Below are 114,223 nucleotides of genomic sequence, written 5' to 3' on the forward strand. Positions count from 1 at the left end.
CCCGCGGGGACCTTGGGGCACGACGCAGGCGGTGGTCAGGGCCGCCCGCTTGGTCCGGTCGCGCCGGGGCGGGCAGGCCGATCCGGGGGGCATGCCGCGATTTCCTGGTTGTAGGCCGATTGCAGGGCCAGAAAGCGCGCGGCTACCGGCGAAACGGTGCGTGACTTCAGCCAGGCGCAGCCAAAGCGCACCCGCAGGCCCAGGTCAACGCCGGGCAGGCACGACCAGCTGGCCCGACGGCCACTTCCGGCGCCACCATGAAGGCCGGCATCAGCGAGATCGCGTCGCTGTGGCGCAGCACGTCCTTGAGCATGCCCGAGAGGTCACATTCGACCGCCAGCGGGCTCGCCGCCCGGTGGCTGCCGGCCGACGCGCTGGCGGGCAGCAGCGACCTGCAGCATCGCCGCTCTGCGCGGCGGTGAGGCTGGGGCCGGCCAGCGGATAGCTGAAGACGCGTCGGCCGGCGTGGGCGCAACCAGCCGCGTCAGCGGGTGCTCGCGGCTGGCACACCACCACCATGCCGATGCTCGCTCAGCGGCCAGCACCGCAAAGTCGTCCATCTGCTGCACCTGGCTGAGCTCGAGCACGATCAGATCCACGTCGCGCGCCCGGGCGCGGTCGGGCAGCTCCTGCCAGGGCGCCAGCACGGTCTTGAGGCGCAGGCCCGGGTGCGCCCGGTTGAGCTGGCCGATGGGCGGCCCCAGCCAGCGCCGAGCCGCCATATGGCCCGACGCCGATGCGCAGTTCGCCCAGCTCCAGCCCCTGCGTCAGCGCGATGTCGCGCTCCAGGTCGCGCGTGGCGCTGTCGAGCTGGCGGCGCGTGAGTGAGCAGCAGTCGCCCCACGTCGGTGGGCTCGATGGCGCCCCGGTTGCGCTCCAGCACCGCGCGCGCCGACGCTCGGCCTCCAGCGCCTGGATGCTGCGCGACAGCGCTGGCTGGGTCAGGTGCACCGCCTCGGCGGCCCGGCTGAAGCTGCCGTGTTCGACCACGGCGATGAGATGGCGCAACTGGCGCAGTTCCATGAATGAGTCCAGTTCATCGAGTCAATGTTTCGAATGCATTGGACAAATAGTACGTCCGGTACCGATCATCCGGCAATGCGCCCTCACAGAAGGCGTGTCCTTCAATGGAGACATTGCATGACCCCCCAGACCTTCGATTACGTCATCGTCGGCGCCGGCTCGGCCGGCTGCGTGCTGGCCGCGCGGCTGAGCGAAGACCCGAACGTGACGGTCTGCCTGCTCGAAGCCGGCGGCCCCGACAAGAGCGTGCTGATCCATGCGCCCGCCGGCGTCGTGGCCATGGTGCCCACCAGGATCAACAACTACGCTTACGAGACCGTGCCCGCAGCCCGGCCTGAACGGCCGCAAGGGCTACCAGCCGCGCGGCAAGACGCTGGGCGGCTCCAGCTCGATCAACGCCATGCTCTACGTGCGCGGCAACCGCTGGGACTACGACCATTGGGCCGCGCTCGGCAACCCCGGCTGGAGTTATGACGACGTGCTGCCGCTGTTCAAGCGCTCCGAGCACAACGAGCAGTTCGCCGACGACTTCCACGGCCAGGGCGGCCCGCTGAACGTGACCTACCAGGCGCACCAGAGCCCGGTCGAACGAGCTGTTCCTGCAAGCCGCCGCTGTCAACGGCATTCGCGCTGAACCCGGACTACAACGGCGCGGAGCAGGCCGGCGCCTTCCAGTACCAGGTCACGCACAAGAACGGCGAGCGTTGCAGCGCGGCCAAGGCCTTCCTCACGCCCAACCTGTCGCGGCCCAACCTCAAGGTGATCACCCACGCCGTGTCGGCCAAAGTGACGCTGGAGGGCCGGCGCGCCACCGGCGTGGCCTACCACCAGGGCGGCGCCTTGCAGACGGTGCAGGCGCGGCGCGAGGTGATCCTGTCGGCGGGCGCCTTCGGGTCGCCGCAGTTGCTGCTGCTGTCGGGCATCGGCCCGGCCGCCGACCTGCAGAAGGTCGGGTGTGCCGGTGATGCACGACCTGCCCGGGCGTGGGCAAGAACCTGCAGGACCACATCGACTATGTGCAGACCTGGCGCGTGCCCAGCCACACCGACACCTTCGGCGTGTCGCTGCGCGGTTCGGCCCGGCTCACCGGCGCGATGCTGGAGTGGAAGAAGCAGCGCACCGGGATGGTCACCAGTTCCATCGCCACCTGCGGGGCCTTCTTCCGCTCCGCGCCCGACGTGGCGGTGCCGGACCTGCAGCTGGTTTTCGTGCTGGGCATCGTCGACGACCACGCGCGCAAGCTGCACCTGGGCCACGGCATCTCCTGCCACGTCGACCTGCTGCGCCCGCACAGCCGGGGCACGCGTCAGCCTGGCCAGCCCCGACCCGCACGACGCGCCGCTGATCGACCCGAAATTCCTGTCCGACGAGCGCGACCTGCCGGTGCTGGTCAAGGGCGGCCAGATGCAGCAGCGCATCCTGGAGTCGAAGCCCTTCGACCCCATCCGCGGCCAGATGCTGTACCCGGTGCGCGCCGACGACGCGGCCGCCATGGCGCAGGACATCCGCAACCGCGCCGACACCCAGTACCACCCGGTGGGCACCTGCAAGATGGGCCCCGACAGCGACCCGATGGCCGTGGTGGACGCACAGCTGCGCGTGCGCGGCATCGACGGCCTGCGGGTCGCCGATGCGTCCATCATGCCCACCCTGATCGGCGGCAACACCAATGCCCCCACGCATCATGATCGGCGAAAAGCTGGCTGACCTGCTCGCGTTCCAACGCCTGAACGCCTTCCAACAACTTCAATCCTTCCAGGAAACTCCCATGAACCAGACCATGAACAACGACCCTGGGCAGCGCGCTGCTCATCACCCTGCTGGCCCTCGCCGGCTGCGGCAAGAACGCCGGCGTCGGCGGCACCGCCGGCGACGCCGAAGTGGCCACGCAGAAGGCCAACGAAGCGATGCACCCAGGAGCTGAACCTGGCCGATCCCCAGGACTTCGAGGACGCCAAGCGCGGCTTCATCGCCGCGCCCGAAGGCAAGATCCTGGCCGCCGACGGCACCACGGTGCTGATCGACTTCGACGCCTACAAGTTCGTCGACGGCAAGCCGCCGGCCACCGTCAACCCGAGCCTGTGGCGCCACGCCACGCTGAACAAGGGCGTGGGCCTGTACAAGGTGCGCGACGGCGTGCACCAGCTGCGCGGCTTCGACATCTCCAACATCACGCTGATCGACGGCAAGACCGGCTGGATCGTGGTGGACGCGCTCACCGCCCGCGAGAGAGCTCGGCCGCGGCGATGGCCTTTGCGCGCAAGCACCCGCGCTGTCGGCCACCGCGGTCGGCGGATCGTTGACCGGCGGTGACGGTGACCGTGACGGTGCCGGTGGCGGTGCCGCCGTTGCCGTCGCTGATCGTGTAGGTGAACGTCGCGTGCCGTAGAAGTTCGGCGGCCGGCGTGAAGCGCACCGCGCCCGCCGACCAGCGTCACGGTGCCGCCGGTCGCCGGCTGGGTCACCGCGGTCACGGTCAAGGTCTCGCCGGTGTCGGGCGCGATCGATGTCGTTGGCCAGCACGTCGATCGCCGTGGCGCCGCTGTCCTCGGCCACCGTGATGGCGTCGGCGTTGGCGGTCGGCGGATCGTTGACCGCGGTGACGGTGACCGTGACGGTCGCGGTGTCGGTGCCGCCGTTGCCGTCGCTGATCGTGTACGTGAACGTCGTCGTGCCGTTGAAGTCCAGCGGGGGGCGTGAACGTGACCGGCGCCGGCGGTGAAGGTCACCGTGCCGTTCGCGGGCTGAGTCACCGCGGTCACCGTGAGGGTCTCGCCGCTGTCCGGCGCCGCGGTGTCGTTGGCCAGCACGTCGAGCGACGGTGGCCGCGCTGTCCTCGGCGACGGTGAGCGCGTCGTTCGACCGCGTCGGGTGCGTCGTTGACCGCCGTGACCGTCACCGTCACCGTCGCCGTCGCGGTGCCGCCGTTGCCGTCGCTGACCGTGTACGTGAACGTCGTCGTGCCGGAGAAGTTGGCCGCCGGCGTGAAGCGGACCACGCCGCCGGCCAGCGTGACGGTGCCGCCGGTCGCCGGCTGGGTCACCGCCGTCACCGTCAGCGTCTCGCCGGTGTCGGGCGCGGTCGTGTCGTTGGCCAGCACGTTGACCACGGTCGCCGCGCTGTCCTCGACCACCGTCACCGCGTCGTTGTTCGCGGTCGGCGGGTCGTTGACCGCCGTCACCGTCACCGTCACCGTCGCCGGTCGCGGTCGCCGCCGTTGCCGTCGCTGACCGTGTACGTGAACGTCGTCGTGCCGCTGAAGTTGGCCGCCGGCGTGAAGCCGCACGGCGCCGCCGACCAGCGTGACCGGTGCCGGTCGCCGGCTGGGTCGACCGCGCGTCACCGTCGAGCGTCTCGCCGGTGTCGGGCGCGATCGCTGTCGTTGGCCAGCACGTTGACCACGGTCGCCGCGCTGTCCTCGACCACCGGTCACCGCGTCGTTGTTCGCGGTCGGCGGGTCGTTGACCGCCGTCACCGTCACCGTCACCGTCGCCGTCGCGGTCCCGCCGTTGCCGTCGGTGACCGTGTACGTGAACGTCGTCGGTGCCGGAGTAAGTTGGCCGCCGGCGTGTAACCAGCACGACGCCGCCGACCAGCGTGACGGTAGCCGTCCGTGGTCGCTGGCTGGGTCACCGCCGTCACCGTCAGCGTCTCGCCGGTGTCGGGCGCGGTCGCGTCGTTGGCCAGCACGTTGACCACCGTCGCCCCGCTGTCCTCGGCCACCGTCGCCGCGTCGTCCGCCACAGCGGTCGGGTCGGATCGTTGACGTTGGTCGACCGTGACGGTGACCGTCGCGGTCGAGCTCTGGTTGGTCGCGTCGGTGATCGTGTACTGGAAGGTGTCGGTGCCGGTGAAGTTGGCGTTGGGCGTGTACTGGATCGTGCCGCTGGCGTTGACCGTCGCGGTGCCGTTGGCCGGCGCCGCGGCGATCGTCGTGACGATCGGCGGCGAAGTCCAGGACGTCCGGATCCAGCAGCGGCTGGAATGGGTGAGCCAGCGGGCCACCGAGCAACTCCACCGCGCCCCTGTCCGCCAAGTCGCGCAGCACGGATGACCCACCCGCGGACCACTTTTCGAAGTCCGAGATGGTTGTCCGCGCCCGAGTGGCCTCCCACCGGCCGAATGCCCGTGTCGCTGGGTCGCGGTCCGCGGTCATGCCGACCGCGCGCAGATGCCAATCGTGCAGCCACACTTGCTGTTGGTCGTAGCAGTACGGGTCGTCGAGTTGGGCGGCGACGATCGGTGTCACACCGAGCGTCAGCAGGTCGCGGCGTCCCTCCTGCGCCAGCTGGTGCAGGATGTGAGTGAGTGGTTGGTAGGAGTGGGCCCACGCTTGGTGCAGCCACTCTTCGCCGACCGGCCAGGAACCGTGGCGGGCCAGCCAAGGCAGGTGGGTGTGCAGGACGAGGCAGAACGTGCCGACTTCGGTCATCGGCGGGCGATCGCGATCAAGTCGAGATCCTCATCGGGCGTGATGGCCCCGATCCCGAAATCGGCAACCGTGACACCGGCGACAAGGTCCAGCAGGTCCTGGGTCCACTCGTCGGACAGAACGGCATGGACCTGGCGGGCGACGACATCGGTGTCGTGCAGCCGGGGGGCATGGCGCAGGCCGTGCATCTGCACCGAGGTGAAGTTCGCGTCGGTGAGTCTGGCGACGAGCTGGTCGGCGTCGAACTCCTCGACATGGAACGGGTTGGTCGGTTTCTCGCCGCGGCCGAGTCCAGGGGAGAAGGTGATGCGGTTGGGAGTGGAGACCACCAATCGTCCCCCGGGCCTGAGGATGCGGCGGCACTCGGCCAGGAACTCGTCGAGGTTCCACAGGTGTTCGATCACTTGCAGGCAGACCACTGTGTCGGCGGTTCCGCTGCGCAATGGCAGGTCCACCAGATTCGCCTGCAGTGTCTGGACCTTGGGGTAGGTGCGCCGCACGTGGGCGATGACGGCATCGTCCATGTCGATCGCGATCACTTGGGTGCCGGTGGCGCGGATCATGTCGGCGCCGTAACCCTCGCCGCACCCGGCTTCGATCACGGTCCCGGTGGCCAAGCTCTGGGCGGTGATCCACCGGTAGACGACCTCGTGGCGACGGAACCAGTAGTTCTCACGGCTGACACCGGGGACAGTACGCTCGCCTGTGAGAGGAAGCTGTCCTTGAGGTGTCGGCACTGGGGCCTTCCATTCGTTCGCTGGTGTCGTCGTGTCGTACCGGCGGACGTCGGTGCGTTCCGTTGAGGTGCGACTGGCCGATTGTCCCACCTGTCGTGGTTCCCGGTACCACAGGATGACCGATGCCGCGTGAGCCGCTGCTCAGCATGTCCCTTCGGCCAGTCCGCTGCTGCTGTCGTAGCGGAAGGTCGCCGATTCGGACGCCGAACCCTCCATGCAGTACGAGGAGGGCCCAGCGGTCACGATCCGGATCGTGACGCCGGGGGATGGGACGAATCCCAGCGATTGCAGGTTGTCGAGGTTCACGGTGTATGTCTGATTCGTCGTGAAGTAGGTCTCCTCGGCGACCGCGGCGTTGCGCAGATCAGCTTGGACGGCCGCAGAGAGCGCTTCGTTGCGCCCGTTGAGGGCTTCGTTGCGCTCGTTGAGGTAGGTGGGGATGGCGATCGCGACTACCAGAACGGCTCCCATGACCAGGCCCAGTCCGCCGGTGACGAGCCCGGCGACGGCCATCCCTTTTCCCGATTGGGGAGTCGCTGTCTGTTGCGACTTGCCAATGCTGCTGAGGGCGATGAATCCGAGGATGACCGCGATCAGGGCCAACGGCAGGCCGACGATGAGGACCGCGAGCAGCAGTCCCAGGATCCCCAGTATCAGCGAGGCGATGGCCGCCCCATTGGTCTTGGTCGGCTCACGGCCGGGCGACAAGGGTGCCGTCAGCAGGGTGGATGCCGGCACCCAGTGGGGGTCCTTGCCGGGGTCGTACACCATCGCATTCGCGGGGACCTGACCGGAGCGCAGCATGGCGAAGAGCTGCTCCGCCGAGTAGGGGCCATGTCTTTGGTCGTCGACTGAGATCCAGTAGTCCATGGCAGGTCACATGTCGGGCACGAGCACCGGGGTGTCCGTCGTGAGAGTTTCCCCGCGGAAGAACGCCGGTTGCCGTAGTTGCCACAGCAGCATCAAGACGACGCCGACCAGCAATGATCCGATGCCGATGACGAACACGCCACCGATGCCGAAGTAGGAACTGCCGCTGTAGTCGGGACTCCACATCTGGATCGCGCTGACGATGAACGCGAAGCCGAGCATCAGCCCACCGAGCAGTGGGAACAAGAACATGAAGAGGAACGGCCGAACCCCGGTGAAGGCCTCTTTGCGGAAGTACCACACACTCGCGAAGCCGGTCAGGCCGTAGTAGAAGGCAATGGCCAGCGAGATGGACAGGATCGAGTCCTGCAGCACGCTTTCGGAGATGATCGACATCCCGATGAAGAACGACAAGCCGATCCCGCAGGTCACGAACGTGGAGTATCCGGGAGTCATGTACTTGGGGCTGACCTTCGCGAACTTGTCAGGCAACGCCTTGTACACGGCCATTGCCAGCGTGCCACGTGCGGTGGGCAAGATCGTGGTCTGAGCGGAGGCGGCGGCTGACAACAGGGTCACGATGAGGATGAAGATCATCCCCCACTGGCCGAGCAGGGGCAGTGCCATGGCGGCGAAAACGTCGGTCTGGACGTCGGGGTTATTGAGCCCGGTCCCGGTTTCGCCGAGGCCCATGTATCCGACTGTGGCGGTGGTCACGGCGACATAGCCGACCAGCAGAATCACGGTAGCGATGAGTGCGGCGCGCCCGGGTGTCTTCTCGGGATCTTTGGTCTCCTCGTTGATGGCCAGGATGGTGTCCCAACCCCAGTAGATGAACAGGCAGAGCAGGACGCCTTCGATGAACTCGGAGAAACCGAGATTGAGGGGGTTCAGCCAGGACCATTCGGGCGTGAGTGACTCCGAGGACCCGTTGCCCGAGTAGAGCGCCCAGAATGCGGCCCCGGCGAGCAGCGCCAGTGCGATGTACTGCAGGATCACCAGCACGGTCTGCATCCACTCGGCGATCTGGATGCCCCGGACCGCCAGGAACGTCATGGCGATGATGAAGACCGATCCGACGATGGCGATCGCGACACGGCTGTCGGCGAGGTCCTGGTTGCCGATGATCTCGAAGAAGTACTGACCGGTCACCTCAGCCGCGTTGCCCAGGAAGATGATGCCGGTGACGACGATGGCCCAGCCCCCCATCCATCCCGTGTGCGGGCCGAACGCCTTGGTAGCCCACGTGAACGTGGTTCCGCAGTCCGGTACGACGGTATTGAGCTCGCGGTAGGCATAGGCCACGAAGAGCATCGGAATGAAGGCGACTAGCATGCAGGCCGCGGATTGCACACCGGCGACTGCCGCCACCAGGCCGATGGTGGCCGCCAAGGAGAACACCGGAGCCGTGGAGGACAGGCCCATCATCGTGGCGCCGAACAAGCCGATCGTGCCGGCACGCAGGCCTTTGGCCTGGACCTCTTCACTCTCCTCGACGTGCACGTGCGAAGCGTGCCACAACTCGGCCTCTCGTCTCAGGTCGAACGCTGCGACGTCACACCATGATTGGATACCGTGCCTCGTGGCCAAGAAGAACAAGAAGAACAAGCCGACCTATCTGGCTGTGTTCCGACCCGCCCAGCACACGCTGGTCATCACCCGTGGAACACCGGGCCCCGAGGGCATCGAAGAGGTCGACTACCAGACCATTGCCACTGACATTCCCGAGGTCGCCGACGTCCAGACCTTCGTGCGCGACGCGCTGATCCTCGTTCGCGATGCGGGGTGGGCTTTCCCTCGCCATCGCGTGTGGGTCCCGCGCACCGTCGTCCGCAAGAACGGTGAGGACACCGAATGGGTGTGGAGCGTCAAGCGCGCCCGCTTCGACGTCAAGCTGCGCATGACCAAGCGGGATTTCGAGGACATGATCCTCGAGGCGTTCGACAGTGACATCGTGTCCGAGCAACCCGATCGTTTCGTCGGCAGTGGTGTCGAGAAACTCGATCCGGACCTCACGACCTTGTATGTGACACGCGGTCGCGCAGAAGGCCTGCTCGCGAAGAACTACCTGCGCTCGAACGGTTGGGAGGTCGTCGAGGTGTGGGACACGACCGTCGCGCACCCCGACCGGCCGTGGTCGGAACCGGGTCCGGTGCTCCTGACCGACCGTCCCTGGCGCCCTGAAGTCACGGTGGACGACCTCAAGGCGGCGACGCATGCCGATCCGCACCACATCCAGCACGAAGCGAGCCAGCACGAAGCGATCCAGCACGAAGCGATCCAGCACGAGACCCAGCACGAACACCCGACCGGCACCGACACCGAGTCGGAGCCGCACAAAGCAGAGCCTGGCCCGCAAGCCCCTGAGTCTGAGTAGCTCGGACCGACCGGTAGGTCATCAGGGGTCGGTAGGTCATCGGGGGTTAGGAACCCCGGGCGGCCAGCGCACGTTCGCGGATAGCGGTGATGTCCTCGTCAGTGAACACCCCGTTCACGCCTGAGATGGTCGCCAACCGCATCCCGTGCTTCAGTCCGAGGCGGTAGATCTCCTTGACCTTCTCCCACTCGATATTGCGTCCGACGGTGAAGTTCTCGTAGCGGCCTTCGAGAGCCAGGACGATGGTCTCGGCCAGACAGGCGTAGGCGACACCGGGGGGCAGTCCGATGTTGCGCATCTTGACGTCTCCGGGCAACTGGATCTCTCCGGACTCGACGACCAGCACATCGGGGCGTTTGGCCACATCCTCCGCGGACAGGTCCAACGGCCGAGCGACGTCGGTGATGACACACCCGGGCTTCACTTTCAAGATGTCCAGAACACGTTTGCCCGCCCCCGATGTCGCCGTCACGATCACGTCCATGTCGGGCAGTGCGGCGTCGGGAGTAGCGGCGACCTGGACGACGGCGCGCGGGTCCTCACGTTCGATGTCGTCCTTCAGCGCGAGGAGTTTCCCGGACTCTGGGGACACGAGCCACAACTCGTCGGTGGCCATGGCCAGCAGTCGCGCGCAGACGGAACCGATCGCTCCGGTTGCGCCGACCACCATGGCCTTGCCGCGCAGTCTGCCCTGGTCGTCGACCTCGGCGATCCCCAACCGTGAGACCGCGTCATGAGCCGCCCACAGCGCTCCTGAAGCGCTGTAACTGTTGCCGGTGGTGATGGGCAGCGGAGCACGCTTGGCCACGGTGACGCCGGCGTCGCCCACGACTTTGGTGAACGCTCCGAGCCCCATGATCTGAGCGCCCAACTTCTTCGCCATGTCCGCCGCGGCCAGCAGACGTCGGTAGGTGAATTCGGGGCTGTGCGCCATGAGTTCTTTCGGAGTGCCGCCGACGGTGATCAACCAGCCTTCGGCTTCATCGCCGGTCGCTGACTTGATCCCGGTGACGTGGCTATAGACGAACGGCGGAGCGTAGGCCATCGCTTTCTCGACGGTGTCCATTACGAAGTCCGGTGCGACTTTGGACATGGTGCCGAGTGGCTCGACTTGGCGGAAGTACTCCTGGGACAGCGGATGGATGACGAAGGCGAATCGACTGCGCCGACCCGCCCCATCCGGCTGGAGCACGCGCGGGACCACACCGGAGGACACGATCATGTCCAACAGGTCGTCGTTGGTCAGTTCCACCGTGTCGGTGGCGGCAAGCATCATGGCTTCGAGGACGGCTTCGTTGACGGTCACGTCGAAGGGTTGCGGGACGTCGTCCAAGACGATCGACACACCGCGCGATTGGAGATCCGCCAGTCGTTCGTCGGAGATGGCCGAAGAGATCAACGTCTTGCCGGCGAGTTCCTCGAGACCGAACGCGTCCAGTTCGTCGAATGTCGCGACCAGCACATCCGCGTCGCGCACCGAACTCGACAGAAGAGCGTGATTCAGGAGATCGCCAGGGCGGGTGAGAGGTTCCATGATCACGCCCGGGAGCACTCGGGTCGGCCAACCGGCGATGCCGGCGAACCGGTCGAGCGCCGCGGGGACAGAGTCGAGCAGAGAAGCGATCCCATAGCGCAGCAGTGGGTCGGCGAAGGTCAGGTTGCTCGTGTATTCGTTGAGTACTTTCGCGGTGCGGTAGTGGTTCATTCCCCCGAAGACCACCACGCGGGCGTTGGTGAACAGACCGGTCAGGTCAGCCTGTGCGTTACGGACGGTCCACTCCTGCAACACGTCGCGCAGTGAGTGGCCGTTGGTGGCGGGGATCTCCTCGGCGGCATCCATGATGCGTTGCACAGCATCGAGATCACCGTCGTAGCGCCCGGCCGTGCGGGCGTCGCGAATCCCCGAGACGGCGATCGCGTGTGACCGCGCCGACCAGTCGCGGGCCACTTCGATGGCTCGCACGACGTCGCCGTCAGTGCCGATCCGCACCAGCCGGAAACGGCGTTCCAGCCACTCGACCTCCGCGTCATAGTCCCGTTCCTCGGGACCGAGGCTCACGTTGACGATGGTCAGTAGTTCGGTGTCGCGAGGTCCGGTCATGGTTCGTGTCACTCCGAGTTCGGCGGTTCCCCTGTCCTTGCCCCCCACGCTACTGGCACGAGTGGGCATGTGGCATGGCCGTACGGGTAGGGTCCGAGCCGTGCGGATCTTCATCTGGCACGGCTACCTGCTCACGGGAACCGGTTCCAACGAATACACCCAGGCACTGGCCCGCACCCTGGGCCGGTCTGGGCACGATGTCACGGTCTTCTGCCAAGATCCCGATGCCGACTCGCTCGACCTTGCCGGCGCGACCGTGGTCCGTCCCGAACTCCCCGGCCCCCTGCCGGTGTTCGTGCTCGACCGATACGACCGCGCCACCCCTGCTCTGCTGCCCGACTTACCTCAGTCGGTGCTCGACGACTACGTAGCCTCGAATGCCGAAGTGGTCGCCGCCGCTGGGCCGGCCGATCTGCTGATCACCAACCACGTGCTGCTGGGTGGCCCGGTAGGCGCAGCCACAGGGCTGCCCTTCGTGGTCAAGGCTCACGGTTCCGAACTCGAATACGCCATGCGCGGCAATGAGCGGTTGTGTCGGTGGGCGCAGCGCTCGCTGGACACCGCGCGGGGAGTCATCGCGGGCTCCCAGCACATCGAGCGGGTCGTCGAGGAGCTCGTGGGAATCGACCCGCGCGAGATCCACGTGATTCCGCCCGGAGTGAATACCGACACGATGCGGCCCCGACCGCGGGCGCAGGCGCTGGCCGGGTTGCTCGCCGAGGCGCGGGCCGATCCTTCGAATGACGGAAACGAGCGATTGCCCGACAGCGGCAACGCCGCGCGTCTTGAACGGTTCTTCGCCGATCCCGACCGTCCGATGGTCCTGTACGTGGGGAAGCTCAGCGCAGAGAAGGGCGTACCGCTGCTCATGGACGCGGTGCGCGAACTGGACGTGGCCGCCGTCATCGTGGGCTTCGGACCGGCTCGGGTACCGCTGGAGGCAGTCGCCGGCCCCGACGTCTTGTTCACCGGACCGCTCCAGCACCGGCACCTCAGGTATCTGTGGCCGCTGGCGACCACGAGCGTGGTGCCCTCGATCTTTCCCGAGGCGTTCGGCATGGTGGCGGCCGAGGCTGCGTCCTGTGGTTGTCCACCGTTGGTGGCCGACCACAGTGGGCTCGCCGAGATCGCCCAAGGGCTGCGGACCTACTATCCGGCCCAGCTCGCCGGGCTCACCAGTTTCCCCACCGGGGATGAATCAGCGCTGCGCGGGCGTTTGCGCAGTCTGGTGGATCTGGACGCCGACGACCGGGAACTGATATCGCAGGCGGCGCGCACAGCTGCGGTCGAGTTGTGGGGATGGGACAGCGTGGCTGAGCGAATCCTCGCGATCGGGCAGTCCGGCTGAGCTCCGATCGACCCATCCTCCGGCTGCGAGCCTTCACCCGGCGATCACCCCCCACGGGCGGCTACCGTTTCCGGCATGGATCGACTGACCCCGCTCGATGACCTCTTCGTCTCGCTGGAGCGCGACGAGCTCCCCATGCACATCGGTTCACTGCTGATTTTCGACGGCCCGGCCCCGGACTACGACGATCTGCTGGCGTCGATGGCGGGCCGGATCCACCGCATCCCGCGCTACCGCCAGCGCCTCCGTGAGGTGCCGTTGAGTCTGGGACTCCCCGTGTGGCAGGACGACCCCCACTTCACCTTGGCCTATCACGTCCGGCATACCGCAGTACCTCCGCCAGGCGGTCACGTCGAACTGCGCACTCTGGCCGGGCGGCTGCTGTCGCAGCGACTCGACGTGTCACGTCCGCTGTGGGAGATGTGGCTGATCGAGGGGTTGGCGGACGGCCAGTTCGCCGTGCTCAACAAGGTCCATCACGCCATGATCGACGGGTTGTCCGGTGCCGACCTCACCGAGGTTCTGCTGGACGCCGATCCCGACGCCGCGATCGAGGACCCACAACCGTGGACACCGCGGCCAGAGGCGTCGGCGATCTCCATGATGACCACCGGCGTGATGGACAGCGTCCGCGATCCCGTTCGTACCGCTCGTACCCTGGCGGACGGCCTCCAGCAGCGGCCGAAGGACTTCGCCCGCTCGGCAACCGCTGCCGTCGTGGGCACCGTCAAGTTCGGGCAGGAGCTGGCGCACACCGAGGATCAGTTGATCGGCCGCCCCGGGCCACATCGTCGCTGGGACTGGGCCGTCGGTGATCTGGGCGAGGTGAAGCGGATCAAAAACTCGTTGGGGGGCACAGTCAACGACGTGATCCTTACCGCCGTGACCGGTGGTTTTCGCAAGTTCTTGGTGAACCGTGGTGTCGAACTGACGGAGGAGGACACTGTCCGAACGATGGTCCCGGTCTCGACCCGGCCATCGGAGGGGCAGAGCGGGGGCAATGCCGTGGCGGCGTTGTTCGCCGATCTGCCGGTGGGGATCGCCGATGCCGGCGACTGCCTGGAAGCCATGAAGGACCAGATGTCGGAGGTGAAGAGCAGCGGCATGCTCGAAGGCACCGACGCGCTGGTGGGCGGCGCGATCTTCATCCCGCCGCTGTTGTGGGCGGCCGCCGGCCGGATCGCCTCGCGGGCGCCGCAACCCAGCGTCGCGACCATCACGACGAATGTCCCGGGTCCACAGCAGGAGTTGTACATGCTGGGTCGACCGCTGCTCACGATCCTGCCGTACGTCCCCCTGGGCATGAATCAACTCGTGACTGTCGCGATCTTCAGCTACAACGGGGGCATCACGTGCGGGATCACGGCGGACTACGACCGCGTACCGGATGTGGACGTGCTGGCGCGCGGGATCGAGTCGTCCCTGGCCGAGTTGTCGGCGCTCGCCTGATCAGTGGGGCCGCACGGTGCCCACGACCGCCGGTGCCACTGGCGGCACGTTCACCAGGACCGTGTCCGTGAGGTCTGACGTGTCGAACCCTGCATCCGCGAACGCCGCCCGAGTGTCGCGGTCACAGTGGCAGCCGCCCGCGACGTGGGGCCAGATCCTGGACACCACACGCTGCGCTCGGCCGGACCAAGAGCCCGGGGCACCTCGGACGTGCTCCATGACCGCGACCACCCCGCCGGGGCGCAGGACGCGTCGCGCCTCGGCCATGGCCCGGGACGGGTCGTCGACCGTGCACAGGACGTAGGCGAACAGGATCGAGTCGATGCTGGCGTCGGCCAGCGGCAGGTCTTCGGCCACTGCGTCGATGACTCGAATGGGCCGTGACTTCGCGTAGTCCGTGACCCGGTCGTGAGCGGCCCGACGCATAGACGCACTGGGTTCTACAGCGATCACCTCGGTGACCGAGTCGGGCAGGTGGAGCAAATCAAAACCCGGCCCGAGGCCCACGATCAGGGTCCTTCCGGCGAGGTGGCCCGCGACTGTAGTCCGGGCCGCACCCACCGGGCCGTCGTCCTCCAGCCCCGCGATGACGCCGTAGAGCCGGGTGAACAGGGGATGGTCGTGGGTAGCCATGCAGGCCATCTTGCCTCAGCCTGGCTCCAACGGTCCTTCGGCTACCGCGCGCCACCATCGGGGCACGCGCCTCAGGTGCCCACTGCGCGAGCTTGCCTACTGACTACTCAGTAGCGGCCGCTCCTCTGACCGCGGGCCTCTCGAGCGGGTCACCGTGACCACGCAGGTCACTCAGGGTCCACGAAGGTCGCGGACAAGGTGGGCCACAGTGTCGGGATCCCACCCCGGCGTGGTCCAGACCAAGGGGCAGGAACCGCGTGGATCCGTTCGGCCGCGCGGTAGGCGTTGAACTCATACGCCGAGCGGAGTTCCAAGAACCGATGGAACGCCGCATCCCGGTCGCTGCGCAGTTCGATTCCGACCCGGGACATCAACTCGCAGGCGTGATCGAACTCGGGACGTGTGATGCTGGACTGGCGCCGAGACTCCGGGTTGCGTTTGCGGTGCCACGTCGCGCGCCGGCCATCAGTCCGGATGGCGTGGTATAGCGCTCGGCTGCGATGGTCGAGTGCTGCCGTCGGTCGTTCCTCGGTGGGATGCGGGGGTCCGTGTTCGAGTTTGCGGCGGGATTCCAGATGCGTACGCAGCACTCGAAAGGTCTGGCTGCCCTCGGCCAGCAGCGAAGCGCAGTCGCCCTCGTTGCGGTTCACCGTGACCGCGATCTCCAAGGCCGCGGCGTCGAGGCGCGCGAGCAAGGCGTTGAGCCAGCCGCGCGTGGCGGACGCCGACCGGAAGTACGACAACACCGGGTACTGGATATGGGAGGACCGCACTTCGCACACCCAGTCGATCCAGCCCTCGGTCAACGGGTCCATGGGCCCGGCGCCGGACAAGCGCCTGCGGCACAGCAACTCAGGGCCCCATGACGGCTCACCCGCCCACAGGCTCGACTTGGTGACCATCGTCTCCCTGCCCGTGTAGGAGGTGAACAGCGCGAGCAGATAGCCGATCAGCACCGCGATGAGGGCCATGCCGGTGAACGCGGCCAGGAACGCGACCGCGACCTCCGGCGGGTTCTCGGTCTCGAGCAGACCCAACGTGAGCAGGGCCGACCCCGCCTGGTACGTCGCCTCCTTGGCCGTGACCGGACTCAGCGCGTAGGTGAGCAGGGCGTAGGTGACGCCGATTCCCACGACCGCAACGAACAGCGTGCCGAGCACCAGGAGCGGGCCCAGCCCTGAGAGCAGGCGGTGCTGGCGGTGGTAGCCGAACCCTCGGCGGGCCACCAGTGAGATGTAGGCCTGAGCGACCACGCGAGTAGCCCGGGTGAACAGTGACATGACCGGGTGGGGAATCAGTACGGCGCGAGCCAGCGACTCGAACAGCAGGATCAGCCCAATGGCCCCGATGACGCCGGCTGCGACCCGAAGTGCCGTCTCCATGGCGACCTCCCGATGATCGTGACCCAGCGACACAAGCCAAGCAGGTCCACACAGGCCCACACTGGCGCACTGTGAGATCGGTGACACTCCGGCGCAGCGGTCAGGCCGGATTCGTGCCTCTGGCTACTGGCGAGTAACATAGCCCGGGTGGAGGTCGGCGTCCGCCGATTCACGATCAGGTCGAACCGTTGGAGGTTGCCCATGAAGATCGCCGTGTGCGTGAAGCAGGTGCCCGACACCTGGGCGGAGAAGAAACTCAGTGACGCCGACAAGACGCTGGACCGCGAGTCCGCGGACGGCGTGATGAACGAACTCGATGAGTACGCCGTCGAAGAGGCCCTGCAGTTGACCGAGGCGCAAGGCGGCGAGGTCGTCGCGATCAGCATGGGTCCCGACAAAGCAGAGGAAACCGTCCGCAAGGCATTACAGATGGGCGCACACTCGGGCATTCACATCGTCGATGATTCGCTGCACGGCTCCGACGCCATCGCAACCTCCCTCGTGCTCGCCAAGGTGATCGCCGACGGCGGTTTCGACCTGGTCATCTTCGGCTCCGAATCCACCGACGCCCGGATGAGCGTGGTCCCGGCCATGGTCGCGGAGCGCCTCGGTGTTCCCCAGATGACGTTCGCGAACAAGGTCGAGGTCGGCGAGGGCACCATCAAGATCCAGCGTCAGACCGAATACGGTTACGACGAGGTCGAGGCGTCCACTCCCGCGGTTGTCAGTGTCGTGGAAAAGATCAACGAACCGCGGTACCCCTCGTTCAAGGGCATCATGGCCGCGAAGAAGAAGCCCATCGAGACCGTTACGGTCGCCGACTCCGGCGTCGACGCGGGCCAGGTCGGGTTGGAAGCAGCCTGGAGCAAGGTCGCCGAGTTCGCCAACCGGCCGCCGAAAGCCGCCGGCGTGAAGGTCGAGGACGATGGTTCCGGTGGCGTCAAGATCGCTGAGTACCTCAGCGAGCAGAAGTTCATCTGAGGTCGAGGGAGAAAAGGCGAATGAGCGAAATTCTGGTTCTGGTCGAGCACAGCGAGGGCACCGTCAAGAAGGTCACCCTCGAACTACTCACGCTGGCCCGCGGCTTGGGTGAGCCATCAGCTGTCGTCATCGGCTCTGGTGTGGACACCACTCCTCTGGCTGAGTACGGCGCTGCCACCATCTACGTGGCGGACGATGCCGAACTGACCAACTACGTGGTCGGCCCCAAAGTCGATGTCCTGGCCCAACTCGTGGCCGAGAAAGTCGCCCGCTGCAGTCCTTATCGCGTTCCAGCGGCCGACGGCAAGGAGACCGCGGGTCGACTTGGCGGTGCGGCTTGAGTTCCGGCGTGATCACCGATGCGGTGGCCGTGTCCGCTGACCTCGAAGCCACCCAGAACATCTTCGGCGGTGCGGTCATCGTGAAGTCCAAGGTGTCGACCGGAACTCCCATCATCACGGTGCGGCCGAACTCCAGTCCCGCCGAGCCTGCCCCCGCCTCCGGAACGGTCGTTCCGGTTGCCGTGGCCCTCAGCGACGCGGCCAAGGGCGCCAAGATCACCAACCGGGTCGTGGCCCAAGCCGGAGGACGCCCCGAACTGTCTGAAGCGGCCATCGTCGTGTCCGGGGGGCGTGGCGTCGGCGGCGAAGAGGGCTTCTCGGTCATCGAGGGCCTGGCGGACTCGCTGGGCGCAGCGGTCGGCGCTTCTCGCGCCGCCACCGATGCCGGGTGGTACCCGCATCAGTACCAGGTCGGTCAGACCGGCAAGACGGTCGCGCCGCAGTTGTACATCGCCAACGGCATCTCTGGAGCCATCCAGCATCGTGCCGGCATGCAGACCAGCAAGACGATCGTCGTGGTCAACAAGGACCCCGAGGCCCCGATCTTCGAGCTGGCAGACTTCGGTGTCGTGGGCGACCTGTTCTCGGTCGTGCCCCAACTGACCGAGGAGATCCAGAAGCGCAAGGGCTGATCGCCCAAGGGTCAGGCGCTGGGTACCGCATTGCGGTGTCCGGCGCCTGCTCTTTTCTGTGCCTGCTCTTTTCTGTGCCTGCCCTTTTCTGTGCCTGCCCTATTCGGCGCCTACCCTGGTCAGATGGTCTACCTGGATCATGCCGCCACCACCGACCTGCGCCCGGAATCCCGGCAGGCGTGGCTGAATGCTGCGCAGATCGCAGGCAATCCGTCATCGCTGCACCAGCACGGACGTGCGGCTCGCCGCCTCGTGGAGGAGTCCCGGGAGCGGGCCGCCGCAGCGCTCGGAGTTCCGCCCTCGACCCTGGTGTTCACCTCGGGGGGCACGGAGAGCGACAACCTCGCCATCGTCGGCGCCGTCGCAACACGGCGCGGGCAATCGATCGGTCGGCCTCTGGTCGTGCTGCCGCCCAGTGAGCACAAGGCGGTCCTCGAGCCGGTGGGAGCGCTGGCCGATGCCGGCGTGGTCGATGTCGAGTGGCTGGGCGTCGCCGGTGACGGCCGCCCCACCGTCGCCGGACTGCAGGACCTGCTTGCTTCCGCGCGGGACAGATTCGTCCTGGTGTGCGCGATGGCGGTCAACAACGAGACGGGCGCCGTCGCGCCTCTGGCTGACATCGCCGCCGTGTGCGCGGACGCCATGTCGCGCGGAGACAACATCGAGATCGCGCTGCACACCGACGCAGTGCAGGCCCTGGGCGTGGTGCCACTGAACCTGTCGGCGGTGACCACGGCAGCCTTCTCTGCTCACAAGGTCGGTGGCCCCATGGGGGTGGGACTGCTCTACGTCGACCCGGCTTCCCGGATCGAGCCTCTCGCTCGAGGCGGTGGCCATGAGCACGGTCTGCGGGCGGGGACCCCGGATGTCCCCGGCATCGCGGCGGCTGCCGTGGCAGTGGAACTCGCGGTACGCGAGGCCACCGAGCATCAGCGCCTAATGGCTGCTCTGCGCGACCGGCTACTCACCGGTCTCGCGGGACTGGGTCTCGACCACCGCGTGAACAGTCCTGACACGGGTGTGCCTGGCGTCGTGAACATCGCCTTCCCCGGATGTGAGTCAGACGCATTGATGATGCTTCTGGATGCCGCGGGGATCGCGGTGTCCACAGGGTCCGCTTGCACCGTGGGGATCCCTCAACCGAGCCATGTCCTGACGGCCATGGGTCGTAGCCCCGCAGAGGCCAGATCGGCGCTGCGTATCAGCTTCGGGCGGTCGTCGCGCGCCGCTGACGTCGATGCTGTCCTGACATCATTGCCCCAGGCAGTGACCCGCGCCCGCCGCGCGGGAGTTCTGACCTCGGGGAGACCGGCATGAGGGTCTTGGCGGCGATGTCGGGTGGGGTGGACTCAGCTGTGGCTGCGGCCCGCGCTGTCGCTGCCGGCCACGACGTGACCGCGGTTCACATGGCGTTGTCCGCCGACCCGGCACTGACCCGCGATGGGGCCAGAGGGTGCTGCACGATCTCGGATGCCCACGACGCACGGCGCGCGGCCGACATACTGGGGATCCCGTTCTACGTGTGGGACATGGCGGAAGAGTTCCGCCGGACGGTCGTCGCGGACTTCGTCGCCGAATACGAAGCAGGCCGCACCCCCAATCCCTGCATCCGGTGTAACCAGCACATCAAGTTCGCGGCGCTGTTGGAGCGGGCCCTGGCGCTGGGGTTCGACTCGGTGGCAACTGGGCACTATGCGCGGCTGGAACAGTGCGCCGATGGTCCGGTTCTCCGTCGCGCCCGCGACCACGGGAAGGATCAGTCCTACGTACTGGCGGTCCTGAGGCCCGACCAGCTGCGCCACTGCCTGTTCCCGCTCGGCGATTCCCTGAAGACCGAGGTCCGCGACGAGGCCGCAGCATGGGGCCTGCTGATCGCGCAGAAGCCCGACAGCCACGACATCTGTTTCATACCGGATGGGGACACGGCCGGATTTCTGCGCGAGCAACTTGGGGAGCGCCCCGGCGTCATCGTGGATGCCGATACGGGCATCCAGATCGGCGCACACAGCGGCACTTACGGATTCACCGTCGGTCAGCGCAAAGGGCTGGGCGTGACCGATGCCCCTCGATCGGGGCGCCCACGCTACGTTCTGACGATCGAGCCCGTGACCCGTACGGTTGTCGTGGGAGACCGCGCCGATCTCGCCGCGACAACCCTGGCCGCGTGCGATGCCGTGTGGTGTGCCCCGATCCCGCGCCCCGGAGCGCCGCTGGCCGTACAGATTCGCGCGCACGGGGACCCCGTGGACTGCGTCGTGATCGGTGCCGAGCCCTTCGGTTTCGACATCGAGTCGGTGACCCCACTGATCGGGGTCGCCGCCGGTCAGAGCGCTGTCCTGTACGACGGCGATCAGGTGGTGGGCCAAGGCACCATCCGTGTTGCTCCGCTCCCCGTGTCGACCTGAGATCCTGAAAAGGTGACTGACCGTCCCCCGGATCCGCCGATCCACCGGCCGCTGTCCGTCACCATCGGCGCCTGTCGTACCGGGGACGCGGTGCGACGGGCAATCGTCAGTGCGTTCTTAGCGTTCGTGGCGCTGTGGGCGTTGGCTGCATGCTCCACGACAGGCGCCGGTACCGCAATCCAAGACACCGAGGCCACCAACGCGCTCCCCATCCCGGAGCTGCTGGAAGCCGACGACAGAGGACGCTTCGAACTGATCGCACAACCCGGCCGCAGTGGTTTCGCGCGGGCCGACACCGACGCCGCCACTATCGGGATCAATGGTTCCTACCTCGGACCGACCTTGCGAATGCAGCGTGGGGACAAGGTCTCGATGGCTGTGCGCAACGACCTGGCCGAGATGACCACACTGCACTGGCACGGCCTGCACGTGCCCGCGCGCATGGACGGCGGTCCGCATCAGATGATCGAACCCGGCCGGACTTGGCGGCCGCACTGGCGCGTGGACCAGCCGGCGGCCACGCTTTGGTACCACTCCCATCCACATGGCCAGACCGCACAACAGGTCTACCGCGGGCTGGCCGGCTTGCTTCTGGTCGAAGATCCGAAGGAGGCGCCGGCCGGACTTCCCGATCGGTACGGGGTCGACGACGTGCCACTGGTCGTCCAAGACAAGACCTTCACGCCCGACGGGGAACTGGTCGTCGATGTGACCGGACGGTCCTCGACCGGATTCTTGGGCGACACAGTCGTCGTCAACGGAGTGGTCGGCCCTTACCGAGACGTGACCACCGAGTCGGTGCGCCTACGACTGCTCAACGCGTCCAATGCGCGTTTCTACAACTTCGGCTTCTCCGATGACCGGTCGTTCTCGATCGTCGCCGGCGACGGTGGGCTGCTGGCCCGCCCTGTCGTGGCCGACCGCGTCCAACTCTCACCGGGTGAACGAGCCGAGATCGTGGTTCGATTCGCCCCCGGAGAGACGATCGACCTCAAGAGTTTTCCCCCGGACCTCGGTCACAGCATCGGAACGTCGGACAGGTTCGGCGGTGGCACGTTCACCGTGGTCCAGTTCCGGGCCGCGCAGCAACTGACAGCGAGCCCCCAGTTGCCCTCCGACCTGGCCGATGTCGCTCCACCGAACGACCCTGGGGGAACGCCGACGCGGACGTTCGGGATGACCGACCGGGCGATCAACGGGGCGCCCATGGACATGGGCCGCATCGACGAGGTGGTCCCCGAGAACACCGAAGAGGTGTGGGCCGTGACCAACCAGAATCCGCAGCCACACAACTTCCACGTCCACGACGGATCGTTCCGGGTGCTCACGATCGACGGTGAACCGCCCCCGCCGGAACTTGCCGGCTACAAGGACACCGTCTACGTCGCTCCGCGCTCCACTGTGCGTTTACTGGTCGAGTTCAGCGACTACGCCGATCCGGAGTGGCCGTACATGTATCACTGCCACCTGCTACTGCACGAGGACATGGGCATCATGGGCCAGTTCGTGGTGGTCCGGCCCGGGCAGAAGGTCGTGCCGCCACCTCGCCCGCAGTCACACAACCTGATGCCGGGAATGCCCTCCCCTTCGGCGCCGGCGGTTGCGCCCACGGCGGATGCCTCCACGCCCTCCCATGACGTCCACTCACTGCGGAGAGGATCGGTGGATCCCGGTTAGGGGCCAGCACGGAGCGCCCGGGCTAATCTGCTGTCGCGGGGGCAGTCTCGGGGGATGTCGCGCGGGACAGCGTGGGGAGGAGGTCCGATGGGTCACACCCATTCCGCGGGGATGCAGAACCGCCCGCAACTGGTCCGGGCCCTGTTCCTGGGGCTGTCCATCGTGGTCGTCCAGGTGGTCGGCGCTTTCTGGTCCAACTCCCTGGCGCTGTTGGCCGACGCCGCTCACACGCTGACTGATGTCGCCGGTATCGGGCTGGCGATAGCCGCGATCACGGTGGCGGCGCGGCGTACCAAACCCCACCGAACGTACGGGCTATACCGACTCGAGATCATCGCGACGATCGCCAACGGGCTGCTCCTGTTGGCCCTGTCGGGCTACATCCTGTTCGAGGCAGTGCAGCGGTGGGAGAGTCCGGAATCGGTGCGGCCCGGGGTCATGATCTTGGCGGCCTTGTACGGCGTCGCGGTGAACGGAATCTCCCTGATGCTGCTGCGCCGCGGCAGCGGCGAGTCGCTGGCAGTCAAAGGGGCCTATCTCGAGGTCCTTTCGGACACCTTGGGATCGGTGGGCGTGGTCCTCGCCGGTGTCGTCGTCCTGGTCACCGGTTTCGACCGCGCCGATGTCGTGGTGTCGGTCGCGATCGCGTTGTTCATGATCCCCCGAACCTTGCTCCTGTTGCGGGAGGCATTCGGGGTCCTGATGGAGAACGCGCCCCGGGAGTTGGACCTGGACCAGATGCGGGCGGACATGTTGGCCGTCCCGGGAGTCACGGCGCTGCACGACATGCACGTGTGGACCATCACCAGCGGGCTCGTGGCCATGTCCAGTCACGTGACGGTCACGCAGGATCCGTTCCGCGGAGGCTGCGGATCGCAAGTGCTGGATGAGTTGCAGGCGCTGTTGCGCGACAAGTACGGGGTGGAGCATTCGACCCTGCAACTGGAGCCGCCCGAGCATCAGGACCACGAGTCCGGGCACCACGGCTGACCCAATGCGGAGGGGCCGGCCTCAGGTGGTGGGACCGACCTGAGCAGGACCACCGGGGCACGCGACACCCGTGGCTGGTACCCGACAGGCGGGTCACTACGCTCTAGGCGCCGGTGCCCGGCGGTTGAACCGCAGCCAGTGCCGGAACCGACTCGAGGCATCGACCGCGTCGGGAGTGATCCAACCGAACCGGGCCGACAGGGCGCGTAACGCGGTGGCACCGACGATCGCCGTCACCTCAGCCAGAGGGATGGAACCGGTCGCGGCGTCGACCGTGACATAGAGAAGGGCGGCGACGATGGCCGCGGCGGCCACCCACTGCCCCGGCATGAGCGCTGTGGGGACATTGCGGCAGAGAACATCGCGCAGCAGGCCGCCACCGATGGCCGTGGTCAGACCCAAGAAGACCGCTGCGCTGTAGGGCAGGTCCAGCACCAGCGCCTTCTGCGCCCCGATTACCACCCAGGCGCCGATCAAGAGAGTGTCCAGCACGTAGATGGCCGGCTCCAGCTCCGCCACGAGATGGCCGAAGAAGTACCCGGCGACTGCCCCCACAAAGGCCATCAGGATGAAGTTCTGGATCAGGAATACGGGGACCGATTGCCCCAGGACGACGTCGCGGATGGCGCCGCCGCCGACACCGGTACACACGGCCACGAGGGTCAGTCCCATCAGGTCCATCCGACGTTTGCTGGCGTGCAGCGCACCGGAGATCGCTCCTCCCGTGACAGCGGCGACCTCGACGACGCTGGGCAGCGCCAGAATCTCGGCAGCCACGTCAGTCGATCCGGTTCACGTTGGTTGTCACCGGATCCAGCGGTGCGGTGACGGTGCCCTTGCGCCCCCAGAGGCGCCAGACCCGATTGCTGAGGTCCTTCGGCTCCCGGGTCGCCCAGTTGAACCGCACAGACAGGAACCGGATGGCCGTGACCACGAACAGCGTGGCGAATTGGGCGAACGCACGAGTGGCCCCGATGTTCACGAGCAGGACGAACACCACCGCACCGATCAGGGCGCGAATGCGATGAAGATGCCCGGGCGCAGTACCTCGGGTGCTCGGCCGGCCAGGATGTCTCGCAGGATCATCCCTCCGACGGCGGTCATCACTCCGATGAAGATGGCGGGGATGTCGCTCAAGCCCGTCCGTAGGGCGGCGTTCGTGCCGACAGCACACAGGAGTCCCAGGCTCAGCGCATCCAACAAGATGGCCGACTGGACGGCGCGGGCGATGAGCCCGGCGAAGAAGAATCCGACGGCGGCCGCCACCGTGACGATCAGCAGATAGCGGCCGTCGAGCAGGACCTCGGGCGTACCTGTCTGCAGCAGGATGGCGCTCAACATCAATCCGCCCATGCCCTGTGCGATCGCCAGTCCGAGCACCCCGATGACGTCGAATCCTCGCCGGGCGGCGAATGCCGCTCCCGCCAGTCCGCCGAACGCGACAGCCGCGTAGGTCGACCATTCCGGCAGAGCCGGCTTGGAGGCGATGATGTCCCCGACCCGATCCTCCATCGGCACCGAGTGCGCCCCCGGCAACACCACGTCCGTCAGGACGGAGTTCGCGAGCATCAGCACCGACACAGTCCGACCCTAACCTCCTCGGATCTCTCTGAATGCCCGGGATGACCTCACCCGGATGACCTCAGCCGGATGACCTCACCCGGATGACCTCAGCCAGGTCTCCCGGGGCCCTATCGCCTGTCGGATGTGCCCTGTCGGATGTGCCCTGTCGGATGTGTGGTCCTCAGGACACGCCGGGCCCCTTGCTGCCATCGTCGAATTGTCGCCAGTAAGCACGCTGACGACAACTAGCAGGCCAGGAAGGCGACCAGCCAGGGCCGAAGGCGACCAGCCAGCGCCGAAGGCAACCAGCCAGGGACCGGAAGGCCCGGAAGGCTCGGAAGGCCGGAAGGCCGGAAGGCAGGAAGGATGGTGCCATCGTGAGCGCCGCATCCCCATCAGCCGATACCCAGCGAATCCCACGCACCGCGATCATGGTGGCCGTCACCGCCGCCACCTTGGGGATCATCTATGGCTACGACCAGTCCAACATCGGTGGAGCGCAGCTGTACTTCCAGCAGGATCTGGGGCTCGACACGACAGCGGTGGAGTCGGTCGTCGCCGCCATCGTCATCGGAGAGATCGTCGGAGCGCTGATCGGCGGCTGGGTCGCCAACCGCATCGGACGCAAGTTGTCGATGATCGTCGTCGCCAGCGGCTACATCGTGTTCTGCCTGCTGAGTGCTTTTGCCTGGGACATAACCTCTTTGTGGGTCGCCCGGGTCCTGCTCGGTCTGACCATCGGTATCTCGTTGGTGGCGGTCCCGGTGTTCGTCGCGGAGTCGGTGCCGGCCAGGATCCGAGGGGCGACGTTGGTCGCCTACCAGGTCAGCACCGTCATCGGCATCATCATCGGCTACCTGGTCGCTGCGCTGTTGTCGGATGTCAACGACCAGTACAACTGGCGGCTGATGCTCGGGATCGCTGCCGTTCCGGCCGTGATCCTGCTGCCGTTCCTCGTGCGTCTGCCGGAGACCGCCCGCTGGTACATGCTGCGCAACCGACGCGAAGAGGCACGCAAATCCCTTACCGTCACCGACCCCGACGCGGATATCGAACACGAGTTGGACGAGATGGCTGCCGCCATCAGCGATGAGTCCGGCGGAGCGATCGGAGAGATGCTGCGCAAGCCCTACCTGCGCGCCACCGTGTTCGTCCTGGGACTCGGGTTCTTCATCCAGATCACCGGGATCAATGCCACCGTCACCTACGGTCCCAAGATCTTCGGTGCCCTGGGCATCGAGTCCGACCAACAGAAACTGCTGTTGAACGTCGGGATCCAGTTCATCGCGTTGATCGCCGTGCTCATCTCCATGCGCACAGTGGATCGGTGGGGACGCCGCCCCATCCTCCTCACCGGCATCGCCATCATGATCGGCGCCCAGATCCTGATGGTCATCACGTTCGCCACCGTGCAGGGTGACACCTACGAGTCGTGGCAGAAAGTACTGGGCTTCCTGGGCATCGCGTTCATCAACATCGGGTTCGTCTTCGGATTCGGGGCCCTGGTGTGGGTCTATTCCAGTGAGGCGTTCCCGGCGCGGCTGCGTGCCTACGGGTCCAGTGCCATGCTGACAGCGGACCTGGTCGCGAACTGGATCATCGCCAACTTCTTCCTGTCCGCTATGGAACGGGTCGGGGGGGCCGTCTCGTTCGGGTTCTTCGCGATCATGGCAGTGTTGGCCTGGATCTTCGTCTTCAAGTTGGCGCCCGAGACCAAGGGCCGTGAGCTCGAGGAGATCCGGCATTACTGGGAGAACGGCGGCAAATGGGTCAAGACACCGGTCGAGTCGGCCTGACCCGACGGCACTTCCTGGGGGTGCTGGCGGGGTCGGCCGCGGTGGTGACGGGCTGCGCGCGCACCGAACCGGAACAGGCTGCTTGGGACGGATCGGTGGTCACCCGGTGGGACACCGATCCCTGGGCGCTGGGCTCGTATTCCGCACTTGCCGTCGGGTCGTCGTGGCGCGTTCGTCAGACGCTCGCCGACACAGTGCTCGATGGTCGGTTGGTGCTCGCGGGGGAGTACACCGCGACCGACTTCCCCGCCACGGTGCACGGAGCGCTGGGGTCCGGCTACCGCGCCGCGCAACTGCTGAATGCCACCGCGGAAGGTGTCGGCCGGGTGGCCGTGATCGGAGCCGGTATGGCCGGCCTCGGTGCGGCCCGCCGTCTGCAGGACACCGGCTGGCAGGTCGAGGTGCTCGAAGCCCGCGACCGGGTGGGGGGCAGGGTGTGGACGGACTACTCCCTCGGGGTCCCCGCGGAACTCGGAGCGGCGTGGATCCACGGAGTGACGGGCAATGCCCTCGTCCGACTGGTCAAGCAGGCGGGGCTGGGTCTGCAGCCCACGAACTTCGATGACTTCTCGGCGCACGTCTACCCGTCATCGGCGCGGGCCGGTGCCGAGGTGGCGCGCGCCGATGAGGAAATCTGGCGCGCCATGCGTGCCATCGGGAACTCGCGCCCGGATCCCGCTGACTCCGTTGCGGCTGCCTTGGCGGGCCAGGGTTGGCAGCCGCGGACGCCGGAGCAGCACCTCGTCGAGTTGAGCGACGTGACGATGGAGTTCGGGGTGGAGCCCGACCGGCTCGGGGCTCAGGCGCTGTGGGAGGGCGACTACTACCGTGGCGGAGACTCACTGGTCCGGGGTGGATTCGCGGCGGTCCCGCAGTCGCTCGCGGCCGGTCTGCAGGTGCGAACCGCAACCGCGGTTCGTCAGGTGAGCTTCGGTACCGAGATGCAGTTGGAGACGGACTCGGGGCCGGTGACGGCGGATGCCGTAGTGGTGGCGGTTCCGTTGTCCTTGTTGCAGACCGGTACGCCCCGGGTCCAGCTGCCTCCCGCCGTCTCGGCTGCTCTGGACGGGTTGATCACCGGGAATCTGGAGAAGGTGTTCCTGCGCTATGGCGAGGTGTGGTGGCCGGATGCCCAAGTCCTTCAGATCGTGTCAGCGCCCGATCAGCGCTGGGCCGAGTGGTACCCGTTGACGGAACTCACGGGGGCTCCGCTCATCTTCGGTTTCAGCGGTGGTCGCGCCGCCCGCGAACGGCCCACGGCCGACCCCGATTGCGCCGCCGAGGCCGCCAATGCGCTGGAGACGGCATTTCGATGATGAGCGCCACCGGGATCGGATCGATGCCGGGCACCTCCGTGTCCGAAGCTGTCGCGGTGGTGGCCGGGGAGTTGCCGGACTTACCGCACCTGGTCGAGTTGCCCGCTCGCGGCGCCGGCGCCGACATGATCGGGCGCACAGCGGCACTGCTGGTCGAGGTGGCGCCCGACTTCGGGCTGCAGACCGTGCCGACTGGTTGGCAGCGTACGGGTGGTCGCACTCCGGAGATGCGTCGGGCTCGATCGTGGTTGGGGGAGGACCTCGACCGTGCCGAACAGGTATTCGCCGACTCCTCAGGTGACTTCAAGATCCAGATCTGTGGACCGTGGACCTGGGCCGCGGGGGTGGAAGACACTTCTGGTCGCCGGCTGGTACGGGACGCAGGGTTTATGGCAGATCTGTCGGACGCCTGGGCCGCAGCAGCGATCGCGCACTTCGCGGATGTGCGTCGCAGGCTTCCCCATCGCCGCCTGGTCCTGCAGTGCGATGAACCCACCGTCCCTGCGATTCTCTCGGGGCGGATCCCCACCCGCAGTGGACTCGGCCGCCTGGCAGCGGTTCCGGAATCCGAGGTGTCGGCCACCCTGCGCCGTGCTCTGCGCGCCCACGACGTGACGACGATCCTGCACTGCTGCGACACGTTCCCCTTCGGTGTTGCGCGTTTGGCCGGGTTCTCTGCGATTTCTTATGACTGTTCGCCCCGCGGTCCGGACCGACAGCCGGGTGCGTCCGACACCATCGACGCCCTGGCGCAGACCTGGGAGTCCGGGATCGGTCTCCTGGCAGGTGTGGTGCCCACCCGGTTCGATATCGGTGTCGATGCCCTGTGGAAGTCCGTGAGGGACTGGTGGAGCCGCACGGGGCTGCCGGCGTCCGATCTGGTGAGGGTGGGGTTCAGCCCCGCCTGTGGACTGGCGGGAGTTACTGCGTCCCGATCCCGGTCGGCCTTGGCCGATGCCACCGAACTGCATCGACGCGCTGTGGACGGACTGTGACGCTCACCGAAGATGACGCTCACCGAAGATGACGGTCACCGAAGATAGGGTCGGGCGATGAGCAGGGATCCCGCGCGGCGCTGGGCTGAACTGGTGGATGTGATCAACGCGGCCCGCCAGCAGTATTACGGCGAAGATCACCCCACCCTCGCCGACGCCGACTACGACGCCTTCTATCGCGAACTCCTCGACATCGAACAGCAGCATCCGGAACTGGTCACCGGGGATTCCCCGTCCCAGACGGTCGGTGGAGAGCGTGCCGGGATGTTCGCTCCCGTCACGCACCTGGAGCGGATGCTCAGTCTGGACAACGCGTTCAGCACCGAAGAGCTACAGGCCTGGCTGACCCGCGTGGTTACCGACCTCGGGGAGTTCCCGCCCCTGTTGTGTGAACTCAAGATCGACGGGCTCGCCGTGGATCTGGTCTACCGCAGCGGCCGGCTCGTGAGTGTCGCCACGCGCGGCGACGGGCGGGTGGGAGAGGACGTCACCTACAACGCCAGGTTCATCCCCTCGATCCCCGTCGCCCTTGCCGGGGGTTCCGGGCCGGACATCCCGGAGCTACTCGAAGTCCGTGGCGAGGTGTTCTTCGACACCGCTGCCTTCACCGGTATGAACGACGAGATGCTGGCCGCCGGGCGCACTCCGTTCGCCAATGCGCGTAACGCGGCCGCGGGTTCGCTGCGGCAACGAGTCGATCGCCGCGAAGAAGAACTCGCCGCGGCACTTCGGGGTTCCGGCCCGCGCCATGCCGCCAAGGTGGCGCGCCTAGAGGCTGACCTGGACCGCTCGGTCGTGCGACTCGGGCGGCTACGTCTCACAGTCCACGGTGTGGGGCGCACGGAGGGCTGGAGGCCCCGACGGCAGTCCGCGGCGTATGCCGCCATGGCAGCGTGGGGGCTGCCCACGGCCACCACGGCGCAGGTCATCGAGACGCAGCCGGCTCTTCTGGAGTTCATCGAAGGGTATGGGCAGCGCCGCCACGAACTCGACCACGAGATCGACGGAGTGGTGGTCAAGGTCGACGACATCGCCGTCCAAGGCAGGTTGGGAGCCACCTCTCGGGCGCCGCGCTGGGCCATCGCCTTCAAGTACCCACCCGAAGTTGTCCGCACCCGACTCCTGGATATCTCTGTCAACGTCGGGCGCACCGGGCGCGTGACGCCGTTCGCGGTCATGGCACCCGCCAAGGTCGCCGGGTCGACCGTGTCGATGGCAACGCTGCACAACGCCGACGAGGTCGCGCGCAAAGGTGTGCTCATCGGCGACATGGTGTTCCTGCGCAAGGCGGGCGATGTGATTCCGGAAGTCCTGGGTCCGGTGGTCGAAGAGCGGGATGGCACCGAACGACCCTTCATCATGCCCACACATTGCCCTTCCTGTGGCACGGCTCTGGCTCGCGAGAAGGAGACTGACGTCGACCTGCGATGCCCGAATGTGCGTTCGTGCCCTTCACAACTGCGGGAACGGGTGTTCCATGTCGGCTCGCGGGGCGCCATGGACATCGAAGGTCTGGGATGGAAAGCGGCAGTGGCGCTGCTCGACTGCGGCCTGGTGCACGACGAGGGTGACGTGTTCGCGTTGTCCGCGGAGCAGCTGGCGACCTGCCCGTTCTTCACCCGAGCCGGCGGCACCGAGTTGACCGCCAACGCCGAGGCTTTCCTGAGTCAGTTGACCGCCGCGCGGGAACGCCCCTTGTGGCGGGTCCTGGTCGCGTTGTCCATCCGCCATGTAGGTCCGACCGCGGCGCGTGCTCTGGCGGCGGAGTTCGGCTCGATCGACGCCATCGAGGCCGCGACAATCGACGAGTTGGCGGCGACCGAAGGTGTCGGACCCATCATCGCCGAGGCGGTCGAAGAGTGGTTCGCGGAGGATTGGCATCGAGAGGTCGTGGCCAAGTGGCGCGCTGCCGGTGTCAGCCTCGCCGATGCGCGGGGTGAGCAACTGCCGCAGACCATGGCCGGCCTCACCGTTGTCATCACGGGGACTCTGACGCAGTTCAGCCGCGACAGCGCCAAGGAGTCGGTTCTGGCCCGGGGTGGCAAGGTCTCGGGCTCGGTGTCCAGGAAGACCGACTACGTCATCATGGGCGACAATCCCGGCAGCAAACACGACAAGGCCGTCGAACTCGGCCGCCCCGTTCTCGATGAGGCGGCCTTCATCGAGTTGCTCGCCGGGCGCTGGCAGGGCTGATGCGCGTGGTGGCGGCCGTCATCGTGCGGCGAGATCAGACGGGGACACCTCGGGTACTTGCGTGTCGCCGCACCGGTCCGGCCGCACTGGCGGGACGGTGGGAGTTCCCCGGAGGCAAGGTCGAAGCCGGGGAATCCGACGAGGAGGCCCTGCACCGCGAGATCGCAGAGGAGTTGGCGGTCGAGGTGCACTTGCATGGACCGCTGGGCGGCGAACTGCCCATGATCGGTGGATCCGGCGTCTGGCAGCCCTACATCGCCACATTGGAGAAGGGGCAGCCGCAATTGATCGACCACGACGCGTTTCGCTGGCTCGCGGCAGATGAGTTGCACTCGGTGCAGTGGCTCGCGGCGGACGTGCCGGTCATGGTCGATGTCGCCGTCCTGCTGCGGTCCGGCCCTTGACCTGGGATCAAACGGCTACTGCGCGCCACCATTCGAGTGCCCCCGCGGTGTGGTGAACACTCCGCCGCGCTGGTCAGATCCGCGGTTGCATCCACGCGAGGATCTCGTCGATCACGTCGTCGCGCTCAGGCTCGTTGTGCGGCTCGTGGAACATGTCCTCGTACTCGAGCAACGTCACATCTCCCGTGACCTGCTCGGTGAACGTCTTGCTGGCCTGCGGCACGGTGAGACTGTCCGCGAGCCCGTGGATGATGAGCAACGGCCGCGGGAACGATGTCTGCTCCATCATCGCGTCCATGGCGTCGAAGGTTTGCTTGGCGAGTCCCAGCGACCCCTGGTCGTGCACCAGTGGATCCGCCAGGTACGCCTTGACGACCTCCGGATCCCGGCTGACGCCTTCAGGGTCCAGCCCCGTGGGAATCGTCACGCCCGGGACCATTCCACCGAGCATGTTGGCGACGAAGAACTTCACCCGCTGCTCGCGCAGGGTGGAATCCAGCGCCGGCGCTGACGCGACGACGCCGGTGATCTCCGGCTGATGCCGCACCACGTAGGTCATCGACAACAGGCCACCGAGGCTGTGGCCGTAGAGGAAGACGGGCAGTCCAGGGAACTCGTCGTGGGCGAAATCGATCAGGTCGGCGATGTCCGTCATGGCGTCGTCGACGCGCAGGTCGCCGCGAGCGCCCCCGGAGTGGCCATGCCCTCGCAGATCGATGGCGAACACAGCCATCCCCTCGTTCGTGAGTCGACGGGCGACGTGCTCGTAGCGTCCCGAGTGTTCTCCGAGGCCGTGGATCAGGCACACCACCGCGGTCGGATCATCGTCGGGCAGCCACTGCTGCCAGTAGACGGCGGCGCCGTCGAGGGTGCGATGGGTCTGTTCGTCGTGACGCATTCGGCCATTGTGCACCGCCCTCCCGCGGGTCAGGGCAGACGGGTGACCCCTACGATTGGCACATGTCCGCCATCACCCGCGACGAGGTCGCCCATCTGGCTCGGCTCGCCCGTCTCGATCTGCCCGATGACGCCCTCACCCACTATGCCGAGCAGTTGGACGCAATCCTCGACGCGGTGGCCATGGTCGGGGAGGTCGCGGCCGACGACGTGCCCGCGACCTCACACCCGGTGCCCATGACGAATGTCTTCCGCGAGGATGTCAACCGACCGTGCCTGGACCGCGACGAAGTACTCGCGCAGGCGCCAGCCGCTGAGGACGGTCGCTTCCGGGTGCCCCGCATCCTGGACGAGGAGCCGGCATGAGCATCGATATCACCCGCAGCGCCGCCGTCGAGCTCATCGAGGAGTTGGCCGCAGGCAACCTGTCCTCCGTCGAACTCACGCAGGCTCACTTGAACCGGATCGCCGAGGTCGACGGCGAGATCCATGCATTCCTGCACGTCGATGCCGAGGGTGCGTTGGCCACCGCCGCCGAGGCCGACCGATTGCGGTCGCGGGGGGCGGACCTGCCACTCCTGGCCGGCATTCCCATCGCGTTGAAGGACGTCCTCGCGATGAAGGGGGTACCCACGACGGTGGGTTCCCGCATTCTCGAGGGGTGGCACCCGCCCTACGACGCCACTGTCGTGGCGCGGCTACGCGCCGCCCACATGCCGATCCTGGGCAAGACCAACATGGACGAGTTCGCCATGGGCTCGTCCACCGAGCATTCCGCCTACGGGCCGACCCGCAACCCCTGGGACACCACGCGCATCCCCGGTGGGTCCGGAGGCGGCTCCGCGGCCGCGCTCGCGGCCTTCGAGGCCCCGCTCGCGATCGGGACCGATACCGGCGGATCCATCCGGCAACCGGCTGCTGTCACAGGCACTGTGGGGGTCAAGCCCACCTATGGCGGGGTGTCCCGTTACGGCCTGGTGGCGTTGGCCAGTTCACTGGATCAGGCCGGCCCGTGCGCGCGGCAGGTCATCGGCGCCGCGATGCTGCACCAGGTCATCGGGGGGCATGACCCTCTCGACTCCACCTCGAACGACCGCCCACTGCCCGATCTCGTCCGAGCCGCCCGCGAGGGCGATGTCCGTGGCATGCGCATCGGACTCGTCAAGGAACTCGGCGGTGAGGGTTACCAGCAGGGAGTGCGCAATCGGTTCGCCGAGGCCGTCGACATCCTCAGCGGGCTGGGGGCCGATGTCGTCGAGGTCTCGTGCCCCAACTTCCGCTACGCGCTGGGGGCCTACTACCTGATCCTGCCGAGTGAGGCGTCGAGCAATCTCGCCCGATTCGACGGAATGCGGTACGGACTGCGAGTCGGTGACGACGGCCGGGCGGGCGTGGAACAGGTCATGGCGGAGACCCGAGCGGCCGGATTCGGGGACGAGGTCAAGCGCCGCATCATGCTGGGGACGTACGCATTGTCGTCCGGCTACTACGACGCCTACTACGGTCAAGCCCAGAAAGTGCGCACACTCGTCCAGCGGGATTTCGATGCGGCCTTCGCGGACTGTCACGTCCTGATCTCCCCGACCTGCCCGACGACGGCGTTCCCCCTCGGCGAGAAACTGGACGATCCGCTGGCCATGTATCTCAACGACATCGCCACGATCCCGGTCAACCTGGCCGGCAACGCCGCCATGTCGCTGCCGATCGGATTGGCTGACGAGGACGGTCTCCCCGTGGGAATGCAGATCATGGCGCCGCACCACTGCGACGACAGGTTGTACGGCGTGGGGATGGTCCTCGAGGAGGCGCTCGAGGACAAGTGGGGGTACCGACTGCTCGAGAAGGTGGGACTGTGAGCACGGCAGGGGAGACGCTGGCAGACTACGACGATGCTGTGAGCCGGTACGAGCCAGTCATCGGACTGGAAGTCCATGTCGAACTGGGTACCGCGTCCAAGATGTTCTGCGGCTGTCCCACCGCTTTCGGGGCGATCGCCAACACGCAGGTCTGCCCGGTGTGCTTGGGCTTGCCGGGCTCCATGCCGGTCGTGAACCAGGCCGCGATCGAGTCGACCATCCGGATGGGATTGGCCCTCAACTGCACCATCGCCGCGTGGTGTCGGTTCGCCCGCAAGAACTACTTCTATCCGGACATGCCGAAGGACTACCAGATCAGTCAGTACGACGAACCGTTGTGCACCGATGGCTATCTCGACGTCGCAGTCCCGACCGACGACGGCATCACGACCGTCCGAGTCGAGATCGAACGGGTCCACATGGAGGAGGACACCGGCAAACTCACGCACACGGGTGGTGAAACGGGCCGCATCCACGGAGCCGACTACAGCCTCGTCGACTACAACCGGGCGGGGATACCGCTGGTCGAGATCGTCACGAAACCTGTCACGGGAACCGGGGCCCTGGCTCCCGCCGTGGCCCGCGCCTACGTGACTACCCTGCGCGACATCATGCGATCTCTGGGCGTCTCCGACGTCCGGATGGAGGAAGGCTCACTGCGCTGCGATGCCAACGTATCCCTCGCACCGGCGGGCGCCCCGTGGGGGACCCGCACCGAGACCAAGAACGTCAACTCGCTGCGCTCCGTGGAGCGGGCGGTCACTTTCGAAATCCGGCGTCAGGCGGTGGTCCTCGATTCCGGTGACCGGATCGTCCAGGAAACCCGCCACTTCCACGAGGACACCGGTACGACCACCTCCGGGCGTTCCAAAGAGGAGGCCGAGGACTACCGCTACTTCCCGGAACCTGACCTGCTGCCCGTGGCCCCCGACCCCGCATGGGTCGAGCAGTTGCGGGCGACGCTGCCCGAGCTGCCCGCGGTGCGGCGGACCCGACTCCAGCAGGCCTGGGGGATTTCCGACTTCGACATGGACTCGGTCATCAACGCGGGGGCACTCGATCTCGTCGAACAGACGGTGGCCGCCGGAGCCGACCAAGCAGGTGCCCGCAAGTGGTGGCTGGGTGAGTTGTCCCGACTGGCGCGCGAGCAGTCCGTGGATCTGGGGGAGTTGGGGGTGGCTCCCGCCGATGTGGCTCGGGTGGAGGAACTCGTCGCTTCCGGATCACTCAACGACAAGTTGGCCCGCCAGGTCTTCGAGGGGATGGTGGCAGGCGAAGGGTCTCCCGATGACGTCGTGACCGCGCGCGGTCTCGAACTGGTCTCCGACGACGGCGCGCTGCTCGTCGCCATCGATGAGGCGATTGCCGCCAACGCCGATGCCGTCGCCAAGATCAAGGACGGCAAAGTCCAGGCAGCCGGTGCCATCATCGGTGCTGTCATGAAGGCAACCCGGGGGCAGGCCGATGCCGCCCGCGTGCGCGAGTTGCTGATGGACCGACTAGGTCACTGAGAAGACACGGCCCGAGTGGGAGGGTGCCTGACTGGCGCCCGGTCGGGTGACAACTGCCGCCCGCGCTCGGGAAGGCAAGAAGCTCAGGAGTGCCCATCGAGGGCGGTGAACTGGCAAGGTCGGACTGCGCAGACCCAGGAGGTTCCCATGGCCGCAGATCTGGACACCACCGTCATCAGGGACGCACTCGCGAACGAGGACTACCTCACCGTGATTCGCGAAGTGCGCGATGCCGTGAAGGCCGACCCCGTCGCGGCCATCTCGGACCCCGTGATCAACGAGTGGCTGGGCCGGCGCTATCGCGACATCTTCCTGCAAGAGGCCGTATCCGACGCCAGGACCGTGAAGAACTCGCAGGCCCCCTTCCCCCTGAGCATGGTGGACAAGCGCACCGTCCGGCAGAAGCTGGCCCAGCGCATGGTCAAGACCATCGCTGCCGACGAGGTCGCGGCCGAACTACCACCTGCCCAGCCGGGGCCACTGGGCAACACCACGATCGTGTTCGCGCCGGGGCTGCTCACCGGGCTGCTACCGGTACTCGCGTTCCAGTCGGTCTGGCCGCAGATCCAGTCGAGGTTCGGGATCCGGGTGATCGCCGTCGACGCCCATCCCATGGCATCGACCGAGTCGAACGTGAAGGATCTCGAGAACGCGATCGAGAGAGGTATCGGCGTTCGCACGGATGTGGAAGGCGGATTCATCACGGCTGATGACGATCCGACACCGCCGCAGGGAGGCGTGTTCCTGATCGGCTACTCGAAAGGCTCGCCCGACATCCTGACCCTTCTCGCCCGGCGCCCCGACTTGGCCCCCCGGATCAGGGGATTCGCGGCCTGGGCAGGAGCGGTGCGGGGCTCGTACGCCGCGAACGACATCTACAACCAGATCAAGGACCTTCCTGAGTACGACGCGGTCAAGACGATGTCCGGAACGGTGGGCAAGTTGCTCCTGCGGATGGCGCCGATCATCCAGATCGAACGAGTCGATCGCCGACTGGACGAGTACGACTTCAAAGGAGCTCTGCAGTCACTCACGACGTGGTACCGAGATGACTTCCTCGAGAAGAACCAGCAACTCCTCATGGATCTGGGTATCCCGATGTTCTATTTCAGCGGGGCCACCACGATCTTCGAGGTTCCCTGGTTCCAGGTCCAGGGCACTTTCGACCTGGCGAAGTACGACCTCGAGAACGACATGCAACTCACCCAGGACCAAACGAAGCCACCGTTGCCGTTCGCGCCACACCTCGCGAAGTTCCGCGCCAATCACTGGGACCTGTCCTACGACACGTTCCCCTGGTACGCGACCTTGGGATCCACAAAACTCAAGAATCCCTTCGCCCGAGAGCCCGCCATCGCCGCGATCATCTTGTTCATGAGCGAGATCGGGATCCTGGACTGAGCCGAGGACCAGTGCATCAGGGCCGCGGCGCAACACCACCCGCTACAGCAGTTCGGCGCTGACATCCTCGCCGGCGAGTTGACGCAGGTCGAGGTCGCTCAAGGAGAGTTCCCCCGCGCGGGCATTCTCCTCCACGTGCTCCGGCTGTCGGGTGCCGGCGACGGGGATGATGTGATCGCCCTGCGCAAGGACCCAGGCGAGGGATACCTGGCTCGCGGTCGCCCGATGGCGACGCGCCACCGCCTTCGCGGCTGCCACCTGATGGCCGGCCTGCGCCATCGACTCCGTCGTGAACTCCGGCAGCTTGGAGCGCAGATCGGTCCAGTCGAAGCGCCGCGATGAAGGGATCGTCCCGGTCAGGACTCCGCGGCCGAGCGGGCTGGTGGCCAGCACACTGATGGCCCGAGCACCGCACCAGTCGACCAGTCGACGGGAGCGCTGGTTCCACAACGAGAACTCAGCGAAGACGGCAGTCACCGGAAAGCGCTGTTGCAGGAAACTCACCACGCGGATGTCGTCGGTCACGACTCCGAGGGAGCGCACTGTGCCCGCAGTGACGAGGTCTGCCATCGCCCCCCACGTTTCCGACAACGGGACATCCGGGTCGATGGTGTGCAGCGAATAGAGGTCGATGCGGTCAGCGCCCAGACGTCGCAGCGATTCGGTGGCCGCACTGGTGATGTGCTCAGGGCGGCCGTTGCGCAGCAAGGCCCCGTCGGAGCGCCCCACGAGCCCCACCTTCGTGGACAGAATAGCCTCGGGGCGGCTCGCAGTGGCCCGGCCGACCAGGAGTTCGTTGGTGGCGGGGCCATAGGAATCGGCGGTGTCGACCAGGGTCATGCCCAAGTCCAGCGCCCGCTGGATCGCGGCAACCGATCGATCATCGTTTCGTTGCTTGACGTCGTAGACCCCCGTCATCGACATGCAGCCCAGGGCGATCCCACCGACCTCGAACCCCCAGGAACCCAGTCGACGTGGTGCAACGTGCATGGCGGAACTCTATGTCCCCGGTGGTCTGCCCGTGAAACGGGTTCAATGGTGGGGTGATCGACCTCCACTGTCACATCTTGCCCGGGTTGGACGACGGCCCTACGGACATGCGCCACAGCGTCGAGATGGCGGCACAGGCGGACCGCGACGGGATTCACACCATCTGTGCCACCCCGCACATCCGACACGATCACGACGTCCGGATCCACGAGCTCCCTGACCGCATTGCAGTTCTCAATGAGGCAATCGCCCAAGCGGGGGGAGCCGCGCACATCATCAGTGGGGGGGAGGTCGCCGAGACGATCGTCGAGCACTTGTCCGACGCCGAACTGCGAGTCGTGTCCCTGGGCGGAGGGGGTCGCTGGATCCTTCTGGAGCCGAAACCGGGACCGCTCAGTGACTCGCTGGACCATGCGGTCGTCACGCTGCGCCGGAGAGGCTTCCATTCGCTGATCGCCCACCCCGAGCGTCATCTCGGAGTGGACATGCTCGAACGCCTCGCCCGGCTCGTGCGCGAGGGCGCTCTCATCCAGGCGACCGCGGCGACGATGTGCGAACCACCCGCCAGTCGCGGCATGGCGATCCTCGCTCGCGCCGGACTGATCCATGTGCTGAGCAGCGATGCTCACCATCCCCGGGTGGGGCGCGAGGTGGCCATTGCGGAAGGCCTCCAGGTTCTGGGTCGTATCGATCCCCCGGGCCAGTTCCTCCCGTGGGTCCGCGACGTCGCACCGGCGGCCATGATCGCCGGCAAGGAGGTCGCGTCCCCGTACCCGCCCGAGGGGATACCACCGCCGGCGAAGGACGGCGCTACTGCCGGTTGATCGTGATCTGGGGGATCAACTGCTCGACCATCGTGCGCATGCCGGTGCCCAACCCGTGCCGCAGGAAATTCGCGGCTCCCGCGGCCATGCCCACCGTCAAAGTGGTGAGCCAAGGCTGGCCGGCAGCCCAAGAAGCCGCGATGCCCCCCATCATCGAATCCCCGCAGCCCTCAGGTGAACCGTGGTCGAATCGGGGCGGCACCAACTGGACCGTGTGGCCGTCGTTGGCGGTGGCGTAGGCGGGTCGGCCGCCGCGTGTGACGATCACCGATCGCGCGCCGTGCACTCGGAGGCGATCAACTGCAGCACTGCGTTCTTGCGGTTCGCCGACGGGGCCAGTAACGAACTGCGCCAGCTCCCAGTCGTTCAACTTCACCAGATCGGGCTGGCCGGGGAGCGCGGCATCCAGTCGAGGTGGGGAGAGGTCCACCAGGACGGGAGTGCCGGTACTGCGTACATCGGCGACCAGATTGCGATAGAAGTCCCCTGGCAATGCGTCGCCGGGCAGGGGATTGGTGACGACAAGAACATCCGCGGCCATGGCTGCGGACACGGTGGTGGAGAACAGGTCGTCGAGCTCGTGGCGCGACATGGGTGTGCTCCAGGCCGTTGCGATAGGTCGCCGGTCACCGGTGCGGCGATCGATGACATAGCAGCCGCTGGCGGCCGTTGTTCGGATCAAGCGCTGCTCGAATGGGAGTCCGGCCAGAAGAGCTGTGACGACGGTGCCCGTCTCGCCTCCAGCGGTTCCGCAGAGCACCGGTTCAGCACCCAGTTCCCCGGCCATTCGCGCGACCCAGACTCCCTGGCCTCCGGCGTGTACGTGGATGTCGTCGCTGTCGCCGGTGGTCCGCGTCTCAACCGTGATGGTCAGGATGGGATGCGGCCCGAACACGGCCACCCGCGGACTGTCCATGCCGCCAGTATCCGCCCCGGAGAGCACCGATCGCGCGCGTCGGACGCGCGCCTGGGCCAGGATGATCTCGTGGGCTCCGAGCACGTCGACATCATCGTCGTAGGCGCGGGTCTGAGCGGGATCGGGGCTGCCTGCCATCTCGCGCGACGAATGCCGTCTCGCAGCGTGGCGATCCTCGAAGCGCGCGATCGGATGGGGGGGACCTGGGACCTGTTCCGGTATCCGGGAGTGCGCTCCGATTCGGACATGTACACCCTGGGCTACGCCTTCGAGCCCTGGACCCACGCGGACTCGATCGCATCGGGATCCGTGATTCTGGAGTACATCGCCGAGACCGCACGCAAGTACGGCGTCGACCGCCGAATCCGTTACCGCAGCAAGGTCGTGGCAGCCCGTTGGTCGACTGCGCAGTCGCTTTGGACCGTGGAGATCGAGGATCCGGATACGGGGCATCGTTCGACCATGACGTGCCGGTTCCTCTACGGCTGCACGGGCTACTACCGCTACGACCACGGCTACACCCCGGACATCCCGGGGTTGGGTGACTTCGCAGGCGCCGTGGTGCACCCGCAACACTGGCCGACTGATCTCGACGTCACCGGCAGGCGGGTTGTCGTCGTCGGTAGTGGCGCGACAGCAGTGACGCTGGTGCCGGCTCTGGCTGCGAAGGCCGGTCACGTGACCATGCTGCAGCGCTCCCCGACGCACATCCTGCCCATGCCGGCCAAGGATCCGATCGCCGATCGTTTGCGGGCCGGCCTGCCGCAGCCAGTTGCCTACGGCATGGTGCGGTGGAAGAACATCCTCTGGTCGCAACTGTCGTTTCAGTTGAGTCAGCGCCGACCCGAGGGGGTGCGCAGGTTCATCCGCGACCAGCAACGCCCACTGCTGCCGCATGGCTTCGACTTCGACACACATCTGAACCCCGACTACCGGCCTTGGGATCAGCGCCTGTGCCTGGCCGCCGACGGCGACCTGTTCGCAGCGATCCGGGAGGGCAGGGCCGACATCGTCACGGACACCATCACACGGGTCCGGGACACGGGGATCGAATTGTCGTCCGGACGCACGCTGGCGGCCGACATCGTCGTGCTGGCCACGGGGCTGACGCTGCTACCCATGGGTGGCATCCGGCTGCACGTGGACGAAGCGCGGGTCGACTTGCCTGAGCGGGTGGCCTACAAGGGAGCGATGCTCTCGGGAGTACCGAACTTCGTGTTCACCGTGGGTTACACCAACGCCTCCTGGACACTGAAGGCCGATCTCGTGGCCGACTACTTCTGCCGACTGGTGCGGCATATGGAGCGAAATGGCTATGTGATGGCTCTGCCCGTAGCTCCACCGGCGGACGAGCCTCGCTCGCCCATCATGGAACTCAAAGCCGGCTACATCCGGCGGAGTGAGGGTGACCTCCCGTCACAGGGGTCGCGACGCCCCTGGCGGTTGCGGCAGAACTACCCCTTCGACCTGGTCACTCTGCGATACGGACGGATCCAAGACGAAGGATTGCGCCTCTATCGGCGAGCGGAAGTGCGTCCTCACGCACTGGCCGAGACGGGGTGACTCTCGGCCTGTTCCCATTCCGCCCGGACGATGACATCGGCGAGCATGTCCATGATCCGATCGGGGAACTCCAGCGGCAGACAGTGGGTGCCGGGCAGGCTGTGAACCTCGGCGTGCGGGATCTGCTCCGCATAGCGCAGCACGTCCTGTTGCGACGTGAGCATGTCGATGGCCCCGGACACGATCGTGACTGGGCACTGGATGAACGAGGGGTCCACGTAATCGTGGCGCGACAGTGCCAGGGCCAGCTGGAAGTACCACGTGAAGTCCTGCTGCTTCATCGAACTCGCCCAGGCCGAGATGTCTTCCGGATTCGCGAACGGCAGGATGAATCCGGTGTGGCGCAGCCACTCCGCGAAAGGGCGGCCGGTGGGGACAACTCGTGCGAGCAGATTGAGTGGGGAACCGAGGGCGCGACCGGCGCGGGCAACTCCGATCCCCATCGGCTTTCGCAGCGGGCGCGGCACCAGTTGGGGTGCGAACAGTGTGTCGAACGTCCCGCCCGGCACCCCGGCCACGGACAACAGCCCGGCGACCCGGTCGGGATGAATCGCGGCCAACTCGAACGCCACGTTGACTCCGAGTGACCAGGCGACGATCACAGCCTGATCCCACCCCATGTGATCCATCAATGCGATGGCGTCCTCGGCGTGGTCCGTGATGTCGATCCGTTCAGGGTCGCTCGGTCGGTCGGAGCCCAGTGCCCCGCGGTGGTTCCATCCCGCGACCGAGTAGGGGCAGTCATCGGCGAGGAGTCGCGGCCACGCTTCGGGCGGCACTCCCATACCGTTGCACACCAGCACGGGCGGGCCATCGGGGATGCCGTTGCGCCACGCGGTGAGTCGGGTGCCGTCCGCGGCCATGAGGTCGAACTCCTCGAGCATTCCCTCAGGGTAAGCGACCAGCCCCCAGGCAAGTGACCAGCGGGTTTGGCCAAGGTCTCCTGTCGACTCAACGCCCCGAAAGACGCAAGAAACCCCGAAAGAAGCAAGGAGGAGGTCAGGAAGAGTGAGGAACCAGGCACTGTGGGACCGCCTGGAACGTGAAGCCGCGCTTGATCCAGCGCGGCAGCATGATCCGGACCGCCTCGACGGTGTTGGGGCGGTCGCCACCGCCGTCGTGGAGCAGGATGTTGGACTTGTCGTAGGTGGCGTCCTCGAGATAGCCCAGGAACTCCGGGATCGGGGGCTGGTCCCAGTCGACTGCCCAATCGGTCCACAGGATGGTCTTGTAGCCGGCGTCTTTGGTGACCGCGCGGACACGTTCGTTGGTGGATCCGTAGGGCGGCCGCATACACGCCGCCATGGAGGGACCGACTGCTCGCGCGGTCCGTTTGAACTGATCGCGGATCGCAGGGTCGCTGAGGGTGGTCAGATCGGAGTGGTCCCACGTGTGGTTGCCGATCGCGTGGCCCCCAGCGACGATCTTCTTGATCAAGTCGGGGTGTTGCGCCACCATCTCGCCGACCACGAAGAACGTCGCCGTGGCATCGTGCTTGGCCAGTACGTCGAGGATCTGCTGGGTGTACGGCACCCAGGGTCCGTCGTCGAACGTCAGATAGATGACCTTGGCGTTCGGGTCCACCGTGGCGCTGGCCGACGGTGACTGCGATTCCTCGGGTTCGGGTGCGAGGCTGTTGGGGACGTCGGGGGATTTCGTGGGCGCGGGGCGGGCCGCCTGGTCCGACGCCGCCGTCGTCGGAGATTCGGGCGCACCTGGGGTGCACGCCGAGAGGACCGCAAGAATCAGTGCAGCCGCCAAGGCTGCGAACCCCTTACCCAACACCTCTGCAGTGTCACATCCTGTCGTCGCCGTGTCACGCTGCCACCGGGCGCGAGTCGGTGGCGTGCTTCCTCCTGGTCCCGGTGATCGCTGCGAATCCCGCCACGACGCCCAGGCCGAGAAGTACCGCCAGGACCCAGTCGACCGGCGTCAGGACGCTGTTCTGGATGACGTAGATCACGATGAACGTGCTGAAGGGCAGGAGGAGAAGCATCGTGGTGATCAGTCCTGGGTTGTAGCCCTCGTGTCTGATCTGAAAGAGCACAGTGTGTTGGACACAGTTGACGCCGACGTTGAAGACGACCAGGCCGAGGCCGACCCAGGGGGCGATGCCTGCCAGGAGTGCGCCGAGGATGGCCCATCCCCAGACTGTGACGATGTTGACGAAGAAGACGTAGCCCTCGCTCAAGGGGGTGTTGTCCCCGGGAGTGTCCGCTGCGAAGACGGTGTCGTGATTGAAGAACGACTTGAACCCGCCGGGTAGGACGTACTCCTCGAACTCGTGCACCATCAGGATCGGCAACTGCAGCCACAGGAGCCACGCATAGGTGGGGATGTCCCAGTTCTGCAGTCGAGCGGTGATCAGGACGGTCAGCAGGATGGGGGCCAGCAGGCAGCCGCCTGTGACCTGCCAGGCCACATTCGCCTTGGCGAAGAACCCCGCAGGTGGGCCCAGGTCGCTTCGTATCGGGTGGGCAGTTGCTGCTGACATGTGAACCCCTTGCCTCCGGGGTCGGAGCTTCCGGCCTCACGTCCAGCGTAGCGGGGGTCGCCGGTCCACTCCCCGGCGGATTTGCCCGCGGCAGTCCGCGAGCAGTGGGCCGCCGAACGGATGCCAGTTCGTCTCATACGCTGTTCTCCATGACACCGACCCCTGAGTCCCCCACGACACCGACGCCTGAGTCCCCCACGACACCGACCCCTGACATCAAGCCCCGCTCCCGTCAGGTCACCGATGGCCTCGAACGGGCACCCGCCCGCGGGATGCTGCGGGCGGTCGGAATGCGAGACGAGGACTTCTCGAAACCTCAGGTCGGCATCGCATCGTCGTGGAACGAGATCACGCCGTGCAACTTGTCGCTGCAGCGCCTGGCCCAGGCCGCGAAAGAGGGCGTTCACGCGGCCGGGGGCTACCCCCTGGAGTTCGCCACCATCTCGGTCTCCGATGGCATCTCGATGGGTCATGAGGGGATGCATTTCTCGCTGGTCAGCCGAGAGATCATCGCTGACTCGGTGGAGACCGTCATGGAAGCTGAACGGCTGGACGGCATGGTCACGTTCGCGGGCTGCGACAAGTCGCTGCCAGGGATGCTGATGGCGGCAGCCCGCCTGGACGTCGCCAGTGTCTTCGTGTACGCGGGGTCCATCCTGCCGGGCCACGTCACGTTGACCGATGGTTCGGAGCGGGACGTCACGATCATCGACGCGTTCGAGGCCGTGGGGGCGTGTGCGCGGGGACTGATGTCCCGGGAGGACGTCGATCGCATCGAGAGGGCGATCTGCCCCGGTGAGGGGGCCTGTGGCGGCATGTACACCGCCAACACGATGGCCAGCATCGGCGAGGCCATCGGGATGTCCCTGCCGGGGTCGGCCGCCCCGCCCGCCACAGACCGGCGCCGAGACGGCTTCGCCCGCAAGTCGGGGGAGGCAGTCGTCGACCTGCTGCGCCAAGGCATCACCGCTCGTCAGATCATGACGCGCGAGGCCTTCGAGAATGCGATCACGGTGCTCATGGCGTTCGGGGGCTCCACCAATGCCGTATTGCACCTGCTGGCGCTTGCGCACGAGGCAGAGGTGCCCTTGGAGTTGGAGGACTTCCACCGCATCGGTTCGAAGGTGCCGCTGCTGGCCGACCTCAAACCGTTCGGGCGGTATGTGATGAGCGACGTCGACCGGGTGGGAGGTGTGCCCGTGGTGATGCGGGCGCTGCTCGATGCCGGGCTGTTGCACGGTGACTGCCTCACGGTGACGGGGCACACAGTGGCCGAGAATCTGGCGGACATCGCCCCACCGGACCCCGACGGTGAGATCCTGCACGCCACTCAGGACGCCCTCGGGCCGACCGGGGGCATCACGGTGTTGTCCGGTTCGCTGTGCCCGGACGGCGCTGTGGTCAAGAACGCCGGTGTTCCGGTGGAGCACTTCGAAGGTCGGGCTCGCGTGTTCGAGCGCGAACAGGCCGCCATGGACGCTCTGGAGGACGGGACCATCCAAGCCGGTGATGTGGTGGTCATCCGTTACGAAGGCCCCAAGGGTGGGCCCGGTATGCGGGAGATGCTGATGATCACCGGAGCGATCAAGGGTGCCGGCCTCGGCAAGGACGTCCTGCTCATCACCGATGGTCGGTTTTCAGGTGGGACCACTGGACTGTGCGTGGGCCATGTCGCTCCGGAAGCGGTCGATGGTGGTCCCATCGCGATAGTGCAAGACGGCGATCGGGTGGCGATCAACATCGCTGAGCGGTCCCTGGACCTGCTGATCGACGACGAGGAGATGCAGCGCAGGCTGCGGGATTGGGAACCGCTGCCCGCCCGCTACACAAGGGGTGTGCTGCACAAGTACGCGCGACTGGTGGGTTCGGCATCGCGCGGCGCGGTGTGTGACTGAGCTCGAGGGGATCAGCGGCCGCGGTGTGAAGCGAGAGTCTTCAGCACGGCCCCACCCCCGGCGGCGATCAGCACCAGGGCGATCGCGGCCAGTTGCCACTGGGAGCTGCCGGAGGGAACCACGGGCTCCATTGTCATGACGTAGGCGACGCTGCCGGTGGCATCGTCGGGCAGTCCATAGGGCAGGGCTGATGTCGCGCGATCGGCAGAAGCGTTCAGATAGGCGACAGCCAGGGCCGGCTGGTCACTGGATTTCACGACGCCTTCGTAGATCTTCGCGGTGCCCTTGCGCTGGAGCATGTCGATACCGGTGGCGAACTGCGCGGATCCCGAGGCGGCGGCGTCAGCTCCGCCGGCGAGTTGGGTCAGGGCTGACCCGACCTCAGCCGTCCCGAAGGCCAAGGCGCTCGCACCCTCGGCGAACTGGGCTGTCCCGGCGGCAAGCTCAGCGGACCCGGTCGCGGCCTTGCCGAGACCATCCGCCAGTTCGGTAGTCCCTTCGGAGAGTTTCCCGGCTCCGGACGCAGCCTTGGCTGACCCGGTGTCCAGTTGCTCGAGGGCGGTCTCGGTGAGCTTCAGGCCGGCGACGAGTTGGTCCAGGCCCTCGACCAGCCCCGGTGATGTCGTGGAATCCGACCGCAGAGCCACGGAAAGCAGGGCGACGCCGGCTTGGATCTGCCTAAGCGCGGTCAACTGCTGGTTGCTCTCGGCCGCGATCAGGTACGCGCGCAGGTTCTCCGTGCCGAGGTCCGTGAGCAGATCAGTAAGGGCCTTGGTCAGGTCGGCCGAGCCGTCGGCGGCGGACTGGCTGTTGTCTCTCGCGGCGCGTAACTGATCACACTGCGCGGCTGTCAACGATGAGGCGGGCGGGGGGCAGACGGTCGGGTACAAGGTCGCGAGTTCGGTCGCGGTTGCGGCGGTCTCGGCGGTAACCGTCCCGGACTCGGTGGTAGCCGTGGAGAGCCCGTCGTAGATGTCGTACAGGTTGTTGTTCAACGTCACGGTCTGCTGCGCGAGTGCCTGGGCAGCGACGACTGATGCTCCGACCGCCTGCTCCAGCGTGGGGTTCGTGGGGGTCGGTGAGGGGGAGGGGAACACCGGTGTGCCGTCCGGTGTCGGAATCGGGGTCGGGGCCGCCGGGATACTGGTGCTCGGCACCGGAACCGGCTTGTCGTCGGGGGAGCCGACCGCATCCGCCAGTGCGTCGGCGCCATTACGGATCTGCTCTGCCGCGCCCACCAACTCCGGGTACTTGCTCGCGAGCTGGTCGATCCCGTCGGCGAGCGAGTCAAGGCCAGTGGCCAGGCCCTCGGTGCCCGTTGCGAGTTGATCAGCGCCGGTGGCGGCGCCAGCCAGCCCCGTTGCCAATTGCTGTTGTCCCGCACTGATCGCACCGGCTCCGGAGGCCAACTGTTGGGTGCCGGGCACGAACTTCTCGTTGAAGCCCAGCGCGATCGCGTTGGTTCCGTCGGCCAGTTGCCCGATTCCGGTGGCCAGTTGCCCGGCCCCCTCGGCGAGTTGTGCGGTCTGGTTGTTCAGCTGTTCCAGGCCAGAGGCCAGTTGTTCGTTGCCGTCGAGGGTCTTCTCGAACAGGTCCGTCGTGAACTCCAGGGATGGGTCGGAACTCTGATCGACGGGCACTACATTGAGCAGAACTCCGGGCACCGAACCGTTGTCGATCGTGGCCGAGAACTTCACCGTCTGCTGGTAACTGCCCATGGGCGGATACAGCAGCAGATTCCACATCAGGATGGTGTTGCCCTCGCGGTCAGTGGTGACGATGGCCCCGGAAGTGTCGGTGGCCTCGAACGCCTCGGGAAGGCTGGCGGTCAACGTCCCGACAAAAGGCGCGAAGACCGGTTGTTTCTCGGTTGTCCGCTGGCCCAGCGCATTGGTGTAGGTCAGCTTCTTCTGTTTCACGTCGGTGTTGGTGACGGTGTAGCGGACCTCGAGTGCCCCGGTTCCACCGACGATGACCTCGGGGTCCACGACCTCCCCGTTGAGCCGGTACTCCGCGTGCATGGCGACGGCAAGAGGCTTGTCCACCAGCGCTTCGGTCAGGATCGTGGTGGGTTCGGGACCACCGACGTCGATCTCGATGCCGTCAGCGGTCACTTCGGGGCGTCCCCGCTGGTTCAGGTAGACGACGTTGGCGGTGGAGGACGGGTCCTCGATCGTTCGTTCCTCGCCGGCCGGACTGCTGATCCGGCTGATGAGTTGCGACTCGATGGGCAGGCCGCGCGGATCGAGCTGCGACACGACGATCTCGTCGTTGACCAGTTCGGCGCTCTGGCGTCCGGCCGGCACCGCCCGGGGCAACCCGGAACTGCGCAGGGCAGCCTCCGCTGCCAATACCTCACCCGACGGCTCGGCGTGTGCGGCGGCCAGGGGAGGTGCGAGTGCCAGTAGAAATGCCGCGACTGTCGTCGTCGCCCTGATCACCTACTCACCCCGCTGAGTTGTGGCTCGTCGGGCTCGGGCTCGACAGCGGGGGGGACGTCCGGGGGCGGGGAACCGGGGGAGTCGGTGGGTCGGGCATCCGTGGGCTCGCGCACCAGCGTCACGAATCGGTGGACAAGCAGAGCCAGCAGTCCCGCCAGGAACGACGGGATGATGGCGATTTCCATCAAAGTGCCCAAACCGGTGTCGCCGACACCCGACACCGCGATGGTGACGGCCATGACGATGCCGCCCAGGATCAACGGCAGGCCATATCTGCGTAGCCGCGTGAATGAGGACACGATGGCGAGCAGCAGCAGCGCCCACGCGGCCATCTGGCCGGGGTTCTGATTGGTGTAAGGGATGAAGGCGCGGATGAGGGCGTACAGGATGGCCACGGACATACCCCCGCACAGCAGGGCGATGATGCGCGCGCCCGGCGCGTTCCCGGCGCCCGGAGTGCCGCGCGGCAACCACACGATCAGGCCTCCCACTACCGCGGAGATGATGATCGCCACGTCGATGTAGGGCACTGTTCCGTCGTCCGGGATGATGCGGGAACCAATCACCCAGGCGATGAGTACCCCGACGAGGGTGGCCAGTAGGGGCATCATCGGAGCCGTCGCTTCTGCGACAGTTGTCGGTCGGGTGTGTTTGGGCGGGTCGTGGATGGTCTCGAGGGCGCCCGGATCTCCCTCGATCTCAAGGTGCGGCAAGGCCCGGTCGAGCCAGCGGGGCAGCCACCAGGTGATCTTCGCTGCGAGGACCATCAGCGCGGGTACCAGCAGGCAGCGCACGATCGTCGCATCGACGAGCACCGCGGTGGCCAGACCGACGCCGAAGAGTTTGGACAACGAGTCGTCGGACAGCAGGACGAATGACGAGAAGACCACGACCATGATGGCGGCGGCGGAGGTCACGACTTGCCCGGTGTCGGCCAGTCCGCGGCGAACCGCGACCACCATGTCCTTCGACTTCGCCCAGTGCTCTTGGAACGCCGTGAGCAGGAACACCTCGTAGTCCATGGACAGGCCGAACAGCACGGCGAACATGATCATGGGGACGAACGTCTCGATCGGCACGAGGCGGTCCAGTCCGATCAGGTTGGCGCCGTATCCGAACTGGAAGATCAGCACCACGACGCCGTACGCTGCCGCGATCGACAGCAGGTTCATGGCAGCGGCCTTGATGGGGATCACCAGCGAGCGGTAAGCGATCAGCAGAAGCATGGCGGACAGCAGCACCACGCCGCCGATGAACACCGGCAGACTTTGTCCGATCTGCACCGAGAGGTCCATCATGATGGCCGTCAGTCCTGCGACGTGGGCGTCCTCTTCCTCACCAGTCGTCGCGGCGGGCAGGACATCGTCGCGCAGGGTTCCGACCAGTTCTTGAGTGGCGGGATCCGCGGGACCGGTCGTCGGCGTGACTTGGATGACGGCCACCCCGCCATCGGGGCTGACGATGGCATCGCCGACCTCCTGGATGCCGGGCGTGTCCTTGAGGACGTCCTCCAGGGAGGTCAGGCGCGGGTCCTGGGTGCGTGGGTCCCCGCCGGAATCCAGATCGGCGTTCTTGGGCGCGGTCGCCGGCTTGTTCATCTGGACGACGACCGCCAGTGGTCCGGTGTAGCCGGGGCCGAAGGCGTCGCTGATCATCTCGTTCGCCTGGTAGCCGGTGGTGTCGGGGGGCAGGAAGGAGTCGTCGATCTGGCCGAATTCCATCTTGGTGATCGGGAACGCCATCAGGAGCAGGAGCAGGATGGAGCCGATGGCGAATGGCCAGGGACGGGTGGTCACGGCGTCGGCGATCCGCGCCCACATGCCCCGGTCCAGGTGGTCGTCATCGGTGTGATGGGCCTGTCGGTCCTTCTTGGGCAGGACCCGATGCTTCATGAGTCCGAAAAGCGCCGGTACCAAGGTCAAGGACGCCATGATCGCCACGAAGATGACGACCGCCGCTGCGTATCCGAGCCATGCGAGGAACTGGATCTGAGTCAGCGCCAGTCCGCTGACGGCCAGGATCAGCGTGGTCCCGGCGAAGACCATGCCGGCGCCGGCGGTGCCGGCGGTTCGCCCGATGGAGTCATTGACCTCGAAGCCCTTACGCAGCAATGTCCGGTGGCGCACGACCAAGAACAGGGCGTAGTCGATCCCGACGCCCAACCCCAGCATCGATCCCAGGATGGGGGCGGCGTCGGGGACGAAGACGAGTCGGCCCAGCAGTCCGATGATGGCGGTGCCGATCCCTACGGACATGATCGCGCTGAGCAGCGGGACGACCGCAGCGGCTATGCGGCGCAGGGCGAAGAGCAAGATGATCACGGCGGCGAGCAGTCCCAGGCCCTCGCTCGCCGACGACGTTCCCTGCGACAGGATCTGCCCCATGGAGCCGCCGATCGCGACCTTGCATTCGGGGGCCGAGTTCACGGCGGCGTCGAGGACGTTCTGCGCTGTGCTCTTCTCGCCCAGCTCCGCGTCGGCGATCTGCACGTTGAGAATTGCGGTCTGGCGGTCGTCGGACAGCAGGTCCTTCTCCTGGGCTGGCCCTGTGACCCGGAGGACACCGGTCACATCGAGCAGGGCGGCGCGGGTCTTGGCGACCTGCTCCTTGCCCGCGCCTGTCCCGAGGTCTTCGGTGCCGCACTGCATGACCACCGGCTGCGCTCCTGTGGAGGCGCCCGTGAAGGCTCGGCTCAGCAAGGTCTGCCCGGTGGCGGAGTCAGTGCCCTCCAACGTGATGGTCTGGACCCCGGCCGCGGGGAGGCGGTTGTTCAGACCGCTCACCAGCAGCAGCGCGATGATCCACAAGGCCAGCACCAGCTTGGCGTGATGCGCGCACCATACGGCGATTCGGTACAGAGCGCGGGTCACGTGAGCATCCTGCCGTTATCGGACGCTGCCTCGGGCCACATGTCCGATTTTGAACTGAGCTGAGGGAACCGCGACAGGGTCGAGAGGGGTGGATGATGCGCGAGTCCGAGCCGAAGTTGCTCGCGGTCACGACGGCGTAACTCGCCGTGCGCGAACGCGGCGATGAGGACGATGGCGACCTGTGCCGCCAGCAGCAGAGTCCGTTGCGGCAAACCGCTGAGGTGCAGCAACGGCGCAGCGGCTGCGGCGGTGAGCGCGCAGGCGACGAGTGGCGCGGGCCACAGGTGGGGTCGACGCTGCGCGCCGGCGGCGATCTGGATCGCTGCCGCCGAGATGACAGTCAACACAGCGACGCAGAAGACAAGGACCGCACTCGCGTGCAACTCCGCGGGTACAGGAGTGTCGGTGGACGCCGAACAGAACCGTTGCCCGGGTGGACACGGCAGCGGGGTGGCCACGATGGCGACTGCCGCCATCGCAGCGAGTAAGGCCGCGCCCCCGACGCCGCGGCGCCATGACCACAGAGCGGGAACGACGACCACGATCCCCAACGCCGCGACAACCATGGCTGCCCGCCCCCACTGCGGGGCGAAGGCGCCCTGGGCGGACAGGGTGCTCAGGTACTGCTCGTACTGCTTGAAGCCAGGGTTCGCCGCGCCGCCGATGGAGACCAGGATCCACACCGCCAACACGCAGAGCGCGGAGATTCGCACCGTGACCCCGGCGCTCGGGGACCCAGACGTCCACCGGACCATGGGTCCACTGTAGGCACCTGGACCCGACTTGACGATCGTGAGAACCCCGACTTGACGATCGTGAGAACCCCGACTTGACGATCGTGAGGACGGGGAGCATGCTGGGGCCGTGCGAACGTATCGCCTCGTAATCACCTAGCGCGTCGACCAAAAGTCGACGCGCAACCCTCCGCAGCCCCACCGGGCCGGGGGGTTTTTCGTTTTCGGGGCCCGCCACCACGCGGGTCCGGGGACGAACAGGCCGCCTCCGGCTGCGGGAGACCCCCGCGAGGGAGGCGGCCTGAAGGCGATGAGGGGACACTGGTCCACAGGACGAACAGAACACGGCCGCGAGAACAGGGCGGCCGCGAGAACAGGGCGGCCGCGAGCAGAGGGCCGCGAGAAGAGGAACGACATGACCGAGCAGATCACAGGGTCACAGAGTCTGGTCCGGGCGCTTGAGCACGCTGGCGTCGAGGTCGTCTTCGGCATCCCGGGCGGCGCGATCCTTCCGGCCTACGACCCGATCATGGACTCCACGCAGATCCGTCACATCCTGGTGCGACACGAGCAGGGGGCGGGGCACGCCGCCGAGGGGTACGCGACTGCGACCGGGCGCGTGGGAGTGTGCATGGCCACCTCCGGCCCGGGAGCCACCAACCTGGTCACGGCAATCGCCGATGCCTACATGGACTCCGTTCCCATCGTCGCCATCACCGGACAGGTCGCGAGCAGGGCCATCGGCACCGATGCTTTCCAGGAGGCCGACATTCGCGGCATCACCATGCCGATCACCAAGCACAACTACCTCATCACCGATCCCGATGACATCCCCCAGGCGATCGCCGAAGCGTTCCATATCGCCGCGACGGGCAGGCCCGGGCCCGTGCTGGTGGACATCAGCAAGGATGCCCTTCAGGCCATGACCAGTTTCCGCTGGCCTGACCGACTGCACATGCCGGGCTACAAACCCACGGTCAACCCGCACGCGCGCCAAGTGCGCCAAGCGGCCCGCATGATCATCGCCGCCCAGAGCCCGGTGTTCTACATCGGCGGAGGCGTGGTCAAGGCGGATGCGGCCGAGGAGTTGCTGCGCCTGGCGGAACTCACCGGAATCCCGGTGGTGACCACCTTGATGGCGCGTGGTGCCTTCCCTGATGGGCACAAGCAGAACCTGGGCATGCCCGGTATGCACGGCACCGTGGCTGCGGTGGGGGCACTGCAGCGCTCGGATCTGCTGATCGCCATCGGAACCCGGTTCGACGACCGCGTGACCGGTCAGTTGACGACGTTCGCTCCAGACGCCAAGGTCATCCACGCGGATGTGGACCCGGCCGAGATCGGCAAGAACAAGCCCGTCGACATCCCCATCGTCGGCGATGCGAAGGCGATCATCCTCGCGCTGACCGACGCGCTGCAGGCACAGTTGGACGCCGGTGAGCAAAGTGACTACTCCGACTGGTGGCGCACTATCGACCACTGGACGCAGACGTATCCGTTGGGCTACGCATTGCCCGACGACGGCACCTTGTCGCCGCAGTACGTGATCGAACGCCTCTCTGCATTGGCCGGTCCCGACAGCATCTATGTCGCGGGTGTGGGACAGCACCAGATGTGGTCGAGTCAGTTCATCAACTTCCAGAAGCCGCGCACCTGGCTGAACTCCGGAGGGGCGGGCACGATGGGGTACGCAGTCCCGGCCGCCATGGGTGCCAAGGTCGGCTGCCCCGACACCATGGTGTGGGCCATCGACGGGGACGGCTGCTTCCAGATGACCAACCAGGAATTGGCGACCTGCACCATCAACGACATTCCCATCAAGGTGGCGTTGATCAACAACTCGAGCCTCGGCATGGTGCGGCAGTGGCAGACCCTCTTCTACAACGAGCGCTACTCGAACACCGACCTGAACAGCCACGAGTTCCCGGACTTTGTGAAGTTGGCCGAGGCATACGGAGCCGTTGGACTGCGGTGCGACAACGCCACTGATGTCGATGCCACCATCGAGAAGGCGATGTCCATCAACGACCGTCCGGTCGTGGTCGACTTCCAAGTGCACAAAGACGCGATGGTCTGGCCGATGGTGGCTGCCGGGGCGAGCAACGACGACATCCAGCACGCGCGCGATCTGGCGCCGGTGTGGGAAAGGGAAGACTGACATGACACGCCACACTTTGTCCGTGCTCGTGGAAGACGTCCCCGGAGTCCTGACCCGGATCGCGGGACTGTTCTCACGGCGGGGTTTCAATATCGAGTCGCTGGCGGTGGGGCCCACTGAACAGTCCGGCATCTCGCGCATGACAATTGTCGTGGCTGTGGAGGATCTTCCGCACGAGCAGGTCACCAAGCAGCTGAACAAGTTGATCAACGTCATCAAGATCGTCGAGCTGGATCCGGATCACAGCGTGCAGCGGGAACTGATCCTGGTGAAGGTGGCCACCACCCCCGACAACCGCAGCCACATCCTCGAGACGGTGCAACTGTTCCGAGCCAAGGTCGTCGACGTCGCACCGAACGCGTTGACGGTGGAAGCAACGGGTGGTCGAGACAAGTTGCAGGCCCTCTTGCGCACTCTTGAGCCATTCGGCATCAAAGAACTCGTCCAGTCCGGTGCGGTCGCCGTGGCCCGCGGCTCGAAGGTCATCAGCGAGCGCAACCTGCGCAGCGCGTGAGCCGAGCCCGGGCGGTGCTGCGATTGACTGGCACTACCCTTGTCCCTGTTCCCTTGTCCCTATTCGCATCCCGACAACCGTGAGGACCCCGCGTGGCCACCTTGTTCTATGACGACGACGCTGATCTCTCGATCATCCAGAACCGGGTGGTCGCGATCTTGGGCTACGGCTCACAAGGCCATGCGCATGCCTTGAGTCTGCGAGATTCCGGAGTCGACGTCCGGGTGGGGCTCAAGGAAGGTTCACACAGTCGGCCAAAGGCGGAGGCTGCGGGCCTTCGGGTGGTGGATCCCGCCACCGCTGCCGCCGAGGCCGATCTCATCATGGTCCTCGTGCCAGATCCGGCGCAGCGCGCTCTGTACGCCGAGGCGATCGAGCCGAATCTGCAAGAGGGCGACGCGCTGTTCTTCGCCCACGGCTTCAACATCCGGTTCGGCTACATCAAGCCACCGTCCTTCGTCGACGTGTGCATGGTGGCGCCGAAGGGGCCAGGGCATCTGGTGCGCCGCGAATACGACTCCGGCCGCGGTGTGCCCGCGATCGTCGCGGTCGAGCAGGACGCCACCGGCGAGGCCTGGCCTTTGGCGCTGTCGTACGCCAAGGCGATCGGGGCGCTGCGGGCGGGTGGCATCAAGACCACGTTCACGGAGGAAACCGAGACCGACCTGTTCGGGGAGCAGGCCGTCCTGTGCGGCGGGGCCTCGCAGTTGGTGCAGTACGGATTCGAGACCCTGGTCGAGGCCGGCTACCAGCCGGAGGTGGCCTACTTCGAGTGCCTGCACGAACTCAAGCTCATCGTGGATCTCATGTACGAAGGCGGCATCGCCAAGCAGCGGTGGAGTGTGTCCGACACCGCGGAATACGGCGACTACGTCTCCGGGCCACGCGTGATCGATGCCCGCGTCAAGGACAACATGAAGGCAGTGCTCACCGACATCCAGTCCGGAGCCTTCGCCCAACGGTTCATCGATGACCAGGATGCGGGGGCGCCCGAGTTCGTCGAGTTGCGCGCCAAGGCCGAGCAGCATCCCATCGAAGCCACCGGTCGTGACTTGCGTAAGTTGATGGCATGGGTCGACTCCGGCGACGATGACTACACCGAGGGCACCGCCGCTCGGTGAGGCCGACAGTTGCGCCCCAGGTTCGAACCTGGGGCTACATGGGCCGTGGTGCCCCACATGGGAAGGCCGCGACGTTCGTCGCCGTGAACACCGCGCGTCGGGGCGTCACCGAGGATTAGTTTCCCGGTATGGAAGTAGTCATCGTCGAATCGGCCGAACAGGGAGCAGCCGTCGTCGCCGGGGCAATCGCGGACCTCGTCACGCGCACCCCCGATCAGGTGCTGGGGCTGGCCACGGGATCGACTCCGCTGCCCGTGTACGACGACCTGGTGCGGCGACACGAAGTCGATGGCCTGTCCTTCGCCCGAGCCCGCGGCTTCGCCCTCGACGAGTATGTCGGGCTACCGCGGGATCATCCTGAGTCCTACCGGGCTGTCCTGGAGCGTGAGTTCGTCGGTCGCGTTGACTTTCCACGCAGCGCCTTGCGTACCCCGGACGGCTGGGCCGACGACATTCCGGCTGCTTGTGTCGAGTACGAAGCCGCGATCCGGGCGGCTGGGGGGATCGATCTCCAACTGCTCGGGGTGGGCTCGGACGGGCACATCGGGTTCAACGAGCCGACGTCGTCGCTGGCGTCTTCGACTCGGATCAAGACCCTCACGCGGCAGACTCGCGAGGACAACGCCCGGTTCTTCGACGGTGACGTCGAGGCGGTTCCGGAGCACGTTCTCACCCAGGGCGTGGGCACGATCGGGCGGGCACGGCACCTAGTTCTCCTCGCCTGGGGGGAGGGGAAAGCTGCAGCTGTTGCCGCCACCGTTGAGGGCCCGGTGACTTCTATGGTGCCCTCGAGTGCCCTGCAACTCCACCCCCACGCGACGGTCGTCGTGGACGAGGAGGCGGCCCGCGATCTGCGGCTGCGGGACTACTACCGAGAGGTCTACTTCGGCAAGCCGGACTGGCAATCCATCTGATGATCTCGCTGGACCTGTCATGACCCCCGAAGTCACTCCTGGCGTTACCCCTGGCGTTATGGCGCCGGGCATCTGCGACTCGGGTCCCACTCATTGGCAGACGTTGTGGGAGGAACGCGAGCCGGGGCGGTTCACCCGGTTCTCGCCCTCAGACTGGGACCGGCCCCAACTCGACGACTGGATCGCCGCCTTGGACCACGCGGTGCGCGGGGTGGGACGACCGCCCGTGATCGTCGCGCACAGCCTCTCGTGCCTGCTGGTGCCCCTATGGGCGGATTCGGTGCCAGATGCGGCGGCTGTGGTCACCGGTGCCCTGCTCGTCGCGCCTGTCGACCCCGACGGCCCCGCCTTTCCAGCCCCGGCCCACGAGTTCCGCCACCGGGTCCGCGGCCGATTGCCGTTCGCCTGCCTGGTGGTCGGCAGTCAGAACGACCACTACGCCTCACCTGGCTGGACCCGTGCTTTCGCGACGGAGCTGGGAGCTCGTCATGTCGACGCCGGCGCGGTGGGACACATCAACGCAGATAGTGAGTTGGCTGATTGGCCACAAGGGCGCGTGCTGCTCGACGACTTCATCGCCGGCCTGGGCGGCTGACTGCACCGATCGGCCGAGTCTTGAGATCGGGACTGGACACAGCGACCGATGACGGGTGGGATGGGTCGCATGACCAGTGACGCTTGGCCGGCCGGTGTGCCCTGTTGGACCGACCTCATGGTGCCCGACCCGGATGCTGTCCGACCGTTCTACGATGCCGTGCTCGGATGGACACTCACCGAGCCGGACGAGCAGTTCGGCGGGTACGTCATGGCGCTGAAAGACGGTGCTCCCGCAGCCGGGGTGGGTCCGCTGCGCGAGGGGAGCCGCAGCGCATGGACGATGTACTTCGCCGTCGATGACGCCGACGCTGTCGCGGCCGCCACCCGCGCCGCCGGTGGAACGGTGTTCGCCGACCCGATGGACGTGGGCGACCTGGGTCGCATGTTCGTCGGTGCCGATCCGACAGGCGCCGTCTTCGGTGTTTGGCAGGCGGGCTCGTTTTCGGGGGCGGCTGTGACGAATCAGCCGGGTGGCCTCATGTGGGAGGATCTGCGCTGCACGGACCCGGGATCAGCGCGGCAGTTCTACGCCGCAGTGTTCGGTTTCGACTATCACGAGATGGACATGGAAACCCCGCAGGACTACATGGTCTTCACTCTCCCGGGCACCGATCGTCCGCTGGGCGGAATGGGAGGGTTGGACCCGAACGCCGAATCGGTTGCCTCGCACTGGTCGGTGACTTTCGCGGTGGCCGACGCGGACGCCTCCGTGGCAGCGGCAACCACTAACGGTGGCGCGGTGCCGATCCCACCCTTCGATTCGCCGTACGGCCGCATGGCCGGGCTCACCGATCCCGCGGGAGCGCCCTTCTGGATCATCCAGCCGGCTCGTCAGACCTGAGCCGTCGCGAACCGCGACGCCGGTGCATCAGGGCGAAGCCAAGTGCGACACTTGCTCCATGCAGACCGAAATCAAGTTCTCCCCGTCCTTCGCAGTCGCCACCATCACCTTGTCCGCCAGCGAGCAGATCAAGGCCGAAGCCGGGGCGATGGTCTCCATGCAGGGCGTTGACATCGAGACAAGCACCCAGGGCGGGATCATGAAGGGGCTCAAGCGGTCCGTGTTGGGCGGTGAGTCCTTCTTCATGAACACATTCACCGCCGGTCACCAGGGGGGTCAGGTTTCGTTCGCACCGGAACTCCCCGGCGACATCGTCGCGTGGGAGTTGACCGGACAGACCGTCTACCTGCAGTCCGGGGCGTATCTCGCGTCGGCGATGTCGGTGGATGTCGACTCCGGTTGGGGGGGCGCGAAGACCTTCTTCAGCAGCGAGGGACTGTTCATCTTGAAGTGCTCCGGGCACGGGCAACTCGTCGTGAGCGCTTATGGCGCGATCGAAGGCCGGCAACTCGCTGCCGGGGAATCCTTCACGATCGACTCCGGTCACGTGGTCGGTTGGTCCGACGGCATCACCTACAAGGTGCGCAAGGTCGGCAACTGGAAGAGCACGTTCCTGTCCGGCGAAGGCTTGGTCGCCGATCTGACAGGCCCCGGGACGGTGTACATGCAGACCCGTTCCCCCGAGGCGCTCGTCAGTTGGCTGATCCCGAAGTTGCCCAAGTCCAGCAACTGAGGGACCACAGCAAGTGGGGCTCAGAACACTGAGGTCACGGCAACGCGGCGCGGGCCGCCAGAGCCAGTGCCTCGCCCAGTTGCTGATGACCGGCCGGATCGAGATGGACTCCATCGACGGGTCCCGGTGTCACTACGGACGCCGCATCGAAGAACGAAACGCCCAGTTGTGCGGCGATAGCCGAGTAGTGCTGTGCCAGTTCCTGTGACTCCTGCTCTCGGCCCTCGTAAAACACTCCCATGAACCCGCTCGGGCTCACGATGTGAGGGGGTGACACGACGAGGACCGCCGGCGAGGCGGCTTCGAAACCGGCCGCGCTGCGCACAGTGATGTCGACGAGGGTCCAGATGCCGGAGGCGGCGTGCCGCGCGGTGAGTCCGAGAGGGGACTGCAAGTCGTTGGTGCCCAACATGATGATGACCAGATCGACGGGGGCATGAGACTCCAGCAGCGGTCCGAGCATGGTGGCCCCACTGCGGCTCGGCGCATAGGGAGAGTCGACAACCGTCGTGCGACCGTTCAGACCCTCCACGATGACATCGGCACCCGAGCCCAACGCAGCGCCCAGGACCCCGGGCCAGCACTGCGCGAGCGGGTAGCGCCCACCTGTGGCGGGATCGAACCCCCACGTGTTGGAGTCGCCGAATGCCAGCACTCGTTTCGGGGAGCGACCCCATCGCTCTTCAGGCGAATCCGCTGGCTCCACGATCACTCTCTCCTTGGTGCTCGGGCTACTTCGTGCTCGGACTCCCCAGTTCATTCCGGCGCCACTCTACGAGAGTCGGGTGACCGATCGGTGGGGGCGCACCCGAATGGTGCGGGCCACAGCGCGATGCTGGTGCAGGTTTGCATCAACCACCGTCGGGAGGTCGAAGAGTTCCCCTCGCCCTGATCAGGGCTTGGCGCCGGCACCTCGACGACGGGCCAGGGCCACCGGCAAGCCACTGCCGATAGACCAGAAGCAGTCGAGAGGTGGGCCCATCCGCTCCCGCGGGCTTGCGGACGTGGTTGTCGAGGAGGATGGTCATTGCGGGTGACCTCCGTGGTAGGGGACCCGTCTGACTAAGGAGTCGCCGTGAGGATCTGCATCGTCGAGCCCATAGGGATTCTTGGCAGTGAGGTGCAGGCCATGCTGCCCGACCACGAGGTCGTCGAGTTCGATTCGCGTGGGATGTCCGATGCGGATCTGATCGAGCGTTGCCGTGGGTGCCGGGTCATGGCCCTGACCTCCCGGCCGCTGTCCGCGTCAGTGATCGACAGCCTGCCGGACCTGGGATTGATCGCTGTCGCTTTCGCCGGTGTGGATTCCGTGGACACCGCCGCGGCCGAAAGTCGCAATGTCCTGGTCCGGAATGCGCAGGGCTACGCGAACACGGCTGTCGCGGAGTTGGCCCTGGGCTTCATGATCACGCTCGCGCGGCACGTCGTGACTTTGAATCGCTCCATTCGTGATGGGGGTGTCGCGCAGGTCGGAAATGAACTGCGGGGCAAGACCATCACTGTGATCGGCACCGGAGGAATCGGGCGGGAGGTCATGCGACTGTCCGAGGCCTTCGGCATGAAGACGGTTCCGTTCGACCGGGATTCGCGGATCACCTTGCTGGACGCCATCAGTGGGGCGGACTTCGTGTCCTTACACGTCCCGCTCACTCCGACAACCCGGGGACTGTTCGGCACCGATCAGTTCACCGCCATGAAGACGACGGCGTACCTGGTCAACCTGGCCAGAGGGCCGATCGTGGACGCTGAGGCCCTCGATACTGCCCTGGGCTCGGGTTCGATCGCAGGTGCAGCGCTCGATGTGTTCGACAGGGATCCGCCCCTGCCCAGGGACTACCCGCTACTTCGGCACGACAACGTGATCGCCACTCCACATATCGGCTTCGACACCGTTGAAGCCGTGCGGAAGAAGGGGGAACTGACCGCGGAGCACATTGCCGAGTACGTCCGAGCACAGCACCTTGCGAACGGCTCCGCGTGACTGCAGTGGGTACTTGGTGATGCTCCGGATTCGGTCAAGATGCACTGTCTGGACCCGGCCAGGCCCAGGCTGCCCTCCGCTCGTGAATCGCTTCACAAGCCCCGCGTAGACTGGAGGCGATCCGGTCCCTGGACCGGATCACGTGTGCCGACGATAGGAATGCCGTGACCAAGCCCGTAGTGCTCATAGCCGAGGAACTGTCCCCAGCGACCGTCGAGGCGCTCGGCCCCGACTTCGAGATCCGGCATTGTGACGGCTCGGACCGCGAACAACTGCTGCCCGCCATAGCCGATGTGGACGCGATCCTCATTCGTTCGGCGACCAAGGTCAACGCGGAGGCTCTGGCCGCGGCCAAGAATCTGAAAGTGGTCGCCCGTGCCGGTGTCGGACTCGACAACGTCGACGTCAAGGCGGCGACGGAGGCGGGTGTCATGGTGGTCAACGCCCCGACATCCAACATCCTCAGTGCTGCGGAACTGGCGGTCGCGCTGCTTCTGTCATCCGCCCGCAACGTCGTTCCTGCCAACGAGGCTTTGCGCCGTGGCGAGTGGAAACGCTCCAAGTACAGCGGAATCGAGTTGGCCGACAAGGTCGTCGGGGTCGTAGGACTCGGGCGGATCGGAGTACTCGTCGCGCAGCGGCTGAGCGCGTTCGGCGTGCAGTTGATCGCCTACGACCCTTACGTACAACCAGCCCGCGCGGCGCAGCTCGGGGTGCGTATGGTCGACCTCGACGAGTTGCTCGCCAGCTCGGATTTCATCACGGTGCACCTCCCCAAGACCCCGGAGACACTGGGCCTGATCGGAGCCGAAGCGCTGCACAAGGTCAAGCCCGAGGTCCGCATCATCAACGCAGCCCGCGGCGGCATCGTCGATGAGGATGCGCTCTATCAGGCACTGGTCGATGGTCGCGTCGCCGGTGCGGGACTGGACGTCTACGCCAGCGAACCGTGCACAGACTCGCCACTGTTCGGGCTGGACAACGTGGTCGCCACGCCCCACCTGGGGGCCAGCACCGATGAAGCGCAGGAGAAGGCGGGAATCTCCGTGGCGCGTTCGGTGCGCTTGGCACTGAGCGGCGAGCTGGTGCCCGACGCGGTCAACGTCCAAGGCGGTGTCCTCGCCGAGCCGGTGCGTCCCTTGCTCCCTCTGGCGGAGAAACTGGGGGCCATCGCCTGCAAACTCTCCGCATCGGCGATCGAACGGATCGACGTCGATGTTCTCGGGGAGGCGGCGGCCGAAGACGTCCGCGTCCTCGAACTGTCTGCGCTCAAAGGTGTCTTCGGCCAACTGGTCGACGACCCGGTGTCCTACGTCAACGCCCCCCTCATGGCCAAGGCCCGGGGAGTCGAGGTGCACCTGTCCACGACACCTGACAGCCCGGACCACCGTTCGGTCGTCACCGTTCGCACCACGCAGGTCGACGGCGGCCAGGTGCGCGTCGCCGGCACTGTCGTGGGTCCCAAAGACGAGGCCCGGCTGGTTCAAGTCGACGGCTTCGACGTCGAAGTCGCCATCACGGACCACATGGCTTTCCTCGGCTACGTCGACCGCCCCGGAGTGGTGGGCAAACTGGGCCAAATCCTGGGAGACGCCGGCATCAACATCGCGGGCATGCAGGTCGGTCGCACCGACGCGGGGGGCCCGGCACTGACCGTCCTCACAGTGGATTCCGCGGTCCCGAGCAGCACAATGGAAACCATCGTCACCGAGATCGGCGCGGGCTTCGGCAGGGCCGTCGACCTGGCCTGACCGTGGCCGCGCCGCTGAAGGACTCCTTCGGCACCCCGGCGGTCGAGCAGTTGGCGGGCTGGCTGGCAGCGGTGACCCCGGAGTTCGACGCCGCGGAGTTCACGACTCGGGCAACTGCCGAGTTCGCGGACCTGGAGTTGTCCGAAAGGTCCCGCGCCGTCGCACGGACTCTGACGGATTTCCTGCCGACGGATCCCGCCGTTGCCATCCCGCTGATCACCAGTGCGCTGCCGCCAGAGTCAGAGGCGCAGCGATGGCAGGGCATGACCGGATTCGTCCTGTGGCCGCTCGGCATGTACGTCGCTGAGCACGGGTTGGACACCTTCGAGGAGTCGATGACGGCGCAGTACGAGATCACGAAGCGGTTCACCGCGGAGTTCAGCATCAGGCCATTCCTTGAGCATCGCTACGAACCCACCATGGCCCGTCTGACCCAGTGGACCGCTGATCCCAGCGAACACGTGCGCCGACTGGTGTCGGAGGGAACTCGGCCTCGGCTGCCCTGGGCCCCCCGGCTGCGGCGATTCGTGCTCGATCCCACGCCGCTCCTCCCGCTGCTCAGCGCCCTGCGAGACGATCCGTCCGACTACGTACGCCGTTCCGTCGCCAACAACCTCAATGACATCTCCAAGGATCATCCGGATGTGACGCTGGCGGTGACGGCGCGATGGCTGAGGGAGGTTCCGAGCCGTCGTCCGCTGGTTCGCCATGCGCTGCGTACCCTCGTCAAGTGCGGCGACGCGAAGGCCCTGTCGATCCTCGGCTTCGACCGGCGGTCGCCGGCCCGCATCGAGCACGTGTCCATCTCTGCGCATCAGGCGCGGATCGGGGAGAGGGTCGCGGTGCAGGTGGTGGTCGCGAACGACAGCGACCGGCCGGCGCCGGCGCTGGTGGACATCGAGATCGGGTTCGTCAGGCCCGCGGGCCGCATCAGTGCCAAGGTGTTCAAAGGCGGTGAGTTGTCCGTGTCATCCGGTGGGACGGCTGCGGTGAAACGCAGTTTCTCGCTGGCGCAGTTGTCGACCCGTTCCGTCTACCCCGGCCGTCATACGGTCGCTATCCTTCTCAACGGATCTCGGATTCCGGCGGGCTCTTTCGAACTCATCGATTGACCCGTTGCCCTGGAACCGCAGATCCGACACTGTGGACGGGTGAGGGACATTCGGTATGCGGTGGTCGGATTCGGTCTGGCCGGGTCGGTCTTCCACGCACCACTCATCGCCACGACACCCGGTTGCCGCTTGGCGGCCGTGGTCGCCAGATCCGAGTCGAGTCGGACCGCCGCCGCCACGCAGTATCCGTCTGTCGAGGTCGTGCCTGACACCGACTCTCTGCGAAACCTTGATATCGACGTCGCGGTCGTGGCAACGCCGAACGCCACTCACTCGACAATCGCGGGTGCCCTGATCGAAGCCGGGATCGCAACCGTGGTGGACAAGCCCCTGGCCACCGACGTCGCTTCGGCGTTGTGCCTGATCGAGTCGGCGGAGAGGTTCGGAGTGGTTCTGACGTGCTACCAGAACCGGCGCTGGGATGGTGACTTCGCGACCGTCCGTGAACTGGCGAAATCCGGTCGCCTGGGTCGCGTGCACCGGTTGGAGTCGCGCTTCGAACGGTGGCGACCCGCCGTGAAGTCAGGCTGGAAGGAACAACCGGCACCGGGCTCCGGTGTGTTGTGGGATCTCGGCCCGCACGTCATAGATCAGGCCATGGTGCTGCTCGGTCCGGTCACCGAGACCCGAGGATGGGTACGCACGGTCCGGTCCGGCGCGCAGGTCCCCGATGATGCATTCGTCGAACTGCGCCACGAATCGGGTGCGGTGTCCCAACTGTGGGTCAGCCTGGTGACCGCTGCGCCGGGCCCTCGGTTCCGAGTGCTCGGGGACCGCGCCGCCTACGTCAAGGACGGGCTGGATCCGCAGGAGGACGACCTCCGCAGGGGCGCGCGACCTGGCGGCGGGCCGTGGGGTGTCGAGGCGACGGCGATGGCGGGTTCGCTGATGACCGGTGACGAAACCGTGCCGATCGCCACCGTGCCCGGGGACTACCCCGACTTCTACCGTCGGATGACTGCCTGCCTACGAGGCGAAGGCCCAGTGCCAGTCGATCCCCGCGACAGTCTGGCCGCTCTGGAGGTCATCGAACAGATCAGCGGTTACTGAAGGCCGTTGCGCTGCTCAAGCGGTCGCCAGTCCGGCCAGACGGTCAACCGGCGACGATGTCGCCCTCGGCGTTGTCAATGGTGATGCCCTGCTGCTGCAGGTAGACCTTGGCCGCCTGAATGCGCTCCGGATCGCCCTCGAGTTCCAGGACCAGCCAACCGAAGTGATTCTCGATGGCCGCTCGACGAATGTTGGGTACGACGTCGTAGTCCTTGACCAGGTGATAGATCACCGGCTGGGTGACGCGTTCCTCGGGAAAGGTCAGCCGCAGATGTTCCGACACATCGCCTCCTGGGGTCTGTCCGCCGCGCCTCGGTCTCAGCGGTCAGCCTATCCGGTCGCCGACGCGAGAGTGCATCACGCGAACACAGGCCGGGTGACGGTGGCAGAATCCGGCGCGTGGCCGCCCGCAGGTATCTTCCGCCCGCGACCTTCGTCGCGCCGACGGGGACATGGCCGGAGGGCCCCTTCGGCGTCGACACCCCGACCTACGCACTGGTGTCGGCGCGCATCGCGATCAGACTGAAGACCGTGATGACCGAGCAGGGTCTGTCGCTGCGCGCGGTGGCCGGTCCGGCCGCTATGGACCCCACCAGCCTGTCGCGACTCCTGACTGGCAAGGTCGTGCCCGATCTCGGAACGATCGCCGGTTTGGAGAACACGCTCGATACCGACCTGTGGCCCGGGCGCCTATGAACCGCCGCCCGGAGCCCGGGATCGGCGGCGAACGGGACATGGGCCAGCGGGACACCGGACAGCGAGACACCGGACGGCGAAGTATCGGACGGCGAGTACGGCGGAACGTCGGACAGATGGTGATCACTGCCGTGGTCGCCCTCGTCCTGGGTACGGCCTACCTGCAGTTGTTGACCCTCGCTCTGGAGGTCGTCTGGACCACGGTCCCTCAGAGGTTGGGCAACGACGTGCTCGTAGCCGGCTACATGGTGGTCATGCTGACCGGTGGGGCTGTGTTCGTCGGCCTGTTGCGGCACCGAACGGGTGTCTTCGGGCACAGCCCGCTGGACGGTCTGACGGTCAGTGTCGCTTCGCTGAAGGTGGCTCTGACGTCTCTCCTCCTGGTCGTCATCACTCTGCTGTCGGGAGCCGTGCTGGGTCCCGAGGCAGGTCTCTTGGCCCTCGGGACTGCCGTCGGTGTGTTCGTGTCAGAACGTCAGCCGGGTTCGGACACCCACCGGTTGGTCACTATCGGGGCGATCGGCGCGCTGCTGGGGCTGGTCGTGTCACTGGCCTGGCATTCGACGCTGAACCTCGGCGGTGGCTACCAGTTCGAATGGGCGGACTTGCTGGCTGCGGCCGCTGTGGCGCTGCTGGCTGCCGTCTGTGTGGCGATCGTGAGGCTGGGTGCCTACGCGTGGCGGCAGTGGGCTGATCCCGGCGAGACCCATGCGAACCGGGTGGCTTTGTCTGGCTTGCTGATCGCCCTGGTGGCGATCTCGTCGTACCTCGTATGGGACATCGATCTGCATCTGATCCTGGGTTCGGGCGAAGGCCACATCTCGGACTTGTTGGCCCTGACCGATGGCGGAGTGGTCGCTGTGATCGTCCTCACCAAGGGGCTCGGGTACGCGCTCAGTCTGGGGGGTGGGTTACGAGGCGGCCCGATTTTCCCGCCATGTTCCTCGGTGGTGCTGTTGGGGTGCTCGCCTCTCTGGCAGGGTTGCCGGGTGTCCCGGCTGTCCTGGCTGCAGCCGGAATCCTGGCCGCCACCTCAGTCGGGCTCGCCCTGCACTGGATCCCGTTGACCGTGTCGGGCGTCGCGCTGGGACTTCTCCTGGGTGGCTGGGCCCTCGTCCCGGCGGCGGTGCTGGGCGTGGTGATCGGCCGACTCGTCGGCACCGGGCTCGAGCGGGTCCCCGGAGTTGGTCCCGTACCAGATGCGCCCGCAGTCGCGGCTACCGCTCGGCGCGGTTGACGGCTGAGACGATCGCCTTCAGCGACGAAGTCACGATGGACGGGTCGATCCCGACCCCCCAGAGGACTCTGTCTGCGATGGCGCATTCCAGGTACGACGCCGCGTTGGCGTCCCCACCGGCTGACATGGCGTGTTCGTTGTAGTCCAGGACCCGCACATCGACCCCATGAGTCGACAAGGCGCTACAGAAGGCCGCGATGGGCCCGTTGCCGCTACCGGTCAGATGTACCTCGCGACCTTCGTCCAAGAGGACCGCGGACACGCTGGTCTCACCACCCACCGAGGAGTCCTGGCTGACACTGATCAGCGCGAACCGACCCCACGGACTGGCCGGGTCCGGCAGGTACTCGTCGGAGAAGATGCGCCACATCTCGTCTGGCAATACTTCGCCACCCTCGTCATCGGTGTGATGCTGAACGACCTGGCTGAACTCGATCTGCAGTCGCCGGGGCAGGTCGAGTTTGTGCTCGGTCCGCATGATGTAGGCGACCCCGCCCTTGCCCGACTGGCTGTTCACGCGGATCACTGCTTCGTAACTGCGCCCGACGTCCTTGGGGTCGATCGGCAGGTACGGAACCTCCCACCGGAAGTCGTCGACGGGGACGCCGGCGTCGCCCGAGTCCTCGGCCATCGCCTTCAAGCCCTTGTTGATGGCGTCTTGATGCGAGCCACTGAACGCCGTGTAGACCAAGTCGCCGCCGTAGGGGTGGCGCTCGTTGACCGGCAGCTGGTTGCAGTACTCGACGGTCCGGCGGATGTCATCGATGTCGCGGAAGTCGATCTGGGGGTCGATCCCCTGGCTGAACAGGTTCATGCCCAGGGTCACCAGGCACACGTTTCCCGTACGCTCCCCATTGCCGAACAGGCATCCTTCGATACGGTCGGCACCCGCCATGAAGCCCAGTTCCGCGGCGGCGACAGCGGTGCCCCGATCGTTGTGGGGGTGCAGGCTCAGCACGACCGAATTCCGGCGCCCCAGATTGCGGTGCATCCACTCGATGGTGTCCGCGTAGACGTTGGGGGTGGCCATCTCGACAGTCGCCGGCAAGTTCAGGATCACCTTGCGGTCAGGCGTCGGTTCCCAGACGTCGGTGACCCGATCGCACACCTCGAGGGCGAAGTCGAGTTCGGTTCCCGTGTACGACTCAGGCGAGTACTCGAAGAACACCTCGGTGTCGGTGTTCTCCGCGTACTTGGCGCACAACTGGGCGCCGTGGACGGCGATGTCCACGATGCCCGCACGGTCCAGACCGAAGACGACCCGACGCTGCAGAGTCGATGTGGAGTTGTACAGATGGACGATGGCCTGGTCGGCACCTTCGATGGCCTCGTACGTGCGCTCGATCAGGTGTTCCCGGGATTGAGTCAGGACCTGGATGACGACGTCGTCGGGAATGGCGTCTTCTTCGATGAGGCCGCGCACGAAGTCGAAGTCCGTTTGGGAAGCCGAGGGAAAGCCGACCTCGATCTCCTTGTAGCCCATGGCGACGAGCAACTCGAACATGCGGCGTTTGCGATCCGGCGTCATGGGATCGATCAGTGCCTGGTTGCCGTCCCGGAGGTCGACTGCACACCAGCGGGGCGCCTGGGTGATGACGCTGTTCGGCCAGGTGCGGTCCGGCAGCGTGATGGGCTGAAACGGCTGGTAACGGTGGAACGGCATCGCGGACGCTTGCTGGGGATTGCGCTGGTCATGCAGGCTGGTCATGGATTCGGGCCTATCTGAGGTGAGGGAGACCGGCAGGCAGACACTCCGCGGCGAGGGGCCAGTCGGGTCAGGCCTCGCCGCGGCTGCCAAGAAGCAGGCCCGCGAACATCCCTGCCACCGTACCAGCGGGTGTCGACGAGGTCCATTCGCAGGTTTCGGAGTGCCGCGGTGGGCTTGGCTCGGGCTCACGGGCGATCGGCCACGTCGCCTGGCAGCGTCACGTCCTTTTCCCGCTAGGTTTGTGCGCGACCGGTCCGCACACTGGACCCATGCTGATCGACGACGACACCTGCTACCGGGCCCTGCGGGCGCGCGACAGCAGGTTCGACGGTCGCTTCTTCGTCGGTGTCCTCAGCACGGGCATCTACTGCCGCCCGGTATGCCCGGCGCGAACTCCACTTCGCCGCAACGTGCGGTTCTTCGGATCAGCTGCTGCAGCTGTCGCTGCTGGATTGCGTGCGTGTCGGCGCTGCCGTCCGGACTCCCTGCCCGGTTCCCGGGAGTGGGATCATCGGTCGGACCTGGTCGCGCGTGCGCTGCGCCTGCTCGGTTCCGGGGCCGCGGATGAGGGCGGTGTCGAGGCGGTTGCCCGGGCACTCAACGTCACGCAACGACACCTGAATCGTGCGCTGACCGCGGAGGTCGGCACGACGGCAGGGCAACTGGCGCGCACCCGCCGAGCCCAGACAGCCCGACTGCTGCTGGAACACACCACGCTGACGCTGACCGACGTCGCGTTCGCGGCGGGGTTCGGTTCGGTGCGGCAGTTCAACGACGTCATGCGCGCCCAGTTCGGCGTCACCCCGGGCGAGTTGCGCCGGGCAGTGCGCCCGGCCCGCGATCAGGCGACGCCGATCTCCGACCTCACGGTGAGACTGCCTTTTCGAACGCCCTACGCGGTCGCTCAAGTCGTGGGTTGGCTGCAACGACACGCCGTCCCGGGAGTCGATGACATCGACGCGGCAGACCCGGCACACGCGATCGTGCGCACGACAAAGCTGGACGACACCAGAATCTCGGTCCGATTCGGCGCGCGAACCGTGGTCCTCGCACTCGGCTTGCCCGCCGGGGCGAGTCTCCGCGAGATCCCCCGACACATCGCGAGTGTGCGGCGCTGGCTGGATCTGGAGGCGGCCCCGGGCGTGATCGATTCGCATCTGCTCCGCGATCTGACCGTCCGTCCGTGGGTCGAACATCACCCGGGCCTGCGAGTGCTGGGAGCCTTGGATCCGTTCCGTGCGCTTACGTCCACCATCGTCAGTCAACAGGTCAGCGTGGCCGCAGCGGCGACGCACAGTGCGCGCCTGATCGACACTGTGGGTCCGGGCGGGCGTTTCCCGACCCCAGCCGAGCTCGCCGAGGTTGATCCCGAGCGATTGGCGGCCGCCCTGGGAGTGCCGCGAGCGCGGGGCCGGCACTCTTGTGGCCGCCGCCGAGGTCATCGCTACGGAACGCGTCCATCTAGGACCCACGGCTGACCGGGAACACGTCATGGCGGTGCTCGGCAGCATCCCGGGGATCGGCCCGTGGACGCTCGCCGACGTGCGGATGCGAGCGCTCGGTGACCCGGATGTGTGGCCGGACGGCGATCTCGTTCTGCGGCGGGCGCTGGGCCCGGGTGGCCTGTTCGCCGGGGTTCGGCCCATCGACATGTCGCCGTGGCGGTCATATCTCGCCCACCACGTGTGGGTTGCCGCCAAATCAGCTCAACCCGAATCGGCGGACCCAGGCGGTGCTGCGCGCCACCCACGGGGCGCGGGGCCATCGCACCCCACTGGTCGTGCTGGCAACGCCGACGACCGATGGATCGGTACCCAAGGAAGACGCGCCCAAGGAGAACCCGTCCAAGGAGAACCCGTCCAAGGAGAACCCGCCCAAGTAGGACTCACGCGGAACGCGAGGAAGGAGTCGACATGATCATCGACGTACTCGAAGGGGGGCCGGAGCAGTTAGTCGTGGTGGCCGAGCCCGGCACCGAGACGGTGGTGGCCGCAGGGTTCGGGAGCGCCGAGCGCATCGTGAGCACCCTCGCGCCCGACGTCGACCCCGAGGCGGGATCGTTGCCCGGTGTACGGGCGCAGTGGCGCGCTTACCTCAGTGGCGATCTGACTGCCCTGGCGCGGGTCCGGGTACGGCAGAGCGGATCACCCATTCGCGAGCAGGTGTGGGGCGCGTTGCGCCAGATACCCCCGGGGGAACCCATCAGTTACGGCGAGGTCGCGGACATCATCGGCAGGCCGCGCGCCGCGCGAGCGGTGGGATCTGCCTGCGGCGCCAACCACGTGGCGCCTTTCGTCCCGTGCCATCGGGTGGTAGCCGCCGACGGGAGCCTCGGCGGCTACGGCTACGGCCTGCCGATCAAGCAATGGCTGCTGGACCACGAGTCGCAACCGGGTCGCTGAGAACGACCGCAGGCCACAGGGGTCAGGCCTCGCCAACGCGGGGCCGGGTGTCGCTGGGCTCTAGACTGCCGACATGGTTTCGACGTACAGCTTGGCCGTGATCCCCGGCGACGGAATCGGTGGCGAAGTGGTCACCGAAGCTCTGAAGGTTCTCGCAGCGGCCGGCAGCGCTGCCCAGGATTCCTTCACCACGACGCCGTACGACCTTGGGGCTCAGCGTTACCTGGCGACGGGTGAGACGTTGCCCGACTCGGTGCTCGCCGAACTACGTGGGCACGACGCAATCCTGTTGGGCGCGGTCGGAGATCCGTCCGTGCCGCCTGGTGTGCTCGAACGCGGACTCCTGCTGCGGTTGCGCTTCGAGCTCGATCACCACGTGAATCTGCGCCCGGTTCGCTTGTTCCCCGGAGTCACCGGTCCGCTGGCAGGAGCAGGTCCGGACGACATCGACTTCGTAGTGTGCCGAGAGGGCACCGAGGGCCCCTACGCCGGTGCGGGGGGGAACCTTCGCCCAGGGACACCCCATGAGGTCGCGACGGAGGAGAGCCTCAATACCGCCTTCGGGGTCGAGCGGATCGTTCGCGACGCGTTCGCCCGGGCAGAGCGTCGGGACAAGAAGGTCACCCTTGTGCACAAGACCAACGTGCTCGTCCACGCCGGTGCCATGTGGCAACGCGTGTTCGACCTTGTTGCAGTGGAGCATCCCGACGTGTCGACCGACTACCTGCACGTGGATGCGGCGAGCATGTTCTTCCTGACCGACCCGGGTCGGTTCGACGTCGTTGTCACCGACAATCTGTTCGGCGACATCCTGACGGATATCGGAGCGGCCATCGCGGGAGGGATAGGTTTGGCAGCCAGCGGCAACCTGGACCCCAGCCGCACCAATCCCAGCATGTTCGAACCGGTGCACGGTTCCGCACCCGATATCGCCGGCCAAGGCAAAGCCGATCCCACGGCTGCCATCCTCAGTGCTGCCATGCTCCTGGACCACCTGGGTGAATACGGCGCCGCCCAACGGGTGGAGCAGGCCGTCGCTGCCGACCTGGCCGGACGGGGGGGAGCAGATCGATCGACGACGCAGATCGGCGACGCGATCGCTGCCCGGCTGTAGGTGGCTTCCGCTCCCACGTCACCCGACGTCGGGGTCGTCGTCCTCGGCGGCAGCTGCGATCGCGGCCAGGTCGGCGGCCATCATGCGCCTCGTCGCCGGTTCGAACAGGCGACCGATGCTGGCGGCGAAAAGGCGGGCTACCAAGCTGCCGCCCTCGGCGCTGAAGCTCATGGTGATCCGGCAACCGGATTCAGTCTCGGCGACCGATACCACCGACTCGTACTTCATCCCGTGGTTGTGAGCCTGGGTGGTGTATTGCCGCCCGGGGTGGAAATCGGTGACGACCATCTCTTCGCTGGCTTGACGGCCGAACATGGTTCGGGTTTCTCGCCAACGCGTGCCCAACCCGAACTCGTCACCGTCGTCGAGCCGTTCGATGTGATCGACCGCAGCCGCGCCTGCGAATCGATCCAGATCAGTCATCACTGCCCAGACTGATGCCGCGTCGGCTGAGGATTGTTGGTGTACCTGCACTTGGACAACCCGCTACCTGGGCAGCCGCAAAGGGCCTCGCGACAACTCGAACGACCGCGTTCCGTAGCACTGAGATCGCCACAGCCCACCCTCGGGATCGTCGACCGTGTAGTCGGCGGACACTTCCGCGCTGGCCAGCACACGCCCGCTGCGCCGGAACGTCACTCCCACCGTGATCTCCGCATCAGGGATGAGGCTGGAGTCGACCGCCTGGTGCCAACTCAAGGTGCGACTGCCGTTGCGGGGAACACGCTCCTTGCGCAACGGATCACTGCTGGTCGGTCCGTAGGCGACGTCCTGCTGGGTTCCGTCGCTGTGGCGGCAGGTCACCGTGATCGCGAACCGCGGATTGATGATGCGTCGGTCGCGGACTTTCATCAAGAACATGTCGGGGTCGTCGACGTCGACGAAGCCATAGCGACCGTTCGCCACCGGGACCTGCTCCGCACCCGGCGTGGCGTGGGCCGGGAGTGCCACGAACGCAGTGGCGGCGATGAGTCCAGCGGCCAGGGCAGTGGTGCGAGCCATGCTGGCAGGGTAGTACTGGAACTCAGCGGATTCGCGGGTGGTGACTGCGGGTTCAATCGACCGGCGGCACCCGTTTCCGCCCATGACCCGCAATCCGTCACAATGACGAGATCGTGCCCTGCACGAGACCGATGAGGAGACGCCATGACCGCCACCGGGCCGGAACAGTTCCCGCTGCGCGCCAATCCGGCCCCCCTGCCCGCGAACGAGCGGGAGATGATCCTGCAAGACCCCGGGTTCGGGAACGTGTTCACCGATCACATGGCGCAGGTCCGCTGGATCGCCGAACGGGGGTGGCACGACGCTGCGATCGTTCCCTACGGACCGCTCACGTTGGATCCGGCGACCAACAGCCTGCACTACGGTCAGAGCGTCTTCGAAGGCCTCAAGGCCTACCGTCACGCTGACGGCGGCATCTACACCTTCCGCCCCGAGGCGAACGCCGCTCGATTCCAGCGTTCCGCTCGTCGGCTCGCCATGGCTGAACTCCCCGAGGAGCTCTTCTTGCAGTCGATCCGGGAGCTGCTGCGTCAGGACCGTGATTGGGTGCCACACGATCCTGAGAAGTCGTTGTACCTGCGACCTTTCGAGTTTTCGACCGAGGTGGGCCTCGGTGTGCGTCCCGCCGACGAGTACTTGTATCTGTTGATCGCCTCACCCGCGGGGGCTTACTTCAAAGGTGGCCTGCAACCGGTCACGGTGTGGCTGACCGAGCACTACACCCGGGCCGCACCCGGAGGCACGGGCGAAGCCAAGTGCGCCGGCAACTACGCGGCATCGCTGCTCGCGCAAGCTGAGGCCATCGAACACGGCTGTGACCAGGTGGTCTGGCTCGATGCGAACGAGCACCGTTGGATCGAGGAGATGGGTGGGATGAACCTGTACTTCGTGTACGGGGCCGGAGCCGATGCCCGGTTGGTGACCCCGGAGCTCACGGGCAGCCTTCTGCCCGGCATCACCCGGGACTCACTGCTGACGTTGGCCCGCGATCTCGGCCATCCGGCTGATGAGGGTCGGATCAGCGTCGAGGACTGGCGCAAGGGCTGCGAGAGCGGCGAGATCAGCGAGGTCTTCGCGTGTGGGACGGCCGCCGTGATCACCCCAGTGGGACATGTGAAGGCCCGCAGTGGTGAGTGGACCGTCGCCGACGGTGCAGCGGGTCCGATCACTCAGCGCCTGCGCACGGCGCTACTCGAGATTCAGACGGGGCAGGCCCCGGACCGACACGGTTGGTTGACGCAAGTTGCGTGAATGCCCGGCGTTTGCGAGTACGGCGGCCACGGTGTCACCATGGGGTCGTGACCTCGGTCCTCATCATTAGTTAGCGCGCGACGGTACTCCCGCCGCGCGAACCCCCTACGCCCCGGGCGAGGGGGTTTTTCGTTGGACCGGCACGCAACGAGAAGGGCGCATCATGAGCAACGGACCGGCAGACACGAGTCTGCCGAACGACAGTTTCCACGTCTTCGACACGACATTGCGCGATGGTGCCCAGCGCGAGGGCATTTCGTACTCCGTTGCCGACAAGTTGGCCGTTGCCCGTCTGCTCGATGACTACGGCGTGGGATTCATCGAGGGTGGCTGGCCCGGTGCCATGCCCAAGGACACCGAGTTCTTCGCCCAGGCCCGTGACGACCTGAAGCTGCGGCACGCGCAGTTGGTCGCGTTCGGCGCCACCCGTCACGCCGGAGTCAAGGCGCACGAGGACAAGCAGGTCCTGGCGTTGCGGGACTCCGGGGCGCCGGTCGTCACCTTGGTCGCCAAGTCCGATGTGCGGCATGTGGAGCAGGCGTTGCGAACCACGAACGAAGAGAACCTCGCCATGGTGGCCGACACGGTGCGGTTCCTGGTCGGCGAAGGGCGGCGGGTCTTCGTGGACTGTGAGCACTTCTTCGACGGCTACGCACACGACTCTGACTACGGGGTGCAACTGCTGATCACGGCCGCTGAGGCGGGCGCATCCGTCGGCGTGCTGTGTGACACCAATGGCGGGATGCTCCCGAGCGGTATCCACCGCATCGTGACTGATGTCGCCGAGCGCAGCGGAGTGCGCCTCGGGATCCACTGCCAGGACGACACCGGGTGTGCCGTCGCGAACACGATCGCCGCAGTCGAAGCCGGCGCCACCCATGTGCAGGGAACGGCCAACGGCTACGGCGAGCGGACCGGCAACGCGGATATCTTCGCCGTCGTGGCCAACCTCGAGTTGAAACTCGGGATGCAGGTCCTGCCCCCGGGAAACCTGACCGAGACCGTTCGCATCTCCCATGCGATCGCCGAGATCGCCAACCTGCTGCCTGACACTCATCAGCCCTACGCGGGTAGCTCGTCGTTCGCCCACAAGGCCGGACTGCATGCCAGCGCTCTGAAGGTGTCGTCCGAGCTGTACAACCACATCGACCCCTCCGTGGTGGGCAACGACATGAGAATCCTCGTCACGGAGATGGCCGGGCGGGCCTCAGTCGAGTTGAAGAGCAAGGAACTCGGTCTGGACCTGACGGGCAACAAGGAGGCCGTCACGCACCTGGTTGACCGGGTCAAGGACATGGAAGCGCAAGGGTGGTCGTTCGAGGCAGCCGATGCGTCGTTCGAACTCATGATTCGTGACGAGACGGGGGAGCAACCGCCTTCGGTGTATGAGTTGGAGTCGTGGCGCACACTCGTGGAGCGCCAGGCTGATGGGACCGTTGTCAGTGAGGCCACGGTCAAGGTCATCGTTGAAGGTGAGCGGGTCATCTCCACTGCTGAGGGCAACGGTCCCGTCAACGCCCTCGATCGGGCCCTGCGCGAGGCGTTGATGGAAGCGCATCCGGAGATCGACCGGCTCGAGCTTGTCGACTACAAGGTCAGGATCCTGGAGGGGGTCAAGGGGACGCAGGCGGTGACCCGTGTGCTCGTCAGCACGTCAGACGGAACTGCTGACTGGCAGACGGTAGGGGTGCACGAGAACGTCATCGAGGCGTCGTGGCTCGCGCTCGACGATGCCATCCGGTACTCGTTCACGCGTGGCCTGGAAGCCGACTTCACGTCCATCAGCTAGCGTCCGTGCAGAGCCGCAGCTGGTTGTTCAGCTACTTGGCGTTGGCCGTCATCTGGGGACTGAGTTTCGCCCTCATCAAGCAGGCGCTCGCCGCCATGACCCCGCTGCAGGTCACGACGGCCCGCATGGGGCTGGGGGCGCTGACGGTGTGCGTCTTCCTGCTCGTGGCCCGTCGGTTCCCGCGGCCCAACGCCCGCGAATGGCGCAACCTGTTCGTCCTCGGCGTCGTGGGCCTCGGGCTGCCGTTCGCTCTGATCGCGTTCGCGGAAACCCGGATCACATCGATCCTGGCTGGGCTGTTGAACTCCTCCGTCCCGTTGTTCGCTGCGATCTTCGTGGCGCTGCTGATTCCGGCTGAGCGTCCCGACCGCACCCAGGTCGTAGGACTGCTCGTCGGCTTCGCCGGCATCGGAGTGCTCTGTGGGGGTGTGGAACATCTCGACATCCGGCATCGACCTCGTCGGCGTGACCGCGATGATCTTGTCGGGCCTGTGCTACGGCTTCGGAACTGCGTTCGGGCGTGTCTCGATGGCGAACTCCGACCTCGCCGGTACCCAGTTGACTGCCATGCAGTTACTCACCGGTACCGGAATCGTGGCACTCCTGCTCATCGTCGATCCGGGCGTGCCACCGGCAGCTCCGACCCTGGTGACCACCGCGTCGATCCTGGCCCTCGGAATCTTCGGGACCGGGGTCGCGATGGCGTTGTTCTGGGGTGTCCTGCGGCAGGCGGGGGCGACGGTCGCGGCAACGGTGACCTACGTCATCCCTTTGGTGTCGACCACTGTGGGTGCGGTGCTGCTCGCGGAGCCGTTGTCCTGGAACCAGGTGGTCGGCGGACTCATCGTCGTCGGGGGAATCGCCCTGACTCAATGGTCACAACTGACCGGTCGTGGAGTGATGGCACTGTCCCGGTCGGGGCCGGTTGTCGATGAGTAGCCTGAGCCGATGAGTGCGTGTTCCGCGAGGTTGCCGCGATGAGCGGCGGACAGGGGATGTTGCCGCACATCTCCGAGCCTGCGCAGGTGTTCGATGACACCTCGCGCTATCTGGATCGCTTCGGCTGGCTGTTGACCCTCGTGTGCGGCACCATCGTGGTGGCTTCCCTCGTGCACGTTCCTCACGAGCAGGGTGGTATCGAGAACTACGGGGCAATGCTGCTCGCCGCAGTGGGCTACCTCGCGCTCTTGTTGGCCATCCACGCTTGCGGGGTGACCCGGAGGTATCGCCGGATCGCCGAGGCGGTCATCACGGTGCTGGTCCTCGTTCAGGTTGGGGGTGGGGTCTACGCGATCGTCCAAGGCGACCAGGTCGCAGTGGATGTGCGGTTCCCGCCAGTCGGGGCGCTGCTGTTCTCGCTCCTGTCGCTGGGGCTGGTGATCCGGCGGCTGCTCAACCATCGAGATGTCACCGCAGCGACCCTGATGGGCGCCATCACTGCGTACATGCTGATTCCGCTGACGTTCTTCAACCTCTATCTGACCATCGACTCGCTCTCGCCGGGACCGTTCTTCGCGAAGCCCGAGCCGTCGTCGCAGTTCATGTTCTTCTCGCTTACAGCGGTGTCGACGTTGGGCAGTCCGCTGGAACCGAGCAGCGATCTGGGCCGCCTTCTGGTCGCGGGTGAGGCGATCGTCGGACAGTTGTACCTGGTCGTGTTCGTCGCCATGATCGTCGGACTCATGGCGAGCCGGTGGAAGGGGCGAGCCGCCTCTGACGACGGCGAGGCAGAGCCCTCCTGAGTCAGATCATCCCCTCGGACCTCAGCCAGGCCGCAACCCGCCGCATCCCCTCATCGAGGTCGACGGCCGGCTCGTATCCCAGCACCTCACGGGCCTTGTCGATGGAGTAGGTACCCCGGCGCAGGAGCATCCCGAGGCTGGCGTGCCCCAGCTCGCTCTCGCGACCCAGAGCCCGCGTAGCGCTCCCCACCGACAACGCCAGCGATCGCGCCAGTGGCGTAGGCAGTGAATACACTCGCCCTCCGACGAGATCCGCGAGACGACTGAAGTACTCCCAGCACGAGACGCCGACTCCGTCGGTGAGGGTGAAGATCTGCCCACGGGCGGCCCGGGTCGCCAGGACGAGTTCGACGCCATCGACAAGGTTGTCGATGTAGGTGGGCGAGAAGATTCCGCGCCCCCCGTCGGGCAGGATCGCCTGGTGGCTGCGGATCAGTTGGAGGGGGATCAGCACCCACGGGCGGGAACCGGGTCCGTACACATCACCGGGACGCACGATGGTGCAGTCGATCTCACCGGCAGCGTGGGCCGCCAGAACCACAGCTTCACCGTTGATCTTGGTGTCGGCGTAACTGTGGCCGGTCAGATGTGGTGGGTGCTGCTCGGTGACCTGGTCGGGGAAGTCCTCACCGAAAGCGGCGATCGAAGACACATGAACGAAGTGATCGACCCCGGCTTGTGTGGCCACCGTCATCACGTTGCGGGTCGCCAGGACATTCACCTGCCAGGCCTCCTCGAGTGGAGCAACGTTGGACACGACCGCCGCGGTGTGGATCACGGCGTCCACGCCTTCGAGCAGATGGGCCCACCGCCATGGGTCCAAGGTGTCCCCGAGTGTCGTTCCACGACTGGGATCTGCCACGAGGTCGACCCCGCGAACGGTCACCCCAGAGGCTGTGAGGCGGTCGTGCAGGTGGCGCCCGATGAACCCGCCGGCGCCGGTGATCAGGACGGTGCGAGGCAGTGACATGTGGTCAACGTACCGGCGGTCGGTAGGCTCGCGGGGTGCGCATCGCCCGGTTCTCCCTGCCCGACGACACCATGGTGTTCGCCGCCATCGAAGGTGACGGAGTCACCGAACCCGAGATGGTGCGTCCCATGCGTGGCCACCCTTTCGGTGAACCGGACCTCGTCGATGGAACTGTCCCGCTGGCCGGACTCAGGATGCTGCCACCGGTTCTTCCGTCCAAGATCGTGGCAATCGGCAAGAACTACCGCGGTCATGCGGCCGAGATGGGGTCGGACCTTCCGGCCTCACCCTTGATGTTCCTCAAGCCCAACACCACGGTCATCGGACCGGGGGGGACGATCAGGATCCCCGAACAGTCCGAGCGCGTCGACTTCGAGGCTGAGTTGGCCGTCGTCATCGGCAAGCTGTGCCGACACGTGTCAGTGGACGATGCGGACCAAGTGGTCCTGGGGTACACGTGCGCGAACGATGTCACCGCTCGGGACCTCCAGGTACGGGACGGGCAATGGACCCGGGCCAAGGGCTTCGACACGTTCTGCCCCCTGGGTCCGTGGATCCAGACGGACCCCCTGCCGGATTCTGCAGTCGTCCAGTGCGAGGTGAACGGCGACGTCCGCCAGCAGGCTCCACTGACCGACATGGTGTTCGACGTGCGGCACCTGATCGCGCACATCACCAGCGTGATGACGCTGCTTCCCGGGGACGTGATCCTGACCGGTACCCCGGCCGGGATCGGGCCACTGGCCGACGGCGATCATGTGAAGGTGACGATCGACGGGATTGGATCGCTGAACAACGAGGTGGTTCTCGGTGACTGACGATGGCATCAGGGTTCGCTTCTGCCCGTCGCCGACGGGCAACCCACACGTCGGAATGGTGCGTACCGCGCTTTTCAACTGGGCGTTTGCCCGCCACACGGGTGGAACGTTCGTGTTCCGCATCGAAGACACCGATTCCGCGCGAGACACCGAGGAGTCCTACGAGGCGCTCGTCGACGCCCTGCAGTGGTTGGGTTTGGAGTGGGACGAAGGGCCCCTGAAGGGTGGTCCGTTCGGGCCCTACCGGCAATCCCAGCGACTCGACGTCTACGCGGATGTAGCCCTCCGTCTGCTCGCCGCGGGCCGCGCTTATCGGTGCTACTGCACTCCTCAGGAACTGTCCGACCGGCGTGAGCAGGCACTCGCTGCCGGACGCACTCCCGGTTACGACGGCCATTGCCGCGACCTGACCGAGGAGCAGGTCACGGCCTACGAACAACAAGGTCGTTCACCCGCCATCCGGTTTCGGATGTCCGGCGCCGACTTCACCTGGGACGACCTCGTTCGTGGTGAGATGCACGTCTCTGCCGAGCACATTCCGGACTATGTGCTGGTCCGGGGTAACGGAGAACCGCTCTACACGCTGGTGAATCCCGTGGACGACGCGCTCATGGAGATCACCCACGTGTTGCGGGGTGAGGATCTGCTCTCATCGACGCCGCGGCAGTTGGCGCTGTACGACGCCTTGCGCGAGATCGGCGTCACCGAGCGCGCGACACCGTCCTTCGGGCACCTTCCGTACGTGATGGGGGAGGGCAACCGGAAACTGTCGAAGCGGGACCCCGAGTCATCGTTGAACATGTATCGCGACCACGGGTACCTGCCCGAGGGGCTGACGAATTACCTGGCCCTTCTCGGGTGGTCGATCGGCGACGATCGAGAGTTCTTCTCCAAGGACGAGATGGCCGAGCATTTCGAGATCTCCCGGGTGAACCCGAATCCCGCGCGATTCGACCTGAAGAAGTGCACGGCCATCAACGGCGATTGGGTGCGGCACCTGCCTGAGACCGAGATTCAACAGCGGTTGATCCCCTATCTGACCGAAGCCGGAGTCCTGCCCGCCGATCCATCGGAGGAACAGTTGGATCTGCTCGCCCGCGTGGTACCGCTGATCCACACCCGCATGGACACCCTGGTCCAGGCTGCGCCGATGATCGCCTTCCTGTTCGTCTCCGACCACGATTTCGCCATCGATCCTGATGACGCCGCCAAGGTTCTCAAGGAAGGGTCGGCGACTGTGATCGCAGCTGCCCGCGACGCCCTCGCCGACGTCACGGATTGGACCACGGATCACATCCAGGCTGCGCTGCGAACGGTATTGATCGACGGTTTGGGTCTGAAACCGAAGCTCGCGTTCGGGCCCGTGCGTTTGGCCATCACGGGGCGGCGAGTGTCGCCGCCGTTGTTCGAGTCGATGGAACTCCTCGGTCGGGCGCGGTCACTCGACCGACTCGATCGGGCGAGGCAGTGGGCCGATCAGTAGCAGCCCTTGGGGCACTCGGGGTTGGGGCTATACTCGTCGGAGCCCTTGGGGTATGGGGTAATTGGCAGCCCGACGGTTTCTGGTTCCGTTAGTCTAGGTTCGAGTCCTGGTACCCCAGCGAAATCCTGGTTCACCCAGGATTTTTCACTGTCTCCGCGTCGTGCCGCGGGGTTCAGTGGTTCCTGGCCCCGTTGTGTAGTGGCCTAGCACGCCGCCCTCTCAAGGCGGTAGCGCGGGTTCGAATCCCGTCGGGGCTACGGCTCGAGAACCCCTGGTGACCCCAGGGGTTCTCGTTTGTCGGGGTTCTTTCTTGGCAGGGCTCTCGTTGGTCAGAGTCCTGGTTGGTCAGAGTCCTGGTTGGTCAGAGTCCTGGTTGGTCAGAGTCCTCGTTGGTCAGAGGGGTGAATGTTGCCCGTTCGGTTGGGACCCCGACGCACGGACTGTTACTTTTCGGTACCTCGCAGTAACTAGTAATCGTGGTGGTGGCGTCGATGGCAAGGCGGATGGCGGTGGCGTTGGCGGCTGGGGCCCTGGCCGCGGCGGGAATGGCCGGTACGGGAGCAGCCCGAGCCGAAGGCAACTCCGACGTTCCTTTGCAGGACCCGCAGACCTCCGCGCCCCCCCAGGGCTCCGCGACTCCTGCTTCCCCGTCCCGGGAAGTGGCCGTGAGTGGCTCCCGCACAAGGCGTCAGTTCGCTGTGGTGACCCCGGATCGCGGGCAGACCACGATCATCCGCATGCTCGTTTCCTCGCGCTCCCGTCCGACGATCGCGGTCGAGCGAACCCGATCCCGTACGGGGGCCAAAGGACTCACGGTTGTCGGCGGCGCCAAGAGACTCGCGCGCCATCGGTATGCCGTGACCGTGCCGATCATCAAACCGCGCGTCAAAGGAGCCAGTTCTCGGGCCGGCGAACTGAGAGTGTCCGTGGCCGGCAAACAACTGAGGGTGCGTAGCCGTTCGGTCCTGACCGACACCTTCACTCGCCAGGTCCGCGGCGAGATGTGCCGAGCCGTGAGTCCGTTCGACATCGCCAACCACGACAAGGACACCCGGATCGCCTTCCAGCCGAAAGTGCTCTTCGGCAAGGCCATGGCGGGATTCCGGCATCCGCAGTACGTGGGAAGTTTCGCGGTGCTGCAGGCGTGCACCGGGCAGTCGCCGCAGACCTACATGAACGCATTGAGCGGGGTTGATGCCGCAGCGGTCACCGCCCGCAGCCTGTCGGCGAGCGCGGCGACGTCGCCCATCGATACCTCACCGGGATCAGGCGATGCGGTCGTGCTGGTCTCCGGCTTCATGTCCCAAACGCCGTTCACGACCCCCGGCGCTGTGTGCAGCGCACCCAACATGTCCGCGGGAGGCACCTGGTACGCGCTGCAGACAAGCTTGGCGAACGCCGGTGTCCCGGTCTACACGGTCCCGGAGACGGAATACGATTACTCAGGTGGCGGTGCCCCGGTTCCGGTGGCCATCGATCCGGCGGAAATGGGTCTGGGATCCTGCGCCCAAACCCAACTGCCCGCATTGATGACGATGAACACAGCCGGGGATTTCGACATCAACTCGAGCATCTTGGCCAACTACCTGAACTACATCAACGAGAACTTCGGGGTCGAGCGGGTGTGGCTCGTCGGACACTCAGACGGAGGGCTGTGGTCGCGGGGCGCGATGGACTACGCGAGTTTTATGCCGGGGATCCAGATCCAATCGATCACGACCATCGACACCCCGTACACCGGCTCCTTCCTCGCCGACCTCGGGGAATACGAACTGACCGACACGTGCGGTGCGCTTCAGCTTGAGTGTCAACTGGACGTGGCTGCGCTGAACGAGATCGTCGATCACTTCGCCACGGCAGTCGGCGAGGGTGCGGCCCTGAACGAGATGACCTCCGACTACATGGCGGAGTGGAACCAGCGGCTGGCTGGGATCCCCGGGGAGACTCCCTTCTACGCCGCCTCCGCCATCGGGATCAACGACCCACGCACGTTCAACTACTTGAGTTCGGGCACGGGAGACGACCCCTTCTACAACCCGAACGACATTGCTGTCGGGCTGTCCAGCGCTCAGGCGGACGGTCTGGTCGAAAACGGCACGATCTCGGTGCTCCGGTGTTTCCCGACCGTTCCAGGACTGCACACCGAGGTCCCCGGCAAGGTGCTGTCGATCGGCCAAGACGTCGACCTGATCAACTCCTTTCCCGGTTCGAGCGTGTTCCCGAACTCGACCACCGCAGTCACCATCAACCCCATGGTGATCGAGTACGTCAGCGAGGTCCTCGCCGGCAATCCACCGACGCAGACATGCCCGTCGGCGGGTTACGAGCAGTCGGGGCAGTTCGCGCCGGGCCAGTTCGGATCCTGGCCGGACAGCTAGTCCGAAATTGACCTAGGGCGCCACGCGGCAGCGCCCGGCGGAGCCGGGACCCTTGGTGGGGTCAGGCGGCTGGTTCGAGGCAAGCCTTGTAGCCGAGGGCTTCGAGTTGGCGGACGTGGTTGCGGCGTTGCCGGGCGATGATGGCGAACTGGATCCGCATCGTGGTAGCAGAGACAACCATGAAGCAGGTGTAGGCCAGGGCAGTGGCGGCGGTCGCCGTGAACGTCAAGGGAATCGGTACGGTTGCCGCGCCACCCGACGCCATCGCCCACGATCGCCATCCGCGTGATCGCGTCGTGGAACTCCTTGCCGAAGTGCAGATCGCTCCCCCACACACTCGCCTTCTCCCAACGCAGATCGGTGAGATCACACAGGAGTTGAACCGTGCCGTACTGGGCGACCAGCGACTCCATCTCAGGCACCATGGCGGCATAGTCCGCTTTGTCGATGACTCCGCTGAGCCGGTATCCCAGGACCGAGCCTTCGCTGCCGTCGAGTTTCTCCAACATGGTTTCCCCTTCCAGCCCCTGGCTCGGACCAGCGATGAGCCGCTCGTGCGAACCGAACTGCATGCCCGGTAGTCGCCCGCCGGTCGGCAGGTCCAGAGACAGCCGGTCATGTTCCATTCTGCCTTCGTCTGAATCAGAACGATTTCCTTCGTCCGCCTTTCGCACGCGGACGCTCCCTGGGAATGGCAGCCACAATCAACTCATGGCCTATTCCTTCGCAACCGAGCTATGGATCTGGGACGCCCGCAAGCGACGCAAACTCAGCCCCGATTGCCGGGTTCTTCTCGGTGACGACTTTGTCGATTCCCCGCGGGTGTTGCGCGAAAATGTTGTGACTGCGCGCGTGGTCCGATTCACTGGTGAGGGAGGGCTGAGAGGTGTCTGTCCCGAGTGATTCGATGGCGTCGACCGGACCCGGTCCATCGCCAGCCAGCGGTGTCCTCCGTCGCCGGGTTCGCCTGCTGACGTGGCTCCAACTGGGCCTGGCAGCGCTGCTCTGCGTCGGGGTCGCGGTGATCGCGGTAGCAATGAGCCCTGCGATGCCGGCCCGGATCTCGTACATGGCCATGACCGGCGCGCTGGCGGCGCTCATGATCGCTGCGTGGGCGATGAACCGCGCGGGACACTATCGGGTCGCTGCCTGGGTAACTGTCGTGGTCGTGTCCATCCCTCCATGGCTGGCGCTGGCTGTCGACGAGCAGGTCCGCGCCGGGGACCTGATGCCATTGACATATGTGGTGTTGTCGATCGTGCTGACCGCGATGCTGCTGGACACCGCGAGCACAGTGGTCGTTGCAGGGGTCCAATGGGCCGCACTGCTGTTGTTGTCGTTCGTGTTACCCCACTCGAGGTTCAATTGGCCGAGCTTGCTGACGCTGGTGTTCTTTCTTTCGGTGCTGGCCATCCTGTACACAATCGTCACCCGCCGCGATACCGAACAGATTGAGGAGCAGGGCCGCAGGATCCGCGAGGATCAAAGGGAACTTCACGACCGCCTGGTCCACGATCCGCTGACTGGGCTGTTCAACTGGGGACATCTCGCCGAGGTTCTGCCACGGACGATCACGCAGGCCCAAGAAGATGGAATGCCAGTCAGCCTGCTCGTCTTGGACATTGACAACTTCAAAGCCATCAACGACTTGTATGGGCACAACGTTGGTGACCAGGTGCTGCGAGATGTCGCCTCGGTGCTGCGCTCGACAGTTCGTCCCTCGGACATCGTCTTTCGGTTCGGAGGGGACGAGTTCGTCGTGATCCAGCCTGGACTGGCCGCAGATGTCGCGCACGCACGCGCAGCGGAAGAGCTCCTGCACCTTCGCTCCATTCAACTTCCTGATGCGCCGACCCAACTGCAAGTCTCCGTGAGCGGCGGAATCGCGAGCTACCCCGACCACGCCACCAATAGCGAAGACCTCTTCCGTCGGGCGGACGCCGCGCTCCTCGAAGCCAAACGCTCCGGCCGCAACCGACTGGAGCTGTCCAACAAGTACCCCAATCCGCTCAGTGAGGATTGTGCGGCAACCGACGATGACAGGGGGCCTACGGCGCACGGCTCATGGAACACCTTTGGCTGAGTCCTCGCGGCCATGCCTCCAACATGGGAGGAAGTGTGCGCGACAGTCTCAAGCCCGGGGCTTGCTCGGTTCACTCGCTGGCAGACTCCGCGCCCTCTGGCAAACTGACGACAGGTGCTCGTCAGCTGGCCACGGGGACGATCACGAGATGACTTGCAGAACCCACGATCGATACGCGGCGACCTTGGTATAGACGCCGGGCTGGCCCCGCTGAGCGCACCTGTTTCCGCCGAAACTCACGATGCCTGCGAGCAGGGGCACGCCACCCGGGCCGGTCACGACCAGGGGGCCTCCGCTGTCGCCGCTGCACGAGTCCACAACGATCCCACTCGCTTGGAGACCACCGGCACAGACCTGGGTTCGCGGTGCGATCCCGCCCCAGATCCACTGGCAGCGCGATCCGCGCACCATCCGCAGAGCACCCTGCTGCATGTGGTCGTCGTAGCCGCGACCACTGGCGCGGGTACTGCCCCAGCCGAACACCGAAGCAGGAGTGCCGGCCCGATACACGGACGTGCTGCTCGCCATGGCCATCGGGGGTGCTGCCACCGGTTGGCTCAGTTGCAGAACGGCGATGTCTCCGCGGTCGGTGCGTCGGTCCCATGGGCCGCGCACGATGCGGCTGATCCCGACCGTGACCCCGTCGTCATCGGTCAAAACAGTTCGGCCCACGAAAGCGGCGAGGTCGCCGGCCCGTTCACCCGCGACGCAGTGGGCAGCGGTCACGATCCATTGTGGGTCGATCAGGGTGGAGCCGCAGAAGACGCCTTCGGACGCTGACCGGTCGTTGTAACCCAACGCGACCACCTGCGGCCAATCGCCAACGGGGACGTCTTGGCCGTTCACGACCGCGGGGCCGTGGGGTTTGGCCGACGCAGGAGTGGGGAGCGCCAGGACCGACAGAATCGTGATGAGCCCCACTATCAGGGGGATGATCAGCCGTGAACGGCCGTGACCTTGACGATGGGGGAGGGTCCAACTCCGGAGTTCAACGATCATGGTGCTCCCTGGTGGTGGGAACCCAGTGTGGGGCACGTACGTGGTCGTGTCACGCGTGGCCGAGGTGCTGATATGGCGTCAGGGCGCCAGGGCGGTCACGACGAGAGAGACGACCGTTGCGACCTGTGCCATGGCGCCCAGGACGTCGCCGGTGATCCCTGCGATGCGGCGCCGGATCGACAGCGTGGCCAGCCATGCCGTTGCGACGCCGATCGGGATCGCAGCCACAACCGCGATCGTGGCGCCGAGGCGGGCGTCATCATCGAGCAGTCCGAGGACCAGCGGCACGACCATGACTGCGACGGTGAGCGCCAGGGCTTGGACGCGACTCACACTGCCGCTCACCCAGGCACCCAGCCCGTCCGGTCGGGCAGCCTGCTGGGTACATCCCCAGAGGATCGCGACCCTTCCCGCGAGCACAGCCGTGACCAGTGCCTCGGTGCCATGGCCTCGGGTTACGGCCACAGCCAGGGTCGAGGTAGCCAGCACCGCGAATATGACGACCGCGAACACCCCCATCGGTCCGCTCGCCGAGTCCTTCATCACCGCCAAGGATCGATGCGCGCTCCCGCGCACCGCGATGGCATCCGCGGTGTCGGCGAGTCCGTCCAGGTGCAGCCCCCCGGTCAGGAGTTCGACGGTCATGATCGCAAGCGCCGCCGCGACCAGAGCGCCGGGTGGGTCGGTTGCCATCGATCCCCACACGTCACCGTCGATGAGCGCGCGTACCGCGAACAGGACGACGGCTGCGAGAGTCGCTACGACAAGACCGGTCACCGGGGCCAGTAGCACTGCGCGCCGTACGACAGAGGCTGAGGGCGCGGGGCCGGACTGTTGGGCAGACTCGGTCTGTTCGCGATCAGTTGCTGTCTCGCCTGTCGCAGAGGTCTTGGGAGGTGGGTCCGATGCTGCTCCCGTCGGCGGGCTCTTGCGCGCGTCGGAGGATCGGTCGATCGGCAGGATCGTGAACAGGCCGAACGACAGCCGCAGCGCGGACGTCACTCTTGCCCGATGAACTGGTCGTCCGGTGAGGAGATCCCCGCTGCTTCGAGCGTCGCCATGGTGCCGAGCAGTGCGGCTGCCGCGTTCACGACAGGCAGCGCGGTCAATGCCCCGGTCCCTTCGCCGAGCCGCATCTCCAGGTCGAGCACTGGTGTCAGTTCCAGAGCGGCCAGGGCGATCGAGTGAGCCGGTTCCGCCGAGCGGTGCCCCGCCCACCACCACTCTCGCGCTCCCGGGTCCATCCGATCGGCGACCAGCGCGGCGGCCGTCACAACGACGCCATCTAGTAGGACGGGTATGCCGCGCTGGGCGCAGCCCCCGAGCAGGCCCGCCATGACCGCGAGATCGGCGCCCCCGATCGTCTCCAGGACGGCGCTCGGGTCACTGCGCAGTTCGCGACTGCGCCACAATGCGTCGCGGACGGCGGCTACCTTGCGCATCCAGGTCGCATCATCGATCCCGGTCCCTCGACCAGTGACGCTGACGGGATCCTCGTCACCCAGTGCGGCGATCAACGCGGCGGCGGGTGTCGTGTTACCGATCCCCATGTCGCCGACGATCACCAGATCAGCTCCGGCTTGCCGTTGTTCCTCGGCCAACGCTCGCCCGAGGTCGAGTGCGGCGCTCGTCTGCTCGGCAGTCAGGGCGTTCTCGCGGTCGATCGATCCACTTGCTCGCCGAATCCGTCGCTGCGTGATCGTTGCGGGAATCGTCAGGCCGGGATAGTCGGAATCGACGGACGCGTCGACCACCTGAACGGAGGCCATCACATCGCGGGCGAGTACGTTGACGGCGGCCCCTCCGGACACCATCGTGGCGACCATCTGGGCAGTGACCTCGCTGGGGTAGGCGCTCGTCGCCGCCATGGTCGCGACCCCATGGTCCCCGGCGATCACGACGACCCGAACCGCGCGGAACGGTTCGGGCGGGCACCTGCCCTGCACCCCCGCGCACCAGACGGCGATGTCCTCGAGCGCCCCGAGCGCCCCCACCGGCTTGGCCAGTCGGCCGAGACGGTCTCGGGCCTGGGCGCGAGTGTCCGGGTCGGGTGCGGGGATCATGTGGGGTGTCCTGACAGCAGTTCCCCCGATCGCGGATCGCCTCCGATCGGCAGGAGCCGCCCGACGACGACGAGATAGACCTCATCACATTCGGCGGCCACCGCGCAGTTGCACTTGCCCAACAGGTCCTGGAACAGCCGACCCGCCGGAGTGCCGGGCACGATCCCCATGCCGACTTCGTTGGTGACCAGAACGACCCCGCCTTGCGCGCAGCGCACCGCATCGGTGAGCTCGTCGATCTCCTGGTGAAGCAGTGGCAGCGCGGACGCTGGGTTCTGCCAGGCGCCGTGGTCATCCAGCCGGGACGTGAGCCACAAAGTCAGGCAGTCGACGAGTACCGGATTCCCAGGGTCCGCGCGGCGGATCTCGGTGGCGATATCGCTGGTCTCGATCGTTGTCCAGTGATCGGGTCGTCGGGAACGATGGCTGCGAATCCGATTTACCCACTCGGGGTCGTTCGGGTAGCGGGGGGCGGTGGCGACGTACGTGACATGGTCGGCTTGCGAGGCCAGGCGTTCAGCGGCGGCACTCTTGCCTGAGCGGGCTCCGCCGGTGAACAGCACGCGGGCGATCATCGGCGCCGCCACAGCGACAGCCCGTAGCCGCCCGCGACGAGGACGAGCAGCGCCAGCGAGTACACCCAAGCGGGCGGGGAGTCATTCTGCGGCGGGTCACTGCTCTCCACCGGGTCCGCCGTGGTGACAGCGAGAGCCGCGCATTCGGTACTCGGGTAGCCATCGATCCCGCAGATGAGGCCTTCCTCCCCGGCGCGGATCTCAGCCGCTGCGGCCAGCGCACTGCTCGGAGTGACGGGACCGCTGACCGCCACGCACGCGACGCGGTCGGAAGGCGGAGTCTCGCCCACCGGCGCGTCGGATGTCGAACCGTAGTCGATGACCACCGCGACCGGGGTACCGCGTCCGCCGGTTTCCTGCGGACACAGCTCGTCATATCGAGCGACAGTCTCAGGCGCCTTGGTGGCCTTGACATCCCCCGAGCTGCGCACGAAGACCCACGCAAGCACGGAGCGGGCGGGAACGTCCAATACGTCAGGATTTCCCTGTTCCTGGCGCCAGGTGCCGTCTGGGGCCGTCCATAACGACCAGAATCGGAACTGAGGTTCCGCGCGAGCAGTCCCGAGTGAGGCCAGCATCGCCAGTGCGATGGCCGTCCGCAAAGCTGTGCGCATCAGTCGAGCAGAAGTTCGGCGATCTGAACGGCATTGAGTGCCGCCCCTTTGCGCAGGTTGTCGTTGGACACGAAGAGAGCGAGTCCTCGGTTGTCCGCGACTCCGGGATCCTGGCGAATCCTGCCGACATAACTGGGGTCTCGACCGGCGGATTCGAGCGGATTGGGCACATCGGCGACAACCACGCCCGGGGCGTCGCCCAAAAGTTCTCGGGCGCGTTGCGGCGTGATCGATCGGCTGAACTCGGCGTTGATGCTCAGGGAGTGGCCGGTGAAAACAGGCACCCGCACACAGGTGCCACTGACCGACAGGTCCGGAATGTGGAGGATCTTCCGGCTCTCGTTGCGCAGCTTCTGCTCTTCGTCCGTCTCGCCGGAGCCGTCATCGACGAGCGAACCCGCCAGCGCCACTACGTTGAACGCGATGGGTCGCACGTACTTGTCAGGTGTCGGCAGGTCTGCGCGCTGCGGATCGTGGGTCAGCGCGTCGGAGAGCCCGTCCAGCAGGGCGGTCTGACGCGCAAGCTCGGCGACGCCCGCCAGTCCCGAACCCGAGACGGCCTGGTAGGTGCTGGCAATCAGTCGAACCAGTCCAGCATCGTCATGGAGCGGCTTCAGCACTGGCATGGCTGCCATGGTCGTGCAGTTGGGGTTGGCGATGATCCCTTTCGGTGGGTGGAGCGCCGTCTCCGGATTGACTTCGCTGACCACCAACGGCACGTCGGGATCCATCCGCCACGCGGATGAGTTGTCAATGACCGTAACGCCGGCTTCGGCGAACTTCGGGGCCAAGGCCCGTGAGGTCGTCCCCCCCGCGGAGAAGAGGGCGATGTCGAGCCCCTGGGGGTCTGCAGTTGCAGCGTCCTCGACCACGATCGTGGTGTCTCGCCACGGCAGTCGGGTCCCAGCGGAGCGCGCCGAGGCGAAGTACCGCATCTGCGTGACCGGGAACTGACGTTCCGCCAAGATCTCGCGCATCACCGTTCCCACCTGGCCGGTGGCGCCCACAACTCCGACTCGCATGGGGTTCAGGCTACCGTCGGTGGACGCCATACCTGGTCAGACGTGATCCGCCCCGGGGTCATCCGGGGCCAGCACTCGGGGCACCGCGGCCAAGGATCGCCGGCCGCGCATAGAGTCGGGCCATGAAATGGCACTGGCAACTGCTCGCCCGCGACGGCGGGGAATGGCACGGCGACAACTTCGGAGGTCAAGTGTTCCCCAGCCAGGCCGACGCCGAGACGTGGCTGGGCGAGTCTTGGCGCGAACTGCGGGATCATGGCGTCGCCGCCGTGATCCTGCTCCAGGACGAGCGTGAGGTCTATGGCCCGATGTCTTTGGACCCTGCCTAGCCGATCCCGAATGCCCAGCCCATCCCGAATGCCCAGCCGATCCCGAATGCCCAGCCGATCCCGAATGCCCAGCCGATCCCAAATGCCTAGGTGGGTCCGGGGACAGTTCCGGGCTCGTCTTGGCGATCAGCGCGTCGCCGGCGCCATCCGGTCTTCGCCGGCGCCATCCGCTCTTCGCCGACAGTAGTGGCTAACGCCCAGCGTGCCGCCGCCACCAGAGACCACTGCCGATCAGGGCCACCGCGGCGATCGTGAGCGCCGCCGGCCACCATGGTTGGTCAGGATCATCGGTGTGGGCGGTCGCCGCGACGAACTCCGGAGCGGCGCTGTCCGTCGCCGACGTCACGACCGAGGGCATGGGGCTTGGTGCGGATTGATCCGATGTCGGCTCGAGCGGCGGCTCGGACTTGGTGGAGGCCGACCTGTCGGTGGAACTGTCGCGGCTCTCCTGGCCTTCCGACGCAGCGGAATCCTCGGTCGCGGTGTCGGTGCCGATGGGTCCGGGTTCTTGCGATGCGACCGGTTCGGGGCGGGAGTCGGAGCCGGACGATGAGCGCGCGGAATCCGCGTCGCGGGCGTCAGGCTGACTACGGGTGCGCGGTGGGGCGCTGGGCGCGGTTTCTTCCGTCACCGCCGGGGCGCATTCGCCGCTGGGGTAGCCGCCGATCGCGCACACTAGTCCTCGCTCCGTGCGCACATCGGCCGCCTGCGTCAGGACCTGACTACCAGTGGCTCGCTGTTCGACGACGGCACAGGTGCCCCGCGGCTGGGGCGGGGACTGGCCGGGGGGAGCCTCGCTGGATTCACCGAAGTCGAACACAATCGCGATCCGCTTCATGCCGCTCGGAGCTGCCCCCGGGCCGCAGAACCGGTCGAATGCCTCGGCTGCGGCGATCCGCGGCTGCGCTCCTTGGCCACGCACCGTGCTCTGCGCGAACCGCCAACCCTGCACGCTGCCGTCGGCCGGGAGGGCGGATCCGGGTCCGACCGGGCTGAACGTCCAGGCACCCCCGGTACTGCTCCAGTACGTCCAGTACCTGTACTCGGTGGCCCGAGCCGGTCCAACGGCGGCCAGCAGTGCAACGACGACGACACCTGCGGCGAGAAGCTGACGTCGCAGGTGTCCCCGGAGTCGGGACACTGGTGCCCGGCCGTCCCGGAGTGGCATCACTGCATCGAGGAGTTCAAGCCACGGATGAGATTGACCCCGCCGAATGAGGTGGGGCTGGAGTTCGTTCGGCCGGCAGTGAGCAGGAGGGTCCCGGTCGCACCAGGGTTGGTCCCATTCTCGGTGTAGGCCTTGGCCTGTCCCTTCAGTGCCGACAACGACGAGCTGACCACCCCGGGCTGGTACTTGGCCGCGGCCAGGGCGATCACGGCTCCGGCACTGGCGGAGATATCCGAACCTCCCCCTGACGATGCCGGCAGCAGACCGCCATTGGCTCGCAGGGTGTTGGCCAACGCGTACAAGGCGTAGGCCGACACCTTCTTGGTGGAACGGAGTCTGCCGTCGGGCCCGCAGTTCATTGCCGCGCCCTTTTGGCCGGAACGGAAGGCGGGCAGCGACGTCGTGGTGCCGATGGCGACCTGCGCGGTGGCCAGGGCATCTGGAGTGCGGGCGACTGAAGGGTCGAACGCCATCAGTCCACGCTCGGCGACCGGCTCCGCACAACGCAGTTGGGCGCCGGCCAGGAACCGCTCGGCTTTCTGGGTCTGCTGACGCAGCCCCTTGGACTTGGCCACTCCGTTGAACGCGGCCAAGACCAGTCCGGTGCTGTTCGAATCACTGGATCCGCCGGCGAACCACGGGAAGCCGCCGTCGGGGTTCTGCTGCTTGCGCAGATAGCCCACGGCTTTCTGGTACTCAGGGAAGCGACCGACGGCGCGCAGGGCCATGGCGCCGAGAGCCGTCGAGTTGGTGTCCTGCCCCGTGTAGTTGACGGGATCGGGCGCCGCGCACGCCAAGGAAGTGTCCGGACGGTAGGCGGTGAACGCCCCGTTCTTGCACTGCTGATCGAGCAGCCATTCGATCGCTGGGCTCGGCACTGATCGCTTCACGGCGACGAGGCCGGTGATCGCGAGCCCCTGCCGGTAGACGCCGTCGTAGGTGGGGTCCTGGGACCCGAAGAGGCCCGGATCGGTGGCGGCTCCCGCCGGTGCCCCGGTCAACAAAGTGGTGCCCAGGAGTGTGGCTGTGGCGCCGGCGGCGATTCGTGTGGCGAGCATCATGCCCGGTCCCTTCGGTACGGGTCCGGGGCGAGGGCCCGGGTCCGTCAGGGACCTCGGGCTCCAGATCCGCAGACCACGACGGTGGAGCCGTCCTCGCCCGTCAGGTGCTCCGACTGCCTGCCCCGAGGGACAGATCACGGTTGCGGGTCAGTGCCGGAATCCCACCGGCTTCCCCTGAACATCGGGCGTGTTCGGTTCGTCGACCGTAGCACGGCGATCCCGCACACCCCAAAGGTCGCTGGGCCGCGGGCCAAACTTGGGCCCAGGATCGCTCTGGGGCCCCGGGAGCAGAGGTCAGGGCCGCTGGTCGGGGGAGCGAGTCCGCCCTGGATCCCGTTCGACGACGTCACCGACGACGTCATCGACCGCTGCCATGACGTCGCGGTCCAGTCGCACTCCCGTAGCGCGCAGGTTCTCGCGGATCTGGTCGGGCGAAGTGGCTCCGATGATCGCTGCCGACACGGCGGGGTTCTGCAGCACCCAGGCCAGCGACAACTGTGGCAGTGTCAACCCGGCCTGATCGGCGACCACCCGGAGCCGCTGGATGCGCTCCAATACGTCGTCCCGCAGCCAACGCTGGACGAAGCGGCTGCCCTCTTTCGACTCTGCCCGGGATCGGGGTGGGATCGGCTGCCCCGGTACGTATTTGCCCGTGAGTGCCCCTTGGGCGAGCGGAGACCACACGATCTGCCCGATTCCGCGTGGTGTCGAGGTGGGGATCACCCGCTCCTCGATGACCCGCCACAACAATGAGTACTGGGGTTGATTGGACACGATGCGGTCGAGTCCCAGGTCGTCGGCGATCCGCACGGCCTCGCTGATCTGATCAGCCGTCCACTCCGACACCCCTATGTAGAGGACTTTGCCAGCCCGGACGAGGTCGTCGAAGGCACGCAGAGTCTCCTCGAGCGGCGTCTCGACATCGAACCGGTGCGCGTTGTATAGGTCGAGGTAGTCGGTGCCCAGACGCTGCAGCGACGCGTCGCACGAACGCAGGATGTGTTTGCGGCTCAGGCCTCGGTCGTTGCGTCCCGGGCCCATGGGCCAGAACACTTTCGTCGAGATCTCGAGGCCGTCGCGACGTTGGCCGGAGATCGCTCGCCCGAGTACCTCTTCGGCCCGACCCCCGGCGTACGCGTCGGCGGTGTCGAAGGTGGTGATCCCGGCGTCGAGGGCGGCATGCACGCAGGAGCGGGCGACGTCTTCGTCGATTTGAGCGGCGTGGGTGATCCAGTTGCCGTAGGCGAGTTCGCTGACCATGAGGCCGCTGTCGCCGAGGTGTCGGTACTCCATGCCGGGACTCAGGACCTCTGGATCGGTTCGCCGCCGGGCCGGATCCGTGGCGGTGGGATCCGCAGGCGCCGAATCTGCAACACGCGCAGGGTGGCGTACATCATGCAGCCCTTGCGGTCCACGGCGTCGGGCCACCGCTGTTTCAGTTGTTTGCTCAAGGAGAACAGCATCCAGCCGACTTCGAGGACGACGATGATGACGACACCGAACCAGATGAAGGCCACGGCGTTTTGGAGAGTTGGGTTGCGCAGGAACCCGACTACCAGGATGCCGATGGCCAGGAAGATGAAGAACTCGGCGATGCGGCGGCGGCCGTCGACGTAGTCGCGGGTGAAGGCCTTGGCGGGGCCTTGGTCGCGCGGAGGCAGGTACCGGGTGTCGCCCGCCATGAGACCCGCGCGGGCTTCTGCGCGCGCCTCCCGCTCGCGTTGTTTCATCGCTTTGCGGGCCGCCTTGGGATCGGCCAGGGACCTTCAGAGTCTGCTTACGGCGTGTCTCGGCCTCTTTCCGCGACGGGGTGGGCCGCCCTTTCGGCTGTTGCGCGGGGGGAGGGGTCGACGCGTCCTCCGCCACATCAGTGGCAGAGGACTCGGTCTGGTCGGGGGAGCGGCGGCGGAACACCTGCTCAGCATAAGAGGTGTCACCGGTGAGAGTCCGCAGATGTCACTTCCGCGCGCCACCGCCGCCGCGCGCGGGAACCCCGAAATGCCGGGGCAGGGCAGCATGATCAGCGCCGGATGGGTAGCGTGGGCTCCACCTGACCACATCGTGAAGGTCTGACAACCTCGAGAAGGGCGACCCATGGGCTTTTGGCAGCGATTCACCCTGGTGTTCAAATCCAAGGCGAACAAGATGCTGGACAAGGCCGAGGACCCGCGCGAGACCCTCGACTACTCCTACGAGAAGCAGTTGGAGTTGCTGCAGAAGGTCCGCCGGGGCGTTGCGGATGTCGCGACCAGCCGCAAGCGGGTGGAACTGCAGATGCAGGGGCTGCAGCAGCAGTCCGACAAGTTGGAGGGGCAGGCCAAGGCCGCGTTGGCCGGTGGTCGAGAAGACCTGGCTCGCGAGGCCTTGACCCGGCGCTCGGGGCTGCAGAGTCAGTTGAACGACCTGCAGCTGCAGTTGACCCAGCTGCAGGGCCAAGAAGAGAAGATGGTGGATGCCTCGCAGCGACTGCAGGCCAAGATCGACGCCTTCCGCACCAAGAAGGAGACGATCAAGGCGCAGTATTCGGCGGCCGAGGCGCAGACGAAGATCAACGAGGCCTTCTCCGGTGTGTCGGAGGAACTCAGCGATGTTGGTCTGGCCATTCAGCGCGCCGAAGAGAAGACCCAGACCATGCAGGCCCGTGCGGGCGCTATCGACGAGTTGCTGGCGTCGGGCGCGCTGGATGACCCGACCGGTTTGAGCAAGGACAACCTCACGCGGGAACTCGAGGCCATGGCCTCCCAGACCGATGTCGACAGCCAACTGGCGGCCCTGAAGGCCGAGATCGGCGGTCCGACGCCCGCGGCCGTCGAGAAACCGGCAACACCGGCTGTGGAGGCGGCGCCCCCGAGTGCCGCTCCGGCTTCTGAGGACAAGCCCGCCACCGGCGGCGCGTGAGGAGGCGACCATGATCATCCGTATTTCGGGCGAAGGTCAGTACCGGGTCGACGACGACACGCTGGCACGGCTGAACGAGTTGGACTCGGCCTTGGAGAGTTCCCTCGATGCCGATGAAGCCGAGTTCGTGGCCGCGCTGGCGGCGTTGCTGGCGCTCGTCCGTGACTCCGGTGAGGAACTCGCCGATTCCGAACTCGTGGAAAGCGACGTCATCCTGCCTGCGGGAGACTCCTCGTCCGATGACGTGCGCGCGATGCTCGCCTCGGACGGTTTGATCCCGGGCTGACAGCTCAGCGGGCGCATTTCCCGTGCGACGTCCGTTCTCTTCGAGGTTCTTCCCCCCGGAGGCTCGTCCACCTTCGAGCGCCCATGTTCGGGCTTCGTTCGAACCTGGCCCTGCTGCGGCGCCGGTTCGCGTGTGGTGCGGCACCATTGAGGGGTGGCACGAACCCGCTACACGAGTGACAAGGGCCTTACCCGTCGCATGCTGGGCACGATGGGTGGCCTGGGGCTGCTCTACGTCGTCGTCATCGGCGTGCTCATCGCCGTCGGGCTCAATGCCATCTTCGTGCTGGTGATCGCCGCGGGTCTGCTGTGGGGACAGTGGTACTTCTCGGACTCGATGGCCCTGCACTCGATGCGGGCCCAGGTCGTGACGCCGGAGCAGGCCCCCCAACTGCACGGTCTGGTCGACCGGCTGTGCGTGCTCGCCGACATGCCGAAACCCCGCGTGGCGATCGCCGATACGGACATTCCCAATGCTTTCGCGACGGGACGCTCACCGGAACGCTCGGTGGTGTGCGTGACCACCGGCCTCCTACGACGGCTGGATCGCGACGAACTCGAAGGAGTGCTCTCCCACGAGCTCGCCCATGTCGCTCACCGGGATGTGACGGTCATGACTGTCGCGTCGTTCGCGGCGATCCTCGCGGGACTGCTCATCCGCACGGCGATGTGGGGCGGCATCATGCGCGATCGCCGTGACCAGAACAGTGCGCTGGTGTTCTTGGCCGTGATGGTGGTGTCAGTCCTCGTCTATGTGTTCTCGTACATCCTCACGGCCGCCCTGTCCCGCTACCGGGAACTCGCCGCTGATCGGGGGGGCGCACTTCTGACCGGGAACCCCCGTGGTCTGGCGTCGGCGCTGCAGAAGATCAGCGGCGACGTCGGCCAGATTCCCACGCAGGACCTGCGGCAGATGGAAGCCGTGTCGTCGTTGGCATTCATCCCCGCACTGGGCAGTGGGCGCGGGTTCGACCTGGCGAAGATCTTCTCGACCCATCCACCGCTGGAGAAGCGGTTGGAGAACCTCGCCCAGGTCTCGACCGAACTGGGACGCTGATGGGCTTCTTCGACAACGTCCTGGGGCGGCGTAAGGCCGTTCAACCCGATCTCGACCAGTTGTTCCGCCTTCCGGCGGCGGCCATCACCTTGCAGGCCTCACTGGACTTCGTCGCGACAGGCGTTGGGTCGGTCGCCTTCCGGGCACCGGAGGGTCGTGCCTTCGCGGACGTCCAGAGCGAGATCCAAGACCTGCTCGATGCTGATGGCGGGCCGCGAGTGGAGGCGATCCGCGACGATTTCGGCTTCACGTGGCTGGTGGTGCGTCACGACCCGAACGACGTGGCCGGACTGGTCACCGACCTGCACGCGATCAACGCCACGTTGAAGGACACCGGGTTCGGACCGACGCTGCTGTGCTCGCTCGTGTCGTTTCGGGGTCCCGGGGGTCCCGGGGGTCCCGACGGTCAGGTGCTCGGCATGGTCTACCTCTTCAAGCAGGGAACGTTCTACCCGTTCGTCCCACTTGTGCAGCCGCAGCGCGACAATATCGCCGAGATCCAGATCCGCGACACGGTCGGATCCGACCTGTCGTTCGAACCGGATCTGGGCCGCTGGTTCGCCGTCTGGGGTGCCCCCGGTCTGGAGTGACCACTGCATTGATGACGCCGCGTTACGATCATCTCACGGAGCGAACATCCTCGTAGGGTCCGTCAGGGGGTCGTTGGTCGTGTCATCCACTCGCCGAATGGCAATGCCGCTGGCAGCAATCCTGACGGCGTCCGCTTTCCTGGCCGCGCCACCCGCCGGCGCCTACACCGAGGACGCCGTGGTGGCCAAGGTCGCCGACGGTGACTCGCTCTACGTCAAGGGCGCTCGAGCGCCCATCCGTCTGATCGGTGTGGACACCCCCGAGCAGGAGACCTGCGGATACGACGCGGCCAAGAAGGCACTTACTCAGATCGCCGGTCCCAAGACCCGGGTGCGTCTGAGTGCTCGTGACGAGAACTCCTTCGCCTACGGGAACGGCTTCCGCCGACCACTGCGATACGTGGACAACGTCAAGACCAAGAGAGACGCATCCTTGACCCTGCTGGAGAAGGGGTTGGGGGTCTTCAACAACACGGTGGGGGAGTACGACCGCGAACTCGAGTATGTCCAGGCAGCGCAGCGAGCCGCGGCCGCTCGGGTGGGTCTGTTCAGCCCCAACAGGTGCGGGGTGGGCCCGGCAGCCACTCTGCAGATCTTCGCGCACTACAACGCGCACCTGAACGACAAGCAGAACATGGCGGGCAAATGGGTTCGCGTGGTCAATCGCGGCGCCAAAACGGTGGACTTGAACGGGTGGCGCCTGCGCCCCTCCAACCGCAAGTACTACACGTTCCGAAACGTGGTGCTGGCTCCCCAGCAGTCAGCCGTCGTGCACAACGGGCCGGGCCGCAGTTACATGAAGGACGGCGACTTCCACTTTTACTGGGGCACCAAGATCGACATCCCCGATCCCGCCACCTCCACCTTCGAAGCCGGCTCGATGTTCCTCCAGGACCCGGTCCAGAACTTCCGAGCGTGGACATTCTGGCCGTGTGTCATCGACTGCCCGACTCAGCAGTTGGTCGGCAAACTGCAGCTGTTCGCCAACTGGAACAACCGGGACGAATACGTCGAGGTCATCAACCCGACGAGTGAACCCGTCGACGCTTCCTTCCTGGTGCTGCAGACGGGGCCTTCGCTATTCGAGATCCCGCAGGGCAACCTCCTCGCTCCCGGACAGTCTTTACGTGTCTGGGCCCGGCCCCATGGATCCGACTACACGTTTGATCGAGGCGGGCAGTTGTTCTCCCGCAGCGGAGGCGAGATCACCTTGCGTGGCAACGATGGTGTCGTTGTCACCGACCTGCGCTGGATCGGTCCCTGCAGTGCTCAGTGTTGACGGACACGCGGGAGTTGCCGACGCGGGCCACCTGGCTCTCTGACGCGACACTCGCGCGCATCGGCCCCTTGTGTGGGCGGGATCACCGACTCTCAAGCCCTCGCCGAGGATTCTGAAAGCAGACCTGAGGGAGCAGATGTTGTGGGATTGCACCCCGGATTCGAGCCCTGGCGATGGCTATCACCGCCCAGCCGACCTTGATCCTCGTGCGAGGCAATGGTGAGCTCATAGACGGCCGGGGTGGGGTCCTGACCGAGGGCATCATCGAGTCACCGTGTTGGAGGAATCATGCGATGGTATCGATGGCTAGTCGCCGTCAGCGGATTGGCGATCGCTCTCACAGCCTGCACCAGTCCCACTCGCGAGGCGCCGGATAGCCTGCGGGGGGCTTCGGCGGTATCCGCCTCACGCGACGGGGCCGACCACCCGGACCTTCCGGCCCCTCAGGTCGATGTCGGTCGGATCATTGCCGGCGGCCCACCCCCAGATGGGATCCCACCGATCCACGAACCCACGTTCTCCCCGGTGCCGCAGGTGGACTGGCTCAAGGACAGCGAGCCCGTCATCGTGTTGCGCCATAAGGGTCAGACCAAGCTGTACCCCGTTCAAGTGCTGACTTGGCACGAGATCGTCAACGACGAGATCGCCGGTGATCCGGTGACGGTCACCTACTGTCCCTTGTGCAATACCGCCATCGCCTTCAACCCCGTGGTGGACGACCAAGTACTCACCTTCGGGACCAGCGGCAGCTTGTACAAGTCCGCCTTGGTCATGTACGACACTCAGACCGAGTCCTTGTGGTCCCAAGTTGAACGCCGGGCCATCGCTGGACAACTCTCCGGTACCGAGATGGGGACGCTGCCACTGTCGATGCTGCCCTGGCAGACCGCCCGCGAACAGTTGCCGGAGGCCGCGGTGCTGGAACGACCGCGCGACAGTGACCGTCCCTATGGCACCAACCCCTATGTCGGCTACGACACCGACGAGTGGACGCTGTTGGATCAGCCGACCGATGACCGGCTGCCGGCCAAGGAACGCGTGGTCCACCTGCTGGATCACGGAGTCGCGGTCCGCGCCACCGAGCTGGTCGAGCGCCAAGTCGCGAACGTTACTGCCGACGAGCAACCCATGGTGTTGTTCGCTGCTGACGGGCTGGCCTCAGCGCTGGATGATCGTGCCATCGCCGAGGGCCGGCCCATCCCGGCCACCGGCGTCTTCAGCCGCCGAGTCAACGACCGGACTCTCACCTTCACCACCGTCGAAGGTGACGGCCGTGTGGTTGCTCGTGATGCGGACACCGGCTCGAAGTGGACATTGCTCGGCGAAGCCGTCGCCGGGCCGCTGCAGGGTGAGCAGCTGACCCAAGTCACTGCAGTGGACACATTTTGGTTCGCTGCCAAGGCCTTCCAGCCGGAACTGACCCTGACCGATATCACCGACCCACTCGATGCGTCACAACTCGAGTGAGGAGGTCATCGGTGCAGCAGGGTTGAGCCCGGTATTCGCGACCATTGAGAAGGCCTTACGGGAAAGAGTGGTGGCCGCGAGTCAGGCGCCCAGCAGTTCGGCGGCGAGACGCCCGCTGCGCAGGGCTCCGTTGATGCTCGGCGCCTGGCGATGGTCGCCGGCCAGCACCAGTCCCGCACACACGGTGGGGGAACGCCGAGCCGACAGTGCGGGTAGCGCGTGGCGGATCGGGTAGTGAACGATCAGCTCGAGTTCGTCGGGTGCCACCGCCAACATGTGGGCGGCGTCGGCGCGAGCCCACAGCTCGGCCTGCGTCGAGTCGTGGTGACCGACTGCCGACGCCGCGATCAGGCGCTTACCGCGCGGTGCGTAGCGCGGCGCGACATCGCTCATGACGGCGACGTTGGCCAACCGGGCATCTGGTGACACCAACAGCATCGGATGGCGCTGCGGTGTGCTGGGTGTCGCGAAATACCACGTTGTAAGGGATCGCCAGGAGGTGGCGGTGGCCCCTGGGATCAGGGTCGCGGGATCGGCGACGGCCACGATCACGTCTTCGGCTTGCCATTCGGCGTCGGCAGCGGACACTCGCCCGGGAGAAACCGAGGCAACGGCGGTGTTCCGTCGGATATCCACGCCGGCGGCGAGCCTGCGTGGGAGCTCGTCCATCCCCGAGTCGGGCACTCCCGGAGTTCCGGCGAGGAAGGTCCGCAGGATGTCATCGACAATCCCGCGCGGCGAGGCGAGCCCGGGGTCCGCGAGCACGCCCGATAGGAACGGCCGCAGGACGCCTTCGAAAGCCGCCGGGTCGACGCCAGCGTCTCCGAGCGCCACGGCAATCGGTTGGTCGGCCCGGTCCATGGGCGTGGGTCGAGGATGTCGAGGGGTGCCGAGCCGGGCGGCGTAGGCCGCGAACGCCCCGAGTCCGCGGGTGACCCCCAAAGCGTGCAGCGACCGAACCGTGGCAGTAAGCGCGCGCGGGTCTCGGCGCGGGTCGGACAGAGGGTGGGCCACACCGTCGCGCACCACCGCGACGCCGGCTGCGAACTGCCGCAGCGCAAGGTCCGGCCAGGCCTGCCTACCTTCCGGGTAGGCCGGGTTGTAAAGCTGGAAGCCCCGGTCGAGAACGAATCCGTCGACACGGTCGGTTCGTACTCGTCCCCCGATCTCATCGGAGGATTCCAGAACCACGACCTCGCGCCCGGCAGCAGAGAGTAGTTGGGCGGCCCTCAGCCCTGCGAGACCCGCTCCGACAACGATGACGTCAGCCTTGTGCACCACGCGCCGAAGTGTGTCGTGGTCACCTCACGGGTGCAACCGGGCGCCGACCACCGGCGGTCCCCACCCACTCGAACGACCAGCCGAGCAGCCGAACTAGCGAGGGCTGAGGTCCCGACCCACGGCGAGGACCTCGGTTACCAACTCGTCGGCCTCCGCCAGCGTGTTGCGCGGGTTGATGAAGCAGGGTCGCAGCGCGAACCGCCCCCTGACCCGTGTGCTCGACGTGATCGACCGGCCGCGAGAACGCAGCGCCGTCAGGATGTCCTCGTTCAACTGGTCCAGTTCCGGCTCGTCGTCCATGCCCGGTGGGTGGAAGCGGAAGCAGGTGATCGACAGCATGGGTTCACTCAGCAGTTCCAGATCCTCTGAGCTTCGAGCCAAGTCCGCCACCCTCCGCGCGCAGTCGTCGTGGCGGACGATTCGGTCGCGAACCCCCTCGGCGCCGATCTCGGCCAACACAGCCCAGACCGCCAGGCCGCGCGCTGGTGTGGAGAAGTCCACCCCCCAGTCGGGTGTCCCGTAGCCGATCTCCTCGAACGGGGAGGCCGTGTCGGCCGTCCCTATCTCGGTGACGCGGACTCGGTCGTAGTCCCCGGACTCGATCGCGAAGGCCCGTGCCAACACCTCAGGGTCGCGCACAATCACGGCGCCTGTGCCGACCGGAGCCGCCAACCACTTGTGTGGGTCGATGGCGAACGAGTCGTACTGGGACAGGTCGCCGTAGCGCGCTCGCACCCGCTGGTCCAGAACTCCCCAGCCTCCATAAGCACCATCGACATGCAGCCAGATGTCTCGATCCTGGGCGATGCGCACCAGTTCGGGCAGCGGATCGACCAGCCCGGTGTTGACGTCGCCGGCGCACCCCACGATCGCGATCGGGGTACATCCGGCGGTGATGTCCCGGTCCAGAGCTTGCTGCAGCAGGTCGAGGTCGATGGTTCCGTTCGAGTCCAGGGGGATCTCGCAGCGATTCCCACGCCCGAGTCCCAACACACCGAGCGCGCGACCCACGACATGGTGGGTCGCGGTGGAGCAGTAGACCCGTGGCGCGTGGAGGCCCTCGATCCCACTTTGCGCGGGGTCCAGTCCCCTTCGTTCGCCCGCTCGCTGGCGGGCAGCTCCGAGGCCGACCAGGTTGGCGGTCGAACCACCGGAGGTGAAGGTCCCGACGAATGACTCCGGGAATCCGAGCAGCTCGATGAGCCAGCGCATCGCCAAGTGGTCGAGATAGTTGCCCGGCGTTGCCCACCACTTCTGGGGCACTGCCACGGACTGGGCGAGTCCGGCCGCAGCTGCGACGTCGGACGGGGCGGTCGTCACCCAGCCGGTGAATCCCGGGTGCCCCAGCCGCAGTCCGGACCCGATGACCACCTCGGCCAGTTCCCGCAGCACCGTGTCACGGCCGAGACCGGCCCTCGGAAGCGGCCGATCGACGCGGGGCAGCCACTGCGAGCGACGAGCCGCCGGGTCGGGGCCGGTGAACCGCTGGAACTCGGTGAGCGCGGGAAGCAGGGCCCGTACCGCACCCGATAAGTCGTCGGTCGTCGCGGCGTCGGCTGCGATGTGCGCGGGCATTCGTCAGTCCTTCGCGCCGACCCCGGGCAGGGCCAGCATGCGGTCGAGTGCGACACGAGCCCAATGCGCCACATCCGAGTCCACCACGATCCGGTTTTCCACGCGGCCCGCAGCCAGCTGCTCGAGCGACCGGTGCAGGTGCGGCAGGTCGATGCGGTTCATGGTCGAGCAGAAACACACAGAGCGGTCCAGGAACGAGATCGACTGCTCCGGATGTTGCAGGGCAAGGCGGCGCACGAGGTTGAGTTCGGTCCCGATCACCCACGATGTCCCGGGGCCGGCTGCCGCGACTGCTTTGATGATGGACTCGGTGGAGCCCACCATGTCGGCTTTCTCGACCACCTCGTAACGACACTCGGGGTGGACCAGCACCTGGACACCGGGGATACGCGCTCGCGCCTCATCGACGGCCTCCGGCAAGAATCGGCCGTGGACCGAACAGTGACCTCGCCACAGGATCATCTTGGCCGCGCGAAGCTCCTCCTGCGTCAGTCCGCCACCGGGCTTGTGGGGATCGAAGACGACGCAGTCGGTCAACTCCAGGCCGAGCTCACGCACAGCCGTGTTGCGGCCCAAGTGCTGGTCTGGCAGGAACAGCACTCGCTCGCCGTGCTCAAATGCCCACTCCAGGGACTGACGGGCGTTGCTGGACGTGCACACGGCGCCGTGGTGGCGTCCGGTGAAGGCCTTGATCGCCGCCGTGGAGTTCATGTAGGTGATCGGGATCGTGCTGTCCGCGATCCCGGCCGCGGCGATCACCTGCCAGGCGGCCTCGACCTGAACGATGTCGGCCATGTCCGCCATGGAACAGCCAGCTGCCAGGTCCGGGAGAATCACTTGTTGGGAGTCGGCCGTCAGGATGTCGGCCGACTCCGCCATGAAGTGCACGCCGCAGAAGACGATGAACTCCGCCTCGGGTCGCGCCGCAGCCTGTTGAGCGAGTTTGAAGGAGTCCCCGGTGACGTCGGCAAACTGGATCACCTCGTCACGCTGGTAGTGATGACCCAGAATGAACACCCGGTCGCCCAACTGCTCCTTCAGGCGATGGACGTCGGACACGAGGTCCGGGTCCGACGCCGCGGGCAGTTCGCCGGGACATTCGACGCCCTTCTCGGTGTCGGGATCAGCGCTGGCGCCCAAGAGCAGCAGGGCCAGCGGAGTGGGCTCGGGCTCGGTGAAGGTGGTCACGGCCCGATTCTGGACCCCAAGGCCGTCACCCCGCCACATCCGGCGCGATAACGGCGGTCACTGGCGACTTCTCGTCCTTCTCCGGTACCCAAGGCCCACGTTCGACCCCGGAGTCACGACAACCTGCTGCGAAGCTGCCGACTCTCACGGGGAGGGCAGTCGCGGAGAGCGCCACCTCGTGCGCCGGACGGCCGCTGCGGGGAATGGCCGGACGCCCCAGATGGTTCTACCCTTGGAGTCGAGCTGAACCCCCAAGGAACGGGAGACCATATGACCACCGACAGCACCAGCGCTCAGACGAGCACCGTGATCCTCACCGACACCGCATCGGCCAAGGTCAAGGCTTTGCTCGAATCCGAGGGTCGCGACGATCTCGCCCTGCGTATCGCCGTCCAGCCCGGCGGGTGCAGCGGTTTGCGTTACCAGTTGTTCTTCGACGACCGGTCTCTCGACGGTGACGAGAACATCGATTTCGAGGGCGTCAATGTGGTCGTCGATCGCATGAGCCAGCCGTACCTGGGCGGCGCCACTATCGACTTCGTCGACACGATCGAGAAGCAGGGCTTCACGATCGACAATCCCAACGCCACCGGGTCGTGCGCCTGCGGCGACTCGTTCCACTGATTTCGCGGGCGCGATCCGGGCGGAGCCCGATGTCGGACCTTGCCCATCCACGACCCCGGTCATCGCCTGACCGGGGTCGTGGCGTGTAATGGGCGCCATGCGCGTCGTCGTCACCGGTTCCATTGCCACTGACCATCTGATGGTCTTCCCCGGTCGATTCGCCGAGTCCCTGATGCGCGAGCGACTGGAGTCGATCTCGGTGTCGTTCCTCGCGGACGACCTGCAAGTTCGCCGCGGGGGAGCGGCCGCCAACATCAGTTTCGGACTCGCCCGGTTGGGCCTGGTACCCACTCTGCTCGGCTCCGTCGGCGAGGATTTCGACGACTACCGCTCCTGGCTGGATCGCCATGGGGTGGACACGGCGTCCGTGCATGTGTCGGACGTCCACCAAACCGCTCGCTTCGTCTGCACGACCGATGCGGACGGGAACCAGATAGCGACCTTCTACGCGGGCGCGATGCAGGACGCGCGCCTGATCGAGCTGGCGCCGGTCATCGAACGGCTCACCACCATCGAACTGCTGCTCATCAGCCCCAACGACCCCGTGGCGATGGCCAATCACGCGGCTGAGTGCCGTTATCGAGGGGTCCCGTTCATCGCCGATCCGTCGCAGCAGTTGTCGTCCATGAGCTCCGACGAGGTACTCAACCTGTTGGACGGGGCCGCCATGCTGTTCAACAACGAGTACGAAGCCGCCCTCATCCACGAGCGCACCGGACTGTCCGACGCCGAGATCCTGGACCGGGTACCGGTTCGGGTCACCACCCTCGGGGCCAAGGGAGCCCGCGTGCAGCGGCGTGGCGAACCCCCGATCGAGGTGTCCGTGGTTCCCGAACTATCCCGCGTCGATCCGACCGGTGTCGGGGATGCATTTCGCGCCGGCTACATCGCCGGCATGGCGTGGGGCCTCGGGGACGAGCGCTGCGCCCAGATCGGCGCCACCCTGGCCGCGTACGTCATCGAGACGGTCGGCACCCAGGAGTACACCTTCACCCCTGCGGAATTCGGCGATCGGTTGGCAGCCACCTTCGGCGCCGCCGCTGCTGCCGAAATCTCGGAGCATCTGTCCGCGGCGTGACCCTGTGGCGTTTGCCCGACCCCCGGCAGTTCCCCGCCGGGGTGGAGTTGATCGGCCTGACCGCTCGATTCGACCCCGACCTCGCGCTGGTCGGATACCGCCGCGGGATCTTCGCGATGGACGTTGCCGGCGGCGTGATGGGTTGGTTCAGCCCCGATCCTCGGGGTGTCCTACCCCTGACGGGACTCCACGTGGGACGCAGTTTGCGCCGTGCTCGACGCCGATTCACGGTCACCGTGGACCGGGCCTTCGCGGCGGTCGTCGACGGCTGCGCGGACCCGGCGCGGTCCGGCGCCTGGATCACGCCCGCCTATCGGTCGGTGTACCTGGAGTTGCACCGGCGTGGAGTCGCGCATTCCGTCGAGGTGTGGTCCGGCCCGCGTCTGGCCGGCGGTGTTTTCGGGGTGGAGCAAGGAGGGCTTTATTGCGGGGAGTCCATGTTCCACCGCGACACCGACGCCTCGAAGGTGGCCCTTGTCGAACTCGTCGAGAGGTTGAGCGCGGGCGAGGATAGTGAGCGCCGGTTGTTCGATGTCCAGTGGTGGACGCCCCACCTCGCGACGCTCGGGGTCGTGGAGATCCCGCGCGCGCGGTATCTGGACCGATTGCCAGGGGCTCTTGCGCTACCCCCGGCCCTGTCCGGGTGAGGGAGCCCGCACGACAAACCGGTTGACCGCGCCCATCTGCTCGACGGAGACCAGTTCAGCGTGCCGCATCCGGCACCAGGCGGGAATGTCGGTGGCCGCTGCGGCATCATCGGCGAGCACCGTGATCAGTGCGCCGGGATGGGCCCGGGCTGCGCCGGCCAGTTGCAGGACCGGTTGTGGGCACAGCAGTCCCACCGCGTCGATCACGATTTCCCTGCTCACAGATCTGTCGCCCCGATCCCCGCTCGGATCGCGGACACCGCGTGCTCGAGGTCCGTGACGAACTGCTCGATCAGGTTCGTCGTGGACCACGGGCCCAGCGACACGCGCAGGCTGCCATGCGTCGAGGCCCCGATCGCGACCAGCACATGATGCGGCCGACGAGTGTCGGCCGTGCACGAGGCGCCGCTGGCCACCGACCAGCCGCGTTCGGCCAGGAGATCGACGAGTTCGTCGGCAGGAACGTATAGAAAGGTGAGCATCGTCAGGTAGCCGACCCGGTCGTCCGGGTGGCCGAGCACCGCGACATCCGAGATTCGCGCGAGGACGAGTCGGCGCAACAGGTCGCTCACTGCACGCAGGCGCGGCCAGCGAGGATCGGGAGACTCGAGAGCCAGGGCGGCGGCGGCGATCAAGGGCACGGGTGGGTGGGTGTCCTCGACATGGCCGTGCCCGTCGGTGACTGGAACAGCCGGGCGGAACCGTGCGGGGTCCCGTGCCACCACGACTGCCACCCCCGCAGGGCCACCCCACATCCGGGCGTCCGCGAACGCGATGTCGAAGTGCTCCGTGATCGTTTCCCGACCGGCGACAGCCCGCAGATCGACGACCAGGCCGGCGTCCGGGGGCATCGCGGCAGCCACATCGGCCAGCGGCTGGCGCGTGCCGAGTTCGATGTTGCCGTCCTGAACGACGACGGTGGCCCCGTCCAGGGGCGGTATCTCGGTCATGTCCACCTGGCCGGTGTGGTCGACGGGCCAGGTGGACACCGGAATCCCGTCGGGAGCGAGTAGGTCGGCCGTGCGCAGGATCGTGAGGTCCTCGACGTCCGACACGATCAAACGCTGCGATGGGCCGGCGGCCGTCAGAGCCAACCACACTGCGGCCGGGTAACTTCCGGCAAACCAGACTCCAGCCGTGGGGACCCCGAATGCCGCGGCCACCGCCGATCTGCTGTGATCCAGCAGTCGGCGGGCCAGACGAGCATCCGGATAGCGCCGACCAGGATCTGCCGACGCCGTCCGCCAGGCGTTGTCCAAGGCCCGCAGGACCGTCGGACCGGGGGCGAGACCCGATGCCGTATCCATGTATCTGTCACTATCGTCACCCTGAGTAGGCGGGGACAACATACCTCTGAAAGTAGTGCCACCCTCCGGGTTCTGCGGCCTCATACTGCGCTAGTCTCGCCTTCGAACTTGCTGGTTTCTGCCGTGAACGCCACGGCACCCCTTGTGGGGCCCTAGTAGAGGGGCTGATGCGGTGTCAGATCTCGCGACAGCGTCCCGGCGCAAGCGCCGGTGGGGCATGCTCGCCATGGCCGGACTGGTCGCCACCGCGACCACGGGGTGCACTGCCAACGAAATCTTCTTCTTGGACCTCCCCGAACCTGCCAGCGACAAGGCTGAAGTGATCAAGTCCCTGTGGGACGGCGCATGGGTCGCGGCTTGGCCGGTCGGGTTGTTGGTATGGGGCCTCATGATCATCGCGATCGTCGCCTACTCGCGCCGACGGCGTCCCGAGATGCCTGAGCAGACTGCCTACAACCTGCCCATCGAGATCTTGTACACCGTTGCCCCGCTGATCATGATCTTCGGATTGTTCTTCTTCACCGCCCGCGACCAGGCCGAGATCCTCGCGGTCACCGACGATCAGACCCACACCGTGAACGTGGTCGGGTTCCGCTGGAGTTGGGCGTTCAACTACGTCGACGAGGACGTCTACGAGATCGGCACCCCCGATGACTTCCCCACACTGTGGGTACCGGTCGACGAGAAGGCTCGGTTCGAGTTGTCGTCGTCGGACGTCATCCACTCATTCTGGGTTCCGGCCTGGCTGTTCAAGATGGACGTGATCCCGGGCAAACTCAACCAGTTCGAGCTCACCCCCACCCAGCTCGGCACGTTCCCGGGCAAGTGCGCTGAACTGTGCGGTGTCGACCATTCCCGCATGCTCTTCAACGTGAAAGTTGTCAGCCGCGCGGAATACGATGCCCACATCGAGGAACTGCGCGAGCGCGGGCAGACGGGGCAGTTGGAGACCGGAAGGGTCAACGAGTCGGGCGTGCCTGGCCCAGAGGGGTATAAGACGACATGACGATCCTGGCCGAACCCCCCAAGGAATCCGGCGAGCTGATCCCGCCCCGGGACATCAGCCAGCCGTGGGAGCCGAAGAGCAACCCGCGCTTGGGTCGCACCATCGTCAACTGGCTGACGAGTACCGACCACAAGGTCATCGGGTACCTCTACTTGATCCAATCCTTCGCGTACTTCCTGATCGCCGGTGCGATGGCGCTGATCATCCGCGCGGAACTCGTGTCGCCAGGCATGCAGTTCGTGAGCTTGGAGCAGTACAACCAGCTGTTCACGATGCACGGCACGATCATGCTGTTCCTGTTCGCGACCCCGCTGTTCGTCGGCTTGGGCAACGCGATCATGCCGCTGCAGATCGGCGCCCCCGATGTGGCCTTCCCGCGGTTGAACATGTTCGGCTTCTGGCTGTTCTTCTTCGGTGGCCTGACAGCGTCACTCAGCCTCATCACGCCCGAGGGCGCGTTCGCCGGCGGCTGGACCGCCTACACGCCGCTGTCGGATGCCGTCTACTCACCCACCGTGGGCGCTGACATGTGGCTGCTCGGTCTGACCATGGGTGGTCTCGGCACCATCTTGGGGGCCGTCAACTTCATCACCACGGTCTTCTGCATGCGAGCCCCCGGCATGACCATGTTCCGCATGCCCGTGTTCACGTGGACCACGTTCATCACCAGCGTCCTGGTCTTGATGTGCTTCCCGATCCTGGCTGCCGCTCTGGTCGTTCTTGAGATAGACCGGAAATTCGGCACTGTGGTGTTCGCTCCGGAGAACGGTGGCGCCATCTTGTGGCAGCACCTGTTCTGGTTCTTCGGTCACCCGGAGGTCTATATTCTCGCGCTCCCGTTCTTCGGGGTCGCCAGCGAGATCATCCCTGTCTTCAGCCGCAAGCCCATCTTCGGCTACAAGGGCCTGGTCTTCGCCACCATCGCGATCGCGGGCCTGTCCATGGGGGTGTGGGCCCACCATCTGTACGTCACCGGATCGGTCTACCTGCCCTACTTCGCGCTGATGACCATGCTCATTGCCGTGCCGACAGGGGTGAAGTTCTTCAACTGGATCGGCACCATGTGGCGTGGCTCCATCAGTTTCGAGACACCGATGCTGTTCGTTCTCGGGTTCCTGGCGACCTTCCTCTTCGGCGGCCTGACGGGTGTCATCCTGGCGTCCCCCCCACTGGACTTCCACGTGTCCGACTCCTACTTCGTGGTGGCGCACTTCCACTACACGGTGTTCGGCACGGTGGTGTTCTTGATGTTCGCCGCCTACTACTTCTGGTGGCCCAAGTGGACCGGCCGCAAACTCAACGAGAAGCTCGGCAAGTGGCAGTTCTGGTTCCTCTTCATCGGGTTCCAGGTGACCTTCCTGTGCCAGCACTGGCTGGGGGTCCAGGGTATGCCCAGGCGCTACGGCGACTATCTCGCCTCCGACGACTTCGGCCTGCTCAACCACATCTCGACCATGGGGTCCGGGATCTTGGGCATCTCCACCATCTTGTTCTTGATCAACGTCATCTGGACATGGCGCAAGGCGCCCATGGTCGGTGTCGACGATCCCTGGGGCTACGGCGGCTCTCTGGAGTGGGCGACCTCCTGCCCGCCGCCGCGGCACAACTTCACGTCCATCCCGACGATCCGCTCGGAGCGTCCGGCGTTCGATCTCCACCATCCGGAGTACGCCCTCAACCCAGTGCCCGAGTCTCACGCAACGGCCACCGCAGTGGCGGATCGGCCGGCCGCTGAGGCCACCACCGACGGTGAGACCACGGAAGGGACCAAACAGTGAAGATCGAAGGCTGGCTGTTCGGGGCAGGCGCCGTCTTCTATGTCCTGGTCGCAGCTGTCTACGGGTGGCTGAGCCAGGACGTCGTCGGCACGATTCTGTTGTTCTTCACCGGACTGCTGGCGTTGATCGCCGGGTTCTACATCCTGTACACATCCAAGCGGGTGTACCCTCGGCCCGAGGATCGCCAAGACGCCACCATCGACGAAGCCGACCCGGACTACGGGTTCTTCAGCCCCCACTCGTGGTGGCCGTTGGCGGTGGGATTCTCGGCCTTCACCGTGACTTTGGGTTTCATCTTCGCTGCGTGGATGTTGGCCTTCGGTGTGATCATCCTCATGGTGTCCGTCAGCGGTTGGCTGTTCGAGTACTACTACGGCGATCACGCGCACTGAACTTCAGAGCCGAGTAGGCAGCCGGTCGGAGTAAACAGCCGAGACCGAAACTGGACGTCCTGGCTCCAGGGAACCCGTGGGACCCAGGAACCCAAAGAGCTGGTAATCCGAACCAGAAGAACCGCTGATCCGAGGAGCCGTGCCGAGGGAATCGTGCAGGCATCGTTACCGACACGCCTTCTCTGCTCTTCACACCCTCGGTCACGTCGGTATACTTGAAAGTCGTTGGATCGAATTCTGTGTCGCGACGGGTAAGCGTTCTCACTCTTCGTGACGGAGACGGCAGGAGACGCAATCGTGATGTTTGTCGGACACTGATCGTGGCCAAGAACATTGCGAACTGTCCTACCAGGATTGAGGATCACATCGTGTCCGAGAAGCACAACAAGAGGGTGAGTCCACTCGCCCGCAAGCGGCCATTGGCCCTGCTGGGCATCGGCGCCGGGGTTGTCGCGCTCACCGTCACCGGCTGTGGGCCCAACCTCTCTTTGGTCAGTGCGCCATGGTCCGAGTCGCAGGCCGTCATCCAATCGTCCCTCTTCGGTGAGAAGAACGTCACCTTCGATGAAGCCCCGCTGATCTCGGTCGAGAATGGCCGCATCACGACTGTCTCTGTGACGGGCCCTGACGGTGAGCAGATCGACGGTGAGCCCGTTGACGGTGGTTCCGCCTGGAAGATCGACACGAGTGACCTGGACTTCGGGACCAAGTACGTCGTCACGGCGAACGCCGTCGATCTTCGTGGCAAGGAAACCTCCGCCAGCGACTCGTTCCGCACCTTCGTGCCGGAGAACGAACTCGAAGTCAGCACCAACCTCACTGACGGGGAAACCTACGGCGTTGGTATGCCGATCATCATGACCTTCAACCAGCCCATCAAGGATCGGGCCGCCATCGAGAAGCACCTGCTCGTCAACGTCGACGGGGCGCCTATCGAAGGGTCTTGGCACTGGGACAGTGACACCCAGGTCAGTTACCGCCCCAAGGAATACTGGCCGGCCGACAGCAAGGTCGAACTCGATGCCGAGATCAAGGGCGTCAATGCCGGCGATCAGGTCTATGCGATGCAAAACGCCACCGAGGACTTCAAGATCGGTGACTCGATGATCCTGACTCAGGACTCCGTCAAGCATCAGATGACCGTGACGCGTAACGGCAAGAAGGTCCTCACGATGCCTACCTCGACGGGGCAGCCGGGCCACGAGACCCGATCGGGAACCAAGGTCATCATGACCAAGGAGCCCTACGTGGTGATGGACGCCGCGACCCTCGGGGTCTCCGAGGACGATCCCGACTACTACCGTCTCGATGTGTACAACGCCATGCGGGTCACCTGGTCGGGGGAGTACATCCACTCCGCACCCTGGTCGGTGGGATCGCAGGGCTACTCCAACGTCAGTCACGGCTGCATCAACGTGAGCCCGGACAACGCCGCGTGGCTGATGAAGAACGCCAACATCGGCGATGTCGTGGTCATTAAGAACACCGGAGCCGAGCACGACGGCAACGACGGCAACGGCTGGACCCAGTGGAACGAGTCGTGGTCGGACTGGAAGGCAGGCAGTGCGCTGAAGGGCTGATCAGCCCATTTCGATCGGGTCCACCAAGGTCCCGATCGGCCCCAGCCACCAGCGCAGGCTCCGCCAGAGCCAGCACCACCCACGGTGACCCAACAGAAATTGGATGATGGCCGACACCAGCAGGCCGATCGCCAGTAACCCGAGTGTCCACGGGATCAGGGCAGGGAGCAGCCACAACTCGACCGCCAGAATCACACCCACCAGGATCGCCGCAAACACCACACTGGTGAGTGCCGGCACCATCCCGAGGGTGGGGTGCCACGTGGGATTGTTCGGCTGATCATGCCCTGCCCGGCAACCGCGCACGATCACCTCGGTGGGCTGCGCGTCGGGATTCAGCGGCACTGTCGGCTGGACGCTGTCGTCTCCGCCTCGGCGCTTCGGTGCCGGCCCGTGTTCCATGGCCCGAGCATGGCGCACCGGGCCCCAGTTGGCATCAGGATGTCGTATTCGGGCGGTCGGGCAGGTCTGCCTCAGGTGATTCAACGACCGGGGAGCTCACGCTGTCCGCCGACAACGAGGTCCAGCACCAGGTCCACATGGCTGAAGCCATTGCCATCGAGTGTCTCGCGCAGGACTTGAGGATCGATGGCAGGAGGTGGGCCGATGGCCGTGACAGTCATGGTGGCGTCCACCACTTCGTAGTCGACGACGGACCAACCGACAGCGTCCGCCCAATCATCCACCAGTGACGATGCTCCGTACTTGATCGTGTTGTCGGACAGCACCCGCGCCGAGCCGAGCCCCAGCGGTATCGCGATGAGCGCCACTAGGGCAGCCACGAAGATGAGGGTCTTGGCCGAGAAACGACCCACCTTCACGCCTCCACTTTCGGCGACGTTCCGGACTTGGTAGAGCAAGAGGACCACCGTCGCGGT

At 66.3% G+C, this 114,223-nt stretch carries 116 protein-coding genes, 2 tRNA genes, 2 pseudogenes and 1 riboswitch (1 of these 121 cut by a window edge); of the genes and pseudogenes, 73 read left to right on the forward strand and 47 right to left on the reverse strand.

Translation table 11 applies throughout. The annotated features are described in order from the left end of the window. Positions 1-166 precede the first annotated feature (166 nt). From V9E98_08300 to V9E98_08310, 3 genes and pseudogenes are all read right to left on the reverse strand, one after another. On the reverse strand, positions 167-313 hold the full coding sequence (locus V9E98_08300; protein MEI2716982.1) for a hypothetical protein: 147 nt from the start codon (positions 311-313) through the stop codon (positions 167-169). Positions 314-323: 10 nt separating this feature from the next. After that, entirely contained in the window at positions 324-722 is a 399-nt protein-coding gene (locus tag V9E98_08305; GenBank protein MEI2716983.1) for a LysR substrate-binding domain-containing protein, read from the reverse strand. 187 nt (positions 723-909) lie between these two features. Further along, a pseudogene (locus V9E98_08310) lies at positions 910-1,023 on the reverse strand (LysR family transcriptional regulator). A 117-nt stretch (positions 1,024-1,140) separates the two neighbouring features. Between V9E98_08310 and V9E98_08315 the strand changes: the two are divergent. Further along, entirely contained in the window at positions 1,141-1,497 is a 357-nt protein-coding gene (locus tag V9E98_08315; protein ID MEI2716984.1) for a lycopene cyclase family protein, read from the forward strand. Continuing rightward, entirely contained in the window at positions 1,415-1,657 is a 243-nt protein-coding gene (locus V9E98_08320; protein ID MEI2716985.1) for a GMC family oxidoreductase N-terminal domain-containing protein, read from the forward strand. The genes V9E98_08315 and V9E98_08320 overlap by 83 nt, the downstream gene beginning before the upstream one ends. Positions 1,658-1,664: 7 nt before the next feature. Here the strand turns inward: V9E98_08320 and V9E98_08325 are convergent, their stop codons facing one another. Together V9E98_08325 and V9E98_08330 are read right to left on the reverse strand one after the other, a co-directional pair. After that, the gene (locus tag V9E98_08325) at positions 1,665-1,835 is read right to left on the reverse strand and encodes a hypothetical protein (protein MEI2716986.1); all 171 of its coding nucleotides are present in this window, start codon (positions 1,833-1,835) and stop codon (positions 1,665-1,667) included. 200 nt (positions 1,836-2,035) lie between these two features. Further along, positions 2,036-2,242, reverse strand: a complete 207-nt coding sequence (locus V9E98_08330) for a hypothetical protein (GenBank protein ID MEI2716987.1) — start codon at positions 2,240-2,242, stop codon at positions 2,036-2,038. 92 nt (positions 2,243-2,334) lie between these two features. Between V9E98_08330 and V9E98_08335 the strand changes: the two genes are divergently transcribed. The 6 genes from V9E98_08335 (at position 2,335) to V9E98_08360 (ending at position 5,077) form a co-directional block, all read left to right on the forward strand. Further along, a complete protein-coding gene (locus V9E98_08335) occupies positions 2,335-2,730 on the forward strand; it encodes a GMC oxidoreductase (protein MEI2716988.1) in 396 nt (131 codons plus the stop codon). 306 nt (positions 2,731-3,036) lie between these two features. Beyond that, complete coding sequence (locus V9E98_08340; protein MEI2716989.1) at positions 3,037-3,336, forward strand: hypothetical protein; 300 nt, start codon at positions 3,037-3,039, stop codon at positions 3,334-3,336. A 193-nt stretch (positions 3,337-3,529) separates the two neighbouring features. Continuing rightward, entirely contained in the window at positions 3,530-3,745 is a 216-nt protein-coding gene (locus tag V9E98_08345; protein MEI2716990.1) for a hypothetical protein, read from the forward strand. Positions 3,746-3,902: 157 nt separating this feature from the next. After that, positions 3,903-4,253 carry a hypothetical protein gene (locus V9E98_08350; protein ID MEI2716991.1) on the forward strand — a complete coding sequence of 117 codons (351 nt, stop codon included), beginning with the start codon at positions 3,903-3,905 and terminating at the stop codon, positions 4,251-4,253. A gap of 383 nt (positions 4,254-4,636) precedes the next feature. Next, entirely contained in the window at positions 4,637-4,789 is a 153-nt protein-coding gene (locus V9E98_08355) for a hypothetical protein (protein MEI2716992.1), read from the forward strand. A gap of 12 nt (positions 4,790-4,801) precedes the next feature. Continuing rightward, complete coding sequence (locus V9E98_08360; GenBank protein MEI2716993.1) at positions 4,802-5,077, forward strand: hypothetical protein; 276 nt, start codon at positions 4,802-4,804, stop codon at positions 5,075-5,077. 374 nt (positions 5,078-5,451) lie between these two features. Here the strand turns inward: V9E98_08360 and V9E98_08365 are convergent, their stop codons facing one another. The 3 genes from V9E98_08365 to V9E98_08375 form a co-directional block, all read right to left on the reverse strand. Continuing rightward, positions 5,452-6,192, reverse strand: coding sequence for a class I SAM-dependent methyltransferase (locus V9E98_08365; GenBank protein MEI2716994.1), 741 nt, complete (start codon positions 6,190-6,192; stop codon positions 5,452-5,454). A gap of 141 nt (positions 6,193-6,333) precedes the next feature. Then, a complete protein-coding gene (locus V9E98_08370; protein MEI2716995.1) occupies positions 6,334-7,062 on the reverse strand; it encodes a DUF4190 domain-containing protein in 729 nt (242 codons plus the stop codon). A gap of 6 nt (positions 7,063-7,068) precedes the next feature. Beyond that, the gene (locus tag V9E98_08375) at positions 7,069-8,565 is read right to left on the reverse strand and encodes an APC family permease (protein MEI2716996.1); all 1,497 of its coding nucleotides are present in this window, start codon (positions 8,563-8,565) and stop codon (positions 7,069-7,071) included. Between the two features lie 79 nt (positions 8,566-8,644). Between V9E98_08375 and V9E98_08380 the strand changes: the two genes are divergently transcribed. Further along, on the forward strand, positions 8,645-9,439 hold the full coding sequence (locus V9E98_08380) for a hypothetical protein (protein ID MEI2716997.1): 795 nt from the start codon (positions 8,645-8,647) through the stop codon (positions 9,437-9,439). Positions 9,440-9,485: 46 nt separating this feature from the next. On the opposite strand, the gene V9E98_08385 is transcribed toward V9E98_08380, so the two are convergent. Further along, complete coding sequence (locus V9E98_08385) at positions 9,486-11,540, reverse strand: hypothetical protein (GenBank protein MEI2716998.1); 2,055 nt, start codon at positions 11,538-11,540, stop codon at positions 9,486-9,488. Between V9E98_08385 and V9E98_08390 the strand changes: the two genes are divergently transcribed. Continuing rightward, positions 11,539-12,888 (forward strand): glycosyltransferase family 4 protein, encoded by a 1,350-nt coding sequence (locus V9E98_08390; protein ID MEI2716999.1) that lies wholly within the window; start codon positions 11,539-11,541, stop codon positions 12,886-12,888. The genes V9E98_08385 and V9E98_08390 overlap by 2 nt on opposite strands. A 75-nt stretch (positions 12,889-12,963) precedes the next feature. Beyond that, the gene (locus tag V9E98_08395) at positions 12,964-14,337 is read left to right on the forward strand and encodes a wax ester/triacylglycerol synthase family O-acyltransferase (protein MEI2717000.1); all 1,374 of its coding nucleotides are present in this window, start codon (positions 12,964-12,966) and stop codon (positions 14,335-14,337) included. Here V9E98_08395 and V9E98_08400 read toward each other — a convergent pair whose 3' ends face one another. Next, positions 14,338-14,970, reverse strand: coding sequence for a class I SAM-dependent methyltransferase (locus tag V9E98_08400; protein MEI2717001.1), 633 nt, complete (start codon positions 14,968-14,970; stop codon positions 14,338-14,340). It abuts the gene before it with no gap. A 167-nt stretch (positions 14,971-15,137) separates the two neighbouring features. Then, positions 15,138-16,352 carry a hypothetical protein gene (locus V9E98_08405; GenBank protein ID MEI2717002.1) on the reverse strand — a complete coding sequence of 405 codons (1,215 nt, stop codon included), beginning with the start codon at positions 16,350-16,352 and terminating at the stop codon, positions 15,138-15,140. 201 nt (positions 16,353-16,553) lie between these two features. Between V9E98_08405 and V9E98_08410 the strand changes: the two genes are divergently transcribed. From V9E98_08410 to V9E98_08440, 7 genes are all read left to right on the forward strand, one after another. Beyond that, positions 16,554-17,333, forward strand: coding sequence for an electron transfer flavoprotein subunit beta/FixA family protein (locus V9E98_08410; GenBank protein MEI2717003.1), 780 nt, complete (start codon positions 16,554-16,556; stop codon positions 17,331-17,333). Between the two features lie 20 nt (positions 17,334-17,353). Next, positions 17,354-17,674 (forward strand): hypothetical protein, encoded by a 321-nt coding sequence (locus tag V9E98_08415; protein MEI2717004.1) that lies wholly within the window; start codon positions 17,354-17,356, stop codon positions 17,672-17,674. Positions 17,675-17,682: 8 nt separating this feature from the next. Continuing rightward, positions 17,683-18,306 (forward strand): electron transfer flavoprotein subunit alpha/FixB family protein, encoded by a 624-nt coding sequence (locus V9E98_08420; protein MEI2717005.1) that lies wholly within the window; start codon positions 17,683-17,685, stop codon positions 18,304-18,306. 123 nt (positions 18,307-18,429) lie between these two features. After that, complete coding sequence (locus V9E98_08425; protein MEI2717006.1) at positions 18,430-19,623, forward strand: cysteine desulfurase family protein; 1,194 nt, start codon at positions 18,430-18,432, stop codon at positions 19,621-19,623. Then, the gene (gene mnmA, locus V9E98_08430; protein MEI2717007.1) at positions 19,620-20,711 is read left to right on the forward strand and encodes a tRNA 2-thiouridine(34) synthase MnmA; all 1,092 of its coding nucleotides are present in this window, start codon (positions 19,620-19,622) and stop codon (positions 20,709-20,711) included. Before V9E98_08425 ends, mnmA begins: the two co-directional genes overlap by 4 nt. A 12-nt stretch (positions 20,712-20,723) precedes the next feature. Then, positions 20,724-22,388 carry a multicopper oxidase domain-containing protein gene (locus tag V9E98_08435; GenBank protein ID MEI2717008.1) on the forward strand — a complete coding sequence of 555 codons (1,665 nt, stop codon included), beginning with the start codon at positions 20,724-20,726 and terminating at the stop codon, positions 22,386-22,388. An 87-nt stretch (positions 22,389-22,475) separates the two neighbouring features. Then, on the forward strand, positions 22,476-23,378 hold the full coding sequence (locus V9E98_08440) for a cation diffusion facilitator family transporter (GenBank protein MEI2717009.1): 903 nt from the start codon (positions 22,476-22,478) through the stop codon (positions 23,376-23,378). A 96-nt stretch (positions 23,379-23,474) separates the two neighbouring features. On the opposite strand, the gene V9E98_08445 is transcribed toward V9E98_08440, so the two are convergent. From V9E98_08445 to V9E98_08455, 3 genes are read right to left on the reverse strand one after another with little or no spacing between them, the layout of a single operon-like run. Continuing rightward, a complete protein-coding gene (locus V9E98_08445) occupies positions 23,475-24,155 on the reverse strand; it encodes a TRIC cation channel family protein (GenBank protein MEI2717010.1) in 681 nt (226 codons plus the stop codon). 1 nt (position 24,156) lies between these two features. Further along, complete coding sequence (locus V9E98_08450) at positions 24,157-24,375, reverse strand: hypothetical protein (protein ID MEI2717011.1); 219 nt, start codon at positions 24,373-24,375, stop codon at positions 24,157-24,159. An 11-nt stretch (positions 24,376-24,386) separates the two neighbouring features. After that, positions 24,387-24,959, reverse strand: a complete 573-nt coding sequence (locus V9E98_08455) for a TRIC cation channel family protein (protein MEI2717012.1) — start codon at positions 24,957-24,959, stop codon at positions 24,387-24,389. A gap of 359 nt (positions 24,960-25,318) precedes the next feature. Between V9E98_08455 and V9E98_08460 the strand changes: the two genes are divergently transcribed. Genes V9E98_08460 through V9E98_08480 form a run of 5 tightly spaced genes read left to right on the forward strand, consistent with a single transcriptional unit; the run spans position 25,319 to position 31,645 of the window. Then, positions 25,319-26,737: a sugar porter family MFS transporter gene (locus V9E98_08460; protein ID MEI2717013.1), complete on the forward strand. Its 1,419-nt coding sequence runs from the start codon at positions 25,319-25,321 to the stop codon at positions 26,735-26,737. Then, a complete protein-coding gene (locus V9E98_08465; protein ID MEI2717014.1) occupies positions 26,707-28,053 on the forward strand; it encodes an FAD-dependent oxidoreductase in 1,347 nt (448 codons plus the stop codon). The genes V9E98_08460 and V9E98_08465 overlap by 31 nt, the downstream gene beginning before the upstream one ends. Beyond that, positions 28,053-29,048 carry a methionine synthase gene (locus tag V9E98_08470; GenBank protein MEI2717015.1) on the forward strand — a complete coding sequence of 332 codons (996 nt, stop codon included), beginning with the start codon at positions 28,053-28,055 and terminating at the stop codon, positions 29,046-29,048. Before V9E98_08465 ends, V9E98_08470 begins: the two co-directional genes overlap by 1 nt. 57 nt (positions 29,049-29,105) lie before the next feature. Beyond that, complete coding sequence (gene ligA, locus V9E98_08475; GenBank protein ID MEI2717016.1) at positions 29,106-31,241, forward strand: NAD-dependent DNA ligase LigA; 2,136 nt, start codon at positions 29,106-29,108, stop codon at positions 31,239-31,241. Continuing rightward, entirely contained in the window at positions 31,241-31,645 is a 405-nt protein-coding gene (locus V9E98_08480) for a (deoxy)nucleoside triphosphate pyrophosphohydrolase (GenBank protein MEI2717017.1), read from the forward strand. Before ligA ends, V9E98_08480 begins: the two co-directional genes overlap by 1 nt. A gap of 73 nt (positions 31,646-31,718) precedes the next feature. Here V9E98_08480 and V9E98_08485 read toward each other — a convergent pair whose 3' ends face one another. After that, entirely contained in the window at positions 31,719-32,543 is an 825-nt protein-coding gene (locus tag V9E98_08485; protein ID MEI2717018.1) for a lysophospholipase, read from the reverse strand. Between the two features lie 62 nt (positions 32,544-32,605). On the opposite strand from V9E98_08485, the gene gatC reads away from it, so the two are divergent. From gatC to V9E98_08505, 4 genes are all read left to right on the forward strand, one after another. Next, positions 32,606-32,908 (forward strand): Asp-tRNA(Asn)/Glu-tRNA(Gln) amidotransferase subunit GatC, encoded by a 303-nt coding sequence (gatC, locus tag V9E98_08490; GenBank protein ID MEI2717019.1) that lies wholly within the window; start codon positions 32,606-32,608, stop codon positions 32,906-32,908. Further along, positions 32,905-34,398 carry an Asp-tRNA(Asn)/Glu-tRNA(Gln) amidotransferase subunit GatA gene (gatA, locus tag V9E98_08495; protein MEI2717020.1) on the forward strand — a complete coding sequence of 498 codons (1,494 nt, stop codon included), beginning with the start codon at positions 32,905-32,907 and terminating at the stop codon, positions 34,396-34,398. Before gatC ends, gatA begins: the two co-directional genes overlap by 4 nt. Further along, entirely contained in the window at positions 34,395-35,909 is a 1,515-nt protein-coding gene (gene gatB, locus V9E98_08500) for an Asp-tRNA(Asn)/Glu-tRNA(Gln) amidotransferase subunit GatB (protein ID MEI2717021.1), read from the forward strand. Before gatA ends, gatB begins: the two co-directional genes overlap by 4 nt. A gap of 147 nt (positions 35,910-36,056) precedes the next feature. After that, positions 36,057-37,310: a hypothetical protein gene (locus V9E98_08505; GenBank protein MEI2717022.1), complete on the forward strand. Its 1,254-nt coding sequence runs from the start codon at positions 36,057-36,059 to the stop codon at positions 37,308-37,310. Positions 37,311-37,352: 42 nt separating this feature from the next. On the opposite strand, the gene V9E98_08510 is transcribed toward V9E98_08505, so the two are convergent. Then, positions 37,353-38,300: an aldo/keto reductase gene (locus V9E98_08510; protein MEI2717023.1), complete on the reverse strand. Its 948-nt coding sequence runs from the start codon at positions 38,298-38,300 to the stop codon at positions 37,353-37,355. 53 nt (positions 38,301-38,353) lie between these two features. Here V9E98_08510 and V9E98_08515 point away from each other — a divergent pair, with 53 nt between their 5' ends. Then, positions 38,354-39,124: a CpsB/CapC family capsule biosynthesis tyrosine phosphatase gene (locus V9E98_08515; protein ID MEI2717024.1), complete on the forward strand. Its 771-nt coding sequence runs from the start codon at positions 38,354-38,356 to the stop codon at positions 39,122-39,124. Here V9E98_08515 and V9E98_08520 read toward each other — a convergent pair. Beyond that, positions 39,111-40,178 (reverse strand): PfkB family carbohydrate kinase, encoded by a 1,068-nt coding sequence (locus V9E98_08520; GenBank protein ID MEI2717025.1) that lies wholly within the window; start codon positions 40,176-40,178, stop codon positions 39,111-39,113. The genes V9E98_08515 and V9E98_08520 overlap by 14 nt on opposite strands. Between V9E98_08520 and V9E98_08525 the strand changes: the two genes are divergently transcribed. Next, entirely contained in the window at positions 40,110-41,603 is a 1,494-nt protein-coding gene (locus V9E98_08525; protein MEI2717026.1) for an NAD(P)/FAD-dependent oxidoreductase, read from the forward strand. The two genes, V9E98_08520 and V9E98_08525, sit on opposite strands and share 69 nt — an antisense overlap. Here the strand turns inward: V9E98_08525 and V9E98_08530 are convergent. The 3 genes from V9E98_08530 to V9E98_08540 all read right to left on the reverse strand — a co-directional run bounded on the left by V9E98_08530 (position 41,579) and on the right by V9E98_08540 (position 44,097). Beyond that, a complete protein-coding gene (locus tag V9E98_08530) occupies positions 41,579-42,487 on the reverse strand; it encodes an alpha/beta hydrolase (GenBank protein ID MEI2717027.1) in 909 nt (302 codons plus the stop codon). The two genes, V9E98_08525 and V9E98_08530, sit on opposite strands and share 25 nt — an antisense overlap. Positions 42,488-42,602: 115 nt before the next feature. Beyond that, positions 42,603-43,388 carry a polysaccharide deacetylase family protein gene (locus V9E98_08535; GenBank protein ID MEI2717028.1) on the reverse strand — a complete coding sequence of 262 codons (786 nt, stop codon included), beginning with the start codon at positions 43,386-43,388 and terminating at the stop codon, positions 42,603-42,605. A 31-nt stretch (positions 43,389-43,419) separates the two neighbouring features. Beyond that, entirely contained in the window at positions 43,420-44,097 is a 678-nt protein-coding gene (locus tag V9E98_08540) for an HXXEE domain-containing protein (GenBank protein MEI2717029.1), read from the reverse strand. A 149-nt stretch (positions 44,098-44,246) separates the two neighbouring features. Between V9E98_08540 and ilvD the strand changes: the two genes are divergently transcribed. Then, positions 44,247-45,992, forward strand: a complete 1,746-nt coding sequence (ilvD, locus tag V9E98_08545; GenBank protein ID MEI2717030.1) for a dihydroxy-acid dehydratase — start codon at positions 44,247-44,249, stop codon at positions 45,990-45,992. Positions 45,993-46,003: 11 nt separating this feature from the next. On the opposite strand, the gene V9E98_08550 is transcribed toward ilvD, so the two are convergent. Genes V9E98_08550 through V9E98_08560 form a run of 3 tightly spaced genes read right to left on the reverse strand, consistent with a single transcriptional unit; the run spans position 46,004 to position 52,058 of the window. Beyond that, complete coding sequence (locus V9E98_08550) at positions 46,004-48,433, reverse strand: hypothetical protein (protein ID MEI2717031.1); 2,430 nt, start codon at positions 48,431-48,433, stop codon at positions 46,004-46,006. Next, complete coding sequence (locus V9E98_08555; protein MEI2717032.1) at positions 48,430-51,303, reverse strand: MMPL family transporter; 2,874 nt, start codon at positions 51,301-51,303, stop codon at positions 48,430-48,432. The genes V9E98_08550 and V9E98_08555 overlap by 4 nt, the downstream gene beginning before the upstream one ends. Continuing rightward, positions 51,300-52,058 (reverse strand): DUF998 domain-containing protein, encoded by a 759-nt coding sequence (locus V9E98_08560; GenBank protein ID MEI2717033.1) that lies wholly within the window; start codon positions 52,056-52,058, stop codon positions 51,300-51,302. The genes V9E98_08555 and V9E98_08560 overlap by 4 nt, the downstream gene beginning before the upstream one ends. 289 nt (positions 52,059-52,347) lie before the next feature. Here V9E98_08560 and V9E98_08565 point away from each other — a divergent pair. The 7 genes and pseudogenes from V9E98_08565 to V9E98_08595 all read left to right on the forward strand — a co-directional run bounded on the left by V9E98_08565 (position 52,348) and on the right by V9E98_08595 (position 58,915). Further along, positions 52,348-54,180 (forward strand): annotated as a pseudogene (locus tag V9E98_08565) (acetolactate synthase large subunit). Positions 54,181-54,196: 16 nt separating this feature from the next. Beyond that, positions 54,197-54,709: an acetolactate synthase small subunit gene (gene ilvN, locus V9E98_08570; GenBank protein MEI2717034.1), complete on the forward strand. Its 513-nt coding sequence runs from the start codon at positions 54,197-54,199 to the stop codon at positions 54,707-54,709. Positions 54,710-54,801: 92 nt separating this feature from the next. Next, positions 54,802-55,830, forward strand: a complete 1,029-nt coding sequence (ilvC, locus tag V9E98_08575) for a ketol-acid reductoisomerase (GenBank protein MEI2717035.1) — start codon at positions 54,802-54,804, stop codon at positions 55,828-55,830. 128 nt (positions 55,831-55,958) lie between these two features. Next, complete coding sequence (gene nagB / locus V9E98_08580; protein MEI2717036.1) at positions 55,959-56,744, forward strand: glucosamine-6-phosphate deaminase; 786 nt, start codon at positions 55,959-55,961, stop codon at positions 56,742-56,744. Positions 56,745-56,763: 19 nt separating this feature from the next. Beyond that, positions 56,764-57,339, forward strand: a complete 576-nt coding sequence (locus V9E98_08585) for an alpha/beta fold hydrolase (GenBank protein MEI2717037.1) — start codon at positions 56,764-56,766, stop codon at positions 57,337-57,339. A gap of 69 nt (positions 57,340-57,408) precedes the next feature. Next, complete coding sequence (locus V9E98_08590) at positions 57,409-58,182, forward strand: VOC family protein (GenBank protein MEI2717038.1); 774 nt, start codon at positions 57,409-57,411, stop codon at positions 58,180-58,182. A 58-nt stretch (positions 58,183-58,240) separates the two neighbouring features. Further along, entirely contained in the window at positions 58,241-58,915 is a 675-nt protein-coding gene (locus V9E98_08595) for a TIGR00266 family protein (GenBank protein ID MEI2717039.1), read from the forward strand. Positions 58,916-58,949: 34 nt separating this feature from the next. On the opposite strand, the gene V9E98_08600 is transcribed toward V9E98_08595, so the two are convergent. Further along, the gene (locus V9E98_08600; GenBank protein ID MEI2717040.1) at positions 58,950-59,621 is read right to left on the reverse strand and encodes an SGNH/GDSL hydrolase family protein; all 672 of its coding nucleotides are present in this window, start codon (positions 59,619-59,621) and stop codon (positions 58,950-58,952) included. A 369-nt stretch (positions 59,622-59,990) separates the two neighbouring features. Between V9E98_08600 and V9E98_08605 the strand changes: the two genes are divergently transcribed. The 4 genes from V9E98_08605 to V9E98_08620 all read left to right on the forward strand — a co-directional run bounded on the left by V9E98_08605 (position 59,991) and on the right by V9E98_08620 (position 64,809). Further along, a complete protein-coding gene (locus tag V9E98_08605) occupies positions 59,991-60,896 on the forward strand; it encodes an NAD(P)-dependent oxidoreductase (protein MEI2717041.1) in 906 nt (301 codons plus the stop codon). Between the two features lie 164 nt (positions 60,897-61,060). Then, positions 61,061-62,647: a phosphoglycerate dehydrogenase gene (gene serA, locus V9E98_08610; GenBank protein MEI2717042.1), complete on the forward strand. Its 1,587-nt coding sequence runs from the start codon at positions 61,061-61,063 to the stop codon at positions 62,645-62,647. A 2-nt stretch (positions 62,648-62,649) separates the two neighbouring features. Then, positions 62,650-63,759: a hypothetical protein gene (locus V9E98_08615; protein MEI2717043.1), complete on the forward strand. Its 1,110-nt coding sequence runs from the start codon at positions 62,650-62,652 to the stop codon at positions 63,757-63,759. A 39-nt stretch (positions 63,760-63,798) separates the two neighbouring features. After that, a complete protein-coding gene (locus tag V9E98_08620; GenBank protein MEI2717044.1) occupies positions 63,799-64,809 on the forward strand; it encodes a Gfo/Idh/MocA family oxidoreductase in 1,011 nt (336 codons plus the stop codon). Between the two features lie 43 nt (positions 64,810-64,852). Here the strand turns inward: V9E98_08620 and V9E98_08625 are convergent, their stop codons facing one another. Then, positions 64,853-65,092, reverse strand: a complete 240-nt coding sequence (locus V9E98_08625) for an NIL domain-containing protein (GenBank protein ID MEI2717045.1) — start codon at positions 65,090-65,092, stop codon at positions 64,853-64,855. Positions 65,093-65,208: 116 nt separating this feature from the next. Between V9E98_08625 and V9E98_08630 the strand changes: the two genes are divergently transcribed. The 3 genes from V9E98_08630 to V9E98_08640 all read left to right on the forward strand — a co-directional run bounded on the left by V9E98_08630 (position 65,209) and on the right by V9E98_08640 (position 66,742). Further along, positions 65,209-65,505 carry a helix-turn-helix transcriptional regulator gene (locus V9E98_08630; GenBank protein ID MEI2717046.1) on the forward strand — a complete coding sequence of 99 codons (297 nt, stop codon included), beginning with the start codon at positions 65,209-65,211 and terminating at the stop codon, positions 65,503-65,505. A 116-nt stretch (positions 65,506-65,621) separates the two neighbouring features. Then, the gene (locus tag V9E98_08635; protein MEI2717047.1) at positions 65,622-66,572 is read left to right on the forward strand and encodes a chloride channel protein; all 951 of its coding nucleotides are present in this window, start codon (positions 65,622-65,624) and stop codon (positions 66,570-66,572) included. Next, positions 66,569-66,742 (forward strand): hypothetical protein, encoded by a 174-nt coding sequence (locus V9E98_08640; protein MEI2717048.1) that lies wholly within the window; start codon positions 66,569-66,571, stop codon positions 66,740-66,742. The genes V9E98_08635 and V9E98_08640 overlap by 4 nt, the downstream gene beginning before the upstream one ends. Here V9E98_08640 and leuA read toward each other — a convergent pair. Continuing rightward, positions 66,723-68,450 (reverse strand): 2-isopropylmalate synthase, encoded by a 1,728-nt coding sequence (leuA, locus tag V9E98_08645; protein ID MEI2717049.1) that lies wholly within the window; start codon positions 68,448-68,450, stop codon positions 66,723-66,725. The two genes, V9E98_08640 and leuA, sit on opposite strands and share 20 nt — an antisense overlap. A 269-nt stretch (positions 68,451-68,719) precedes the next feature. Here leuA and V9E98_08650 point away from each other — a divergent pair, with 269 nt between their 5' ends. The 4 genes from V9E98_08650 to V9E98_08665 all read left to right on the forward strand — a co-directional run bounded on the left by V9E98_08650 (position 68,720) and on the right by V9E98_08665 (position 71,966). After that, entirely contained in the window at positions 68,720-69,928 is a 1,209-nt protein-coding gene (locus tag V9E98_08650) for an Ada metal-binding domain-containing protein (GenBank protein MEI2717050.1), read from the forward strand. Between the two features lie 212 nt (positions 69,929-70,140). Further along, a complete protein-coding gene (locus V9E98_08655) occupies positions 70,141-70,332 on the forward strand; it encodes a hypothetical protein (protein ID MEI2717051.1) in 192 nt (63 codons plus the stop codon). A 31-nt stretch (positions 70,333-70,363) separates the two neighbouring features. Next, on the forward strand, positions 70,364-70,852 hold the full coding sequence (locus V9E98_08660; GenBank protein MEI2717052.1) for a methylated-DNA--[protein]-cysteine S-methyltransferase: 489 nt from the start codon (positions 70,364-70,366) through the stop codon (positions 70,850-70,852). 73 nt (positions 70,853-70,925) lie between these two features. Then, positions 70,926-71,966, forward strand: coding sequence for a 3-isopropylmalate dehydrogenase (locus V9E98_08665; protein ID MEI2717053.1), 1,041 nt, complete (start codon positions 70,926-70,928; stop codon positions 71,964-71,966). Between the two features lie 18 nt (positions 71,967-71,984). Here V9E98_08665 and V9E98_08670 read toward each other — a convergent pair whose 3' ends face one another. After that, positions 71,985-72,440 (reverse strand): SRPBCC family protein, encoded by a 456-nt coding sequence (locus V9E98_08670; protein MEI2717054.1) that lies wholly within the window; start codon positions 72,438-72,440, stop codon positions 71,985-71,987. A gap of 12 nt (positions 72,441-72,452) precedes the next feature. Continuing rightward, a complete protein-coding gene (locus V9E98_08675; protein MEI2717055.1) occupies positions 72,453-72,968 on the reverse strand; it encodes a hypothetical protein in 516 nt (171 codons plus the stop codon). A 144-nt stretch (positions 72,969-73,112) separates the two neighbouring features. Between V9E98_08675 and V9E98_08680 the strand changes: the two genes are divergently transcribed. Together V9E98_08680 and cimA are read left to right on the forward strand one after the other, a co-directional pair. Continuing rightward, entirely contained in the window at positions 73,113-74,219 is a 1,107-nt protein-coding gene (locus V9E98_08680; protein ID MEI2717056.1) for a branched-chain amino acid aminotransferase, read from the forward strand. 163 nt (positions 74,220-74,382) lie between these two features. Continuing rightward, positions 74,383-76,008 carry a citramalate synthase gene (gene cimA / locus V9E98_08685; protein MEI2717057.1) on the forward strand — a complete coding sequence of 542 codons (1,626 nt, stop codon included), beginning with the start codon at positions 74,383-74,385 and terminating at the stop codon, positions 76,006-76,008. Here cimA and V9E98_08690 read toward each other — a convergent pair. Further along, positions 76,005-76,445, reverse strand: coding sequence for a hypothetical protein (locus V9E98_08690; GenBank protein ID MEI2717058.1), 441 nt, complete (start codon positions 76,443-76,445; stop codon positions 76,005-76,007). The two genes, cimA and V9E98_08690, sit on opposite strands and share 4 nt — an antisense overlap. Between V9E98_08690 and V9E98_08695 the strand changes: the two genes are divergently transcribed. Together V9E98_08695 and V9E98_08700 are read left to right on the forward strand one after the other, a co-directional pair. Continuing rightward, the gene (locus V9E98_08695) at positions 76,429-76,947 is read left to right on the forward strand and encodes a DMT family transporter (GenBank protein MEI2717059.1); all 519 of its coding nucleotides are present in this window, start codon (positions 76,429-76,431) and stop codon (positions 76,945-76,947) included. The genes V9E98_08690 and V9E98_08695 overlap by 17 nt on opposite strands. 38 nt (positions 76,948-76,985) lie before the next feature. Next, positions 76,986-77,750 (forward strand): hypothetical protein, encoded by a 765-nt coding sequence (locus tag V9E98_08700; GenBank protein ID MEI2717060.1) that lies wholly within the window; start codon positions 76,986-76,988, stop codon positions 77,748-77,750. A 1-nt stretch (position 77,751) separates the two neighbouring features. Here the strand turns inward: V9E98_08700 and V9E98_08705 are convergent, their stop codons facing one another. Continuing rightward, positions 77,752-78,720, reverse strand: coding sequence for an NAD(P)-dependent oxidoreductase (locus tag V9E98_08705; GenBank protein ID MEI2717061.1), 969 nt, complete (start codon positions 78,718-78,720; stop codon positions 77,752-77,754). A 35-nt stretch (positions 78,721-78,755) separates the two neighbouring features. Between V9E98_08705 and V9E98_08710 the strand changes: the two genes are divergently transcribed. From V9E98_08710 to V9E98_08740, 7 genes are all read left to right on the forward strand, one after another. Beyond that, positions 78,756-79,538 (forward strand): fumarylacetoacetate hydrolase family protein, encoded by a 783-nt coding sequence (locus V9E98_08710; protein ID MEI2717062.1) that lies wholly within the window; start codon positions 78,756-78,758, stop codon positions 79,536-79,538. Beyond that, positions 79,531-81,021 carry a glutamate--tRNA ligase gene (gltX, locus tag V9E98_08715; GenBank protein ID MEI2717063.1) on the forward strand — a complete coding sequence of 497 codons (1,491 nt, stop codon included), beginning with the start codon at positions 79,531-79,533 and terminating at the stop codon, positions 81,019-81,021. The genes V9E98_08710 and gltX overlap by 8 nt, the downstream gene beginning before the upstream one ends. A gap of 46 nt (positions 81,022-81,067) precedes the next feature. Continuing rightward, positions 81,068-81,139: transfer RNA gene (locus V9E98_08720), tRNA-Gln, on the forward strand. A gap of 66 nt (positions 81,140-81,205) precedes the next feature. Continuing rightward, positions 81,206-81,278: transfer RNA gene (locus V9E98_08725), tRNA-Glu, on the forward strand. A gap of 234 nt (positions 81,279-81,512) precedes the next feature. After that, the gene (locus V9E98_08730; GenBank protein MEI2717064.1) at positions 81,513-83,399 is read left to right on the forward strand and encodes an alpha/beta hydrolase; all 1,887 of its coding nucleotides are present in this window, start codon (positions 81,513-81,515) and stop codon (positions 83,397-83,399) included. A gap of 203 nt (positions 83,400-83,602) precedes the next feature. After that, positions 83,603-83,980, forward strand: coding sequence for a hypothetical protein (locus tag V9E98_08735; GenBank protein ID MEI2717065.1), 378 nt, complete (start codon positions 83,603-83,605; stop codon positions 83,978-83,980). Between the two features lie 326 nt (positions 83,981-84,306). Next, positions 84,307-85,482, forward strand: a complete 1,176-nt coding sequence (locus tag V9E98_08740) for a GGDEF domain-containing protein (GenBank protein MEI2717066.1) — start codon at positions 84,307-84,309, stop codon at positions 85,480-85,482. A 141-nt stretch (positions 85,483-85,623) separates the two neighbouring features. Here V9E98_08740 and V9E98_08745 read toward each other — a convergent pair whose 3' ends face one another. The 6 genes from V9E98_08745 to V9E98_08770 form a co-directional block, all read right to left on the reverse strand. Continuing rightward, a complete protein-coding gene (locus tag V9E98_08745) occupies positions 85,624-86,481 on the reverse strand; it encodes a serine protease (protein MEI2717067.1) in 858 nt (285 codons plus the stop codon). 78 nt (positions 86,482-86,559) lie between these two features. Continuing rightward, positions 86,560-87,483, reverse strand: a complete 924-nt coding sequence (locus V9E98_08750) for an adenosylcobinamide-GDP ribazoletransferase (GenBank protein MEI2717068.1) — start codon at positions 87,481-87,483, stop codon at positions 86,560-86,562. After that, positions 87,480-88,544 (reverse strand): nicotinate-nucleotide--dimethylbenzimidazole phosphoribosyltransferase, encoded by a 1,065-nt coding sequence (cobT, locus tag V9E98_08755; GenBank protein ID MEI2717069.1) that lies wholly within the window; start codon positions 88,542-88,544, stop codon positions 87,480-87,482. Before cobT ends, V9E98_08750 begins: the two co-directional genes overlap by 4 nt. Then, positions 88,541-89,131, reverse strand: a complete 591-nt coding sequence (gene cobU / locus V9E98_08760; protein MEI2717070.1) for a bifunctional adenosylcobinamide kinase/adenosylcobinamide-phosphate guanylyltransferase — start codon at positions 89,129-89,131, stop codon at positions 88,541-88,543. The genes cobT and cobU overlap by 4 nt, the downstream gene beginning before the upstream one ends. Then, complete coding sequence (locus V9E98_08765) at positions 89,116-89,733, reverse strand: SCO2322 family protein (GenBank protein MEI2717071.1); 618 nt, start codon at positions 89,731-89,733, stop codon at positions 89,116-89,118. The genes cobU and V9E98_08765 overlap by 16 nt, the downstream gene beginning before the upstream one ends. Then, positions 89,733-90,755: an aspartate-semialdehyde dehydrogenase gene (locus V9E98_08770; GenBank protein ID MEI2717072.1), complete on the reverse strand. Its 1,023-nt coding sequence runs from the start codon at positions 90,753-90,755 to the stop codon at positions 89,733-89,735. Before V9E98_08770 ends, V9E98_08765 begins: the two co-directional genes overlap by 1 nt. A gap of 122 nt (positions 90,756-90,877) precedes the next feature. On the opposite strand from V9E98_08770, the gene V9E98_08775 reads away from it, so the two are divergent. Continuing rightward, positions 90,878-91,084: a hypothetical protein gene (locus V9E98_08775; GenBank protein MEI2717073.1), complete on the forward strand. Its 207-nt coding sequence runs from the start codon at positions 90,878-90,880 to the stop codon at positions 91,082-91,084. A gap of 190 nt (positions 91,085-91,274) precedes the next feature. Here V9E98_08775 and V9E98_08780 read toward each other — a convergent pair whose 3' ends face one another. The 4 genes from V9E98_08780 to V9E98_08795 form a co-directional block, all read right to left on the reverse strand. After that, positions 91,275-92,252, reverse strand: coding sequence for an SCO2322 family protein (locus tag V9E98_08780; protein ID MEI2717074.1), 978 nt, complete (start codon positions 92,250-92,252; stop codon positions 91,275-91,277). Next, on the reverse strand, positions 92,252-93,313 hold the full coding sequence (locus V9E98_08785; GenBank protein ID MEI2717075.1) for a prenyltransferase/squalene oxidase repeat-containing protein: 1,062 nt from the start codon (positions 93,311-93,313) through the stop codon (positions 92,252-92,254). Before V9E98_08785 ends, V9E98_08780 begins: the two co-directional genes overlap by 1 nt. A gap of 81 nt (positions 93,314-93,394) precedes the next feature. Beyond that, a riboswitch (cobalamin riboswitch) is annotated at positions 93,395-93,514 on the reverse strand. 93 nt (positions 93,515-93,607) lie between these two features. Next, complete coding sequence (locus tag V9E98_08790) at positions 93,608-94,606, reverse strand: aldo/keto reductase family protein (GenBank protein ID MEI2717076.1); 999 nt, start codon at positions 94,604-94,606, stop codon at positions 93,608-93,610. Between the two features lie 8 nt (positions 94,607-94,614). Next, entirely contained in the window at positions 94,615-95,073 is a 459-nt protein-coding gene (locus V9E98_08795; GenBank protein ID MEI2717077.1) for a DUF3043 domain-containing protein, read from the reverse strand. Between the two features lie 334 nt (positions 95,074-95,407). Here V9E98_08795 and V9E98_08800 point away from each other — a divergent pair, with 334 nt between their 5' ends. From V9E98_08800 to V9E98_08825, 6 genes are all read left to right on the forward strand, one after another. Beyond that, positions 95,408-96,211, forward strand: a complete 804-nt coding sequence (locus V9E98_08800) for a PspA/IM30 family protein (GenBank protein MEI2717078.1) — start codon at positions 95,408-95,410, stop codon at positions 96,209-96,211. A 10-nt stretch (positions 96,212-96,221) separates the two neighbouring features. Beyond that, complete coding sequence (locus V9E98_08805; GenBank protein MEI2717079.1) at positions 96,222-96,497, forward strand: hypothetical protein; 276 nt, start codon at positions 96,222-96,224, stop codon at positions 96,495-96,497. Between the two features lie 153 nt (positions 96,498-96,650). Then, positions 96,651-97,553: a zinc metalloprotease HtpX gene (gene htpX, locus V9E98_08810; protein MEI2717080.1), complete on the forward strand. Its 903-nt coding sequence runs from the start codon at positions 96,651-96,653 to the stop codon at positions 97,551-97,553. Further along, the gene (locus V9E98_08815) at positions 97,553-98,143 is read left to right on the forward strand and encodes a hypothetical protein (GenBank protein ID MEI2717081.1); all 591 of its coding nucleotides are present in this window, start codon (positions 97,553-97,555) and stop codon (positions 98,141-98,143) included. Before htpX ends, V9E98_08815 begins: the two co-directional genes overlap by 1 nt. A 97-nt stretch (positions 98,144-98,240) precedes the next feature. Continuing rightward, a complete protein-coding gene (locus tag V9E98_08820) occupies positions 98,241-99,422 on the forward strand; it encodes a lamin tail domain-containing protein (protein MEI2717082.1) in 1,182 nt (393 codons plus the stop codon). A 288-nt stretch (positions 99,423-99,710) separates the two neighbouring features. Next, positions 99,711-100,889: a DUF3179 domain-containing protein gene (locus tag V9E98_08825; protein MEI2717083.1), complete on the forward strand. Its 1,179-nt coding sequence runs from the start codon at positions 99,711-99,713 to the stop codon at positions 100,887-100,889. Positions 100,890-100,970: 81 nt separating this feature from the next. Here V9E98_08825 and V9E98_08830 read toward each other — a convergent pair whose 3' ends face one another. The 3 genes from V9E98_08830 to nadA all read right to left on the reverse strand — a co-directional run bounded on the left by V9E98_08830 (position 100,971) and on the right by nadA (position 104,933). After that, positions 100,971-102,170, reverse strand: coding sequence for an FAD-dependent oxidoreductase (locus V9E98_08830; protein ID MEI2717084.1), 1,200 nt, complete (start codon positions 102,168-102,170; stop codon positions 100,971-100,973). Positions 102,171-102,263: 93 nt separating this feature from the next. Beyond that, on the reverse strand, positions 102,264-103,745 hold the full coding sequence (locus V9E98_08835) for an aminotransferase class V-fold PLP-dependent enzyme (protein ID MEI2717085.1): 1,482 nt from the start codon (positions 103,743-103,745) through the stop codon (positions 102,264-102,266). A gap of 3 nt (positions 103,746-103,748) precedes the next feature. Next, positions 103,749-104,933 (reverse strand): quinolinate synthase NadA, encoded by a 1,185-nt coding sequence (gene nadA / locus V9E98_08840; protein ID MEI2717086.1) that lies wholly within the window; start codon positions 104,931-104,933, stop codon positions 103,749-103,751. Between the two features lie 270 nt (positions 104,934-105,203). On the opposite strand from nadA, the gene V9E98_08845 reads away from it, so the two are divergent. The 3 genes from V9E98_08845 (at position 105,204) to aat (ending at position 107,282) form a co-directional block, all read left to right on the forward strand. Next, on the forward strand, positions 105,204-105,557 hold the full coding sequence (locus V9E98_08845; GenBank protein MEI2717087.1) for an iron-sulfur cluster assembly accessory protein: 354 nt from the start codon (positions 105,204-105,206) through the stop codon (positions 105,555-105,557). A 97-nt stretch (positions 105,558-105,654) separates the two neighbouring features. Then, entirely contained in the window at positions 105,655-106,635 is a 981-nt protein-coding gene (locus tag V9E98_08850; protein ID MEI2717088.1) for a carbohydrate kinase family protein, read from the forward strand. Then, positions 106,632-107,282: a leucyl/phenylalanyl-tRNA--protein transferase gene (gene aat / locus V9E98_08855; GenBank protein ID MEI2717089.1), complete on the forward strand. Its 651-nt coding sequence runs from the start codon at positions 106,632-106,634 to the stop codon at positions 107,280-107,282. The genes V9E98_08850 and aat overlap by 4 nt, the downstream gene beginning before the upstream one ends. Here the strand turns inward: aat and V9E98_08860 are convergent. Together V9E98_08860 and V9E98_08865 are read right to left on the reverse strand one after the other, a co-directional pair. Continuing rightward, positions 107,259-107,504: a sulfurtransferase TusA family protein gene (locus tag V9E98_08860; protein MEI2717090.1), complete on the reverse strand. Its 246-nt coding sequence runs from the start codon at positions 107,502-107,504 to the stop codon at positions 107,259-107,261. The two genes, aat and V9E98_08860, sit on opposite strands and share 24 nt — an antisense overlap. Next, on the reverse strand, positions 107,501-108,589 hold the full coding sequence (locus V9E98_08865; protein ID MEI2717091.1) for an aminotransferase class V-fold PLP-dependent enzyme: 1,089 nt from the start codon (positions 108,587-108,589) through the stop codon (positions 107,501-107,503). Before V9E98_08865 ends, V9E98_08860 begins: the two co-directional genes overlap by 4 nt. A 172-nt stretch (positions 108,590-108,761) precedes the next feature. Here V9E98_08865 and coxB point away from each other — a divergent pair, with 172 nt between their 5' ends. From coxB to V9E98_08885, 4 genes are all read left to right on the forward strand, one after another. Next, the gene (gene coxB, locus V9E98_08870; protein ID MEI2717092.1) at positions 108,762-109,595 is read left to right on the forward strand and encodes a cytochrome c oxidase subunit II; all 834 of its coding nucleotides are present in this window, start codon (positions 108,762-108,764) and stop codon (positions 109,593-109,595) included. After that, positions 109,592-111,373 carry a cytochrome c oxidase subunit I gene (gene ctaD, locus V9E98_08875; protein MEI2717093.1) on the forward strand — a complete coding sequence of 594 codons (1,782 nt, stop codon included), beginning with the start codon at positions 109,592-109,594 and terminating at the stop codon, positions 111,371-111,373. The genes coxB and ctaD overlap by 4 nt, the downstream gene beginning before the upstream one ends. Beyond that, positions 111,370-111,765: a cytochrome c oxidase subunit 4 gene (locus tag V9E98_08880; protein MEI2717094.1), complete on the forward strand. Its 396-nt coding sequence runs from the start codon at positions 111,370-111,372 to the stop codon at positions 111,763-111,765. Before ctaD ends, V9E98_08880 begins: the two co-directional genes overlap by 4 nt. Positions 111,766-112,133: 368 nt before the next feature. Beyond that, the gene (locus V9E98_08885; protein ID MEI2717095.1) at positions 112,134-113,345 is read left to right on the forward strand and encodes an Ig-like domain-containing protein; all 1,212 of its coding nucleotides are present in this window, start codon (positions 112,134-112,136) and stop codon (positions 113,343-113,345) included. On the opposite strand, the gene V9E98_08890 is transcribed toward V9E98_08885, so the two are convergent. Both V9E98_08890 and V9E98_08895 read right to left on the reverse strand, forming a co-directional pair. Then, positions 113,346-113,747, reverse strand: a complete 402-nt coding sequence (locus tag V9E98_08890) for a hypothetical protein (protein MEI2717096.1) — start codon at positions 113,745-113,747, stop codon at positions 113,346-113,348. A gap of 80 nt (positions 113,748-113,827) precedes the next feature. Then, positions 113,828-114,223, reverse strand: the end of a protein-coding gene (locus V9E98_08895) for a DUF389 domain-containing protein (protein ID MEI2717097.1). Its footprint extends 603 nt past the window's final position; 396 of the gene's 999 nt are visible here — the last part of the coding sequence; the start codon falls outside the window, past its right edge — the gene reads right to left on this strand; it ends in the stop codon at positions 113,828-113,830.

The sequence above is a fragment of the Candidatus Nanopelagicales bacterium genome, assembly GCA_037045355.1.
In the GTDB taxonomy this organism is placed as follows: Bacteria; Actinomycetota; Actinomycetes; order S36-B12.

Bases quoted from the DNA above. Each gene is read 5' to 3' on its own strand.
- mnmA (MEI2717007.1), top strand. From the start codon at position 19,620: ATGAGGGTCTTGGCGGCGATGTCGGGTGGGGTGGACTCAGCTGTGGCT.
- V9E98_08425 (MEI2717006.1), top strand. From the start codon at position 18,430: ATGGTCTACCTGGATCATGCCGCCACCACCGACCTGCGCCCGGAATCC.
- V9E98_08410 (MEI2717003.1), top strand. From the start codon at position 16,554: ATGAAGATCGCCGTGTGCGTGAAGCAGGTGCCCGACACCTGGGCGGAG.
- cobT (MEI2717069.1), bottom strand. From the start codon at position 88,544: ATGATCCCCGCACCCGACCCGGACACTCGCGCCCAGGCCCGAGACCGT.
- V9E98_08865 (MEI2717091.1), bottom strand. From the start codon at position 108,589: ATGGATACGGCATCGGGTCTCGCCCCCGGTCCGACGGTCCTGCGGGCC.
- gatC (MEI2717019.1), top strand. From the start codon at position 32,606: ATGTCCGCCATCACCCGCGACGAGGTCGCCCATCTGGCTCGGCTCGCC.
- V9E98_08560 (MEI2717033.1), bottom strand. From the start codon at position 52,058: ATGGTCCGGTGGACGTCTGGGTCCCCGAGCGCCGGGGTCACGGTGCGA.
- V9E98_08650 (MEI2717050.1), top strand. From the start codon at position 68,720: ATGCTGATCGACGACGACACCTGCTACCGGGCCCTGCGGGCGCGCGAC.
- V9E98_08815 (MEI2717081.1), top strand. From the start codon at position 97,553: ATGGGCTTCTTCGACAACGTCCTGGGGCGGCGTAAGGCCGTTCAACCC.
- ilvD (MEI2717030.1), top strand. From the start codon at position 44,247: ATGACACCGACCCCTGAGTCCCCCACGACACCGACGCCTGAGTCCCCC.
- V9E98_08705 (MEI2717061.1), bottom strand. From the start codon at position 78,720: ATGTCACTGCCTCGCACCGTCCTGATCACCGGCGCCGGCGGGTTCATC.
- V9E98_08440 (MEI2717009.1), top strand. From the start codon at position 22,476: ATGGGTCACACCCATTCCGCGGGGATGCAGAACCGCCCGCAACTGGTC.
- V9E98_08530 (MEI2717027.1), bottom strand. From the start codon at position 42,487: ATGCTCGAGGAGTTCGACCTCATGGCCGCGGACGGCACCCGACTCACC.
- V9E98_08305 (MEI2716983.1), bottom strand. From the start codon at position 722: ATGGCGGCTCGGCGCTGGCTGGGGCCGCCCATCGGCCAGCTCAACCGG.
- V9E98_08390 (MEI2716999.1), top strand. From the start codon at position 11,539: ATGGTTCGTGTCACTCCGAGTTCGGCGGTTCCCCTGTCCTTGCCCCCC.
- V9E98_08585 (MEI2717037.1), top strand. From the start codon at position 56,764: ATGACCCCCGAAGTCACTCCTGGCGTTACCCCTGGCGTTATGGCGCCG.
- V9E98_08660 (MEI2717052.1), top strand. From the start codon at position 70,364: ATGATCATCGACGTACTCGAAGGGGGGCCGGAGCAGTTAGTCGTGGTG.
- V9E98_08765 (MEI2717071.1), bottom strand. From the start codon at position 89,733: ATGCGCACAGCTTTGCGGACGGCCATCGCACTGGCGATGCTGGCCTCA.
- V9E98_08825 (MEI2717083.1), top strand. From the start codon at position 99,711: ATGCGATGGTATCGATGGCTAGTCGCCGTCAGCGGATTGGCGATCGCT.
- V9E98_08400 (MEI2717001.1), bottom strand. From the start codon at position 14,970: ATGGCTACCCACGACCATCCCCTGTTCACCCGGCTCTACGGCGTCATC.
- nagB (MEI2717036.1), top strand. From the start codon at position 55,959: ATGGAAGTAGTCATCGTCGAATCGGCCGAACAGGGAGCAGCCGTCGTC.
- V9E98_08730 (MEI2717064.1), top strand. From the start codon at position 81,513: ATGGCAAGGCGGATGGCGGTGGCGTTGGCGGCTGGGGCCCTGGCCGCG.
- V9E98_08370 (MEI2716995.1), bottom strand. From the start codon at position 7,062: ATGGACTACTGGATCTCAGTCGACGACCAAAGACATGGCCCCTACTCG.
- V9E98_08480 (MEI2717017.1), top strand. From the start codon at position 31,241: ATGCGCGTGGTGGCGGCCGTCATCGTGCGGCGAGATCAGACGGGGACA.
- V9E98_08395 (MEI2717000.1), top strand. From the start codon at position 12,964: ATGGATCGACTGACCCCGCTCGATGACCTCTTCGTCTCGCTGGAGCGC.
- gatA (MEI2717020.1), top strand. From the start codon at position 32,905: ATGAGCATCGATATCACCCGCAGCGCCGCCGTCGAGCTCATCGAGGAG.
- V9E98_08780 (MEI2717074.1), bottom strand. From the start codon at position 92,252: ATGCCACTCCGGGACGGCCGGGCACCAGTGTCCCGACTCCGGGGACAC.
- V9E98_08805 (MEI2717079.1), top strand. From the start codon at position 96,222: ATGATCATCCGTATTTCGGGCGAAGGTCAGTACCGGGTCGACGACGAC.
- V9E98_08510 (MEI2717023.1), bottom strand. From the start codon at position 38,300: ATGCACGTTGCACCACGTCGACTGGGTTCCTGGGGGTTCGAGGTCGGT.
- V9E98_08330 (MEI2716987.1), bottom strand. From the start codon at position 2,242: ATGCCCAGCACGAAAACCAGCTGCAGGTCCGGCACCGCCACGTCGGGC.
- V9E98_08485 (MEI2717018.1), bottom strand. From the start codon at position 32,543: ATGCGTCACGACGAACAGACCCATCGCACCCTCGACGGCGCCGCCGTC.
- V9E98_08675 (MEI2717055.1), bottom strand. From the start codon at position 72,968: ATGGCTCGCACCACTGCCCTGGCCGCTGGACTCATCGCCGCCACTGCG.
- V9E98_08890 (MEI2717096.1), bottom strand. From the start codon at position 113,747: ATGGAACACGGGCCGGCACCGAAGCGCCGAGGCGGAGACGACAGCGTC.
- V9E98_08470 (MEI2717015.1), top strand. From the start codon at position 28,053: ATGAGCGCCACCGGGATCGGATCGATGCCGGGCACCTCCGTGTCCGAA.
- cimA (MEI2717057.1), top strand. From the start codon at position 74,383: ATGAGCAACGGACCGGCAGACACGAGTCTGCCGAACGACAGTTTCCAC.
- V9E98_08345 (MEI2716990.1), top strand. From the start codon at position 3,530: ATGTCGTTGGCCAGCACGTCGATCGCCGTGGCGCCGCTGTCCTCGGCC.
- V9E98_08465 (MEI2717014.1), top strand. From the start codon at position 26,707: ATGGGTCAAGACACCGGTCGAGTCGGCCTGACCCGACGGCACTTCCTG.
- V9E98_08385 (MEI2716998.1), bottom strand. From the start codon at position 11,540: ATGACCGGACCTCGCGACACCGAACTACTGACCATCGTCAACGTGAGC.
- ilvN (MEI2717034.1), top strand. From the start codon at position 54,197: ATGACACGCCACACTTTGTCCGTGCTCGTGGAAGACGTCCCCGGAGTC.
- V9E98_08635 (MEI2717047.1), top strand. From the start codon at position 65,622: ATGGTGATCACTGCCGTGGTCGCCCTCGTCCTGGGTACGGCCTACCTG.
- V9E98_08540 (MEI2717029.1), bottom strand. From the start codon at position 44,097: ATGTCAGCAGCAACTGCCCACCCGATACGAAGCGACCTGGGCCCACCT.
- V9E98_08665 (MEI2717053.1), top strand. From the start codon at position 70,926: ATGGTTTCGACGTACAGCTTGGCCGTGATCCCCGGCGACGGAATCGGT.
- V9E98_08690 (MEI2717058.1), bottom strand. From the start codon at position 76,445: ATGTTCCACACCCCCACAGAGCACTCCGATGCCGGCGAAGCCGACGAG.
- V9E98_08595 (MEI2717039.1), top strand. From the start codon at position 58,241: ATGCAGACCGAAATCAAGTTCTCCCCGTCCTTCGCAGTCGCCACCATC.
- V9E98_08315 (MEI2716984.1), top strand. From the start codon at position 1,141: ATGACCCCCCAGACCTTCGATTACGTCATCGTCGGCGCCGGCTCGGCC.
- V9E98_08775 (MEI2717073.1), top strand. From the start codon at position 90,878: ATGAAATGGCACTGGCAACTGCTCGCCCGCGACGGCGGGGAATGGCAC.
- V9E98_08590 (MEI2717038.1), top strand. From the start codon at position 57,409: ATGACCAGTGACGCTTGGCCGGCCGGTGTGCCCTGTTGGACCGACCTC.
- V9E98_08800 (MEI2717078.1), top strand. From the start codon at position 95,408: ATGGGCTTTTGGCAGCGATTCACCCTGGTGTTCAAATCCAAGGCGAAC.
- V9E98_08835 (MEI2717085.1), bottom strand. From the start codon at position 103,745: ATGCCCGCGCACATCGCAGCCGACGCCGCGACGACCGACGACTTATCG.
- V9E98_08790 (MEI2717076.1), bottom strand. From the start codon at position 94,606: ATGGAGTACCGACACCTCGGCGACAGCGGCCTCATGGTCAGCGAACTC.
- V9E98_08505 (MEI2717022.1), top strand. From the start codon at position 36,057: ATGGCCGCAGATCTGGACACCACCGTCATCAGGGACGCACTCGCGAAC.
- V9E98_08770 (MEI2717072.1), bottom strand. From the start codon at position 90,755: ATGCGAGTCGGAGTTGTGGGCGCCACCGGCCAGGTGGGAACGGTGATG.
- V9E98_08785 (MEI2717075.1), bottom strand. From the start codon at position 93,313: ATGATGCTCGCCACACGAATCGCCGCCGGCGCCACAGCCACACTCCTG.
- V9E98_08700 (MEI2717060.1), top strand. From the start codon at position 76,986: ATGAGCGGCGGACAGGGGATGTTGCCGCACATCTCCGAGCCTGCGCAG.
- V9E98_08680 (MEI2717056.1), top strand. From the start codon at position 73,113: ATGACCGCCACCGGGCCGGAACAGTTCCCGCTGCGCGCCAATCCGGCC.
- V9E98_08745 (MEI2717067.1), bottom strand. From the start codon at position 86,481: ATGATCGTTGAACTCCGGAGTTGGACCCTCCCCCATCGTCAAGGTCAC.
- V9E98_08820 (MEI2717082.1), top strand. From the start codon at position 98,241: ATGGCAATGCCGCTGGCAGCAATCCTGACGGCGTCCGCTTTCCTGGCC.
- ligA (MEI2717016.1), top strand. From the start codon at position 29,106: ATGAGCAGGGATCCCGCGCGGCGCTGGGCTGAACTGGTGGATGTGATC.
- ctaD (MEI2717093.1), top strand. From the start codon at position 109,592: ATGACGATCCTGGCCGAACCCCCCAAGGAATCCGGCGAGCTGATCCCG.
- V9E98_08405 (MEI2717002.1), bottom strand. From the start codon at position 16,352: ATGGAGACGGCACTTCGGGTCGCAGCCGGCGTCATCGGGGCCATTGGG.
- V9E98_08520 (MEI2717025.1), bottom strand. From the start codon at position 40,178: ATGGCAGGCAGCCCCGATCCCGCTCAGACCCGCGCCTACGACGATGAT.
- V9E98_08300 (MEI2716982.1), bottom strand. From the start codon at position 313: ATGCTCAAGGACGTGCTGCGCCACAGCGACGCGATCTCGCTGATGCCG.
- V9E98_08415 (MEI2717004.1), top strand. From the start codon at position 17,354: ATGAGCGAAATTCTGGTTCTGGTCGAGCACAGCGAGGGCACCGTCAAG.
- V9E98_08740 (MEI2717066.1), top strand. From the start codon at position 84,307: ATGGCGTCGACCGGACCCGGTCCATCGCCAGCCAGCGGTGTCCTCCGT.
- V9E98_08845 (MEI2717087.1), top strand. From the start codon at position 105,204: ATGACCACCGACAGCACCAGCGCTCAGACGAGCACCGTGATCCTCACC.
- leuA (MEI2717049.1), bottom strand. From the start codon at position 68,450: ATGACCAGCCTGCATGACCAGCGCAATCCCCAGCAAGCGTCCGCGATG.
- V9E98_08850 (MEI2717088.1), top strand. From the start codon at position 105,655: ATGCGCGTCGTCGTCACCGGTTCCATTGCCACTGACCATCTGATGGTC.